The sequence below is a fragment of the Streptosporangium album genome (assembly GCF_014203795.1).
GTDB lineage: Bacteria > Actinomycetota > Actinomycetes > Streptosporangiales > Streptosporangiaceae > Streptosporangium > Streptosporangium album.
On sequence record NZ_JACHJU010000001.1, the window covers coordinates 1,255,219 to 1,366,676 of the forward strand.

Annotated in this window: 114 protein-coding genes, 5 tRNA genes and 3 pseudogenes (2 of these 122 only partly in view); 42 read left to right on the forward strand and 80 right to left on the reverse strand. The window is 69.8% G+C overall.

The genetic code is table 11. The features are described from left to right. The 3 genes and pseudogenes from FHR32_RS05935 to FHR32_RS05945 all read right to left on the reverse strand — a co-directional run. Positions 1–236, reverse strand: a pseudogene (locus FHR32_RS05935) (STAS domain-containing protein) (its annotated part extends 76 nt beyond the left edge of the window); the annotation flags it as partial. A 44-nt stretch (positions 237–280) separates the two neighbouring features. Beyond that, on the reverse strand, positions 281–2,200 hold the full coding sequence (locus FHR32_RS05940) for an APC family permease (RefSeq protein WP_184753365.1): 1,920 nt from the start codon (positions 2,198–2,200) through the stop codon (positions 281–283). Positions 2,201–2,410: 210 nt separating this feature from the next. Beyond that, positions 2,411–5,269 (reverse strand): glycosyl hydrolase, encoded by a 2,859-nt coding sequence (locus FHR32_RS05945; RefSeq protein ID WP_312882048.1) that lies wholly within the window; start codon positions 5,267–5,269, stop codon positions 2,411–2,413. Between the two features lie 539 nt (positions 5,270–5,808). On the opposite strand from FHR32_RS05945, the gene FHR32_RS05950 reads away from it, so the two are divergent. After that, positions 5,809–6,744, forward strand: coding sequence for a DUF6528 family protein (locus FHR32_RS05950; RefSeq protein ID WP_184753367.1), 936 nt, complete (start codon positions 5,809–5,811; stop codon positions 6,742–6,744). 159 nt (positions 6,745–6,903) lie between these two features. Continuing rightward, entirely contained in the window at positions 6,904–7,257 is a 354-nt protein-coding gene (locus FHR32_RS05955; RefSeq protein WP_184753368.1) for a hypothetical protein, read from the forward strand. Positions 7,258–7,524: 267 nt separating this feature from the next. Here FHR32_RS05955 and FHR32_RS05960 read toward each other — a convergent pair. Next, positions 7,525–7,598 (reverse strand) — tRNA-Lys (locus FHR32_RS05960). A 151-nt stretch (positions 7,599–7,749) separates the two neighbouring features. Next, positions 7,750–8,346, reverse strand: a complete 597-nt coding sequence (locus tag FHR32_RS05965) for a nucleotidyltransferase family protein (protein WP_184753369.1) — start codon at positions 8,344–8,346, stop codon at positions 7,750–7,752. Between the two features lie 108 nt (positions 8,347–8,454). Here FHR32_RS05965 and FHR32_RS05970 point away from each other — a divergent pair, with 108 nt between their 5' ends. Both FHR32_RS05970 and FHR32_RS05975 read left to right on the forward strand, forming a co-directional pair. Continuing rightward, a complete protein-coding gene (locus FHR32_RS05970) occupies positions 8,455–8,973 on the forward strand; it encodes a DUF6328 family protein (protein WP_312882049.1) in 519 nt (172 codons plus the stop codon). A 22-nt stretch (positions 8,974–8,995) separates the two neighbouring features. Next, positions 8,996–9,145 carry a GPGG-motif small membrane protein gene (locus FHR32_RS05975; RefSeq protein WP_184719841.1) on the forward strand — a complete coding sequence of 50 codons (150 nt, stop codon included), beginning with the start codon at positions 8,996–8,998 and terminating at the stop codon, positions 9,143–9,145. 202 nt (positions 9,146–9,347) lie between these two features. On the opposite strand, the gene FHR32_RS05980 is transcribed toward FHR32_RS05975, so the two are convergent. From FHR32_RS05980 to FHR32_RS06010, 7 genes are all read right to left on the reverse strand, one after another. Beyond that, on the reverse strand, positions 9,348–10,061 hold the full coding sequence (locus FHR32_RS05980) for a metallophosphoesterase family protein (protein ID WP_312882050.1): 714 nt from the start codon (positions 10,059–10,061) through the stop codon (positions 9,348–9,350). After that, on the reverse strand, positions 10,058–10,303 hold the full coding sequence (locus FHR32_RS05985; protein WP_184753371.1) for a BON domain-containing protein: 246 nt from the start codon (positions 10,301–10,303) through the stop codon (positions 10,058–10,060). The genes FHR32_RS05980 and FHR32_RS05985 overlap by 4 nt, the downstream gene beginning before the upstream one ends. 127 nt (positions 10,304–10,430) lie before the next feature. Then, a complete protein-coding gene (locus FHR32_RS05990; RefSeq protein WP_246466007.1) occupies positions 10,431–10,721 on the reverse strand; it encodes a zinc ribbon domain-containing protein in 291 nt (96 codons plus the stop codon). A 153-nt stretch (positions 10,722–10,874) separates the two neighbouring features. Continuing rightward, entirely contained in the window at positions 10,875–11,465 is a 591-nt protein-coding gene (locus tag FHR32_RS05995) for a DUF305 domain-containing protein (protein WP_184753372.1), read from the reverse strand. Positions 11,466–11,527: 62 nt separating this feature from the next. Then, the gene (locus FHR32_RS06000) at positions 11,528–12,382 is read right to left on the reverse strand and encodes a lytic polysaccharide monooxygenase auxiliary activity family 9 protein (protein WP_221465280.1); all 855 of its coding nucleotides are present in this window, start codon (positions 12,380–12,382) and stop codon (positions 11,528–11,530) included. Positions 12,383–12,676: 294 nt separating this feature from the next. After that, complete coding sequence (locus FHR32_RS06005; protein WP_246466008.1) at positions 12,677–13,042, reverse strand: hypothetical protein; 366 nt, start codon at positions 13,040–13,042, stop codon at positions 12,677–12,679. Positions 13,043–13,206: 164 nt separating this feature from the next. Then, positions 13,207–14,115, reverse strand: coding sequence for an NADP-dependent oxidoreductase (locus FHR32_RS06010; protein ID WP_184753375.1), 909 nt, complete (start codon positions 14,113–14,115; stop codon positions 13,207–13,209). 297 nt (positions 14,116–14,412) lie between these two features. Here FHR32_RS06010 and FHR32_RS45775 point away from each other — a divergent pair, with 297 nt between their 5' ends. After that, entirely contained in the window at positions 14,413–14,544 is a 132-nt protein-coding gene (locus tag FHR32_RS45775; RefSeq protein ID WP_281390839.1) for a hypothetical protein, read from the forward strand. 23 nt (positions 14,545–14,567) lie between these two features. Here FHR32_RS45775 and FHR32_RS42855 read toward each other — a convergent pair. Beyond that, positions 14,568–14,801, reverse strand: a pseudogene (locus FHR32_RS42855) (PQQ-dependent sugar dehydrogenase); the annotation flags it as partial. Between FHR32_RS42855 and FHR32_RS47160 the strand changes: the two are divergent. After that, a complete protein-coding gene (locus FHR32_RS47160) occupies positions 14,710–14,958 on the forward strand; it encodes a hypothetical protein (protein WP_376773270.1) in 249 nt (82 codons plus the stop codon). The pseudogene FHR32_RS42855 and the gene FHR32_RS47160 overlap by 92 nt on opposite strands. A 103-nt stretch (positions 14,959–15,061) precedes the next feature. Here the strand turns inward: FHR32_RS47160 and FHR32_RS06020 are convergent, their stop codons facing one another. The 8 genes from FHR32_RS06020 to FHR32_RS06055 all read right to left on the reverse strand — a co-directional run bounded on the left by FHR32_RS06020 (position 15,062) and on the right by FHR32_RS06055 (position 22,345). Further along, a complete protein-coding gene (locus FHR32_RS06020; protein WP_184753376.1) occupies positions 15,062–16,813 on the reverse strand; it encodes a discoidin domain-containing protein in 1,752 nt (583 codons plus the stop codon). A gap of 199 nt (positions 16,814–17,012) precedes the next feature. Continuing rightward, positions 17,013–18,026, reverse strand: coding sequence for a cytochrome d ubiquinol oxidase subunit II (locus FHR32_RS06025; protein ID WP_184753377.1), 1,014 nt, complete (start codon positions 18,024–18,026; stop codon positions 17,013–17,015). Positions 18,027–18,030: 4 nt separating this feature from the next. After that, entirely contained in the window at positions 18,031–19,404 is a 1,374-nt protein-coding gene (locus tag FHR32_RS06030; RefSeq protein WP_312882051.1) for a cytochrome ubiquinol oxidase subunit I, read from the reverse strand. A 319-nt stretch (positions 19,405–19,723) separates the two neighbouring features. Next, positions 19,724–19,800 (reverse strand) — tRNA-Lys (locus tag FHR32_RS06035). A gap of 534 nt (positions 19,801–20,334) precedes the next feature. Then, the gene (locus tag FHR32_RS06040) at positions 20,335–20,478 is read right to left on the reverse strand and encodes a hypothetical protein (protein ID WP_184753378.1); all 144 of its coding nucleotides are present in this window, start codon (positions 20,476–20,478) and stop codon (positions 20,335–20,337) included. 29 nt (positions 20,479–20,507) lie between these two features. Continuing rightward, positions 20,508–20,906 carry an OsmC family protein gene (locus tag FHR32_RS06045; protein WP_184753379.1) on the reverse strand — a complete coding sequence of 133 codons (399 nt, stop codon included), beginning with the start codon at positions 20,904–20,906 and terminating at the stop codon, positions 20,508–20,510. A 59-nt stretch (positions 20,907–20,965) separates the two neighbouring features. Beyond that, entirely contained in the window at positions 20,966–21,241 is a 276-nt protein-coding gene (locus tag FHR32_RS06050; protein WP_184753380.1) for a hypothetical protein, read from the reverse strand. Positions 21,242–21,295: 54 nt separating this feature from the next. Then, positions 21,296–22,345, reverse strand: coding sequence for an NADP-dependent oxidoreductase (locus tag FHR32_RS06055; protein ID WP_184753381.1), 1,050 nt, complete (start codon positions 22,343–22,345; stop codon positions 21,296–21,298). Positions 22,346–22,602: 257 nt separating this feature from the next. Between FHR32_RS06055 and FHR32_RS06060 the strand changes: the two genes are divergently transcribed. Both FHR32_RS06060 and FHR32_RS06065 read left to right on the forward strand, forming a co-directional pair. Further along, complete coding sequence (locus FHR32_RS06060; RefSeq protein ID WP_184753382.1) at positions 22,603–22,971, forward strand: phage holin family protein; 369 nt, start codon at positions 22,603–22,605, stop codon at positions 22,969–22,971. A gap of 5 nt (positions 22,972–22,976) precedes the next feature. Further along, positions 22,977–24,392 carry an aromatic amino acid lyase gene (locus tag FHR32_RS06065; protein ID WP_184753383.1) on the forward strand — a complete coding sequence of 472 codons (1,416 nt, stop codon included), beginning with the start codon at positions 22,977–22,979 and terminating at the stop codon, positions 24,390–24,392. Positions 24,393–24,429: 37 nt separating this feature from the next. Here the strand turns inward: FHR32_RS06065 and FHR32_RS06070 are convergent, their stop codons facing one another. Next, positions 24,430–25,383, reverse strand: a complete 954-nt coding sequence (locus FHR32_RS06070; protein WP_312882054.1) for a LacI family DNA-binding transcriptional regulator — start codon at positions 25,381–25,383, stop codon at positions 24,430–24,432. A 228-nt stretch (positions 25,384–25,611) separates the two neighbouring features. On the opposite strand from FHR32_RS06070, the gene FHR32_RS06075 reads away from it, so the two are divergent. Further along, entirely contained in the window at positions 25,612–26,502 is an 891-nt protein-coding gene (locus FHR32_RS06075) for an amidohydrolase family protein (RefSeq protein ID WP_184753385.1), read from the forward strand. Between the two features lie 52 nt (positions 26,503–26,554). Continuing rightward, positions 26,555–27,061, forward strand: coding sequence for a cysteine dioxygenase (locus FHR32_RS06080; protein ID WP_184753386.1), 507 nt, complete (start codon positions 26,555–26,557; stop codon positions 27,059–27,061). Positions 27,062–27,101: 40 nt separating this feature from the next. Here the strand turns inward: FHR32_RS06080 and qcrB are convergent, their stop codons facing one another. The 3 genes from qcrB to FHR32_RS06095 all read right to left on the reverse strand — a co-directional run bounded on the left by qcrB (position 27,102) and on the right by FHR32_RS06095 (position 31,434). Next, entirely contained in the window at positions 27,102–28,703 is a 1,602-nt protein-coding gene (gene qcrB, locus FHR32_RS06085; RefSeq protein ID WP_221465282.1) for a cytochrome bc1 complex cytochrome b subunit, read from the reverse strand. Positions 28,704–29,006: 303 nt separating this feature from the next. Continuing rightward, a complete protein-coding gene (locus FHR32_RS06090) occupies positions 29,007–30,044 on the reverse strand; it encodes a glycerophosphodiester phosphodiesterase (RefSeq protein WP_312882056.1) in 1,038 nt (345 codons plus the stop codon). A gap of 187 nt (positions 30,045–30,231) precedes the next feature. Further along, positions 30,232–31,434, reverse strand: coding sequence for a CynX/NimT family MFS transporter (locus FHR32_RS06095; protein ID WP_184753389.1), 1,203 nt, complete (start codon positions 31,432–31,434; stop codon positions 30,232–30,234). Between the two features lie 149 nt (positions 31,435–31,583). Between FHR32_RS06095 and FHR32_RS06100 the strand changes: the two genes are divergently transcribed. Then, complete coding sequence (locus tag FHR32_RS06100; protein WP_376773271.1) at positions 31,584–32,573, forward strand: LacI family DNA-binding transcriptional regulator; 990 nt, start codon at positions 31,584–31,586, stop codon at positions 32,571–32,573. Between the two features lie 50 nt (positions 32,574–32,623). On the opposite strand, the gene FHR32_RS06105 is transcribed toward FHR32_RS06100, so the two are convergent. The 9 genes from FHR32_RS06105 to FHR32_RS06140 all read right to left on the reverse strand — a co-directional run bounded on the left by FHR32_RS06105 (position 32,624) and on the right by FHR32_RS06140 (position 42,248). Continuing rightward, positions 32,624–32,893 carry a hypothetical protein gene (locus FHR32_RS06105; protein WP_184753391.1) on the reverse strand — a complete coding sequence of 90 codons (270 nt, stop codon included), beginning with the start codon at positions 32,891–32,893 and terminating at the stop codon, positions 32,624–32,626. A gap of 156 nt (positions 32,894–33,049) precedes the next feature. Continuing rightward, entirely contained in the window at positions 33,050–33,967 is a 918-nt protein-coding gene (locus FHR32_RS06110) for a carbohydrate ABC transporter permease (protein ID WP_184753392.1), read from the reverse strand. Further along, on the reverse strand, positions 33,964–34,851 hold the full coding sequence (locus FHR32_RS06115; protein WP_184753393.1) for a carbohydrate ABC transporter permease: 888 nt from the start codon (positions 34,849–34,851) through the stop codon (positions 33,964–33,966). Before FHR32_RS06115 ends, FHR32_RS06110 begins: the two co-directional genes overlap by 4 nt. Before the next feature lie 61 nt (positions 34,852–34,912). Continuing rightward, positions 34,913–36,199 carry an ABC transporter substrate-binding protein gene (locus tag FHR32_RS06120; RefSeq protein ID WP_184753394.1) on the reverse strand — a complete coding sequence of 429 codons (1,287 nt, stop codon included), beginning with the start codon at positions 36,197–36,199 and terminating at the stop codon, positions 34,913–34,915. Between the two features lie 252 nt (positions 36,200–36,451). Then, entirely contained in the window at positions 36,452–37,228 is a 777-nt protein-coding gene (locus tag FHR32_RS06125; RefSeq protein WP_184753395.1) for an AMP-binding protein, read from the reverse strand. Positions 37,229–37,396: 168 nt separating this feature from the next. Then, positions 37,397–37,528, reverse strand: coding sequence for a hypothetical protein (locus FHR32_RS45780; protein WP_281390840.1), 132 nt, complete (start codon positions 37,526–37,528; stop codon positions 37,397–37,399). Between the two features lie 109 nt (positions 37,529–37,637). Beyond that, complete coding sequence (locus FHR32_RS06130; RefSeq protein WP_184753396.1) at positions 37,638–40,130, reverse strand: ATP-binding protein; 2,493 nt, start codon at positions 40,128–40,130, stop codon at positions 37,638–37,640. A gap of 188 nt (positions 40,131–40,318) precedes the next feature. After that, entirely contained in the window at positions 40,319–41,785 is a 1,467-nt protein-coding gene (locus FHR32_RS06135) for a penicillin-binding transpeptidase domain-containing protein (RefSeq protein WP_184753397.1), read from the reverse strand. 100 nt (positions 41,786–41,885) lie between these two features. Beyond that, entirely contained in the window at positions 41,886–42,248 is a 363-nt protein-coding gene (locus FHR32_RS06140) for a MerR family transcriptional regulator (RefSeq protein ID WP_184753398.1), read from the reverse strand. On the opposite strand from FHR32_RS06140, the gene FHR32_RS06145 reads away from it, so the two are divergent. Beyond that, entirely contained in the window at positions 42,235–42,720 is a 486-nt protein-coding gene (locus FHR32_RS06145; protein ID WP_312882057.1) for an aldo/keto reductase, read from the forward strand. The two genes, FHR32_RS06140 and FHR32_RS06145, sit on opposite strands and share 14 nt — an antisense overlap. Here FHR32_RS06145 and FHR32_RS06150 read toward each other — a convergent pair. Beyond that, positions 42,617–43,273: a TetR/AcrR family transcriptional regulator gene (locus FHR32_RS06150; protein WP_184753399.1), complete on the reverse strand. Its 657-nt coding sequence runs from the start codon at positions 43,271–43,273 to the stop codon at positions 42,617–42,619. The two genes, FHR32_RS06145 and FHR32_RS06150, sit on opposite strands and share 104 nt — an antisense overlap. 69 nt (positions 43,274–43,342) lie before the next feature. On the opposite strand from FHR32_RS06150, the gene FHR32_RS06155 reads away from it, so the two are divergent. Next, entirely contained in the window at positions 43,343–44,656 is a 1,314-nt protein-coding gene (locus FHR32_RS06155) for a GH1 family beta-glucosidase (RefSeq protein ID WP_184753400.1), read from the forward strand. Positions 44,657–44,660: 4 nt separating this feature from the next. Here the strand turns inward: FHR32_RS06155 and FHR32_RS06160 are convergent, their stop codons facing one another. After that, positions 44,661–45,473 carry an aldo/keto reductase gene (locus tag FHR32_RS06160; RefSeq protein ID WP_184753401.1) on the reverse strand — a complete coding sequence of 271 codons (813 nt, stop codon included), beginning with the start codon at positions 45,471–45,473 and terminating at the stop codon, positions 44,661–44,663. A 369-nt stretch (positions 45,474–45,842) separates the two neighbouring features. Here FHR32_RS06160 and FHR32_RS06165 point away from each other — a divergent pair, with 369 nt between their 5' ends. The 3 genes from FHR32_RS06165 to FHR32_RS06175 are packed head-to-tail and all read left to right on the forward strand — an operon-like array spanning position 45,843 to position 47,840. Beyond that, positions 45,843–46,241 carry a hypothetical protein gene (locus FHR32_RS06165; protein WP_184753402.1) on the forward strand — a complete coding sequence of 133 codons (399 nt, stop codon included), beginning with the start codon at positions 45,843–45,845 and terminating at the stop codon, positions 46,239–46,241. 21 nt (positions 46,242–46,262) lie between these two features. Beyond that, positions 46,263–47,579 carry a hypothetical protein gene (locus tag FHR32_RS06170; RefSeq protein WP_184753403.1) on the forward strand — a complete coding sequence of 439 codons (1,317 nt, stop codon included), beginning with the start codon at positions 46,263–46,265 and terminating at the stop codon, positions 47,577–47,579. A gap of 24 nt (positions 47,580–47,603) precedes the next feature. Further along, complete coding sequence (locus FHR32_RS06175) at positions 47,604–47,840, forward strand: hypothetical protein (RefSeq protein WP_184753404.1); 237 nt, start codon at positions 47,604–47,606, stop codon at positions 47,838–47,840. A 72-nt stretch (positions 47,841–47,912) separates the two neighbouring features. On the opposite strand, the gene FHR32_RS06180 is transcribed toward FHR32_RS06175, so the two are convergent. Both FHR32_RS06180 and FHR32_RS06185 read right to left on the reverse strand, forming a co-directional pair. Further along, complete coding sequence (locus FHR32_RS06180) at positions 47,913–48,176, reverse strand: type 1 glutamine amidotransferase family protein (RefSeq protein ID WP_184753405.1); 264 nt, start codon at positions 48,174–48,176, stop codon at positions 47,913–47,915. A gap of 22 nt (positions 48,177–48,198) precedes the next feature. After that, the gene (locus FHR32_RS06185; RefSeq protein WP_184753406.1) at positions 48,199–49,110 is read right to left on the reverse strand and encodes a VldE C-terminal domain-containing protein; all 912 of its coding nucleotides are present in this window, start codon (positions 49,108–49,110) and stop codon (positions 48,199–48,201) included. Positions 49,111–49,415: 305 nt separating this feature from the next. Here FHR32_RS06185 and FHR32_RS06190 point away from each other — a divergent pair, with 305 nt between their 5' ends. Further along, on the forward strand, positions 49,416–50,849 hold the full coding sequence (locus FHR32_RS06190; protein ID WP_184753407.1) for an aldehyde dehydrogenase: 1,434 nt from the start codon (positions 49,416–49,418) through the stop codon (positions 50,847–50,849). 197 nt (positions 50,850–51,046) lie between these two features. Here FHR32_RS06190 and FHR32_RS06195 read toward each other — a convergent pair whose 3' ends face one another. The 3 genes from FHR32_RS06195 to FHR32_RS06205 form a co-directional block, all read right to left on the reverse strand. Further along, a complete protein-coding gene (locus tag FHR32_RS06195) occupies positions 51,047–52,183 on the reverse strand; it encodes an acetate/propionate family kinase (protein ID WP_184753408.1) in 1,137 nt (378 codons plus the stop codon). 76 nt (positions 52,184–52,259) lie between these two features. Beyond that, positions 52,260–54,305 carry a phosphate acetyltransferase gene (gene pta / locus FHR32_RS06200; protein WP_184753409.1) on the reverse strand — a complete coding sequence of 682 codons (2,046 nt, stop codon included), beginning with the start codon at positions 54,303–54,305 and terminating at the stop codon, positions 52,260–52,262. A gap of 80 nt (positions 54,306–54,385) precedes the next feature. Continuing rightward, positions 54,386–55,177, reverse strand: coding sequence for an alpha/beta hydrolase (locus tag FHR32_RS06205; RefSeq protein WP_184753410.1), 792 nt, complete (start codon positions 55,175–55,177; stop codon positions 54,386–54,388). Between the two features lie 382 nt (positions 55,178–55,559). On the opposite strand from FHR32_RS06205, the gene typA reads away from it, so the two are divergent. The 3 genes from typA to FHR32_RS06220 all read left to right on the forward strand — a co-directional run bounded on the left by typA (position 55,560) and on the right by FHR32_RS06220 (position 58,232). Next, the gene (gene typA / locus FHR32_RS06210) at positions 55,560–57,413 is read left to right on the forward strand and encodes a translational GTPase TypA (protein WP_184753411.1); all 1,854 of its coding nucleotides are present in this window, start codon (positions 55,560–55,562) and stop codon (positions 57,411–57,413) included. Continuing rightward, positions 57,376–57,669: a superoxide dismutase family protein gene (locus tag FHR32_RS06215; RefSeq protein WP_184753412.1), complete on the forward strand. Its 294-nt coding sequence runs from the start codon at positions 57,376–57,378 to the stop codon at positions 57,667–57,669. The genes typA and FHR32_RS06215 overlap by 38 nt, the downstream gene beginning before the upstream one ends. A gap of 314 nt (positions 57,670–57,983) precedes the next feature. Beyond that, the gene (locus FHR32_RS06220; RefSeq protein WP_184753413.1) at positions 57,984–58,232 is read left to right on the forward strand and encodes a DUF397 domain-containing protein; all 249 of its coding nucleotides are present in this window, start codon (positions 57,984–57,986) and stop codon (positions 58,230–58,232) included. 35 nt (positions 58,233–58,267) lie between these two features. Here the strand turns inward: FHR32_RS06220 and FHR32_RS06225 are convergent, their stop codons facing one another. From FHR32_RS06225 to FHR32_RS06235, 3 genes are all read right to left on the reverse strand, one after another. After that, positions 58,268–59,083, reverse strand: coding sequence for a polysaccharide deacetylase family protein (locus FHR32_RS06225; RefSeq protein ID WP_246466011.1), 816 nt, complete (start codon positions 59,081–59,083; stop codon positions 58,268–58,270). A 95-nt stretch (positions 59,084–59,178) separates the two neighbouring features. Further along, the gene (locus FHR32_RS06230; protein WP_184753415.1) at positions 59,179–59,484 is read right to left on the reverse strand and encodes a hypothetical protein; all 306 of its coding nucleotides are present in this window, start codon (positions 59,482–59,484) and stop codon (positions 59,179–59,181) included. A 141-nt stretch (positions 59,485–59,625) separates the two neighbouring features. After that, positions 59,626–60,201 carry a helix-turn-helix domain-containing protein gene (locus FHR32_RS06235; protein ID WP_184753416.1) on the reverse strand — a complete coding sequence of 192 codons (576 nt, stop codon included), beginning with the start codon at positions 60,199–60,201 and terminating at the stop codon, positions 59,626–59,628. 85 nt (positions 60,202–60,286) lie between these two features. On the opposite strand from FHR32_RS06235, the gene FHR32_RS06240 reads away from it, so the two are divergent. Next, positions 60,287–61,123, forward strand: a complete 837-nt coding sequence (locus FHR32_RS06240; RefSeq protein WP_184753417.1) for a DMT family transporter — start codon at positions 60,287–60,289, stop codon at positions 61,121–61,123. A 67-nt stretch (positions 61,124–61,190) separates the two neighbouring features. Here the strand turns inward: FHR32_RS06240 and FHR32_RS06245 are convergent, their stop codons facing one another. Further along, complete coding sequence (locus tag FHR32_RS06245) at positions 61,191–61,778, reverse strand: sigma-70 family RNA polymerase sigma factor (RefSeq protein ID WP_184756385.1); 588 nt, start codon at positions 61,776–61,778, stop codon at positions 61,191–61,193. Positions 61,779–62,056: 278 nt separating this feature from the next. Between FHR32_RS06245 and cds1 the strand changes: the two genes are divergently transcribed. Next, entirely contained in the window at positions 62,057–63,133 is a 1,077-nt protein-coding gene (gene cds1 / locus FHR32_RS06250) for an L-cysteine desulfhydrase Cds1 (protein ID WP_184753418.1), read from the forward strand. Between the two features lie 384 nt (positions 63,134–63,517). On the opposite strand, the gene FHR32_RS06255 is transcribed toward cds1, so the two are convergent. Continuing rightward, positions 63,518–64,528, reverse strand: coding sequence for an ABC transporter substrate-binding protein (locus tag FHR32_RS06255; RefSeq protein WP_184753419.1), 1,011 nt, complete (start codon positions 64,526–64,528; stop codon positions 63,518–63,520). A 97-nt stretch (positions 64,529–64,625) separates the two neighbouring features. Between FHR32_RS06255 and FHR32_RS06260 the strand changes: the two genes are divergently transcribed. The 3 genes from FHR32_RS06260 to FHR32_RS06270 are packed head-to-tail and all read left to right on the forward strand — an operon-like array spanning position 64,626 to position 67,533. Further along, positions 64,626–65,681, forward strand: coding sequence for a FecCD family ABC transporter permease (locus FHR32_RS06260; protein WP_312882060.1), 1,056 nt, complete (start codon positions 64,626–64,628; stop codon positions 65,679–65,681). Continuing rightward, positions 65,678–66,754, forward strand: coding sequence for a FecCD family ABC transporter permease (locus FHR32_RS06265; protein WP_184753421.1), 1,077 nt, complete (start codon positions 65,678–65,680; stop codon positions 66,752–66,754). The genes FHR32_RS06260 and FHR32_RS06265 overlap by 4 nt, the downstream gene beginning before the upstream one ends. Continuing rightward, positions 66,751–67,533: an ABC transporter ATP-binding protein gene (locus tag FHR32_RS06270; RefSeq protein WP_184753422.1), complete on the forward strand. Its 783-nt coding sequence runs from the start codon at positions 66,751–66,753 to the stop codon at positions 67,531–67,533. Before FHR32_RS06265 ends, FHR32_RS06270 begins: the two co-directional genes overlap by 4 nt. Before the next feature lie 77 nt (positions 67,534–67,610). Here the strand turns inward: FHR32_RS06270 and FHR32_RS06275 are convergent, their stop codons facing one another. Beyond that, complete coding sequence (locus FHR32_RS06275) at positions 67,611–68,216, reverse strand: TetR/AcrR family transcriptional regulator (protein WP_184753423.1); 606 nt, start codon at positions 68,214–68,216, stop codon at positions 67,611–67,613. Between the two features lie 332 nt (positions 68,217–68,548). Here FHR32_RS06275 and FHR32_RS44095 point away from each other — a divergent pair. Then, positions 68,549–68,764, forward strand: a pseudogene (locus tag FHR32_RS44095) (discoidin domain-containing protein); the annotation flags it as partial. Positions 68,765–68,814: 50 nt separating this feature from the next. On the opposite strand, the gene ftsY reads toward FHR32_RS44095, so the two are convergent. Both ftsY and smc read right to left on the reverse strand, forming a co-directional pair. Further along, complete coding sequence (gene ftsY, locus FHR32_RS06285) at positions 68,815–69,999, reverse strand: signal recognition particle-docking protein FtsY (protein ID WP_184753424.1); 1,185 nt, start codon at positions 69,997–69,999, stop codon at positions 68,815–68,817. 46 nt (positions 70,000–70,045) lie between these two features. Continuing rightward, entirely contained in the window at positions 70,046–73,729 is a 3,684-nt protein-coding gene (gene smc, locus FHR32_RS06290; RefSeq protein ID WP_184753425.1) for a chromosome segregation protein SMC, read from the reverse strand. 170 nt (positions 73,730–73,899) lie between these two features. Between smc and FHR32_RS06295 the strand changes: the two genes are divergently transcribed. Then, the gene (locus FHR32_RS06295; protein ID WP_184753426.1) at positions 73,900–74,694 is read left to right on the forward strand and encodes an alpha/beta hydrolase; all 795 of its coding nucleotides are present in this window, start codon (positions 73,900–73,902) and stop codon (positions 74,692–74,694) included. 87 nt (positions 74,695–74,781) lie between these two features. Here the strand turns inward: FHR32_RS06295 and FHR32_RS06300 are convergent, their stop codons facing one another. The 9 genes from FHR32_RS06300 to FHR32_RS06340 form a co-directional block, all read right to left on the reverse strand. Then, a complete protein-coding gene (locus FHR32_RS06300; protein ID WP_184753427.1) occupies positions 74,782–74,976 on the reverse strand; it encodes a hypothetical protein in 195 nt (64 codons plus the stop codon). Between the two features lie 188 nt (positions 74,977–75,164). Beyond that, complete coding sequence (locus FHR32_RS06305; protein WP_184753428.1) at positions 75,165–75,440, reverse strand: acylphosphatase; 276 nt, start codon at positions 75,438–75,440, stop codon at positions 75,165–75,167. Next, on the reverse strand, positions 75,437–76,303 hold the full coding sequence (gene mutM, locus FHR32_RS06310) for a bifunctional DNA-formamidopyrimidine glycosylase/DNA-(apurinic or apyrimidinic site) lyase (protein WP_184753429.1): 867 nt from the start codon (positions 76,301–76,303) through the stop codon (positions 75,437–75,439). The genes FHR32_RS06305 and mutM overlap by 4 nt, the downstream gene beginning before the upstream one ends. 20 nt (positions 76,304–76,323) lie before the next feature. Beyond that, complete coding sequence (rnc, locus tag FHR32_RS06315; RefSeq protein WP_221465702.1) at positions 76,324–77,007, reverse strand: ribonuclease III; 684 nt, start codon at positions 77,005–77,007, stop codon at positions 76,324–76,326. Between the two features lie 261 nt (positions 77,008–77,268). After that, positions 77,269–77,448, reverse strand: coding sequence for a 50S ribosomal protein L32 (gene rpmF / locus FHR32_RS06320; RefSeq protein WP_068926486.1), 180 nt, complete (start codon positions 77,446–77,448; stop codon positions 77,269–77,271). 1 nt (position 77,449) lies between these two features. Further along, complete coding sequence (locus tag FHR32_RS06325; RefSeq protein WP_184753430.1) at positions 77,450–78,004, reverse strand: YceD family protein; 555 nt, start codon at positions 78,002–78,004, stop codon at positions 77,450–77,452. Between the two features lie 66 nt (positions 78,005–78,070). Next, positions 78,071–78,547, reverse strand: a complete 477-nt coding sequence (gene coaD, locus FHR32_RS06330; protein WP_184753431.1) for a pantetheine-phosphate adenylyltransferase — start codon at positions 78,545–78,547, stop codon at positions 78,071–78,073. Between the two features lie 15 nt (positions 78,548–78,562). Next, the gene (gene rsmD / locus FHR32_RS06335; RefSeq protein WP_184753432.1) at positions 78,563–79,132 is read right to left on the reverse strand and encodes a 16S rRNA (guanine(966)-N(2))-methyltransferase RsmD; all 570 of its coding nucleotides are present in this window, start codon (positions 79,130–79,132) and stop codon (positions 78,563–78,565) included. A gap of 68 nt (positions 79,133–79,200) precedes the next feature. Continuing rightward, entirely contained in the window at positions 79,201–80,256 is a 1,056-nt protein-coding gene (locus FHR32_RS06340) for a sigma-70 family RNA polymerase sigma factor (RefSeq protein WP_184753433.1), read from the reverse strand. Positions 80,257–80,333: 77 nt separating this feature from the next. On the opposite strand from FHR32_RS06340, the gene FHR32_RS06345 reads away from it, so the two are divergent. Continuing rightward, positions 80,334–81,167 carry an alpha/beta fold hydrolase gene (locus FHR32_RS06345; RefSeq protein WP_184753434.1) on the forward strand — a complete coding sequence of 278 codons (834 nt, stop codon included), beginning with the start codon at positions 80,334–80,336 and terminating at the stop codon, positions 81,165–81,167. A 486-nt stretch (positions 81,168–81,653) separates the two neighbouring features. Here FHR32_RS06345 and recG read toward each other — a convergent pair whose 3' ends face one another. Then, positions 81,654–83,825: an ATP-dependent DNA helicase RecG gene (gene recG / locus FHR32_RS06350; RefSeq protein ID WP_184753435.1), complete on the reverse strand. Its 2,172-nt coding sequence runs from the start codon at positions 83,823–83,825 to the stop codon at positions 81,654–81,656. 65 nt (positions 83,826–83,890) lie between these two features. Further along, on the reverse strand, positions 83,891–84,034 hold the full coding sequence (locus FHR32_RS06355) for a hypothetical protein (protein WP_184753436.1): 144 nt from the start codon (positions 84,032–84,034) through the stop codon (positions 83,891–83,893). A gap of 197 nt (positions 84,035–84,231) precedes the next feature. Here FHR32_RS06355 and rpmB point away from each other — a divergent pair, with 197 nt between their 5' ends. After that, positions 84,232–84,417: a 50S ribosomal protein L28 gene (gene rpmB / locus FHR32_RS06360; protein ID WP_184753437.1), complete on the forward strand. Its 186-nt coding sequence runs from the start codon at positions 84,232–84,234 to the stop codon at positions 84,415–84,417. A 162-nt stretch (positions 84,418–84,579) separates the two neighbouring features. Here the strand turns inward: rpmB and thiD are convergent, their stop codons facing one another. From thiD to FHR32_RS06375, 3 genes are all read right to left on the reverse strand, one after another. Next, positions 84,580–85,377: a bifunctional hydroxymethylpyrimidine kinase/phosphomethylpyrimidine kinase gene (thiD, locus tag FHR32_RS06365; RefSeq protein WP_184753438.1), complete on the reverse strand. Its 798-nt coding sequence runs from the start codon at positions 85,375–85,377 to the stop codon at positions 84,580–84,582. Positions 85,378–85,400: 23 nt separating this feature from the next. Further along, positions 85,401–86,405, reverse strand: coding sequence for a hypothetical protein (locus FHR32_RS06370; RefSeq protein WP_184753439.1), 1,005 nt, complete (start codon positions 86,403–86,405; stop codon positions 85,401–85,403). Positions 86,406–86,502: 97 nt separating this feature from the next. Then, positions 86,503–87,459, reverse strand: a complete 957-nt coding sequence (locus tag FHR32_RS06375) for a thiamine-phosphate kinase (RefSeq protein WP_184753440.1) — start codon at positions 87,457–87,459, stop codon at positions 86,503–86,505. A gap of 51 nt (positions 87,460–87,510) precedes the next feature. Here FHR32_RS06375 and FHR32_RS06380 point away from each other — a divergent pair, with 51 nt between their 5' ends. Both FHR32_RS06380 and FHR32_RS06385 read left to right on the forward strand, forming a co-directional pair. Further along, a complete protein-coding gene (locus FHR32_RS06380) occupies positions 87,511–87,744 on the forward strand; it encodes an Lrp/AsnC family transcriptional regulator (protein WP_184753441.1) in 234 nt (77 codons plus the stop codon). A gap of 96 nt (positions 87,745–87,840) precedes the next feature. Further along, entirely contained in the window at positions 87,841–88,200 is a 360-nt protein-coding gene (locus FHR32_RS06385; protein WP_312882065.1) for a DUF3515 domain-containing protein, read from the forward strand. Here the strand turns inward: FHR32_RS06385 and FHR32_RS06390 are convergent. From FHR32_RS06390 to FHR32_RS06405, 4 genes are all read right to left on the reverse strand, one after another. Further along, on the reverse strand, positions 88,192–89,301 hold the full coding sequence (locus tag FHR32_RS06390; RefSeq protein WP_184753442.1) for a D-alanine--D-alanine ligase family protein: 1,110 nt from the start codon (positions 89,299–89,301) through the stop codon (positions 88,192–88,194). The genes FHR32_RS06385 and FHR32_RS06390 overlap by 9 nt on opposite strands. A 40-nt stretch (positions 89,302–89,341) precedes the next feature. Then, positions 89,342–89,608 carry a PLP-dependent transferase gene (locus FHR32_RS06395; RefSeq protein ID WP_312882067.1) on the reverse strand — a complete coding sequence of 89 codons (267 nt, stop codon included), beginning with the start codon at positions 89,606–89,608 and terminating at the stop codon, positions 89,342–89,344. Positions 89,609–89,744: 136 nt separating this feature from the next. Next, the gene (locus FHR32_RS06400; protein ID WP_184753443.1) at positions 89,745–90,755 is read right to left on the reverse strand and encodes an NAD(P)H-dependent glycerol-3-phosphate dehydrogenase; all 1,011 of its coding nucleotides are present in this window, start codon (positions 90,753–90,755) and stop codon (positions 89,745–89,747) included. 20 nt (positions 90,756–90,775) lie between these two features. Beyond that, a complete protein-coding gene (locus tag FHR32_RS06405; RefSeq protein WP_184753444.1) occupies positions 90,776–91,489 on the reverse strand; it encodes a lysophospholipid acyltransferase family protein in 714 nt (237 codons plus the stop codon). A 78-nt stretch (positions 91,490–91,567) separates the two neighbouring features. On the opposite strand from FHR32_RS06405, the gene cofC reads away from it, so the two are divergent. Continuing rightward, complete coding sequence (gene cofC / locus FHR32_RS06410) at positions 91,568–92,239, forward strand: 2-phospho-L-lactate guanylyltransferase (RefSeq protein WP_246466013.1); 672 nt, start codon at positions 91,568–91,570, stop codon at positions 92,237–92,239. Positions 92,240–92,279: 40 nt separating this feature from the next. Here the strand turns inward: cofC and FHR32_RS06415 are convergent, their stop codons facing one another. Next, positions 92,280–93,737 carry an MFS transporter gene (locus FHR32_RS06415; protein ID WP_184753446.1) on the reverse strand — a complete coding sequence of 486 codons (1,458 nt, stop codon included), beginning with the start codon at positions 93,735–93,737 and terminating at the stop codon, positions 92,280–92,282. A 271-nt stretch (positions 93,738–94,008) separates the two neighbouring features. On the opposite strand from FHR32_RS06415, the gene FHR32_RS06420 reads away from it, so the two are divergent. Further along, the gene (locus tag FHR32_RS06420; RefSeq protein ID WP_184753447.1) at positions 94,009–94,773 is read left to right on the forward strand and encodes a TetR/AcrR family transcriptional regulator; all 765 of its coding nucleotides are present in this window, start codon (positions 94,009–94,011) and stop codon (positions 94,771–94,773) included. Here the strand turns inward: FHR32_RS06420 and FHR32_RS06425 are convergent. Further along, complete coding sequence (locus FHR32_RS06425) at positions 94,753–96,693, reverse strand: hypothetical protein (RefSeq protein WP_184753448.1); 1,941 nt, start codon at positions 96,691–96,693, stop codon at positions 94,753–94,755. The two genes, FHR32_RS06420 and FHR32_RS06425, sit on opposite strands and share 21 nt — an antisense overlap. After that, positions 96,678–97,544: an ABC transporter ATP-binding protein gene (locus tag FHR32_RS06430; RefSeq protein WP_184753449.1), complete on the reverse strand. Its 867-nt coding sequence runs from the start codon at positions 97,542–97,544 to the stop codon at positions 96,678–96,680. The genes FHR32_RS06425 and FHR32_RS06430 overlap by 16 nt, the downstream gene beginning before the upstream one ends. A gap of 216 nt (positions 97,545–97,760) precedes the next feature. Between FHR32_RS06430 and FHR32_RS06435 the strand changes: the two genes are divergently transcribed. Further along, complete coding sequence (locus FHR32_RS06435) at positions 97,761–97,970, forward strand: hypothetical protein (RefSeq protein WP_184753450.1); 210 nt, start codon at positions 97,761–97,763, stop codon at positions 97,968–97,970. 179 nt (positions 97,971–98,149) lie between these two features. Here the strand turns inward: FHR32_RS06435 and FHR32_RS06440 are convergent, their stop codons facing one another. The 4 genes from FHR32_RS06440 to leuC form a co-directional block, all read right to left on the reverse strand. After that, positions 98,150–98,449, reverse strand: a complete 300-nt coding sequence (locus FHR32_RS06440) for an HU family DNA-binding protein (protein WP_012894400.1) — start codon at positions 98,447–98,449, stop codon at positions 98,150–98,152. A gap of 141 nt (positions 98,450–98,590) precedes the next feature. After that, entirely contained in the window at positions 98,591–98,845 is a 255-nt protein-coding gene (locus tag FHR32_RS06445) for an SCO5555 family protein (RefSeq protein WP_184753451.1), read from the reverse strand. Then, positions 98,824–99,411 (reverse strand): 3-isopropylmalate dehydratase small subunit, encoded by a 588-nt coding sequence (gene leuD, locus FHR32_RS06450; protein WP_184753452.1) that lies wholly within the window; start codon positions 99,409–99,411, stop codon positions 98,824–98,826. Before leuD ends, FHR32_RS06445 begins: the two co-directional genes overlap by 22 nt. An 11-nt stretch (positions 99,412–99,422) precedes the next feature. Continuing rightward, positions 99,423–100,802: a 3-isopropylmalate dehydratase large subunit gene (leuC, locus tag FHR32_RS06455; RefSeq protein ID WP_184753453.1), complete on the reverse strand. Its 1,380-nt coding sequence runs from the start codon at positions 100,800–100,802 to the stop codon at positions 99,423–99,425. 71 nt (positions 100,803–100,873) lie between these two features. Here leuC and FHR32_RS06460 point away from each other — a divergent pair, with 71 nt between their 5' ends. Beyond that, positions 100,874–101,590: an IclR family transcriptional regulator gene (locus tag FHR32_RS06460; protein ID WP_184753454.1), complete on the forward strand. Its 717-nt coding sequence runs from the start codon at positions 100,874–100,876 to the stop codon at positions 101,588–101,590. Positions 101,591–101,641: 51 nt separating this feature from the next. Further along, positions 101,642–103,378: a hypothetical protein gene (locus FHR32_RS06465; protein ID WP_184753455.1), complete on the forward strand. Its 1,737-nt coding sequence runs from the start codon at positions 101,642–101,644 to the stop codon at positions 103,376–103,378. Positions 103,379–103,589: 211 nt separating this feature from the next. Here FHR32_RS06465 and FHR32_RS06470 read toward each other — a convergent pair whose 3' ends face one another. From FHR32_RS06470 to FHR32_RS06485, 4 genes are all read right to left on the reverse strand, one after another. After that, positions 103,590–104,555 carry a TlpA disulfide reductase family protein gene (locus tag FHR32_RS06470; protein WP_184753456.1) on the reverse strand — a complete coding sequence of 322 codons (966 nt, stop codon included), beginning with the start codon at positions 104,553–104,555 and terminating at the stop codon, positions 103,590–103,592. Between the two features lie 136 nt (positions 104,556–104,691). Beyond that, a tRNA-Glu gene (locus tag FHR32_RS06475) sits at positions 104,692–104,764 on the reverse strand. A gap of 15 nt (positions 104,765–104,779) precedes the next feature. Then, positions 104,780–104,855, reverse strand: a tRNA-Glu gene (locus FHR32_RS06480). 61 nt (positions 104,856–104,916) lie between these two features. Then, positions 104,917–104,988 (reverse strand) — tRNA-Gln (locus FHR32_RS06485). Between the two features lie 174 nt (positions 104,989–105,162). Between FHR32_RS06485 and FHR32_RS06490 the strand changes: the two genes are divergently transcribed. After that, positions 105,163–107,139 carry a M3 family metallopeptidase gene (locus FHR32_RS06490; RefSeq protein WP_184753457.1) on the forward strand — a complete coding sequence of 659 codons (1,977 nt, stop codon included), beginning with the start codon at positions 105,163–105,165 and terminating at the stop codon, positions 107,137–107,139. A gap of 67 nt (positions 107,140–107,206) precedes the next feature. Here the strand turns inward: FHR32_RS06490 and gltX are convergent, their stop codons facing one another. After that, positions 107,207–108,538 (reverse strand): glutamate--tRNA ligase, encoded by a 1,332-nt coding sequence (gltX, locus tag FHR32_RS06495; RefSeq protein ID WP_221465707.1) that lies wholly within the window; start codon positions 108,536–108,538, stop codon positions 107,207–107,209. Positions 108,539–108,566: 28 nt separating this feature from the next. Further along, positions 108,567–109,343, reverse strand: a complete 777-nt coding sequence (locus tag FHR32_RS06500; RefSeq protein WP_184753459.1) for a fumarylacetoacetate hydrolase family protein — start codon at positions 109,341–109,343, stop codon at positions 108,567–108,569. A 306-nt stretch (positions 109,344–109,649) separates the two neighbouring features. On the opposite strand from FHR32_RS06500, the gene FHR32_RS06505 reads away from it, so the two are divergent. The 5 genes in view from FHR32_RS06505 to FHR32_RS06525 are tightly spaced (each overlapping or abutting the next) and all read left to right on the forward strand, a layout consistent with a single transcriptional unit that may run on beyond the window. Further along, the gene (locus tag FHR32_RS06505; protein ID WP_184753460.1) at positions 109,650–110,156 is read left to right on the forward strand and encodes an Asp23/Gls24 family envelope stress response protein; all 507 of its coding nucleotides are present in this window, start codon (positions 109,650–109,652) and stop codon (positions 110,154–110,156) included. Then, positions 110,153–110,419 (forward strand): Asp23/Gls24 family envelope stress response protein, encoded by a 267-nt coding sequence (locus tag FHR32_RS06510; protein WP_184753461.1) that lies wholly within the window; start codon positions 110,153–110,155, stop codon positions 110,417–110,419. The genes FHR32_RS06505 and FHR32_RS06510 overlap by 4 nt, the downstream gene beginning before the upstream one ends. Beyond that, positions 110,416–110,604 (forward strand): hypothetical protein, encoded by a 189-nt coding sequence (locus FHR32_RS06515; protein ID WP_184753462.1) that lies wholly within the window; start codon positions 110,416–110,418, stop codon positions 110,602–110,604. The genes FHR32_RS06510 and FHR32_RS06515 overlap by 4 nt, the downstream gene beginning before the upstream one ends. Continuing rightward, positions 110,601–111,074, forward strand: a complete 474-nt coding sequence (locus FHR32_RS06520) for an Asp23/Gls24 family envelope stress response protein (protein WP_184753463.1) — start codon at positions 110,601–110,603, stop codon at positions 111,072–111,074. The genes FHR32_RS06515 and FHR32_RS06520 overlap by 4 nt, the downstream gene beginning before the upstream one ends. Beyond that, positions 111,071–111,458, forward strand: the 5' portion of a protein-coding gene (locus FHR32_RS06525) for a DUF6286 domain-containing protein (RefSeq protein WP_184753464.1). It continues 293 nt past the right edge of the window; the window shows 388 of its 681 coding nt (coding positions 1–388); the start codon lies at positions 111,071–111,073; its stop codon lies beyond the right edge, outside the window. The genes FHR32_RS06520 and FHR32_RS06525 overlap by 4 nt, the downstream gene beginning before the upstream one ends.

Here is a 111,458-nt window from a genome sequence, read left to right on the forward strand (position 1 = left end):
TAGAGATCGGTCATGCGCAGGAGCCGCTCGAAGTGGCCTCGCACGCCCGCCGGCCGCAGCCAGCCGCCCGTGTCGAAGAGCATGGTCATCGCGCCGAGGAACGTCCGCAGGCCGTTGGAGTCGCAGAAGGTCACTCCCCCGACGTCGAGCACGATCTGGATGTGCCCGTCGTCGACCAGCCCGCGGATGCTCTCTCGGAGGAGCGGGCTGGAGTTGCGGTCGATGTCGCCCATGACGGTGACGACCGCGCGTCATGAGTCATGGCGCCGGATCTCCCAGGTCAGCCGACGTGGACCAGGGGGCGACGGTGCCCGTCGGGCTCGGCCTGGCGGAGGACCTCCCTGGTGAGCGGGGGGACGTCCCCTCCGCCGAAGACCAGGTAGCGCAGGAGCGCCCCGACGGGGTTGCCCTCGGCCCAGTGGAAGTAGACGTTCGGCAGCTTTCCGGTCTCGTCGCGCAGGTGGAGGAGGATGGCCGCGATCGCGTTGGGGACGGTGGCGCTCTCCACCCGAAGGATGCGGAAGCCGTACCGTTCCTCGCCGATAACCCGGAGCTCGGAGGTGAACTCCGACGCGTCGGGGACCGTCACCTCAAGGAATATCAGCCCCTCGGCACGGCGGAGCCGGTGGCGCTCCCACGCCTCCCGGGCCTTGTCGACATACTCCTTGCAGTCACGCTCGTGCGGCTCGTTGGCGATCAGGTGGATCTCGGCGGCCTCGTTGATGTATCTGCGGGCCTCGTCGTTCATGGTGATGTGGGTGACCCGCAGCTCGGTCGAGCGGGTGGCCCGGGAGACCAGCGAGGTGATGACGATCGCCAGGACGAAGAAGAGCGCGATCACCAGGCCGTCGGGGCGCTCGATGATGTTGGCCACCGTCGCGTAGGCGAAGATCAGCGTGACGATCCCGAACGGGACGGCGACCTTGATCCGGCCGTGCTTCAGCGCGGACAGCGTGACGGCGACCGCGGCCGACAGGATGAGCGCCAGCACGCCGGTGGCATAGGCGCCGCCCTGCGACTCGACGTCCGCGCCGAAGAAGAGCGTGATCGCGAAGGAGACGAGCGTGAAGACCAGCACCATCGGCCGGGCGGCGCGCGACCAGTCCGGGGCCATGCCGTACCGGGGCAGGTAGCGCGGCACGATGTTGAGCAGGCCCGCGAGCGCGGAGGCTCCGGCGAACCACAGGATGGCGATCGTGCTGACGTCGTAGACGGTGCCGAACCAGTCGCCGAGGTAGCCGTGGGCCAGGTAGGCCAGCGCACGCCCGTTGGCCTTTCCGCCCTCCTCGAACTCCGCCGCCGGGATCAGCAGGGTGGTGGCGAAGCTGGAGGTGATCAGGAAGACGCTCATGATGAGGGCGGCCGTGGTCAGCAGCTTCTTCGCGCCCTTGATCCGCTCCGGCAGCTCGCCCCTGACCAGCGGCATCACTGCCACGCCGGTCTCGAACCCGGACAGGCCCAGAGCGAGCTTGGGCATCACATACAGGGAGACGGCGACCATCGCGATCGGGCTGGAGTGCTCGGCGGTGAGCGCCGTCCGCCAGTTCGTGATCACTCCGGGGTCGGCGGCGACATGCTGTACGGCCACGGCCAGCACGACCACGTTGAGGAGCAGGTAGACCACGACCAGCACGACCGCGATGGAGATCGCCTCGCTGAACCCGACGAGGAACACCCCGCCGAGCAGGGCGATCAGCACCAGGGTGACCGGCACCTGCCAGCTCTGCCAGGCGGTGGGGAGGAACGGGTTGTGCAGGATGTGGGCGGTGGCGTCGGCCGCCGACAGGGTGATCGTCACGATGAAGGCGGTGGCGACGAACCCGAGCAGGAAGAGCACCAGCAGCTTGCCGCGCCAGCCGGGCAGGAGGCTCTCCAGCATCGACAGCGAGCCCAGTCCGTTCGGGCTCTCCCGGGCGACCGCGCGATAGGTCGGCAGCGCGCCGAACATCGTCAGGGCGACGAGCAGCAGGGTGGCGACGGGGCTGAGGGTCCCGGCCGCGAGGGCGGCGATGCCGGGCTGGTAACCGAGGGTGGAGAAGTAGTCGACGCCGGTGAGGCACATGACCTGCCACCAGGCGTGCTGTCTGTGCGGGGTCTCCTCCTGGTGCGGTCCCGGCGTTTTGAGGTCCGGCCGGTGCAGGCCGTCCAGCAACCATTTGCGGATACCGGATCCGGTATCCGCCGAGGTCGACGTGGTCAACCTGGTCTCCCCTGCGCTCGAAAAACGTAAATAACCGTAAAGACCAGAGGAACACTACCCAAGCCGGTCGATGAGTCACCGGCCAGCCGCCCTTCTCCGCGCTTCCCCCGGGAAGCGCGGAGAACATCCGCCCGCGGGCACGCGAAAGTGGCCGGGATCATCGTTCCCGGCCACCTCCGTGTGGCGATGGATCGGTCGGATCCCGGCAGGTCAGCTGAACGGCAGCCGCACCAGGGACCGGTCACCGATGCCGAGGGTGGCGGTGCCGTTGCCGATGGCGTTCCAGACCTCCACCTTCACCCGGCCGCCGGACAGGTTGCCGTATGTCCCGGACGAGGACTGCAGTCCGGCCGCCTCGGTGTAGTGCTCCCATCCGGCCACCGGATCGGTGGCGAAGTAGTAGTAGGTCTCCACCCGGTCCCAGCTTCCGTCGCCGGTCAGGTCGTAGGAGATCCGGGCCTGGGTGCCGTTGGCGACCGTGGTGCCCGCGTCCAGGAAGAGGTCGAAGGCACCTGTCCCGCCGTTGTGGGTGGCGGTCAGGCCGGTCGCCGTGAAGACCTGCGCGTTCACCGGCGTGCCGTCGTGGTTGCCGTTGGCCGCGGCCAGTACGGCGGTGCCCGCCGTACCCGGGGCGCCCGGCAGCGTCCCACCCGGCTGGAGGTAGCGCGTCGCGGCGAAGGGACCTGTGGTGGGCGTCGGGGTCGGGGTCGGGGTCGGGGTGACGGTCGGGGTGGGGGTGGGGGTGGGGTTGACGCCGCCGCCGGCGTTGCCCCCGCTCCAGGTGAGGGCGCCCGAGGCGGCCGTCTTGCCCGCCGGCACGTTGAGCGTGGTGCCGTTGGAGAAGGTCACGGTGATCGCGGCGCCGGTGATGTTGGACGCCACGTAGGTGCGGGCGCCGTTCTTGCTGAACACCTTGGCCAGCGGGTGGTTGGCGGTGACGGAGGTGTCCACCGTGCCCAGCGCCGCCAGGTTGCGGATCCAGTGGAAGGTGTGCGCCCTGCTCTCCCCCTCCTCCGGGGTGAAGCCGCCCGCCGCCCGGAGGTTGGCCAGCGCGGTGTCACCGTTGCCCAGGGCGAGGAACTCCCAGAGGATGTCCTGCCACACCGTGGGTGGCCCGCCGTTGTTCCTGGTCAGCTCGTTGTAGTTGGTGGTCACGTAGGCCGGGTTGTCACCCAGGTAGAAGTGGCCTCCGGTGACCGGGAGCATGTTGATGCCCTGGATCATCTCGGGCTCGCCGCTGAACCAGGTGGCGTAGGCGGCGCCGTCGCCCCAGACCATGCCGACCGTGCTGTGCCCGAAGGCCGCGGGGAAGTTCTGGTCGCGGACGTCGAACCAGTACTCCTGGATCGCCGCCGCCTGGGTCGTGTAGATGTAGATGCCCGCGTCGCGGACGGCGGTGTTCCCGGTGGCCTGGCCCCACTGGATGAGGGCGTTGGCGAAGTTCATGCCCTCCGACGAGGACTCCTGGTTGTTGCCCGCGCCGAACGCCCCGTGGCCCGACGCCCAGTCGTGGCCGGCGTAGATGTCGAAGTCGCGCAGGTAGGGGAAGCGCGTGTCGGCGCGGTCGTAGTTGTTGGCGTCGCGGATCAACAGGTCGACCATGCCGCCGTACTGGCCCGCCTTCGCCCAGTTCGGATCGTACTTGGCCAGGGTCGCCGCGGCCGCGACGTAGTAGCCGTAGTGGAAGTGGTGGTCGTTGAGCTCCTGGTCCGAGCCGTAGGAGGCGGGATAGCCGATCAGCGTGCCCCAGGTGGGGTTGAGGTAGAAGACGCGGGAGGTCTTGCCCGGCGAGGCGGTGAACCAGTCGTTGAGACGGGCGCGGATGGCGTTCAGCGCCGAATCTCGGACCGAGGTGAGGTTGAGCTGGTCGGCGATCTCCGCGATCCGGGCGGCGCGGCCCAGCCCCTTGCCGGTCCAGTAGGTGTCGTCGCCCCGGTTGTCCATGGGGTTGGCCAGCTCGGCGTTGAGCTGGCCGGTGACCGTGGCGAGGTCGGCGCCGGAGCTGTCGGCGACCGCGGGCACCTCGGGCAGCACGCCGCTGTACTTCATCGATGTCGTGAACTGCGTCCCGGTGACGATCTTCATCTGGCCACGCGCGGAGGTGTAGGTCTGCGCGAGCGGGGTGGAGCCGGTCAGATGGGTCCACTGGTGCGGGTAGAGCGCGATGACCGTGCCGGTCGCGCTGCCCTGCCGGGCGGTGGTGGTGAAGGCGTACGTCGTGCTCAGCGTGCTGCTGCCCGGGTTGTAGGAGTAGGAGACCCGGGTGCCGGTGACGTGCGCGTGCGCGTACTGCCCGTAGGTGCTCGCCAGTGCGGCCCGGTCGCCGCCGGCCGGGAGCACCGCCACCGAGAAGAAGCCCTTGCCCGCCAGGGACGAGCTGATCGTCGTCCCGCCGACCGTCCAGGTCGCGCCCGTCGGGGCATAGGCGACGTAGTCGTGGCCGCCCGCGGTGAAGCCGATGGTGGCACCGCTGTTGGACCAGACCGCCGGGGTGCCCGAGGTGGTGATCTGCGCGTCCCCGCCGGTGATCTGGAAGTAGCCGAACGGCAGGCCGTGGCCGATGGTGGCCTTCATGGTCCGGCCGCCGTCGCTCCAGTACGGCGTGACGGTCCAGTCACTCCAGCCGTCGACCTTGACGTCGGGTGAGTTCAGGCCGGCGACGCCGACCAGGATGTCCTGGACGTAGGGGTAGTGGTACTCCCCGACACCGGTCGCCGTGCCGCTGATCGCGGGGGTGGTGTTGTAGGAGAAGCCGAGGCCGGTGCCGAAGGTGTCGTAGGAGATCGGGTGGGCGTGGAGCGGCTCGCCGTACGCGCAGTCGGTCTTCTTGTACAGGATCGACGACCACCAGTCGTTGGTCGGGACGGCTCCTGAGGGCGCGTTGGCGGTCACCCACTGGCGCGGGTTGGTGGAGACGGAGCCGCAGCCGGTCGGCAGCGAGCGGCCGGCGGGGAGCGTGTCGGCGTAGCTGCCGGCGCCGACCGTGGCCGCCTCGGCGGAGCGGACCAGACCGGAGCCGAACAGGCCGGCCACCAGGGCGACGGCCATGCCGACGGCGAGGGCACGCACGCGGGAACGGTGGGCGGGCCGTCTTTCACGGGGCTGCGGACTGCCCGGACCTGTGGTCCGGATCATGGGATCCATGGGGGTGCCTCCAGGGGAGGAGTGTGCGGATCTGCGGCGAACCGATTGAGAGAGCGCTCTCTTGACGTGAAAGTAACAGCCCCAGTCACGAACATCAATGTTTCACGTCGGTAACAAAAAGGTAAATGATCGAGGCTGAGGCGAGAGAGGATTCCCCTGAAAATCAGGCTTTTTTGTCACAGGAGTACCATGATCGCTATACGGGAGCGCTCCACCCTGGCGAGATGCGCCATCTGCGGCAGGAAATGAGAGCGCTCTCTCTATCGAACACGGCTTATCGTCCGCCTTCCGGGCGGGGGGAGTCGCGACCGCCGGACGGCCCGGCCGCCGGGACGCCCGGGGCCCGTCGTCGACGGGTCCGCCCGTTGCACGGCGGCGGCCGACGCGCCCTGCTATAAAACTCTCCGTAATCACGTCCGCACGGAACGACCACCACGCCCCGACCTCCGAAAGGGGATCCCCCGATGGGAATCCTGGCCGGCCTGATGGCCACGGTCATGGCCGGCGCGTCGACGGGCCCGGCCGGCGCACGGCCCGCGGCGGCGATCGTGATCACAGAGCAGGCCGGTCACCGGATCCTGATCCTGGACGCCGACCCGGCCACCTGGGAGCAGGCACGCATCACCTGGGAGTGGCAGCCCTCGCGCGACAACGGCTTCGGAGACCTGGTGGCCGGATGGGGCGACCCCGACGAGGCCCGGCTGAGAAACCGGCAGGGCCGCTCCTACCTGCTGACGACCGCCTCGGCCGGGCTGGCGGCCATGGTGCCCTATCCGGCCGGACACGGCGGCTGGGGTGTCGACGTGGGCCCGGAGGACAACCCCCACAGCATCGACCTGCTCCCCGACGGCAACGTCGCCGTGGTCGCCAGCAAGGGCGGCTGGCTGCGGCTCTACACCGCCTCCGCCGGCCCCCGCGCGGCCTCCTACGCGCAGGTCCCGCTCCCCGGCGGGCACGGCGTCGTATGGGACGAGGGCTCCCGGCTGCTGTGGGCCCTGGGCAGCACACAGCTCATCGCCCTGCGCGTCGGCGGCACCCCCACCCAGCCGACGCTCACCGTGGTCGCGCAGACCCCTCTGCCCAGCCGGGGCGGTCACGACCTGCAGCCCGTCGCGGGCCGGCCCGGACACCTGTGGGTCACCACCGCCAGGCACCTCTACCAGTACTCCATCGCCCGCCGCGCCTTCCTGAGCGACTATCCCGGCGCGGACCTGATGGACGTGCCGGGCATCAAGAGCATCGACGACCAGCCGTCCGGCTCCCTCGTCGTCTCGGCCAGGCAGCGGGGCAACCTCTGCCCGGACTGCACCGACACCATCGCCCTCGTCGCCCCCGCCGGTTCACTCACCCTGCACGGGTCCCAGATCTACAAGGCGCGCTGGTGGTACGCCCCCGCCTGACAGCCCGGCGGTTCTCCGCCGCACCGGACGGCGGGACGGAGCACGGACGCCCCGTCCGGCACATCTCACCGGGCGGTGACAACAACAGGCCTGGACACTCTGAGTAGTTGGATGTTTACTTTCAGTGAACATCCCCGCATCCCCGTCCCAGGAGACATCATGCGGAACAAGAGGCTCACGACCATCGCCCTGGCCGCCCTCATCGGCTGCACGGGCCTGACGACGCTGGCCACCACCTCCGCCTCGGCCTCGGCCCCCCAGGCGTCCGACTTCACCGGCTACCAGATCGTGAAGCTGCCCAACGCCAACGTCCCCAACTTCACCCGGCGCACGGTCAGATGCCCCAGCGGCAAGAAGGCGGTCGGCGGCGGCGCCGAGGCCCAGGGCAACGACGCGATCCTGGTCGGCTCCTTCCCCACCGACGACGGCGCCGGCTGGATCGGCCTCGGCCGCCAGAACGGCTACAACGACGTCGGCATCAGCGTCTACGTGATCTGCGCCAACGTCAGCTAGCCCCTCCGCCCCGACCGGGCCCGACGGGGCCCGGTCAGGGATTACTCCGTTTCCCCGGCTTTCACGACGACGAGCGGCTACACGAGGGAGGAGCATCACGGACGTGACGGCGGATGATGGGCGCGGAGGTGCTGCTGACAGCCGTCATCGGGATCGTGCTCGGCACGGCATCCACGCGAGCCGCCCATGGCTCATCCGTCCCTCTCCGACGTGGCCGGCAACGCGGGAAGCCCGGGCCGATGACATCGGCCCGGGCTTCCCGTCAGGTGCGCCGCCAGGGACTCGAACCCCGGACCCGCTGATTAAGAGTCAGCTGCTCTAACCAACTGAGCTAGCGGCGCTTGACCACGACAACACTACCGGACCCGGGACGGTGGTCCGTCCATGAGACGACATATGACGATAACTTCGCGGCAAGGGGGCCGTGGCCGAGGCGTCACGGATGAACGGTCGGCCATGCCGTACGCGGTGGGCGTCCGGGGCCTCGGACGCTCAGGGCCAGGACGGATCGCCCACCGGCTTGACGGGGCCGGGAATCACGCCCAGGCGCTCCAGCAGGGTCAGGAAGGTGAAGGCGTACGGCGAGTCCTGCACGACGGCGGCGACCCGCTCCCAGTCGACCTGCTCACGCAGCGCCCGCACCTGGGGCAGCAGCGAGCCGTAGTCGCAGCTGTGCTCCGAGAGCGGGAGCAGCCACGAGACGACCAGGTCGGTGGCCTCCAGCACGGGCACGATCACAGCGGACGCCCTCATGGGCTCGGCCCGCTCCAGCAACGCCGGGGTGACGGGATGGTCGCAGATCGAGAAGATCAGGTCCACCAGCCTGCCCTCGTCGTAGGCCTTGACCAGCCAGTCCTCCGGAGGTTTGGCCGTCTGGAAGCCGAGTTCACGCAGTGCCGCGAGAGCGGTCGGCACGTCCTCCTGCGGGAGGACGAAGTCCACGTCGTGCAGCGAGGGCGCTGCGCCGCGCGCGTAGGCGGCGCAGCCTCCCGCGAGCGCGAACCTGACATCCGCGTCCTTCAGCCCGCTGCTCGCCCGCTTCAGCGTTTCCAGGATCGCGTCGGTTACCTCATGGCTGTGGCTTCCCATGACCTCCGCTTACCCTCCAGATTCCCAGGTAGGCATAGCAGACCGAGCCTCGGGTAAGTGAGGCTCACGATTCACTGGAAACAGGCATAAATACCATTGGAGTTTGGTGTGCCCCACAACGAGGACAGAACGGAGGGGGCCGGCGCGGAAAAGCAGGCGGAGCCCGGTGAGACCCACAAGGAACGGGTGGACCGTGAGCTCGGCGAGCTGCTCCAGGGACTGCGGGTCGCCGTCACCGGCGTTCAGGTCCTGTTCGCCTTCCTGCTGACCCTGCCGTTCGCGGCCGGCTTCCACAAGGTGGATCCCCTCGGTCGATGGCTTTTCTTCATCGCACTGCTGAGCGCCGCGCTGGCCTCCATCTGCTTCATCACCCCCGCCGCCCAGCACCGCCTGCTGTTCCGGACCGGGCTGAAGGAGAAGATGCTGCGCCGCGCCAACAAGCTCGGCGTCGCCGGAGCCATCGGGCTTGCGGTCGCGATGACCAGCTCGGTGGCTCTCGTGGCGGAGACGGCCATCAACGCGTGGCCGGCCGCGATCTTCGGCGGCGTGATTGCGCTGGCCAGCGGGTGGCTCTGGATCCTGCAGCCCATTGTCGATCTATATAAGGCCAAGGATGTTAAGTCTTGAATCGTGAGGGCAGGGGCCACTTATGGCTACCTTGCTCTGGATCATCGCAGTCGTTCTCGTCATCTCCGGGATCTACGTCATCCTGGCCCGTCGCGACCTCCTCTGGGGGATCGTCCTGATCGTTCTCGGCTTCCTCGTCGGCCCCGGGGGTGTGAGCATCTTCAATGTCTGACGCGGGCCGATGACCCGCAGAAAGCACCACCAGAATTCGCACCGAATTTCAAGTAGCCCCGAATCACCACCAGAAGCCTCAGCGGGCCGGGTTATCACCCGGCCTGCTTCTTCATTGTTCTCACGCATTCGCGATTATGTGCTTCCCCGTGGTGATAACCGGATGACCTCAACGGCACGCCGGCGCCGCTGGCCGGCCCGGACTAAAGGCAGTACACCCCGTAGGCCCGTCCCAGCACCGGCAGCGCCACATTGCGCACCCTGATGCCCCCGGGCGTCACGCCTTTCTCCGTTCCCGCGTGCGCATGGCCATGGACGATCAGATCGGCCCCCTCCGCGTCCACCACCTCGGCCAGCAGATAGCTGCCCAGGAAGGGGTAGATCTCCAGCGGCTCGCCGTGCAGGGTGTCCTTGACCGGCGAGTAGTGCGACAGCACGACCCTCCGGTCGGCCTGCAGTTCCTTGAGCGCCACCCGCCAGCGGTCGGCGATCCGCTTGGTGTGCCCGACGAACGCCTTGATCTCGGGCTCGCCGAAGTCGCTCGCGCACTTGCCCGCGTACCCCCCGCCGAAGCCCTTTCCGCCGGCCACGCCGAGCCGTACCCCGTCGATGTCGAGCACGGTCGCGTCGTCGTGCAGGACCGTGATCCCGGCGCCGGACAGCAGGGCTGCGATCTCCGCGGGCAGGTCGGAGTGGTGGTCGTGGTTGCCGAGCACGGCGACCACCGGGATCGGCAGGCCGCGGAACTCGTCCGCCACCACCCGCCCCTCCTCCAGCGTGCCGTGCCGGGTCAGGTCTCCGGCCAGCAGCAGCACGTCGGCGTGCTCCTCGACACCGTCCAGTCGTTCGCGGTAGCGCCCCCTGAGACTCTCGTCCAGGTGCACGTCTCCGACCGCCGCGATCCGCACCTCTCTCACAGCCTCTCCTCCCTTCCCGGCCCTCTGACCTCCATGACGGTGATCTCGTTGCGGACCGTCAGGCCGGGAGCGGCCTCGCCCGCCACGTCGGCGATCAGCGCACGGCGCTCGTCTCCGCTCACCTGGCCGCGGAGGAAGAGTTGCTCACCCCGGACGTCCACCCGGATGCCGAGTTCGTTGGTCCTCTCGTCCTCGGCCAGCGCACGCTGCACGCGCGCGGCGACGTATTGCGGAGCCTCCATCGTTGAACTCCTCCCGCTCAAAACGATCGTGTTCCCGAGAAACCCGAGGTCAAACGCGTTTAAAGCGTCTGCGGAGGGAAGGAGACTCCATCGGATGCCTAAGACGCAGGCACGGTGCTGCCGCATGTCACATCACGGAGCCGTGCGCGGTGTGCCCGCATGCCGTACAGGCGAACTCGGCTTGGGTGGCGCGGTTCTCCTTCGCGCAGTGCCCGCAGCGCGAGCAGGTGCGGGAGGTGCTGGCGGGGTTCACCGAGATCAGCTCTCGACCGGCGCTTTCAGCCTTGTGCGACAGGATCGTCAGGAACACCCCCCAACCCGCGTCCAGGATGCTTCGGTTCAGGCCCGACTTCGCAGCCGCCCCGTTGGGCAGATACCCGCCCTCACCGTCGGGCCTGGGGGCGGCGCGCTTGGTCATGGGGTTCCCTCCTTCGAGCCAACGCCCCTTTCCTATCCCCACACGGATCTCAAACGTCGCGCTCCGGGGCGGCCGTCGCCATGGGCCCGTTCATGCCCGGGAGAGGCGTCCGGGAGAGGCGTCCGGGAGAGACGTCCGCCTCCCGGTGGCCGGTCACTGGCCCAGCAGTGCCAGCATCTGCTTGATCTGGGCCGCACGTGAGGCCTCGATCCGCGCCGCCAGGGCTTTGACCTCGGGATTCAGTCCGGTGGCCGTCTCCACTCGGGCCATCTGAACGGCATCGTCCTGCTGGGCGATCATCATGTTGAGGAACGTGGTCTCGAAGTCGGCCGGGTCCGCGTCCGCGACCGCGGCGATCTCCGCCCTGCTCACACCCGGCATGCCCCCGTGGGCGGCGTGCTCACCGGCCTCCGCGGTGACGGGCCGGCCCCACCCGGTCAACCGGGCGGTCATCGACGCGGCCTCCGCCTCCTGGGTGGTGGCGATCGCCGCGGCCAGCGTCCTGACCTCCGGACGGACGGGCCTGCCCGGCGCCAGCCGTACCAGCTCCACGCCCTGGCCGTTGTGGGCCGCCATCATCTGCAGGAACATCACGTCGGCGGGGCTGAAGTCCTCGCCCGCGACGCGCCCGGTGGCCACGGCGCCGTGCGCTCCGTGTCCGCCTCCGTGCAGCTCCTGGAGGCTGTGGGCACCGCAGCCGGCAAGGAGGAGGACCCCCAGGACGACCAGGAAAGCGCGCTTCACCGTGGACTCCTTTCCGAGGGGGGCGTGACCGGGACGGCAGCGTCCGCCCCGGTCACGCAGGGTCAGACGCGCTGCCAGAGCGCGGGGACGTTCGGCGGCTCCCAGCCCGGCAGCGCGGTGTGCGGCTGCAGGCACTGGTAGGTCAGACCGCCGTAGGTCACGCGTGCGCCCGCCGCGTAGGCGGTGCCCGCGCTCCAGGTGCCGCCCGGCTGGGTCGAGGTCGGCGTGGGGGTCGGTGTCGGCGTGGGGGTGGGCGTCGGGGTGGGGGTGGGCGTCGGGGTGGTGCCACCGCCGAAGTCCACGTCGGAGCAGGTGTAGAAGGCTTCGGTGCTGCCGACCACGCGCTGCCAGATGGAGTAGATGAGCTGGCGGCCGCTGCGCTGCGGGAGGTTGATCGTCCAGTTGGTGAACGTGGTGGGGTTCTGGTTGTTGAACGTCTGGATGTGCTCCAGGTCCGACCAGCGCAGCGGCTGGGTCGGGTTCCAGCTCTGCTTGGTGATGTAGAACTCGAAGTTGCTGTTCGCGTGGGGTGCGGTCGCGTGATAGGTGATCGTCAGCGGCCCCGGGGAGACGCGTGTGGCGGGCCAGTCGGCTCTGGCGAGGTCGAGCCCGCGATACTTGTCCCGCCCGGCGCTGCACAGCTTGCCGTCGGGGATGATCGCACGGTGGTTGCCGCCCGCCTCAAGCCGGGAGACCTCGTTCCAGTCGTAGAACGCCTGGGTGCCGCCGGCCGCGACGGCCGCCTTGCACGCCGCCGACGTCGGGGCCTCCGGGCCTTCCGTCTTGCAGACGTAGGCGCGGCTGGGTGGGTTCGACATGGTTCCGTGGGCGGCTGCCGGAGCGGACGGCAATAGGACGAGCAGGGAACCGACGGTGAGTGCGGCGGCGCCGGTGGCCACCTTGTGTCGCAGGTGCACGTGGACTCCTCCTGCAGGGGGTGGAGGGAGGGACATGTCCAACGGCCGACGGATAGCGCGTTATTAATAAGAAACCTTACTAAGAATTAGGCCTCCAATGCCATACGTTGCGATACATCCGAAGAAGAATCCCGCACCCTCGGCGTCCGAGTGCCGACGATCATGAGCCGGACGTCTCGACCGGGGTTCACGCGGCTCCCGCCGTGCACCGGCGGGAGGAACGGCCCGGCGGCACCGGCCCCGCCCCCGTGATGGGGCCGGGCCGCCCTCGGCGGGGACGGACCCTCGGTGAGGTCAGTAGAAGGCGTAGCACTCGACTTCTGATCGGCGCCGCGTCAGCCCCTCCTCCACCGAGTGCTGGACACATGCGGCCTCTCGCTTGCTGAGCGTCAGCTCCCCGCACACCGTGACCCCGGAGTACGTCCGGCAGTCCAGGGCGGAGTTCTCCCCGTCGACGCGGTAGGTGTCCCTGACCACGGCCCGGCACTCGCTGCGCAACCGCGCCGAATCGGCGTACCTGCACTGGTTGAGCAGAACCTGGTACTGGTCCCGGCCCACCGGGGTCTTCTTGTTCGACGCCTGTGCCGACATCTCCATGACGACGATTCCCAGAAAGGCGATCACGAGCAGCGCTACCGCGCACATGAGCTTTCTCACCATGGCTCCCCCCGCCATACGGCCCCCTAAAACGGACTTTACAGGGGAAATGTCACTTTTTGTGCTCGTACCACCTACTTATCGTGGTCAAACCTCAGTGTCCACAGCAGTCCGTCCACGACGAGGGTCTCCGTGCGCACAGAGAACGGCTCCGCCGCGCCCACGGCTCAGGCGACGGTCAGAACGACCTTGCCGCGGCCGTGACGGGTCTCGACCTCACGGTGGGCGTCGGCGGCCCGTTCCAGCAGGTAGGTACCGCGGATGTGGAAGGTGAGCCTGCCGTCGGCGTAGAGGTCGGCGAGCTCGGCGAGCCTGGACGCCAGCCGCACCCCCCGAGTCAGCTGGACGCCCAGTCCCTCCGCCCTGTCGTGGTCGACCAGCGTGACGATGCGGTCCCCCTTCACCAGCCGCAGCGACACGTCGAGCGCCTCACCGCCGGCGCCGTCCAGGATCATGTCGACCCCGCCGGGGGCCAGGGCGTGCACGCGCTCCAGCAGGCCCTCGCCGTACGCGACGGGGATCGCGCCGAGCGAGGACAGGTAGCCGTGGTTCTCCTCGCGCGCGGTGCCGATGACCGTCGCCCCCCACAGCCGGGCGAGCTGCACCGCCGCGGTGCCGACCGAGCCGGCGGCGGCGTGGATCAGGACCGTGTCGCCCTCCCCCACCCCGAGCTGCGTCAGGGCGATATGGGCCGTCTGGGCGCCGGCGGTGAAGCCGCCCGCCACCTCCCAGGGCATGTTCGCGGGCTTGGCCGTGACGCTGTCGGCCGGGACCACCACGTATTCGGCGTAGGACCCCAGCAGTTGGAAGCCCAGCACCTCGTCCCCGGCGGAGAACCCGTCCACCCCCTCCCCCACCTGGTCGACGACCCCGGCGAACTCGTTGCCGGGGATGCGGGGCAGATCACCGGCCACCCCGGGCGGGACCCATCCCTCGCGGACGGCCAGGTCGAACGGCTGCACCCCGGCCGCCTTCACCCGCACCCGCACCTGGCCCGCACCGGCCTCGGGGGTCTCGAACTCCATGACCCGCAGCACCTCGGGTCCGCCGAACTCAGAAAAAGCAGCGGCCTTCATCGGAAATCCCTTCACTCGTTTCATCGATCCCCACTGTGCAACCTCAACCAAAATTGAGGTCAACAGGCGCGAAGGGCCGGCGCTCTTCCCGGCGACCGGACCACGACGAGGATCCCCGGCCGGCTGCGCGACCGGGGGTCCTCGTCCGCGGGACCTACCGCTGCGGGCCTGCGGGATCTACCTGCCGTAGACCTCCGTTTCCCATAGGGAGTAGCCCCAGACGGTGGCACGCTGGGTGCCGTACACCCGCACGTGACGGGCGCTCACCGCCGGGAAGTTGCCGGCCGTCTTCGCACCGTGCGCGGCGGTCTTGTCGAACAGGGCGACGCCCTGGGCGGTGGTGTAGTGCTCGGCCTGCCGGCTCTTCGGCTGGGTGACGTGCTGGGTGTGGGTGGTGAGACCGCCGCCGTGCAGTACGGCCAGCCGTAGAAACCCGGCCCGGTGATCCGGTCGAACTCGACCTGGCCACCCGGCCCCCGGGGACCGGCCGCACCCGCGTCGGGGCCGTAGTCGCCGAGGTAGACCACGCCGGTCGCCTTGTCGACGCTCATCCGGAACGGGTTGCGGAAGCCCATCGCGTAGATCTCCGGGCGGGTGCCCGCCGTTCCCTGGGGGAACATGTTCCCGGCCGGGATCGAGTACGACCCGTCGGCGTTGACCTTGATCCGGAGCAGCTTGCCGCGCAGGTCGTCGGTGTTGGCGGCGCCCCGCTGCGCGTCGAGCGTGCCGTCGGTGTTCAGCCTGAAGCGCGACAGCCGGTTGACGCCGTCTAAGCGGGCGATGTCGGCCGCGGTGCCGTCGAGCGGGGTGTTGCCCGGAGGGGTGGACAGCGGCGGCGCGTAGTAGAGGCCATGGCGGAGTTCCAGGTCTCAGCGGGGGGTGTCAGATCCTGCGGGGAAGGCGGGCCGGTGGCCCGGGGTGCGGGCCCCGGGCCACCGGCCGGACGTCACTGGTAGACGCGTACGTAGTCGACGAGCATCTTCTGGGGGAAGACCGAGGTGGCGTCCGGCGGACCCGGCCAGTCACCGCCCACGGCGTTGTTCAGGATGACGAAGAACGGATGGTCGAAGACCCACGGGCCGCGGGTGGCCTCCAGCTGGGCGCGGTCGACCTGGTGGATGAGGTTGCCGTCGACGGTGAACCGCATGCCCTTGCTGTTCCAGTCGACGGCGAACACATGGAAGGCGTCGGCGAAGTCGCCTGCGATCGTGTACGGCGAGCCGAACCCGCCGGCGCCGAAGTACGCCGGGGCGTGGATGGTGGAGTAGACCTTGTTCGGCTCCTTGCCGATGTGCTCCATGATGTCGATCTCACCCACGTACGGCCAGGGCCTTCCCTGGTCGAAGAAGTCGGCGCCGAGCATCCAGAACGCCGGCCACAGGCCCTTGGTGCCCGACACCTTGATCCGCGCCTCGACCCGGCCGTAGGTGAAGCTGAACTTGCCGTAGGTGTTGATCCGGGAGGAGGTGTACTGGCAGGTGGTGCTGCCGCCGCTCAGCGGGTCGGGAGGGCAGGCGGAGCCCGGCGTGACCTGCCTGCGGGCCTCCATGACGAGGTTGCCGCCGCCGTCCATGGTGGCGTTGTCGTTGTTGGTGTAGTACTGCAGCTCGTTGTTGACGCCCGGACCGGTCTCGGGCTTCCACTTGGCCGCGTCGGGTCTGGTGCCGGCCGCTCCGTTGAACTCGTCGCTCCAGACGAGCCTCGGCGGGTCGGCGGGGTCGGGCGGGAGCGGGGGCGGCGTTATCGGGGCGCCTCCGGTGCCGTAGACCTGGAACTCCCACAGCGAGTAGCCGTACGGGGTGGCCCGCTGCGTGCCGTACATCCGGACGTACCGGCCGGTCCCGCTGACGTTGAGGGTCTGCTTGAAGCCGGTGCCGGTCGTGGTGGAGTAGATCGAGGTCCAGTTGGCCGCGTCGGGTGAGACCTGGATCTGGAACGACTTGGCGTAGGCCGGGTCCCACTGCAGCACGACCTGCTTGATCTGCGCGGTCGCGCCGAGGTCGACGGAGATCCAGCCCGGGTCCACCCAGCCGGTGGTGGAGCTGGTCGCCCAGCGGGAGGCGGGGTCGCGGTCGAACGCCCTCGCCGGGATGCAGTTCTGGCAGTTCTGGTCGCTCTGCGAGGACGAGGCGGTACCCGGTCTGCCGTACGAGAGCAGCTTGTCGCCGCCCGGAACGGTCGGGGTGGGCGTGGGCGACGGGCCGCCGAGGGTGCCGTAGACCTGGAACTCCCACAGGGAGTAGCCGTACTGGGTGGAGCGCTGCGTGCCGTACATCCGGACGTACCGGCCGGAACCGCTGACGTTCAGGGTCTGCGTGCCGCCCGTTCCGGTGGTGGTGGAGTAGATCGAGGTCCAGTTGGCCGCGTCGGGTGAGACCTGGATCTGGAACGCCTTGCCGTAGGCGGTCTCCCAGTTCAGCGCCACCTGGGTGACGCTGGCGACGGCCCCGAGATCGACCTGGATCCACTGCGGATCGCTGAAGGCGCTGGACCAGCGCGTTCCAGGGTTGCCGTCCACGGCCGCGGACGCGGGGAAGACCGCGTTCTCCGCCGACGACGCCGTGACCGGTCTGCCCTGGGACAGCAGGGTGTCGGCGGCCGTGGCTGCCGGGATGGCGAACAGGGACAGGACGAGGGCGGCCGCCGCGGCGACGAGCAGGACCAGGCGGTGGCGGCCGGGGCTTCGGGACGAGTGCATCGCGTCTCCTCGCGAGGGTGGGGGTGCCGGCTGGCAACAAGCTGGAGAGCGCTCTCTCAAGCAGAGATTGCTCTTGTCGGGCAGGACTGTCAAGGGCTTGGTTAACCTGACGGAAACAGCGCGAATATCGGCGGAAAACCGTCTTCGCACCTCAGGGAGCGCTCTCTTAACAGCCGAAGTCAAGCGGCGGTCAGGGGCGTCAGCCGTGCGCGCCCGGGTCGTGCAGCGAGCGGCGCTGCAGCACGAACAGCCAGGCCATCGACGGCAGCACCAGCAGCGCGCCCACGGCGAGCACGAGGAGCGTGGCGTGGAGGACCGCCGGAACCGCGGCGGCCTCATCGACGGTGAGAGAGGGGTGGAGCATGACCGGATACTGCGCCAGCGGCCATCCCCACACCACCGCGGCGACGGCCAGCGCGGCGGTGACCCGGACGGACAGGTAGTGCCGCCGCCAGAGCAGGACCAGGGAGAGCAGGCCCAGTACGGCTCCGGCGACGACGAGGGCCAGTGCCCGATGGGTGAGGCCGTCGAACAGCCGGGGGGCGTCCCAGCGGATCACGGAGATGCCGCCGAGCGCGACGGCGCCCACCACGAGACCCGTGGCCAGGGCACGGTGCCGGAACCTCCCGGCCAGCTCGGGTGACCCGGCCCGCACCGCGTCGTCGCACAGGTAGACCGCGGCGAGGTAGGCGCACACGGCCACCGCGAGGACCCCGCCGAGCAGCGAGGTCGGGTTGAGCCAGCTCCTCAGGAGGTCTCCGGCCGCCAGCCCCGGAGGGACCCGCCCCGAGGCGACCGCCCCGGCGACCGCGCCCAGGAAGAAGGGCGTCAGGACGGAGGAGGTGGCGAAGGCCGCGCCGAACAGGCGTTGCTGCCACAGTTCCGTGCTGGCCTTACGGAAGGCGAAGGCCGCGCCCCGGGCGATGATGCCGAGCGCCGCCAGCGTCAGCGGGATGTAGAGCGTGGACATCACCGCGGCGAACACCGGCGGGAAACCGGTCCACAGCACGACGATCACGAAGATCAGCCAGACGTGGTTGGCCTCCCACACCGGCCCGATGGAGTGTTCGATGAGGCGCCGCTGGGGCATGCCGGCACGGCTGCGCCCCGCCAGCAGATCCCAGATGCCGCCGCCGAAGTCGGCTCCGGCCAGCAGCGCGTACAGCGTCACGCCCACCCACATCACGACCAGCAGGACCTGCGCCGCGTCCATGGGATCACTCCGGTTCCTGGGGAGCGTACGCCGCCGCCCGGGGAGCGGGCTCCTGCTCCCGGGGAGCGCCCGCCATGCGCCGCAGGACGTAGACGGTGGCGACGGTCAGGAACACGTAGACCAGCGCGACGATGACGGCCCCGGCCCACAGGCCGGGCGCCGGATTGACCGCGTCCAGCGTGCGCAGCCTGCCGTACACCACCCATGGCTGCCGGCCGACCTCCGTCACGATCCAGCCGGTCTCCAGCGCGAGGACCGCGGCCACCCCGGAGAGGGCCGCGAACCTCAGAAACCACCGGGAGCGGGGCAGGTCGCGCCGGCGCCACCACGCGAACGCGTACCAGGCCGCCAGCAGGAACAGGAGGGAGCCCATCCCCACCATCGTGTCGAAGGCCAGATGGACGGGGGTGACCGGTGGACGGTCGGCCACCGGCACCCGGTCGAGCCCCTGGACCACGGTGCTCGGGCTATGGCCCACCAGCAGGGACAGGCCGCTCGGGATCTCGACCGCGTAGCGCAGCCGGCCGTCGGCCACGAATCCGCCCAGGCTGAGCGGCGCGTTCGGTCCGGTGCGGAAGAGCCCCTCCGCCGCGGCGAGCTTGGTCGGCTGGCGCTCCGCCAGGAACTTGGCCGCGTAGTCGCCCAGGAATATCTGGATCGGGGCGAAGACGGCCGCCATCGTGAAAGGGATCATGAATCCCAGACGGTGGTAGCGGTCCCGCCGCCCGCGCAGCATCGCCACGGCGTACACCGAGGCGGTGCCGAACCCGGCGACCATGAACGCCGCCACGATCATGTGCAGCGTCTGCGGCGGCGTGGCCGGGTTGAACATGGCCCGCCACGGGGCCACCTGCGTCACCCTGCCGTTCTCCATCACGAACCCGACCGGCTGGTTCATCCACGCGTTGGCGGTCACCACGAAGAACGCCGAGGCCACCCCGGCGACCAGCACGGGCACCCCGCTCAGCAGATGGACCCGGGGCGGCAGGCGATCCCAGGCGTAGAGGTAGGCGCCGATGAAGATGGCCTCGACGAAGAAGGCGATCCCCTCCAGCGCGAAGGGGAGGCCGATCACCTGACCGTAGGTGCCCATGAGTCCCGGCCAGAGCAGGCCCATCTCGAAGCTGAGAATCGTCCCCGAGACCGCCCCCACCGCGAACAGCACACCCGCCACCTTGGCCCACTGCCGGGCCAGTCGCAGGAGGGCGTCGTCGCCGGTACGGATCGCCCGCCACTCGGCGGACAGCAGCAGTGCGGGCATCCCCACGCCGAAACAGGCCAGCACGATGTGCCAGCCCAGCGAGAGGGCCATCTGCATGCGCGCCGCGGCCAGGTCCGCCGCGCCGGCCGGACCCGCCAGGGCCACGAGCCCCGTCACGGCGGCCGTCTGCTCTTTCCGGGATCTCCCCCGATCCTCATACAGGGCCCCTGCCCTCACCCGACAGTCGACAAACAGCGCCCGCGGCCCACCCGATGAGCTCTCACACCCGCATTGAGCTGCGCGGACACCGGACTTGATCATGTGTCCCCCGCCACGGCCCGGGGCCTTCGGCTCGGCGGCGAGCGGAAACCGCCCGCACGGCGCAGTACGGCTAAGCCTCGACTTCGGCGGCGGACCGCGCGGTCCGCACCGAGACCGGCCGGCCCGCAGGCGGCATACGACGAAGCCCAGGTCGACGATGCGACCTGGGCTTCTGTGGTGCGCCGCCAGGGACTCGAACCCCGGACCCGCTGATTAAGAGTCAGCTGCTCTAACCAACTGAGCTAGCGGCGCTTGCAACAGGGGTAACTGTAGCAGCAGCCCCGGCGGCGGCGCACATCAGTCGGTCGCGCGGTGATCTCACGGAGATGGTCTTCCGGGCCTCCCCGGACACGACGCGGGGCCGGACGGTTCTTCACCTGTCCGGCCCCGGGCCTGTGGATAAGACTCGAGGCCGGGCAGTCCCCCAACTGCCCGACCCCGGCCTCTTCGCGGGCCTGTCCTTCGTCTCCCCCAAGACTCCGGTGGCTCCGCTCAGGGACGCGATCCCCCTCGCGTCCTGTATCCGGTGAAAGTCTCTGCAATGCTCCCCCCGGGCTTCGCAGAACCCCTTGACCTGCCTTAACACTACATAATCAAATGTAACGAGCACGCCATCCACGGGTTGATTTTGCCCCTACACCCAGGCTTGACCCATTATTGCCAGGCCAAGGAGAGGGAAGGCACGGACAAGGCGCCCGGCCCGGGCGAGCCTGCGGTTCTCCCCTGGAGCGGCGATCCTAGGAGGATCGCCTTCGACGCCTGGCGGGATCTCACCCTCGGCGCCGACTACCCCGAAGACGACGGGCCCATGACGGCGGTGAAGCTGCCACGCGGGAATTCGACGCTGACCTGGCGAAGCGCGGCCACCTCGGTGGCGCCTTTGCCATATGTCCTGGTCACTCCGTCAAGGAGGACCGCGTGATCACTCATGATCTTCAGCCTGCCGGAGGAACGCCGCACTACGCCGGCAGTTCGAGCCGGATCTCGCTCTTCTCCCTCAGTGCCCGGCTCACCGTGCAGTATTTGTCCTCCACCCGCTGGGCCACCGCACGGAAGACCTCGGCCGCCTTCTCGTCCCCCTCCGGCAGCTCCACGTCATAGGTGACGGTGATGGGCCCGAGCAGCGTGGGCTCGACCTTCTCGGCCTGGACGGTCATCGCCAGGCGGACCAGCCGGTGGCCACGCTGCGCGGTGAGCGGCTCCACCGTGACGATGTTGCAGCCACCGAGCGCCGCGAGCAGCAGCTCGACGGGGGTGAACATCCCCTGCTCGTCGCTGCCGCCCATGGCGACCTCGGCCCCGCGGTCGTTGCGGGCCACGTACCCGTCGTCGGTCCGTTCGACTCTCACCTGTGCCATGGCGCTCCTCCTGTGACGTTGCCGGTCAGACTACCGAAACGCTCAGAGCGGACAGCGGCCTAGGCTTCGGGATGTTTCGAGAGATAGTCGATGTAGAACGGGCGCAGTGCCTCACCGAGCTGCCCTTCACCGGCGGCTATGGCGTCGCTGAGAAGGGCGGAGACCCTGCTCAGGTCGTTCGTCGTCTCATCCTCGTTCCCGGCGGACGCCTCGGCCGCCGGAATCACCTTGAGCAGTTCCCACAGGAAGGCGAAGTCCCCGTGGTGTACGGCGTAGCGGACCGCACGATCGTGTAGCTTCTGGGCCGACAGCGCCTCAAGTTCATCCGTTCCCAACTAACCCACCTCCTTTCGCCCCTCTTGCCCCCAGATAGTGACGATCATGCACAATCAGTGAACCAACCGGACGACCATCTTGCCGATGTTGGCACCGCGGAGCATGTCGACGAAGGCCTTCGGGGCGTTCTCCAGGCCGTCGACGACGGTCTCCTCGAAGGTGATTTTGCCGTCGCGGAGCCAGGCGCCCACCTCTTCGATCATGTCGGGCATCCGGTCGTAGTGGTCACCCACGAGGAACCCGCGCAGGGTGAGCCTCTTGCCGACGGCCAGAAAGAGGTTGCTCGGCCCGGGGACCGGCTCGGCGGCGTTGTAGACGGAGATCGCCCCGCACATCGCGGTTCTGCCGTACGGCCTGAACGCGTCGAGGGCCGCCTCCAGGTGGTCGCCGCCGACGTTGTCGAAGTAGACGTCGATCCCGTCGGGCGCCACCTGGGCGAGCTGTTTACGGACCGAGGCCGTCTTGTAGTTGAAGGCGGCGTCGAAGCCGAGCTTGCCGGTCAGGTATGCGATCTTCTCCTGCGAGCCGGCGCTGCCCACGACCCGTGAGGCGCCCTTCCGCCGGGCGATCTGCCCGACCAGGCTGCCCACCGCGCCGGCCGCGCCGGAGACGAACACCGCGTCACCCTCCTTGAACGCGGCGATGTCGAGCAGGCCCACATAGGCGGTGAGTCCGGGCATGCCGAGCACGCCGAGGTAGGCCGAGATCGGGACCCCGAGGATCTCCTCGATCTTGCGGGCCTGGCGGGCGTCCATGACGGCGTACTCCCGCCAGCCGTACCCGTGCAGGACGAGATCACCGGCGGCGAGGCCGGGCGCGCGCGACTCGACGACCTGGCCGATCGCACCGCCGTCGAGAGCCTTGCCGACCTCGAAGGGCGGCATGTACGACTCGCCCTCGTTCATCCGTCCCCGCATGTACGGATCGACGCTCATATAGAGGTTGCGGACGAGGATCCGGCCTTCGGCGGGAGCGGGCAGCTCCACCTCGGCCGGCTCGAAGTTCTCCTCCGTCGGCCATCCCGAAGGCCGCGAGGCGAGCCGGATCTCCCGCGACACCGTACGGCCGGTGGATCCGGGATGGTTGGACGTGTCATCGGACATGGCGAAGCTCCCTAAGCAGCACACTCTCTCTCTGGGAGCCATTCCCCTCCGGAGGAGGGGTGACGGATCATCCGTGAAAGCTTTAACCTCTGTGACTACATGAGTTCGCCAGCGTGGGAGATGCCCCTCCTCCCGTGTCCGGTGTGCCATCGTCCTGGCGATCGCCATGGCATGACGTGATTTAGTGTCCTGATATATACGCTTTTAGCGCTGTGGATCTATCACCCATCCGATCTCCCGTGCGAGGATGCCAAGCTGTGAAAATCATCGTCAAGATCCTGGCCGTGGCGGCCGCCCTCTGGGTGGCCACCCAGCTCGTGGCGGGCATCACCGTGTCCGCGGAGACCACCGTCAAGCAGATCGGCACCCTCCTCGTGGTCGCCCTCCTGTTCGGCGCCATCAACGCGGTCCTCAAGCCGATCATCAAGACCCTGGGCTGCGCCTTCTACGTGCTGACTCTCGGCCTGTTCGCGCTGGTCGTGAACGCCGGCCTGCTCCTGCTCACGAGCTGGCTCGCCGCCCAGCTCCACCTGCCCTTCCACGTGGAGGGTTTCTGGGCCGCCTTCTGGGGCGCGATCGTCGTCGGCCTGGTGAGCTGGCTGCTCGACCTGGTGCTCGGCGACTGAGTCCGATGACCGTTGTCCTCGACGGCACCCGCCTGACCTGCGAGCAGGTCCACCTGGCGGCCCACGGTTCCGGAGTCCTGCTGGGCTCCACCGACCGTGCGGAGACCTCCTGGCAGACGGCCCGCTCGCTGAGCGGGCCGCTGTACGGCCAGACCACCGGAGTGGGTGCCAACAAGGACGTCACGGTCGAGGCCACCGGCCTTGACCTGCTCCGCAGCCACGCCGGCGGCGCAGGCCCCCTCGTCGGGGAGCCGCGCGCCCGCGCCACCCTCGTGGTCCGTCTCAACCAGCTCCTCATCGGCGGCTCCGGGCTCAACCCCGGCCTGCTCCCGGTGCTCGCCGCCGCCGTCAACCGGGGGTTCACTCCCCCGATCCGCACCTACGGCGCCATCGGCACCGGCGACCTGACCGCGCTGGCCACCACCGCCCTCTGCCTGCTCGGCGAGATTCCCTGGAGATCGCCCTCCGGACCGGGAGACGGCCTCGCGCCCCGGTTCACGTTGACGTCCGGCGACGCCCTCCCCTTCATCAGCTCGGGTGCGGCGACCCTGGCGGACTCCGCATTGGCCTGCCACCGCCTGAGAATCGTCCTCACCGCCATGACGGCCGTCGCGGCCCACTCCTTCCGGGCGATCGACGCCTCGCTCGAACCACTGGCGCATGCCGTACAGCTCCGGCCGGAGCAGACGGCGGTCGCGGCCGGGCTGCGCGCGCTGGTCGGTGTCACCGTCCCGCGCCGGGTCCAGGATCCGTACGGCTACCGCGCTTTTCCCCAGGTTCACGGGGCCGCCCTGGACGCCCTGGACCGGGCGGAGAAGGTCGTCGGCGAGGAGCTCAACACCGCCCCGGAGAATCCGCTGATCACCGAGGGCCGGGCGTGGCACAACGGCAACTTCCACTCGGCACGGGTGGCGCTCGCCCTCGACGCCCTCAGAGCGGCTCTCGTCCAGACCGCGTCGCTGAGCGCCGCCCGGCTCGCCACCATGACCGACCCCGCCCATACCGGCCTGCTCCCCTTCCTCGCCGAGCGTCCCGGCCTGTCCGGCGTGATGATCCTCGAATACGTCGCCCACTCCGCCCTGGCCGACCTCCGCCAGCTGGCCGCTCCGGTCACCCTCGGCAACGCCGTCCTCTCCCTGGGGACCGAGGACCACGCGAGCTTCACCCCCCAGGCCGCGCGGTCCGCGCTCGATTCCGCCGAACCGCTGGAGACGGTGCTGGCCTGCGAGCTGGTGGCGGCCGTCCGGGCGCTGCGCCAGCGCGATCTCCCCTGCGACGTCGACCTTGACCCCCGGATGGACGACCGCCCGCTGGACGGCGATCTGGACGCGGCACGCGAACTGCTGCCGGGCCTCGCCCGCCGGCTCCTCGCGGGGACGGGGCCCACGGCGGCCGGAGGGCCGCTGCCCGGCCCGGCATAGCGGCCGGACGGTCCGTGACGGCCGAGGACCGCCCTGCTCAGCCCACCGAGCCGCGTTCGCGGAGTTCGGGGGCCTGAACGATCCGCCGACGGCGGGTATTGCCGTCGGCGGCGGCCACGACCGCGCGGACGGCCGCGCGGACGATGCCGTCGATGTCCCAGTCGACCGTGGTCAGTCCGGGAGTGAGCAGCCCCGACATCGGGTGGTCGTCATAACCCATCACGGACACGTCGGCGGGGATCCGCAGTCCCTGTTCGGCCGACGCCGCGTACACGCCGTAGGCGATGGAGTCGGCGAAGCAGAAGAACGCCCGGTGCCCACCGGCCAGCATCCGCCGGGCGACGTCCGTGGCGTCGGCGAGCGCCTGGGGTGCGGTGACCACCTCGATGTCCAGCGCCAGCCGTCCCGCCTCGGCCAGGACGTGCACGTCGGCGGGGCGGTCGGGAGTGCTGGCCCGGGTGGGGGTGAGGACGGCGATGCGGCGGTGGCCGCGCTCGCGCATGTGCTCCAGTGCCAGGGTCACCCCGGCCCGGTTGTCGAACACGACCTCTCCAGCCGTGCGCGCCCCGGCCAGCGAGTCACCGATCGACACCACCGGCAGGCTGTCGCACAGCTCGGCCCAGAGCGGCGCCGCCGGGTCCACCGGCTGCACGATCAGGGCGTCCACCCGCTGGTCACGGAGCTGCCGGGCCAGCGTGCGCTCCCGGCCCGGGTCGCCCGCGGCGTCCAGGATCAACGCGTAGCGGTCGTTGTCCTTCAGTGCCCGCCCGATGCCCACGGCCAGGGCCTGCTGCCAGAGGTCCTCCAGGGAACCGCAGAGCAGACCGATCATCCCGGTACGGCCGCTGGCCAGCGCGCGGGCGATGGGATCGGCTTCGTAACCGAGCTCGGCGGCGGCCCTGCGGACCCGCTCGATGGTCTCCTCGGACACCTGCATGCCCCGGAGGGCATACGAGACGGAGGCCGGGGAGAGACCGGTGGCCTTCGCCACCTCACGTATCGTCGCTCGTTTCCGGGGCTGGGGCATCCGGCCAGCCTATGCCTCCATCCCTCCCAAAGAGCATTCTCAACGGAATGACGGCGGTTTGGGGCATTGACAGCCGGGGAGGTGAAGCGGTTCACTGAAACGGTTCACTGAAACGCGTCACTTTGAAACATGACAAGGTCAGATAGGTTACCTATATTGTAGGTAGGAAATAGCTCGAAGAGAGGAGGAGAAGTGGCCGTAGACGTGCACCAGCACCTGTGGACGCCCGCGTTCGTGGACGCGCTCCGGCGCCGTACGGCCTCGCCTCGCCTCGACGGCTGGACCCTCCATCTGGACGGCGAGCCCCCCTACGAGGTCGACCCCGGCGACCACGACCTCGCCAGGCGCCTGGAGCTGAACGGCGGGCTCACCAAGGCCCTGGTGTCGCTGTCCAGCCCGCTCGGCATCGAGTCGCTGGCCCCCTCGGACGCCTGGCCGATCATCGACGCCTACCACGAGGACGCCCTCGCCCTGCCCGCCCCGTTCGGGGCCTGGGCCGCGACCTGCCTCAGCGAGATCGACCCGGTCAGGCTCGCCAAAGCCCTCGACCAGGGGCTGGCCGGGCTGCAACTGCCCGCGACGGCCGTACGGAACGGAGACGACCTCGCCAGGGTCGCCCCGCTGCTCGACGTGCTCACCGACCGCGACCTGCCGCTCTTCGTGCATCCCGGACCGGCGGCCGACCCCCGGGGGCCCGGCTGGTGGCCGGCCGTCGTCCCCTACGTGCAGCAGATGCACGCCTCCTGGTACGCCTTCGCGACCTTCGGCCGTCCCCGCCACCCCGGGCTGCGGGCCTGCTTCGCGCTGCTGGCCGGGCTGGCCCCGCTCCACTCCGAGCGGATGATCAACCGGAGCGGCGAGGGCCGGGGCCTGGTCGACCCGGACATGTTCCTGGAGACCTCCTCCTACGGTCCGCGCGCCATCGACGCGATCGTCCGCGAGCTCGGCATCGACGTCGTGGTCAACGGCTCCGACGAGCCCTACGCCAGGGCCCCTGACCCCGCGCTCGGCGATGCCGCCCGGCACGCCGTCGCGGTCACCAATCCCCACCGTCTGCTGAACCGGAAGGAGTCGCGCAAATGAACGTGAACCAGTCCCTGGGCCGTGAGCGCTGTGCGCTCCAAGGAGGCCGGCGATGAGCTACGAGACCCTGCCCGCCCGTGTCCTCGACCGTCGCGAGCTGCGCGATCTGGTCGACGAGCTGGCCGCCGACCCGTCCCGGTGGGAGGAGGAGGTGGACTTCCCCGAGGAGGGGGGCCGCCACTACGCCTCCCTTTACCGGGACGCCTACGTCGACATCTGGCTGTTGTGCTGGCGATCGGAGGACGACACCGGCTGGCACGACCACGACATCTCCTCGGGCGCCGTCCGGGTGGTGGCCGGGACGCTGCTGGAGTGCAACCCCCGCATCGGCGGCGAGCACCTGGAGAACGTGGTCTCGGCGGGCGAGTCGTTCTCCTTCGGCCCCGACCACATCCACCGGCTGACCGGCGCGGTCGACGGCAGCGTCTCGATCCACGCCTACTCGCCCCCGCTGTGGCGCCTGGGCCAGTACTCCATCAGCGACAGCGGCGTGATGCGCCGCGTCTCGGTCAGCTACGCCGACGAGCTGCGTCCCCTGGACGAGGCCGCCTTCGCCTGACGAGACGGCCGGCCGGCTCCCGGGAGCCGGCCGGGGCCGGTCAGGGGCGCGGAGAGGTGGCGTCCTCCGTGCCCGAGCCGATGGCCGCGTGCTCGTCGTGACCGTGGCCGTCGTCGAGCGGGACCTTCTCGCCGCCGTAGACCTTGCTCAGCCTGGCGCGGAGCCTGCCCAGCGGGCCGCGCATCCTCTTGGAGGGGATGCCGTCGGCGTCGGCGCCGGTTCCGGCGATCATCGGGACCGGCTGCTTGCCGCGCACGTGGGCCTCGATGCCCGCATCCTGTGGGACGTGGACCTCGATGTACTCACCGGAGGGCAGGCGCTTGATCACGCCGGACTCCACGCCGTGCCCGATCACCGCGGCGTCGCCGCGCTGCAGACCCAGGCAGATCCGGTAGGCGACGAAGTAGGCCACCGCGGGGCCGAGGAAGATCAGCACCCGGCCGACGTAGGTCGTCCAGTTCAGCGAGACGTGGAAGAACGCGGCGATCTCGTCGTTCGCCCCCATCAGCCACAGGAGGCCGTAGAACGTGACCGCGGAGATGCCGATCGAGGTGCGGTGCGGGTTGTTGCGGGGACGCTCGGCGATGTGGTGCTCGCTGCGGTCCCCGGTGACCCACCGCTCGATGAAGGGGTACAGGGCCAGGCCCGTCATGATGACGCCCATCGGGAGCAACGCCGGGATCAGCACGCTCATCGGCAGCGTGAAGCCCAGGACGTTGATCTCCCATGCGGGCATCAGACGGAGCGAACCCTCCAGGAATCCCATGTAGAAGTCGGGCTGCGAACCCGCCGAGATGTCGGCCGGGGTGTAGGGGCCGAACAGCCAGATCGGGTTGATCTGCGTGAAGGTGCCCAGCAGCGCGATGACGCCGAACGTGAACATGAAGTACGCGCCCGACTTGGCCATGAAGGACGGGTAGAACGGGGCGCCCACCACGTTGGTGTTCGTGCGGCCCGGACCCGGCATCTGGGTGTGCTTCTGCACCCACATCAGTATGAGGTGAGCCGTGATCAGGGCCAGCAGGATGCCCGGGATGAGCAGGATGTGCATCGCGTAGAACCGTGAGACCACGTCCTCGCCGGGATATTCGCCGCCGAAGAGGAAGAAGGTGATCCAGGTGCCGACCAGCGGCAGCGAGATCATCACGCCCTCGGTGATCCGCAGACCGGCGCCGGAGAGCAGGTCGTCGGGGAGGGAGTAGCCGGTCAGACCCTCGAACAGGGCCAGCGTCAGCAGACCGACGCCGATCAGCCAGTTGAGCTCGCGCGGCTTGCGGTACGCACCGGTGAAGAACACCCGGAGCATGTGCACCATCATGCCGGCGACGAACAGCAGGGCGGCCCAGTGGTGCATCTGCCGCATCAGCAGACCACCGCGCACGTCGAAGCTGATGTGCAGCGTCGAGGCGTAGGCCTCCGACATCATGACGCCCTTGAGCGGCTCGTAGGAGCCGTTGTAGGCGACCTCACCCATGGTGGGTCTGAAGAAGAAGGTCAGGAAGGTCCCGGTCAGCAGCAGGACGATGAACGAGTACAGCGCGATCTCGCCCAGCAGGAACGACCAGTGGTCGGGGAAGACCTTGCGCAGGTTGCGCTTGAGGAAGGTTCCCGCGCCGATGCGGTCGTCGATGAAGCTGCTCATGCTCGCTATGGGCTTCGGAACGGCTCCGGTGCTCACGCGTGGCCTCCGTTCTCACGGACCTCGGCTCGGCGTCGCCACGCTCCCGGAGTTCAGGACTGGTGGGACGGCCCAGCCAACCGTGGATAACCAGGTATCTTCCATCCTTCCCGGCGAAAAACAGGTCCAGGCAAAGACCAGACGACCATGCCGAAGATAGTTCTAGTGCTGCCTCGGCGTCGCGGACCGGCGGATGACCCGACCCCGGAGACCTCCGCCGTCGGAGGCCTGCGGGCGACCCGGCCCCGGAGAGCAGCGCCACTCCCGTCAGAACACGCGTTCCCTGACGGCTCGGGCCATGCCCGGGTCGTCGGCGAAGACGCCGTCCAGGCCGAGCCCGTACAACCTCTCCAGCCAGCCCATCACGTTGCCCGTGGCACGGGGGAAGACGGGATGGGCGGGATCTCCGAGCCGGAAGTCCACCGGGAGCTGGGAGTTCTCGTTCCTGACGGTCCAGGCGTGAACCTTCAGACCGGCCCGGCGGGCGTCGTCGACGAGGGTGGTGGGCTCGAGGAGAAGGCCGTCGGGGCCGGTCGGCACGATCCGCCGGGTGTCCACGCCGATGCCGTCCGCGTAGTCCGCCACCTCGCGCAACCCCTCCGGGGTGACCATGGTGTCGTAGGTGCGCGGGTCTCCGGCCACCGTCCAGTCGTACGGCGCGCCGGTGGCGGTGATGAGCTGGATCAGCGGCAGCCGGGTCCGCTCCCTGAGCTCGCGCAGGTTGGCGGTCTCGAACGACTGGATGAAGACCGGGTCGTGCCGCCCGCGCCAGCCGTACCGGGCGAGCGTCTCCAGCAGCGGCTCCTCCAGGGAGAGCCCGATGGAATCGAAGTAGCCGGGGTGCTTGGTCTCGGGATAGACGCCGACCCCGTGGCGCTGCGCGAGCCGGATGATCTCGTCGAAGGTCGGTATCCGCGCCAGACCGTTGAAGACGGTGTTGCCCGGGCGCAGTTCGGGGACGCGTTCCTCCGCCCTCAGCGTCTTCAGCTCGGCGAGGGTGAAGTCCTCGGTGAACCAGCCGGTCACCGAGAGCCCGTCGATCTCCTTGGCCGTACGGCGGTCCGCGAACTCGGGGTGTCTCGCGACGTCCGTGGTGCCGGAGATCTCGTTCTCGTGCCTGGCGACCAGCACGTGGTCCCTGGTGGAGACCAGGTCGGGCTCGATGTAGTCGGCACCGAGCGCGATCGCGGTCTCGTAGGAGAGCAGCGTGTGCTCGGGCCGGTGGGCGCTGGCGCCCCGATGCCCGATGACGAGGGGCTTGGGGCCACGGCGGTCGGCGGTCGCGGGTCCGGGTTGTTGCAACACAACCGCGACGGTACCGCCCACGAGAACGGCCGATGCCGCCGGCTCCTCCCGTACTTGACGCGCCGGCTCGACCAGTCGCGGGCCGGAGTGCTGTCCTTGCCGGCCCGGCCGTGTCGATCGGCGGCGCGTCTCCGGAGTCGTCGGCGGTCACGACCTCACCCCGGCCCTGTGATAGCGCTGAGTCCGATCACCTGGTTGACACGAGATCCTCCGCTCCGGCGACCGGCACCGGCCGTCCCGCCAGGAACCCGGCGACCAGTTGGAGCGAGCACGCACCGAGCCCGGCCAGCAGAGGCAGCGTCCAGCCGCCCGAGCTCTGATGGAGCGCGCCGACCAGAAACGGGCCGAGCGCCGCCAGCACGTATCCGGCGGACTGCGCGACGGCCGACAGCGCGGTGACCGAGGTGGGGTCGGGAGCACGCAGTGCGATGATCAGCAGGGCGAGCGCGATCGAGGCGCCCTGCCCCAGGCCCAGAACGGTCATCCACAGCCACGGAACGGCGGTCGGCGCGACCAGCACACCGGCGTATCCCACGATGGTGAGCAGGGCCGCCGCCGTCACGTGCGGCACCTGCGACCGGGCCCTGCCGGCGATGACCGGGACCGTGAGGGTGGCGGCGATCTGCGCCAGATTGGTGAGGCCGAGCAGGTAGCCCGCCTGGTCGGCGGGGAGGCCCGCGTCACGGAAGATCGTGGGTATCCAGGCCAGCATGATGTAGAAGGTGAGCGACTGAAGGCCCATGTAGGCGGTGACGGACCAGGTCACCCGGGTGCGCAGCAGCGCGCGGAACGGCCTGGGCGCGTTCCCCGCGGGCGCGGGGGGCCACAACGCCTGGGGCAGCCAGAGCACGGCCGCCGCGCACGCCGGGATCGCGGCCATCGCGGTCACCTCGCGCCAGCCGTATCCGGTGGCGTGCTCCAGCGGTACCGTCAGCCCCGACGCGATGGCGGCGCCCAGCACGAGGCCGGAGACGTACACCGAGGTGAACAGGCCGACCTGCGCGGGGAAGTGCTGCTTGACGACGCCCGGCATCACCACGTTCATGATGGCGATGGCCGTGCCCGCCACGGCCGCCCCCGCGTAGAGCGCGGGAACGTTTCCGGCGGCACGCAGCACCACGCCCGCGGCGAGGATCAGCAGCCCGGCCAGCAGCGTGCGGTCCAGGCCGAACCGGCGGGCCAGCAGCGGGGCGAGTGGGGCCAGGACGCCCAGGCAGACCACCATCACCGTGGTGATGGCACCGCCACCGGCCGCGCTCAGCCCGAGGTCGGACATGATCTCACTCAGGACCGGGGAGACACCTGCCAGAGCGGGCCTGAGGTTGAGCGAGGCGAGTATCAACCCCGCGATCAACAGGATCCGCGACACTCTGAGTCCTCGATCAGTCATCGCCCCACCTTCCCACAACCCGGACATAGATGATCAGGAGAGGCATTGATTGACACATCACCGTACGGGACGCCCCGACCTGCGCGGCAGCGGCCCATCGGATCGATGACAACGTTGTCAACAAGCCGGACTTGGGCGATGATCGGGTCGTGACAGACAGCGTCCGCGGACGCCCCACCATGAAAGACGTCGCGGCGGCGGCCGGGGTGGCGCTCAAGACCGTCTCCCGGGTCGTCAACGAGGAGCCCGGGGTCAACCCCGCCACCGCCGGACGGGTCCTGTCCGCCATCGAACGGCTCGGCTACCGGCGCAACGAGAGCGCCCGCGTGCTGCGCAGGGGCCGGACCGCGACCGTCGGCCTGGTGATCGAGGACGTGGGCGACCCGTTCTACTCCGGGATCAGTCGCGCGGTCGAGGAGGTGGCGCTCCGGCACGGCTCACTGGTGCTCAGCGGCTCCTCCGGGGAGGAACCGCCACGCGAGCGGGAGCTCGTCCTCACCTTCTGCTCCCGCCGGGTGGACGGCCTGATCATCGTGCCGGCCGGGACCGACCACGGATACCTCAGACCCGAGCTCGACGCGGGCATCGCCGCCGTCTTCGCCGACCGGCCGGGCGGGCTGGACGTGGACACCGTGTTCTGCGACAACCGGGGCGGGGCTCACACCGGGGTCACCCACCTGATCCGGTACGGCCACCGCCGCATCGCCTTCCTCGGCGACCGGCCGTCCATCTTCACCGCGGCCGAGCGCCTGTACGGCTACCGCCGTGCCCTGGACGACGCGGGCCTGCCCGCCGACGAGTCCCTGGTCGCGATGGGCCCGCCGGAGCAGGCCGGGCCCGCGCTGGAGCGGATGCTCTCCGGCGACGACCCGCCCACCGCGGTGTTCACCGGCAACGGCCGGATCACCGTGGCCGTGCTGCGCGGCGGGCACAGGCTCGCCATGGTCGGCTTCGACGACTTCGAGCTCGCCGACCTGCTGGTGCCCGGGGTGACCGTGGTGGCCCAGGACCCCTCCCGCCTCGGCCGGACCGCGGCCGAGCTACTCTTCCGCCGCATCGACGGTGAGCCGGGTCCCGCCCGCCGGATCGAGCTGCCGACCCGCCTCATCCCCCGCGGCTCGGGCGAGCTCCGGCCGTGAGGCCGTAACGGGAAGGCCATGCCGGGAAGGCCGGAATCCAGGTCCCCGGGCTACGCCGCTTCGGCGGCTTGCCCGATTGCCTGCAGCACACGGGCGTGATGCTGCTCGGCCAGCAGATGACCGATCCCGACGACGAGCACGACGGGCCATTCGATGATCTCCAGCGCGCCCAGCACGCCCAGCGCGGCGTAGAAGACGAGGAGATCCGGTGGCGGCAGGGTCAGCTCGCCGAGCACCGGCACGCTGATGCGTGTCCGCTCCCTCTCGCCTGCCCGGTCAGCCGTTCTGCCATCCGAGGCGGTGGCGGTCTTCTGGGCCATGGCAGCCTCCGTGAATCACGACGTACCGTCAGCCGTCCCCGCCGCGGGCGACCTGTAACGCCGCGCAAGGAGAACTTTGCCGGCGCCCGCCGGGATCCCGGTGGAAGCCTGTCAACGGACCTCGGTGATCTGCCGTCCGAGGCGGCCGGCCGTGAGTCAGCCCTTCAGCGCTCCGGCCATGAGGCCGCGCATGAAGAACCGGCCGAGCAGGACGTAGATCACCATTGTGGGGATGGAGGCGAGCAGGGCCGCGGCCATCTGCTGGCTGTAGGGGACGGTCTGGGCTCCGGCGATGTTGTTGAGCATCACCGTGGTGGGCCAGCTCTGCGGGCCGGTCAGGAAGACGGCGAACAGGAAGTCGTTCCACATCGAGGTGAACTGCCAGATGATCACCACCGCGAACGCGGGCCCGGAGACCGGCAGCACCACCGACCAGTAGGTACGCAGCATCCCCGCGCCGTCCACCCGGGAGGCCTCGATGAGCTCGTCCGGGATGGTGACGTAGTAGTTGCGGAAGATCAGTGTGCAGATCGGGATGCCGTAGACCACGTGGGTGAGGAGCAGCCCCGGGATCGCGCCGTAGAAGACGCCCGGCACCCCGGTGAGGTCCTGGGTGATCTCGTTGAACTTCACCAGGAGCTGGACCAGCGGGATCATGACGCCCTGGTAGGGGATGAACATGCCGAACAGGAACAGCGTGAACAGCACGTCGGCGCCGGGGAAGCGCCATTTCGACAGCACGTAGCCGTTCATGGAGCCCAGGACGGCGGAGATCAGCGCACCGGGTACGGCCAGCAGCACGCTGTTCCATATGCCGGGCGCGAGCTTCTCCCACGCCACCCGCCACGGCTGGAGCGTCCACACCTCCGGCAGTGCCCAGGCCCGGCCGGGGTCGGCCTCGGTCAGCGGCTTGAAGCTGGTGACCAGCAGCACGTAGACCGGGATCAGGAAGACCACCAGGAAGGCGATCAGCAGGGTCAGCCGGACACCGCGCGTCCAGCCCGCCCGCCGCCTGGCACGGCCGCCCGGGTCCCGCACCTGCGCGGAAGGTGACCGTGTCTCCGTGACCGTCATGGCCGCCTCTCCTTGCGAAGGGTCCAGACCAGGTAGGGGATGACGAAGAGGCTCACCGCGAGCACGATGTAGGACGCGATGGTGGCCCCCTTGGCCGGGTCGTGGGAGTCGAAGACCGCGACCCACATGAACACGGCGGGGACGTCGGTGATGATCTGCTTGCCGGAGACCGCCATGATCAGGTCGAAGACCTTCAGCGAGATGTGGCCGAGGATGATCAGCGCGGACAGCGTCACCGGGCGGAGCAGCGGCAGCACGATGTGCCGGTAGACCTGCCACTCGGTGCAGCCGTCCACCCGGGCGGCCTCCCTGAGGTCCTCGGGGACGCCCCGGAAGCCCGCCAGGAACAACGCCATGACATATCCAGACATTTGCCAGATTGCCGGGATGGCCATGGCCGCCATCCCCCAGTCCGGATTCCGGAACCACTCCCACTGCAGGAAGTCCAGACCCAGGCTGTCGAACAGCCGGTTCAGCCCGACCGCCCGCTCGTCCTGGCCGGAGTTCATCAGCCAGCGCCAGACCACCCCGGTCGCCACGAACGAGATCGCCATCGGGAACAGGTAGATCGTCCGGAAGGTCCCCTCGCCCCTGATCCCCTTCTCCATCAGGAACGCCAGCAACCAGCCCAGCACCAGCGCTCCGGCCACGAACACCACGGTGAAGACGATCGCGTGGTTGACCGAGATGCCCCACCGCTTCTGGTCCCAGAGCGAGACGAAGTTCTCCAGGCCGACGAAGCTCCCCTCGGAGACCTCGTCGTGCTTGTCTGTCATGGCCAGCCGGAAGTTCCAGCCGAGCATGCCGTACACGAAGACCGCGATGGCGATGATCGACGGCGTGACCAGCAGCAACCCCGGCAGCCATCTGCGCACCCGTGTCACGAAGACCCCTTCTCCGGGTTGGGTGAGGTACGGCCCGCGTCACCGCGGGCCGTACCGGATATCACTGACCCGAGTTCTTGGCGGCCTCGACCAGCGCGGTCTGGAGCGCCGCCACGTCCCTGTCCTCGTGGAACAGGCCGACCGCCTCGTTGATCGAGACACGCCAGGCGTCGTTGACGTTGACGCCGTGCTGGATGGACCCGGCGAGCTTGTTGCTCCCCCAGTCCTTCAGCGCGTCGGCGAGGTAGTCGGTGTAGAGGGAGGTGTCGGCGTCCTTGCGGGCCGGGATGGACCCCTTCTTGGGGTTGAAGGCGTCCTGGCCCTCCTTGCTCGCCGCCACCTTCAGCCAGGCCACCGCCCCGTCGCGGTTCGGCGCGCCCTTGGGCAGGGTGAAGCTGTCCGACAGCCACATGAAGGTGCCGCCGGTGCCGGGCGAGGGCGCCCAGTCGAAGTCGGTCTTGGACGTCTTGCCCAGGCCGCCGTCCGGCGGGTTGTGGAAGTAGCCGTAGGCCCAGTCGCCCATGATCGTGAACGCGGCCTCACCGTCGGCCACCTGCTTGGCGGCGGGCTGCCAGTCGTCGGCCGGGTCGCCGGCGTAGGACAGGATCGTCTTGAAGTCGTTCAGCGCCTTGGTCATGGCCGGGCCCGACCAGTCGGACTTCGCGGTCCAGAGCTGGTTGTAGGCGTCGGTGCCGAGGGAGCCGAGCAGCACGCTCTCCAGCAGGTGCACCATGGTCCACTCGGAGCCGATCGCGAGCGGGATCTTGCCCGTCTTCTTGACCTTCTCCAGGGCCGCGACGAACTCCTCGATCGTCTTGGGGACCTCGGCGACGCCCGCCTCCTTGAGCACACCGGGGTTGAACCACATCACGTTGGAGCGGTGGATGTTGACCGGGACCGAGTAGATCTTCCCTTCCACGCTGATCTGGTCGATCAACTGCTGCGGGAAGACCTCCTTCAGCTTGAGCTCGTCGTAGAGGAAATTGACCGGCTCCAGGTCACCGGCCTTGATGTAGCCCTGAAGTTCCGCGCCCGCGTGCCCCTGGAAGGTGTCCGGCGGCGTGTCGGCCTGCAACTTGGTGGCCAGCAGGGCACGGGCCTTGTCGCCGGAACCACCCGCCACGGCCGCGTCGAAGAACGTCAGACCGGTGTTCTGTTTCTCGAAGATCTCCTTCATGGCCTTCAGGCCGTCGGCCTCGCCTGGTCCGGTCCACCAGGAGAAGACCTCGACCTTCTTCTTCGCGTCAGCCTGCGGGCTCTGCGCGGCACCACCGCCGTCACCACAGGCGGTCAGGGTGAGCAGGCCTGCCACGGTGACCGCGACGGCCGCCATCCACCGTCGTCGCATAGCTTCCCGTCCCTTCGGGGTCGAGGTTTCACAGATTCCCCCGAGAAAGATGACAACGTTGTCAGCAGAGCTATCAACGCATTTCATACCAAGCGACGTCAAGGTGTGGGCGGATAACTTCTCCGCATTTTGATCTAGGCCGTGTCCCGTGGAACAGGGCGTGCCGGAACCCATGGCCCTCGGTTGGAGCGCGACAGGGCCCGCGAAGCGGGACGGATGGTTCGAGCCTTTCGCCCGCGGGCGGGACAGGGTCTAGACGCGCTGGACGGCTCCGTCGAGCAGGGCCATGACGGTGACACCGAAGTCGTGGATGGTCGCCGACAGTTCGAGGGGTGAGAGGCCGGGGGCCACCACGACCAGCGCGCCGCGCATCAGCGCCAGCCCGACCAGGGTCGTCATGGCCAGAGCGCTGCCCGTCAGGGGCCAGGTCACCAGCAGGACGTCCGACCTCTCCAGCACGGCGATCCTGTCCAGATCCCGCATGCGGGTGATCAGGTCATGATGGGTGAACAGGCCCTCGTCCTCGGTCAGCAGGGCGGGCTGGACGGACGGATCGAACAGGGGCAGCGGACCGGGGTCGAGCAGCAGCAGGTCGGCGAAGTCGACCGTGTCGCGCGCCTGGCCGAAGGCGATCACCTGCCGGACCCTGGAGTCCTCGGCGGCCTGCAACGACGCATCCGCCAGATCAGGGGTCGTGATGAGCAGCCGGGCGTCCCACCGGGCCAGCAGCGCGGCCATCTCGCCGCTGCCGGACCCGACCGGGGCCGCCACCCCGCCGGCCGCGATGACGGTGTGCACCGCCAAGGTCTGCGCTGCGGCGTTGTCCACGTGGATCCCCGCCACCTGGCGTCGCCGGGCACCCCGTCTGACCAGCCCTGAGGCCCCCCGCGTCACCTCGTCGGCCAGGCGGCGGTGGCCGTACACGACTCCCGCGTCGAGATCGATCAGCGCGGGCCGGTCACCCCGCTCGTACGCGCACCCGAACACCGCCTCGGTGACGGTGCCCTTGATGGAGGAGGTGGGTCTCATTCCAGCACGGTACGATCGGCCTCTTCCCCCAGGCATCGGCAGATGTATGTAGATGGGTGTGTATTCGAAAATCCGCCCCCTCCGCGGAAGGCGGGCTCGAGCCCTGCGCGACTCGAGCCCGCTGTCGCATACCCCACGGCCTTCGGTCCCCACCCCTCCGAGGAGACTTCAGCCGTTGGCGGGACACACGACGTCCCCGGTGTGCTCGACCGAGACGCCGGGGATGGTGTGAGCCTGCCGGTACCGGGCCGCCAGTGCGGCGAGCACGGTGCGGAAGGCTGGGCGCCGTCGGTCGAACACCAGGGAAACGTACGACGGGCGGTGTCCCCGGCACATGCTCCGGAGTGCGTATCCCGAGATGTATCTATGCGGCCTCTGATGTGTAGACACGATGTGTAGCAGGGGCGCCTCAACTGCGGTTCTGCTCGATCACCCAGGTGGCCACCTGGGTGCGCGAGGAGAAGCCGAGCTTGGCCAGGATGTTGGCCACGTGCCGGGCCGCGGTCGCGGGGCTGATCACCAGCTCGTCGGCGATGGCCTTGTTGCTCAACCCTCTGGCGACCAGGCCGGCGATCTCCCATTCCCTGCCGGTGAGCGTGGTGAGCGGGGCCGCAGCCGGGTGCCTGCCCGCCATCATGGGCACGTCCGACTGCTCCTCGCCCTGCAGCGCGTAACGGACCGCCTGCTCCTGCGACAGCTCCTGCCCGTGCGCCCAGAGCTGGGCGACCAGCGCGTCACCGAGCCGCATCCGGGCCGGCTGGAGCAGCTCCTCCATCCGCGCGCCGAAGCCGGACGGGAGAACGGCGCCGCTCATCGCGCTCCGGATCGCGGCGGAGGCTCCCGCCAGGCGCACCGCCCTGCGGTCGTCCTCCTCGGCCAGCGCGAGCTGCGCGAGCGTCTCGATCCGCCGGGCCACGCCGAGCCGCTGGCCCGTCCCCTGGCAGAGCCGCAGGCTCTCGATCAGCCTGATCCGCGCGGTGACGAGATCTCCCTGGGCCAGGGCGATCCGGCCCAGCCCCGACAGGCAGGTGATGGTCTGCCAGTGGGCGGTGATGTCCTGGAGCAGGTTGAGGGCCTGCTCGTAGTAGGTGCGGGCCTCCGCCAGATCGCCCCGGAGCCAGGCGACCTGTGCCAGGCCGATGAGCGCGACCGGGGCCGCCCAGTGGTTGTCGAGCTCGTGCGCTATGGCGAGGGCGGCCTCGAAGGACCGCCGCGACTCCTTGGCCCGGCCCTCGGACAGCGCGAACGTCCCCTCCATGGAGCGGACCACCATCTCATGCCACGGGTCGTCGACCCGGTGCACGGCCTCCAGCGCCTTGTCCAGGAAGGATCTGGCCCGTTCGGGCCGCCGCTGGTAGATGGCCACCCAGGCGAGGATGGCGAGCGCCCCGCTCAGCGGTCCGTGCAGGCCCGTCGCCCGGCACAGCTCGGCCGCCGCCGTACAGGCGGCCTGCGCGGTGCCGGGGTCGCCCTGGCCGAAGGCCACCTGCCCGCGCAGCACGAGGGCGTCGGCGCGCACGCTCGGCGTCAGCTCCGCCGGCTCCCATGCCAGCAGACGGTCCAGCCACTCGTCTGCGGGGGTGAACCGGCCGCCGGCGATGATCGGCCAGCGGAGCAGGACCAGCAGGTGCAGCGCGCTCTCCGGGTCGTCCGCCTCGGCCGACCAGCGCACCGCCGCCCACACGTTGGCCTGCAGCTCGTCCAGCAGGATCAGCATCGGGGAGATCTCCGCCCAGGTCGGACGGGGGCGCCGGACGATGGTCTGGTGGATGCGGCCGGCGATCTCGATCATGTGGTCCCGGTGCAGCCGCCTCAGCGCCGCCTCCTCGCCGGAGGTGTCGAGCTGCTCGGCGGCGTACTGGCGGATCGTCTCCAGCATCCGGTAGCGCGTCTCACCCGCGACCTCCGCGTCCGCCAGCACCAGGGACTTGTCGACCAGGTCGCAGAGTACGCTCAGGATGTCGTCGCCCCACAGGCCGTCGCCCGCGCAGACCTGCTCGGCCGCCTCAAGCGTCCATCCCCCGGTGAACACCGCCAGCCTCCGCAGCAGGATCCGCTCGGGCTCCTTGAGCTGCTGGTAGCTCCAGTCGACGGTCGCGCGGAGCGTCTGGTGCCTGGCCGGGGCCATCCTGTCGCCGGTGGACAGCAGCCGGAACCTGTCCTGGAGCCGGGCGTGGATCTGCTCCACGGTCAGCGCCCTGCACAGCGCGGCGGCCAGCTCGATGGCGAGCGGCATCCCGTCGAGCGCCTCGCACAGACCTGCGATCTCGGCGGTGTTCTGCTCGGTGACGGCGAACCCGCGCGAGGCGGCGGCGGCACGGTCGACGAAGAGACGCACGGCCTCGCCGCCGGTGGGATCGTGGACGTCGGTCCGGGGCAGCGTGAGGGGCGGCACCCGCCACACGGTCTCCCCCGCCACCCGCAGCGGCTCCCGGCTGGTGGTGAGCACGCGCACCCGCGGGCAGACGGTGAGCACCGCCCGGCAGAACCGGGCCGACTCCTCGATGAGCGACTCGCAGTTGTCGATGATCAGCAACAGGTTCCGGTTGCCGAGCGCGTCGATCAGCGTGTCGGCCAGGGGACGCGACGGCTCTGCCTTCACACCGAGCACGGCGGCGACCCGGGGGGCGATCAGGTCGCCGCGCACGGCCTCCGCCAGCTCCACCAGCCAGACGCCGCCGGAGAACTCCGCCGCCACCTGGGCGGCCACCCGGATCGCCAGTCTGCTCTTACCGATGCCGCCCGCTCCGCACAGGGTCACCAGCCGGGCGACGCCCAGCAACTCGACGAGCTCCTCCACGTCACCCTCGCGGCCGACGAAGGCGTTGGGCTCAAGAGGAAGATTGCCACCGGTAAGGGGGGCACCTCCGGGAAGGGGCACGTGCGCGGTGTCCTGTGTCATCGGCTCTTAGGGGGAGGTCGCGGACTGGCCTTCACAGAGAGTGTGGCACCAATTACCGCGCCGTGCCCAGCCTTAGCCCCATTTCGCACACCCGGATTGCCGGGACTGAGGCCGACAAGTTGGCGCGCCAGGTTCGCGCGATCTGCTTGCCAGAGGGTGCGAACCCTGAGCGGCCCGTACGGCTCCCGTCAGCTGGAACTCCCCAGCAGGGCGTGCATGACGGCCCTAGCGATGGGGGCCGCCACCTGGCCGCCCGCTCCACCACCCTCGACGACGACCCCCACGGCCACCCGGGGGCCGGCTGCCGGGGCGAAGCCGGTGAAGACCGCGTGGTCGCGCCCGGAGGCGGCGTTCTCCGCGGTGCCGGTCTTGGCCGCGACATCGATGCCGGGGAGGGCGGCGGCCTCGCCGGTGCCGCCGGGCCGGGTGACGGTGACCATCATCGCGGTGAGGCGGTTGGCCTCGTTCTCGTCGAGCGTGCGGCGATACCGCGACGGCTCGGCGTCACTGACCACAGTGCCGTCGGCGAGGCGGGTCTCCGCCACGAGGTAGGGACGCATCAGCACGCCGTCGTTGGCGATCGCCGCCGACATCATCGCGACCATGAGCGGGGTGACCCGGTCGTCGAACTGTCCGAGCGCCGACATCGCGGTCTGCGCCCGGTCCATTCCCGGCGGATAGACGCTCCTGGCCACGGGCATGGGGACGGCGAGGTCGTCGTCGTTGAATCCGAACGCCTCGGCCTGCGCGCGCAGCACGTCCTGGCCGAGGTCGATGCCGATCTTCGCGAACGGGGTGTTGCACGAGACCTTGAAGGCGTAGGCCAGCGGCGGGTTGCCGTCACCGCAGGTCGCTCCGCCGGAGTTGCGCAGGTAGGTGTCGGTGCCGGGGAGGCGGAGCTCGGCGGGGGCGCCGACCTTGACGGTCGGGGTGTACCTTCCCGAGCTGAGCGCGGCCGCACTGGTGACGACCTTGAAAGTGGAGCCCGGCGGATAGTTCTGCTGGAGTGCCCGGTTCAGCAGCGGATTGGCCGGATCCCCCTGGAGCCGCCTGTCCGCTCTCTCCAGCTGGGCGCCGTCGAAGGTCGTGTAGAGGTTCGGGTCATAGGAGGGGGAGGAGACCATCGCCAGGATCGCGCCGGTGACGGGGTCGATCGCGACGACGGCCCCGGGGCGGCCGGTGGCGCGCAGCGCCTCGTAGGCGGCCCGCTGCGCCCGGCTGTCGATGGTCAGTTCGAGCGTGGCTCCGCCCTCGATGCCGTTCACCAGCGAGCGGACCTTCACCGGGGGGTCGTCTCCGGACAGCGCGGCGCCCTCGGCCGCCTCGAGGCCGGCCTGGCCGTACAGCGAGATGTATCCGCTCACCGCGGCGTAGAGCGGACCCTGGGGGTAGACCCTGCGGTATCTGAACCGGCCGCCGTCGATCCTGCGGCTGGTCGCGAGGACGGTGCCGTCGCCGAGCACGATCTCGCCCCTCGGGTTGTCGAATCGGGCGATCATGATCCGGTGGTTGCGCGGATCGGCGTTGAGCCGGTCGGCCTGGAACGCCTGGATGAAGGTCACTTTCGCGAGGAGCGCGAACAGCATGACGCCGCAGATCAGGGCGGTGCGCCGGAGAGGGATGTTGATCCGGCGGGCCCGCGGTGCGGCGGCCATGAGCCCCCTCCCCCGATCCCGCTGCCGGTCACTGGCCTACCGGTCTAACAGCCGGACAGGAAAGGGAGGGCCGCCCGGGGGCAAAGCGGCCGTGCGACTTCTAGCCGACCACCGTCCGGTAATACCCGATCTTGTGCTGGATCGCCGTCTGCTGCTCGCGCAGGTTGGCCACCTGGGCCTGCACCCGCCGGTCGTGGGCTTCCAGCAGGGCGATCCGGTCACGGATCGTGTGGTCGCCGGCCCTGACCAGCTCGGCGAAGCGGAGCATCTCCGCGATCGGCATCCCGGTGTCTCGCAGACAGCGGATCGTGCCGAGCCAGCCGACGTCGTCCTGGGTGAACCTGCGCTGCCCGGCCGCGTTGCGGCTGACCCGCTCCAGCAACCCGATCCGCTCGTAGTAGCGCAGAGTGTCAAGGCTGAAGCCGGTCTCCTCGACCACCTGTCCCGGTGTGTACACGCTCACGTCTGCAGCATCCCACCTGGAGTCCACTCAAGGTCAAAGCGAGCCGGCCATCGGCCGGTGGCTGGCCGCCCGGGGCAACCGCGACCGGGTCGTGCTGAGCACCAAGTGCGGCGCCCGGCCGACGGTCCCCGGCGACCGGACGCTTGACTCCGCCGAAGGACTGTCAGCCGCCGCGATCGGGCAGGCCGCCGAGGGCAGCCTGCGGAGGCTGGGAACCGACCACATCGATGTGTACTGGGCCCACATCGAGGACCGGTCGGTCCCCCTGGAGGAGACTCTCGGCGCGTTCGCCGAGCTGGCCGGGGCGGGCAAGGTGCGCGAGATCGGGGCGAGCAACAAGGGAACCGGCCGCTCCCGGAGGGGGTGGGTCAGCTCTGCGGCAGATGGTCGGAGAGGTAGCGGCGGACCAGGTGTTTGCACTCGGCGATCAGCTCGGGGTCCCCGTCGGGCCGGGAGCGGAAGGCGAGCTTGAGCACGGCGTCGGCCGCCTCGACCGCGACGACCAGAGCCCGGTCCAGTGCCGGCCCGATCGGGGCGCCGAGCAGCTCGACGGTGATCGCGCGGAGCCGGTCGGCCACGATGACGTTGTTCTCCAGCGCGGCGTCGAGCATCCGCTCGGTCCCCTTGACCGCCGGGCCGCCCGGCGAGGTGAGCACCTCGCCGAAGTCGACGACGGCGAACCCCGGTGTGGTCCGTTTCATCGCGACGAACTCGTCGATCGACAGGTCCACCACCTCGGTCCAGTCCGAGAGTCGCAGGGCCGAGAGCCGGGCGGTGATGCGGCCGAGGAACGCCTCCAGGTTGCGCAGCGCCAGTGCCCGCACCAGCCCCTGCTTGTCGGGGAAGAACTGGTAGAAGGTGCCGATCGGCACCTCCGCACGCCGCGCGACCTCCTTGGTGGTCAGCGCCTCGTATCCCACCTCGTCCAGCAGCCGCGCGCACTCGTCCAGCATGCGCTGGACCCGCTCCAGGCTCCGCCGCTGGGCGGGGCGGCGGCGTAGCGTCCCCCCGGAAACGTTCGTCATCACTCCATCATCGCCTATGCGGCCCGCCGGGGATTAACATGAGTGATACTCACACCACTGGGAGGCCGCATGTTCCTCTGGGGTACGGCTACCGCGTCCTACCAGATCGAGGGAGCCGCCGCCGAGGACGGCCGGGGCGTCTCGACCTGGGACACCTTCACCCGCGAGCCCGGCCGGATCCGTGACGGGCACACCGGTGACGTGGCCTGCGACCACTACCACCGCTGGCCCGAGGACATCGCGCTGATGGCGGGGCTCGGAGCGACCTCCTACCGGTTCTCCATCGCCTGGCCCCGCGTCCAGCCCGACGGCAGGGGCCCGGTCAACCGGGCGGGCCTGGACTTCTACGACCGGCTGACGGACGCGTTATGCGAGCGGGGCATCGTCCCGGCGGCCACGCTGTTCCACTGGGACCTGCCCCAGCCCCTGGAGGACGAGGGCGGCTGGCTGAACCGCGAAACCTCCCACCGGTTCGCCGAGTACGCCGCCGTGGTGGCCGACCGGCTCGCCGACCGGATCCCCATGTGGATCACCTTGAACGAGCCTTTCGTGCACATGGTCTTCGGCTACGCCCTGGGCAACCACGCGCCCGGGAGGGCCCTGCTCCTGGACGCTCTCCCGGTCGCCCACCACCAACTGCTCGGGCACGGCCTGGCCGCGGCGGCCCTGCGCGAGCGGGGTGCGGAGAAGGTGCTGATCACCAACAACTGCACGCCCGTCTGGCCGGCCTCCGCCGACCCCGCCGACCTGGCCGCCGCCGACGCCTACGACACCCTGCACAACCGCCTGTTCAACGACCCTGTGCTTCTTGGGAAATACCCCGATTTATCTGCATACGGAGTGGGTCTCGACTGCGTCCGGGACGGCGACCTCGACCTGATCGGCACCCGCCTCGACGGCCTCGGGGTCAACTACTACAACCCCACCCGGATCGCCGCCCCCACCGGCGAGGGCCTCCCCTTCGCCGAGACGGGCATCACCGGCTACCCCACCACCGCCTTCGGCTGGCCGGTCGTCCCCGACGGCCTGCGCGAGCTCCTCACCGGGCTGAAGGCCCGGTACGGCGACGCCCTCCCACCCGTCTACGTCACCGAGAACGGCTGCTCCCAGCCCGACGTGCCGGGCCCGGACGGAGTGGTCGACGACCAGGAGCGCATCGCCTACCTCGACGGCCACATCAGGGCCGTCGAGCGAGCTCGGGCCGAGGGCGTGGACGTGCGCGGCTACTACGTCTGGTCCCTGCTGGACAACTTCGAGTGGGCCGAGGGCTACCACCAGCGCTTCGGCCTCGTCCATGTCGACTTCGCCACCGGAGAACGCACTCCCAAGGCCTCCTACCACTGGCTCGCGGAGCAGATCGCGGAGCGCGAGGGGACCCGGTAGGGCCTCAGCCGTTGAAGGTGTCGGGGTCCGGGCCGGTGCGGTCGCCCTCGTCCAGCCGGGCGATCGCCGCCATGTCGTCGTCGGTGAGGGCGAAGTCGAAGACGTCGATGTTCTCCCTGATCCGTGCCGGGGTGACCGACTTGGGGATCACGACGTTTCCGAGCTGGACGTGCCAGCGCAGGACGACCTGAGCGGGGGTCTTGCCGTACCGGCCGGCGATGCCGGTGATCAGCGGGTCCTTGAGCGCGGCCCCCTGGGCCAGCGGGCTCCACGCCTCGGTGACGATGCCGTGCCGAGCGTGGAAGCCGCGCAGCTCGGCCTGCTGCAGGCCCGGGTGGAGCTCGATCTGGTTGACCGCCGGGACGACGCCGCCCTCCTCGATGAGACGCGTCAGGTGGGCGGGCTGGAAGTTGGACACGCCGATGGCACGGACCCGGCCGTCGGTCAGGAGCTTCTCCATCGCCTTCCAGGTCTCGCCGTACAGGTCTCTCGCCGGTGTGGGCCAGTGGATGAGATACAGGTCGAGCTGGTCCAGGCCCAGCTTGGCGAGGCTCGCGTCGAAGGCGGACAGGGTGGAGTCGTAGCCCTGGTCGCTGTTCCACAGCTTGGTGGTGACGAACAGCTCCTCGCGGGGCAGGCCGGAGGCGGCCAGTGCCTGGCCCACTGCGCGTTCGTTGCCGTAGGCCGTGGCGGTGTCGACGCTCCGGTAACCGGCATCGAGCGCGGTGGTCACCGCCCGGGCGGTCTCCTCCTCGGGCACCTGGAACACGCCGAAGCCGAGCTGGGGCATCGAAACGCCGTTGTTAAGAGTGATCATCTGTAGCTTCCCCCCTTAGGTGGCGTCAGCAAATACACGTCTGTGCAATAGTTGCACACGCTCGACAATGCCCTATACGCCAGAGAGAGTGCCCAGACAGAGGAGGAGGTACCACGCAGCAGGACACTCGTACCGTCAAATATCTGGAAATTTCACTGCATGTGGCTCGGCCGTCCGGTGGCGGATATCGGCGACGAAGTCCGATCTAGGCCTGTTTTCTGTACGACATAGAGCTGTTCCAGTAAGCTCAGCGATCAACCGGTCCCGCTGGGGGCGTGGGCGTCGAGGCGTCCTGCGGGTTGCCGGTAAGGGGGGCAAGGTGCGTCAGTGCTGTTGCGCTTGCCTTGGGCGGCCGTGTGGAGGTGCACTGTGGCGGATCCTGACAAGTATCTGGCCGGAGACAGCAGCTGGCTGACGACGCCGTGGCCCGGGCTCGATCCCAAGAAGGACGAGATTGAGCACAACCCCACAAAGCTCAAGAACCTCGCGACGGATCTTCAGAACATGCTGACCCGCCTCCAGGGCACCGAGACCGGCTCCCTCAGTGACGCGAGCATGCGCACCACCGTCATGGCGCTGAGCACCGTGACCGAAGACTGGCCGGCGGGCAAGTTCCTCTTCGACGCCATGGAGAAGGGGAACAAGGAGTTCACGCACGTCTACCAGGAGATCATCAACAAGCTCGAGGCCGCCATCGTGCTGATCCAGGCCGGGGCGGGCATCTACGACGGCGCCAATATCGCCAACGGCGGCAAAGAGAACGTCTAAGCCCGCTGGAGGGGTGCTGGCATGGAGATTTCCAAGAAGACGCACTTCATCAAGACCGTCTGCGGCGACTTCAGCGTCAAGGGCGACCAGCCCGTGGCCAGGGTCAAGCAGATCATCGAGGGCCTGGACGGCCCCGCGATCGAGAAGGCCGGGAACGCCTATCTGGACGCGTGTTCCCTGCTGGCCGAGTGCCGGATCGCGGTCGAGAACGCCAGCAAGGCCATGGCCGACTGCTGGGGCGACAGAGCCTCGGTCGAGGCCCAGACCGCGCTGCGGTACATCCACTCGACGGTCCGCGAACTCTCGGACAAGGGCAACATGATGGGGCGCCCCCTGGAGTCGCTCGGCAAGGCCCTGCCCGCCTACAAGGAGACCGGCGAGGGCGGGTTCGCGCCCTCGTGGAGCGAGAACACCTACACCTTCAACGACGACTGGGACGACTTCTACGACACCAAGGACGGCGTGAAGTGGGGGTCGCAGAACGACCTCGCCAAGAAGCACCTCGAGGCGCTGAACGCGGAGGTCCAGAAGTGGCACAACTTGCTCCCCGACTCGCTGCGCAAGGAACTGCCGAAGATCGAGCCGCCGACCGCCCCCGACCCCCACTACAAGACGCCGCCCTACCCCACCGGCGACCACTACAGCAGGAGCACCCCCTACGGGGGGAACAACTATGCGGGTCCGGCCTCCCATACCGTAGGGAACGACTCCGATCCTTTCGGGGCGGGCAACCAGCCCGGGGACGGGAGTTCGGACCCCTCCGGGGGGCTGCCGTCCGGGCAGAAGTATCCGGACGGGACGCCGGGGGCTGACGGATCGGGTGCGGGCGGTGCCGCCCCCTCCGGCGGGGCGAACGATCCCTCCAACGGGACGGGCGACCCCTCCGGGGGCCTGACGGACCCCACGAAAGGCCTGACCGACCCCTCCGGCGGAGTGAACGACCCCACCAAGGGTCCCGGCGCCGACGACTCGCGGTCCACCAACCTCGCGGAGTACACGCAACCCACCGGGCCGGACAGCACGGCCAACCCGTATCAGAACACCTCCACCTCCAACCCCCACAAGGATCCGACCACCACCGTGACACCGACGACCTCCCCCACCACCACGGGCGGCGGTGGCACCAGCACAGGCGGCGGAGCGGGCGGAGCGGTCAATCCTGCCAGCGCGCGCGCCGCGGGCATGAACGGCATGAACGGCATGCCGATCGGCATGGGTGGCATGCCGAGCAGTGCGGGCCAGGAGAGTCAGGAGCAGGAGACCCAGACCTGGCTGCACCAGGACGATGACGTGTGGACCGGGGACCACACCGGCGTCGTCAGCCACACGATCGGATAGCGCACCGGATCCCACGGCTGTCCGATGGCTGCGTTGTGGGCCGCCTGCCTGCCCGCGCCGGTTCTCGTCGCGTCCGTCCCGCTGGTCCGGCGCATCGAGGCCGTCGCGCTGTCCGAGCTGCTCGAGATGCATGTCCGCGACCGTGCGGACCGGCTGTATCTGTGGGCGCCGGCGCGGACGTCGTGCTCATGGATGTCCGCATGCCGTACATGGACGGGCTCGTCGCGACCCGGGAGCTCCTCCAAGGGGAGGAACCCCTGATCTCAGATGTCCGTCAAACCGGATCAAGCCCAGCTACGCCTTGCACGTGATAAACCGCCACCCCCTATGAGGTCAGGCATCCCTCAGGAGGGAGCGCACCAGCTCAGTGATCTCTGCGGGAGCGGTCCTTGGCGTCCCTGCGTTGAACGGTGGCTGCGGCGCGTATTCCAACCCGAGCTGGATCGCCATGGCCATATCCTCGCCCGCCAGCAAGGATGCGAGGTAGAGCGCCATGTCGATGCCGGCCAGCACCCCGCCCGAGGTTATGATCTTGCCGTCTCTGACGAAGCGTTCGTTGACCGGCTGCGCCCCGAACTCCGCGAGTAACACGATCACCGCAGGTCAGGAGTCTGGCGGGTCAGAACATCGAGATGTGGACGTGGTCCATGTGGTTGGCGGTGTTGCCGCCCCGGTTGGACATCATCTTCCAGCCGGCGCCGGTCCGGACGTCGTAGTAGCGCTGCTGCCAGATGATGTACATGACCCCGATCCGAGGGCCGTTGGTGATCGCCCACTGGGCCAGGCGGTCGCCGCGCTCCTTGGCCTCGGTGGTCGGGAGCCGGCCTCCGCTGCTCATCATGAAGTCGCAGGCCCGGCCGCTGCCGTGGTCGCCCGGGTCGCCGGGGCGCAGGCAACCGTAGCTGTAGGGCATCGGGAAGGTCTGCAGCACCAGGTTGCGCATGGCGACCGTGCGGGCGGTCAGGCCGCCGCTGCCGGAGGGGGTCTGGAAACCGTACTTGGCCAGGAGCCCCTCGATCCGGACCCGGTCCTTCTTGAGCTTGGCGATGTCGTCCTTGAGGCTGACGACCTTCGCCTCGGCGGACTTCTCCGCGGCTTTGGCTTTCTTGATCAGTCCCTGGATCCGGTTGAGCTGGACGGCACGCTGGTTGGCCAGGTAGGACATGGTCGCCGCGTGGCTGAGGACGAGACCGGCGTCACCGTCGAAGCTCAGCAGGTTGGTGTCGTCCATGGAGCCGCTCATGTAGGAGGTCTGCGCGAAGCGGATGATGTCGGCCTCCGCGGTGGCCAGCGCCGCCTTCAGGCGCTTGGCGCTGGTGGCGGCCTTGCTGGCCTGGACCCGGGTCTCCTCCAGGCTCTGCACCTGGCCTCGGAAGTCCTTGTTGAGCTGGCTCGCCTCACGGGTGAGCTTGCGGAGCTCGGCCTCGGGATCGGGCTTGGCCGCGCGCTGGACGGCGGCTCCGGCCATGACCGGGGTCAGGAGCAGCAGGGCGAGCACGACGCCCAGCGTGGCCGAGCGAGTCGATCTCACGCTTCGCTCACCTCCGAGGCCCCCTCATGGACGGAGCGAAACTATAGAAGACGATCTTGACGACTGCCACCGAAACGGCGGAACTCGTGCACCTTTGATGAACTATCTACCAGTCTGTGAAGTCTTAGACAAATGCCGCGAACGGAATCGTCACGCGGTGCGTCCCTCTCTTGCCGCCATAGGCAGAACATGATTCGGTTTTAGCGGCGGCGGCCCTTGTGAAGCCCTTCTGCGAGTACGAGACTGTCCAAGCAAGCATTGGTTCACATACTCACTCCAGCTCCCCCACCAGGAGGCAACGCATCATGCGCCAGCACGACACGCTGTTCATCGGGGGCGACTGGGTGGCCCCCGCGGGCACCGGGACCATCGACGTCGTCTCGCCCCACACCGAGGAGGTCATCGGCCGCGTCCCCGACGGGACGCCCGCCGACATGGACCGCGCGGTGGCCGCCGCGCGCCAGGCGTTCGACCACGGCCCCTGGCCCCGGATGACGATGGCCGAGCGCGCCGCCGTCGTCGGCAGGCTCGCCGAGATCTACGCGGCCCGGCAGCCCGAGATGGCGGAGATCATCACGCTGGAGATGGGCTCCCCGATCACCTTCTCCCACATGGCCCAGACCCCTCAGCCACTCGGGATGCTGCAGTACTACGCCGAGCTCGGGAAGACGTTCCCCGTCGAGGAGGAGCGGCCGGGCACCTTCGGTCCGGTGACCGTCCGCCGTGAGCCGGTCGGCGTGGTCGCCGCCGTGGTCCCGTGGAACGTCCCCCAGTTCGTCATCATGATCAAGCTGGCTCCGGCCCTCGTCGCGGGCTGCACGGCCGTGGTGAAGCCCGCACCCGAGACCCCGCTCGACGCCTATCTCCTGGCCGAGATGGTCAAGGAGGCGGGCATCCCCGAGGGTGTCGTCAACATCGTCGCCGCGGGACGCGAGACCGGCGAGCACCTGGTCTCCCACCCCGGCGTGGACAAGGTCGCCTTCACCGGCTCCACCGCGGCCGGCCGCCGCATCGCCGCGATCTGCGGCGAGCAGCTCAAGCGGTGCACCCTGGAGCTCGGCGGCAAGTCGGCGGCGATCATCCTGGACGACTGCGACCTGCCCTCGGCGATGGGCTTCCTGTCGATCGCCTCGCTGATGAACAACGGCCAGGCGTGTGTCGCCCAGACCCGCATCCTGGCCTCGCGCAACCGCTACGACGAAGTCGTGGACGCGGTCGCGGGGATGGTCAGGGGCATGCCGGTCGGCGACCCCGCCGACCCGGCGACCGGCATCGGCCCGCTCGTCGCCAAACGGCAGCAGGAACGCGTCGAGGGCTACATCAAGATCGGCATCGACGAGGGCGCCAAGCCTGTCGTCGGAGGCCTGGAGCGCCCCCATGACCGGGGCTGGTACGTCGCCCCGACCGTCTTCGCGGGAGCCACCAACGAGATGCGCATCGCGCGTGAGGAGATCTTCGGCCCGGTCCTGACCGTGATCCCCTACGAGGACGAGGCCGACGCGGTCCGGATCGCCAACGACAGCGACTACGGCCTGCACGGGACGGTGTGGACCGCCGACACCGACCACGGCATGGACATCGCCCGTCAGGTGCGCACCGGCTCCTACGGCATCAATCTCCTGATGGTCGAGAACAGCTCCCCGTTCGGCGGCTTCAAGGGCAGCGGCCTCGGCCGCGAGCTCGGCCCCGAGGGGCTGTCGGCCTACCTGGAGTACAAGTCGATCGCCCGTCTGGGCTGAGGACCCTCCCGTCGTGCTTGTACGGCTCGGCCGAGCCGTACAAGCACGACGACGGACGGATGGCCCACCACGCCCCCGCGACGCTGGGCCACCGCCTGACTACTTGAAGTATGTCCCACGAACACCGCTACGCGATGGTTCGCGGCCCGTGGACTTCTCCCGGCGGATTTCATCCATCCGCTGTAGGTAGACGCCATTTATCCGCGATTAGTTCGCGAAATAACCTCAAGAGTTTGGTGGGCGATTTCCAGCTCCTCGTCCGTGGGGATCACCGCGACCTTCACGGCCGCGTCGCCGGTGGAGATCAGCCGGTCCCCGCGCCGGTTGCGCACCGGGTCCACGGCGATGCCCAGCGCCTCCAGTCCGGCCAGTGCGGTCTCCCTGACCAGCGACGAGTTCTCTCCCACACCTCCGGTGAACGCGATCACATCCACCGTGCCGAGCACGGCGTAGTAGGCGCCGATGTATTTGCGCAGCTGGTGGCAGTAGACCGAGAAGGCGAGCCGGGCGTCGGGGTCCCCGGCGGCCAGCCGCTTCTCCACCACGCGCATGTCGTTGTCTCCGCAGAGGCCCAGCATGCCGCCGCGCCGGTTGAGCAGCGTGTCGATCTCATCCAGCGACATCCCGCCCGTCCGCCCCAGATAGAGCACCACCGCCGGGTCCAGGTCGCCGCTACGGGTGCCCATGACGAGCCCCTCCAGCGGGGTCATGCCCATGGAGGTGTCCAGGCACCGCCCGGCCGACACGGCGGAGGCACTCGCCCCGTTGCCGAGGTGCAGCACGATCACGTTGCCCAGCGGCCTGCCCACGGCGAGCGCGGCCTCGCGGGAGACGTAGGCGTGCGAGGTGCCGTGGAAGCCGTAGCGGCGGATGCTCAGCCGCTCGGCCACCTGGCGGTCGATCGCGTAGGTCGCGGCGGCCGGGGAGATCGTGGAGTGGAAGGCGGTGTCGAAGACCGCCACCTGCGGCAGGTCGGGACGGAGCCGCCGGGCGATCTCGATGCCCGCCAGGTTGGCCGGGTTGTGCAGGGGCGCGAGCGGGACGAGCTCCTCGATCTTTTTGATCACCTCGTCGGTGATCAGCGTGGGCTCGGTGAAGGTCTTGCCGCCGTGCACCACCCGGTGCCCGATCGCGGTCAGCTCGGGAGAGTCGAGCCCGAAGCCCCTGTCGGCGAGCTCGGCCGCGACGGCCTTCAACGCCGCCCCGTGGTCGGCCACCGGGGAGCCGGCCTCGCCGATCCGCTCGACCATCCCGGACGCCAGCCGCTCGTCACCGGACAGGAGGCGGTATTTCACCGAAGACGATCCGCTGTTGAGCACCAGCACGCGACTCACCGCGCCTCACCCTCCGAACCTCCCGGACGCTCTGGTGGACGCCGTCCTCCGGCACCGCCCGTCGCTGACCGCCGGTTCATCGGGCGACCTCCTGGGCCTGGATGGCGGTGATGGCTACGGTGCTCACGATGTCGGTGACCAGCGCGCCCCGTGACAGGTCGTTGACCGGTTTGCGGAGCCCCTGCAGGACGGGCCCGATCGCCACGGCCCCGGCGGAGCGCTGCACGGCCTTGTAGGTGTTGTTACCGGTGTTGAGGTCCGGGAAGATCAGCACGGTCGCCCGGCCCGCGACCTTGGAGCCGGGCAGCTTGGCGGCGGCGACCCTGGCGTCCACCGCCGCGTCGTACTGGATGGGCCCCTCGACCAGCAGGTCCGGCGCCCGGTCCATGACCAGGGCGGTGGCGTCGCGGACCTTGTCCACGTCGGCGCCGCTGCCCGAGTGGCCGGTGGAGTACGACAGCATCGCGACCCGTGGTTCGATGCCGAACCGCTCCGCGGTGCGGGCGGAGGAGACGGCGATGTCGGCGAGCTGCTCGGCGTCGGGGTCGGGGTTGATCGCGCAGCCGCCGTAGACGAGCACCCGGTCGGCCAGGCACATGAAGAACACCGAGGAGACGATCGAGGTGCCCGGGACCGTCTTGATGACCTGGAACGCGGGCAGGATCGTCGCGGCGGTGGTGTGCGCGGCGCCGGAGACCATGCCGTGGACGGTCCCGCAGTGCAGCATCATCGTGCCGAAGAAGTTGGCGTCGGTGACCACGTCCCTGGCCCGTTCGATGGTCATGCCCTTGTGCTCCCGCAGCGCGAAGTACTTCCGGGCGAAGGTCTCGCGCAGCGGAGAGGTCAGCGGGTCGACGACGGTCACGCCGGACAGGTCGAGGCCGAGGTCGGCGATCCGCCGGCGGACCACCTCCTCCCTGCCCAGCACGGTGAGGTCCACGATGCCCCGCCGCAGGAGGATGTCGGCGGCCCGCAGGATCCGGTCCTCCTCGCCCTCCGGCAGCACGATGTGCCGCGGGGAGGAGCGCGCCCGCTCCAGCAGGGTGTGCTCGAACATCATCGGGGTGACCCGGTCGGAGCGGGCCAGCTCGATCCGGTCGGTCAGGCCGGCGGTGTCCACGTGCGCCTCGAAGTGGCCGAGGGCCGTCTCGGCCTTGCGCGGGTTGTCGGCGGTCAGCCGTCCCTCCAGCCCGCCCAGGGTGGTGGCCACGGTGAAGCTGTCCGAGGCTGCCGACAGCACCGGCATGCCGGGGGCCAGGCGGGCGGTGAGCGCCCTGACGGCCTCCGTGGGCTCCTCCCCCAGCGTCAGCACCACACCGGACGGCCGCGCCGTACCGGCCGCCTCGGCCGCCACCGAGACGAGCAGCAGGTCCGCCCGGTCGCCCGGAGTGATCACCAGGGCGCCGTCGGTCAGGTGTTCCAGGAACACCGGGAGCGTGGCCCCGCCGAACACGAATCCGAGCACGTCCCTGCGCAGCCCCTCCTCGTCCCCCTGGATCTGCTTGCCGTTCACGGACCGCATCACCTGGCCGACGGTCGGCGCCGACAGCACGGGGTTCTCGGGGATGACATACCAGGGCACCGGCAGGTCGAGCTCGACGGCCGTCCCCTGCGGCGCCCGGTTGGCGATCACCGCCAGCACCGTGCTGCCCAGGTCCGAGAAGACCTGGTGGCCGGTGCGCATCTCCATCGCGATCTCGGCGGCCTGCTCGCCGTACGCCCCCACCACCACGATCACCGGGGCGCCGAACTCGGCGGCCAGGCGGGCGTTGAAGGCCAGCTCGCGCGGGAGCTCGTCGGTGTCGAAGGAGCTGCCCAGCACGAGCAGCGCGTCACACTCCCGCTCCAGTGTGTGGAACCGGGCGACCAACTGGGCGACGAGCTCCTCGGCGCCCTGCCGCGCGTAGATCTCCGCGGCGTCCTCGGCCGTGACCCCGATCGCCGAGGCCGCCAGGCGGTATCGGGCGTTGAGCAGTTCGAGCGTGCGGTCGTCCCCGGCACCGGTGATCGGCCGGAACACCCCGACCCGGCCCGCGTGACGGGTGAGCAGCTCCGTCAGGCCGAGTTCGACGATCTGCCTGCCGTCCCCGCGCCCGAGACCCGCCACATAAACGCTGCGCATGCGCACCACCACCCCTTGTCTCGACACCTCCCTCGTCACCCCTGATCGCCGTGGGTAAACACTTCCTGGCGATCAGGAGGTCAGGAGTTGGCACTCACCCACCCCCCGATGCGGCGGATCAGCCCCGGTGTGGCCGCCGACTCCGCGTGGCCGTACCCGGGTTCGACCCACAGCTCCTTCGGCTCCCGGGCGGCCTCGTAGATCTGGTAGGCGTGGTCGAGCGGGAAGAAGCCGTCCGCGTCCCCGTGCACGACCAGCAGCGGTGTGGGCGCGATGTGCGCGGCCGCCTCGTAGGGCGCCGGCGGCACCGGATCCCACACGCCCTTCCTGATCCGCGTCCTCTTGCCCACCCGCGCGGCCCAGCGGCCCAGCGGCTGCTCGATAGCCCAGTGCACCTGGCGCATCGGCCGGGTCCCCCGGTAGTACCACCGTGCGGGCGCGCTGACCGCCACCACGGCGTCCGGCCCGCCCCGCAGACGGCCGTTCTCACCCGGCCCCCCGGCCTGCCCGTGCCATCCCGCGTGCCGTACGGCCACCGCCGCGCCCATCGAGAACCCGACGACGGCGACCCGGGCGTAGCCGATCGTCCGCGCGTGCTGTACCGCCGCGTCCAGATCGAGGATCTCCAGGTCTCCCACGGTCGACTCCCCCGCGGAGCGGCCGTGTCCCCGGAAGTCGAACGAGATCACTCCGCCGAACCCGCTGAGCACGTGGGTGATCCGCCGCGTGGAGCGCTCCCGCAGCGATCCGGTGAACCCGTGCGCCAGCACGATCCCCAGGTCACCCGCCCTGCGCGGCGGGGTGTGCGCGGCGTCGATCCGGACGTTGTCCTCGGTCGTGAACATGGCGGAGAACGATGGGGCCAGAGGCATGGTCCGAGCTTAGGGCGGTCACCGTCCGGTCGCCGTCCGCCCCCGGGACGCGACCGGGAATCCGGTCACCGCGGCCTCCGGGAACGGGGGCGTCCGGGCCGCCGGGCGGGAAACCGGCCGTTCACGGTCGCGGAGCCCTCGGACTGTGGGACTCTCGGTAGATCGGAGACGGCCCGTACGTCAGGCGACGGAAGCGTCCTCCGGAAGTTCCGCTCCACGCGAACGCGCGGATCGCGCGACGAGAGGGTGTCCACGAGGCCCACGACCCCACCCTGGGTGCGGGGGCGGCCTCAAGATGTCCTGGTGATTGCGCGGATCAACTAAAATGGTAGGGCCGCATCGTCCGCGGCCAGCCTCCACGATCACAGAGTGAGACTCCATCATGCCTTTGAACAGCCGCGACGACCTGCGGAACATCGCGATCATCGCGCACGTCGACCACGGCAAGACCACTCTCGTGGATGCCATGCTCTGGCAGTCCGGAGCATTCCGGGCCAACCAGGACGTAGATGACCGCGTCATGGACTCCAACGACCTGGAGCGCGAGAAGGGCATCACCATTCTCGCGAAGAACACCGCCGTCAAGCACGGCGACATGACCCTCAACATCATCGACACCCCGGGACACGCCGACTTCGGCGGCGAGGTCGAGCGCGGCCTGTCCATGGTCGACGGCGTCGTGCTGCTGGTGGACGCCTCCGAGGGCCCGCTGCCGCAGACCCGGTTCGTCCTGCGCAAGGCGTTCGCCGCCAAGATGCCGGTCATCCTGTGCATCAACAAGGTGGACCGCCCCGACGCCCGGATCAAGGAGGTCGTGGACGAGGTCTACGAGCTCTTCATGGACCTGGACGCCACCGAGGAGCAGATCGACTTCCCGATCGTCTACGCCTCGGCCAAGGCCGGCCGCGCCTCGCTGAACCGTCCCGACGACGCGGGGATGCCCGACTCCGAGGACCTGGAGCCGCTGTTCCAGGTCATCAAGGAGACGATCCCGGCTCCGGTCTACGACCCGACCGCGTCGCTGCAGGCGCACGTCACCAACCTGGACGCCTCCTCCTACCTGGGCCGGATCGCGCTCTGCCGCGTCCACCAGGGCACCATCAAGAAGGGCCAGCAGGTCGCCTGGTGCCGCACCGACGGCACCATCCAGCGGGTGAAGATCACCGAGCTGCTGATGACCGAGGCCCTGGAGCGCAAGCCGGCCGAGCAGGCGGGCCCCGGCGACATCATCGCGATCGCCGGCATCCCGGACATCATGATCGGTGAGACCCTGGCCGACCCCGACGACCCGCGGCCGCTGCCGCTGATCACGGTGGACGAGCCGGCGATCTCGATGACCATCGGCACCAACACCTCGCCGCTGGTCGGCAAGGTCAAGGGCTCCAAGGTCACCGCCCGCATGGTCAAGGACCGGCTCGACAAGGAGCTCGTCGGCAACGTGTCGCTGCGGGTCCTGCCGACCGACCGTCCCGACGCCTGGGAGGTGCAGGGCCGTGGTGAGCTGGCGCTCGCCATCCTGGTCGAGCAGATGCGACGCGAGGGCTACGAGCTGACCGTCGGCAAGCCGCAGGTGGTCACCAAGACCATCGACGGCAAGGTGCACGAGCCCGTCGAGCGCGTGACCATCGACTCCCCGGAGGAATACCTCGGGGCGATCACCCAGCTCCTGGCCGTCCGCAAGGGCCGCATGGAGCACATGACCAACCACGGCACCGGCTGGATCCGGATGGAGTTCGTGGTCCCGGCCCGTGGCCTGATCGGCTTCCGGACCGAGTTCCTGACCGAGACCCGGGGCACCGGCCTGGTGCACCACGTCTTCGACGCCTACGAGCCGTGGTTCGGCGAGCTGCGCACCCGTAACAACGGCTCGCTGGTGGCCGACCGCTCCGGTCCGGTCACCGCCTTCGCGATGACGAACCTGCAGGAGCGCGGCATCCTGTTCGTCTCACCGACCACCGAGGTCTACGAGGGCATGATCGTCGGCGAGAACTCGCGCTCCGACGACATGGACGTGAACATCACCAAGGAGAAGAAGCTCACCAACATGCGCTCCTCCACGGCGGACGTGACGGAGACCCTGATCCCGCCGCGCCAGCTCTCGCTGGAGCAGGCGCTGGAGTTCATCCGCGAGGACGAGTGCGTGGAGATCACCCCGGAGCACGTGCGCATCCGCAAGGTCGTCCTGGACGCCTCGGCCCGTGGCCGCTCCGCCGCCCGGGCCAAGCGCGGTAACTGACCCTCCTCGAAGGAACCGCACGGCGGAGGCGCCGGACCACAGGTCCGGCGCCTCCGCCGTGACCGACCGCTTCCAGGTGCGGCAACTCCTCTCCGGAAACGGCACGTCGATCGTCATCCACGCCCGGCCGGACAACCAGGCCAACATCCCCAGGCGCTACAGCGTCAAGGGCACGACCGGCCCGGACGCCGAGACGCTCAAGACCGGCGACTCCGGCGCCCGCATCGCCTGCGGGGTGATCAGCGAGCGGCGGTAGCCCGGACGAGAACCCCGCGGCGAGGCGGCGATGCCGCCGCCGCGGGCTTCCCGGAGGGCGTCCACGTCCGGGGACGGCTGCCATCGAGATGAGCGGATTGGTGCGGATCGCTACATCGCTCTCAAGGAGATGAGATTTTCCGCCGCTTTGAAATGATTACCGAGGTAGCGTATTCAGGCACGGCCCTTCACGGACTTCACCGCCGGCGACATGTCGGCGGTCACGTAAACGGTCTGGCCGTTCGAGGTCATCCGCGTCAAGACATCACCGCTCGACATGTCAACGACCACTATCTAGAGAATGGCAGAGGAGAGATGGACCTGAACGATCTCGCATGGCGGAAATCGAGCCTCAGCGGCAGCAACGGCGGCGACTGCGTCGAGGTCGCCTCGCTCGAGAACGCCTCCTACAGGCCGGTGCACAAGCAGGACGCCACCCATGCCGTCCGTGACAGCAAGGATCCATCCGGCCCCATCCTCTACTTCGACCTCGTCGAATGGAAAGCCTTCATCAATCGCGTGAAAACATCCGAATTCCACCTCACGCCGCTCACCATTCCCTGACATTCGATCTCCCCGGGAGAGCGAGGTTCTCAGGTTCACGATCCCGTGTTCCGCAGCCGGATGGACGCCCGGCCCTTGCCCGCGACCCGATGGTCGAGTTCGGCGTCTCCGAAATACTCCTTGCCCGGGGTGAGCGCCTTGCCGTACATCTCGGAGAGTGTCACGAACGTGTAACCGGCGGCGGTGAGCCGCTCCAGCACCTTGGGGGCCGCCTGGACGGTGGTGGGGTGGATGTCGTGCATGAGCACGACGGCCCCCCGGGCGGCACCGATCGCGCGCTGGGTGACGACCAGGCTGTCGCGGTCGCGCCAGTCCATGGTGTCAAGGCTCCACAGGATCTGGGCGAGCCCCTTACTGCGGGCCACGGCGGAGACCCGCTGGTTGGTCGCCCCGTACGGCGGGCGCATGAGGGTCATCCAGCGTCCGGTCGCGTAGTGGACGATCTGCTGGGTGCGGCTCAGCTCACCCTTGATGCCGGCCTCCGACAGCGCGGTGAGCTGGGCGTGGCTCCAGGTGTGGTTGCCTATCTCGTGCCCCTCGCTCACCATCCGGCGGAGGTTGTGCGGACCGTCCGCCGCCACCATCTGGCCGACCACGAAGAAGGTCGCCTTGGCGTGATACTCGGCGAGGATGTCGAGCAGATGCCCGGTGTACTCTCCCGGGCCGTCGTCATAGGTCAGCGCCACGCACTTGACCCGCTTGCAGTCGATGTGACGTTCCGCCGGCGCGACGGGATATCTGCTCTTGGGCCACTGCGGCTGGATCGCGGCCAGCTTCGCGGCCAGCGCCTTGGGGTCGACGTGCGGAGGTGTGCGTGCGGGAACGGCCATCGGGACGTCCTGCGACCTCATCCGGGCGATGGGAGCAGCACATCCCCCGAGTCCCATGACCAGAGCTATCGGAACGATCCACAGCCGCATGCTTCCCCCAAGAAAGCAGCGCGAGGCTACGGATAATCCTCAGCCGCGTCTCCTCGCAAGATCTTGGCCAGGTCGTCCCACCAGGATGGGACATCGACCTGTAATTCAGCGTATCGACGCGCCACACGAACAGCACATCCACTGGGATCCGTACCCAGATGGCGACGTTTTACCTGACCTTCCTGCCAGCGGTAGAAACCATCCCTGAAACGTATAACCAGACCTATCCATACGGACAGGATCCCGTCGTCTCCCACCTCATAGACGCCGGTCACACCGAGCTCCCTCAGCTCGGCACTGAGCCGGCCTATCGCCACATGGGGCTCACTCACCGGCCACCTCGCGCATCGGAGAGAGGGGCGCGGCTGGGCACGCACCCGTGGCCCGGCGGGGTCGACACACCGATACGGGAGACCGAAAGCGACATAGTGTAATGATGCGGCTTCATTCCGTGTCGGTGCAGCCGTTCGCCACTATTGGTCGGGAGTCGCCCGAGGTTCCGTGACGACCATCGTGAAGCGCAGCGGCACATCCCCGTGATTGGCGTACTTGTGCGGTCGATCGGCACTGAACACCACCGCGTCGTCCACCCGGACGACATGGCTCGCACCGTAGACCGACAGGGTGAGCTCCCCCTCCAGGACGGTCAGCATCTCGCGGGTCCCCGGCGGGTGGGCGTCGCCGTCATGGTGCTCCCCGGGGGCCAGCCGCCAGTCCCACAGCTCCAGGATGGCCGGCGCGTCGGTGCCGACCAGCAGCCGCGCGGAGCTCGCCTCGCCGTGCGGGAAGGTGACGACATCGGCGGCGTGGACGACCCGGACCACGGGAGTGTCGGAGACCTCCACCATCCGCGCGACCGTCACTCCGAGCGCGTCGGCGATGCGGGTGAGCGTGTTGATGCTGGGGTTGGTCCGTCCCTGCTCGACCTGGACGAGCATGCCCCGGCTCACCCCCGAACGCGCGGCCAGCTCGTCAAGCGTCATCTGCCGGTGCGCCCGCTGGGCCCGGACGTTGTTGGCCACTGCCGCAGTGATCGTCTCTGGATCCATGAGTGCAGTCTAATGAACTGGATTTGCAGTGCAGTGCACTCTATGTGTTGTACTAGGAGTACAACCTATTGAACCGGAGTGGGGAATGAGCGCTGTGGTGCTGGCGACGGTCTGCGCGGTGGTGTACGGCACGGCCGATTTCTTCGGCGGTCTGGCCACCCGGCGATCACGTGTGCTGGCCGTGGTGGCGCTCTCCCAGACGGCCGGTCTGGCCCTGGTGGCCGTGCTCCTGCCGTTCCTGCCGGGAATCCTCACGGCACGGGGGGCGGCCTGGGGCGTGGCGGCCGGGCTGTCCGGCGCCGCCGGGCTGGTGCTGTTCTACCGGGCGCTCGCGACCGGTGTGATGTCCGTGGTGGCGCCCATCACCGCGACCGCCTCGGCGGTCCTGCCCGTGCTGTTCGGACTGGCCACCGGGGACCGTCCGCAACCGGTGGCACTGGGCGGCGTGGCGCTCGCGCTGGCCGCCATAGTGCTGGTCGGCCGCGGCTCCTCCCCTGCAGCGGCCGGCCGGGCCCGGGGCCCGGTCCTGACCTCGCTCGCCGCGGGCGCGGGCTTCGGGGGTTTCTTCGTCCTGCTCGCGCAGGCTCCCGACGACAGCGGCATGTGGCCGCTGTTCGGCGCGCGACTGGCCTCGATCACCGTCGTCGCGCTGCTGGCCCTGGGCACCCGCCGCACGCTGCGCCCCGGCCCCGGAGCGCTGCACATCATCGTCGCCGCCGGAATCCTCGACATGGTCGCCAACGTGCTCTTCATGCTCGCCCAGCAGCGCGGCATGCTGAGCCTCGTGGCCGTCGTGGTCTCCCTCTACCCGGCGAGCACCCTGCTGCTGGCCCGCCAGGTGCTGGACGAGCGGCTCACCGCGGTCCAGATGGCGGGGATCGGCTGCACACTCACCGCCGTGGCCCTGATAGCGGCGGGCTGACAGGGGGCGGACACGGCCGGCTCACGCCCTCTCCCGAGGGCGTGAGCCGGCCGGAAAGGACGAGAGGTCAGGCGGCCTGCGACTGCACGGGGATCCGGAAACCGCCCTCTTCGACGGCGTAGTCCTCGAGCATGGTCCGGAGCTGGCGGCGGCCCCGGTGCAGGCGGGACATGACCGTGCCGATGGGGGTGCCCATCCGCTCGGCGATCTCCTTGTAGGCGAAGCCCTCCACGTCGGCCAGGTAGACCGCGACCCGGAAGTCCTCGGGCAGGGAGCGCAGGGCGTTCATCACAGCGCTGTCGGGCAGCTGCTCCAGAGCCTCGGTCTCGGCGGACTTGAGTCCGGAGGACATGTGGGACTCGGCGGCGGCGAGCTGCCAGTCCTCGACCTCCTCGGTGGCCGAGAGCTTGGGCGAGCGCTGCTTCTTGCGGTAGTCGTTGATGAAGTTGTTGGTGAGGATGCGGTGCAGCCACGCCTTGAGGTTGGTGCCCTCACGGAACTGGTGGTAGGAGGCGAACGCCTTGGTGACGGTCTCCTGGACAAGATCCTCGGCGTCGGCGGAGTTGCGGGTCAGACGCATCGCAGACGCGTAGAGCTGGTTGGTGACCGGCACAACGTCACGCTCGAACCAATCCTGGCGCTGCTCTTCGGTCATCGTGATCACGCGTTCCCCCTTGTACTGTTCCCCCCGTCACCGACTGGTACAGGCATGACGTGCCCTTCCCGACGGCTTATGGCATGCTCGCAGGCTTTCCGTAAAGGTGCCGTTAAGAGCGGTCGTGGCTGGTCAGGGGGGCCGTCAGTCACTGAGTCGATGGCGGCTACAACACGCCCCTCAACCAGACAAGTCTCATTAGAGTAACATCTCCCCCCGAAATTCGCCGGGTGTGTGTCCATCATCACATAACCCCAGCTAGCGATACCTTTGGGCTCATGGAATCCGTGGATCGACATGACCCCGAGACCCGCTCGTGGGTGGCCGAGGCCATCCGCCGAGTCGAGGCCGACGCCCATCGAAGCTGCGACACTCATCTCCACGTCTTCCCGCTTCCCCCGCGGTGGGGGGTAAACCTCTACCTGAAGGACGAGTCCGTCCACCCGACCGGTTCCCTCAAACACCGGCTCGCACGCTCCCTGTTCCTGTACGGCCTGGCAAACGGCTGGATCGGCCCCGCGACCACGGTCGTCGAGGCCTCCAGCGGCTCGACCGCGGTGAGCGAGGCCTACTTCGCCCGGCTCGTCGGCCTGCCGTTCATCGCGGTGATGCCCGCCTCGACCTCGCCCGAGAAGATCTCGTTGATCGAGTTCTACGGCGGCAAGTGCCACCTGGTGGACGATCCCGGAACGATCTACGAGGAGTCCCGCCGGCTGACCGCCGAGACCGGCGGGCACTTCATGGACCAGTTCACCTACGCCGAGCGGGCCACCGACTGGCGGGGCAACAACAACATCGCCGAGAGCATCTTCAGCCAGATGGGGATGGAGCCCCATCCCGAGCCCGCGTGGATCGTGGTCGGCGCCGGCACCGGTGGCACCTCCTCGACCATCGGCCGCTACATCCGCTACCGGCGCTACTCCACCCGCCTGGCCGTCGTCGACCCCGAGGGCTCGGCGTTCTACCCTTCCTGGAACTCCGGCGACGCCACGACCACGGCCCCCGGCTCCCGCATCGAGGGCATCGGCCGCCCCCGGGTGGAACCGTCCTTCCTGCCCACCGTGATCGACCGCATGATCCAGGTCCCCGACGCCCGGTCCATCGCGGCGATGCGCTGGGTCCGCGAGGTCACCGGCCGCGACGTCGGCGGCTCGACCGGGACCAATGTGGCGGCCGCCGTACAGATCCTGCGGGAGATGCGCGAGGCGGGCCGGCAGGGCAGCGTCGTCACGCTGATCTGCGACGGCGGCGAACGCTACCGCGGCACCTATGACGACGACGCCTGGCTCGCCGAACGCGGTCTGGACATCACCCCTCACCTGGAGGAGCTGAGGTCCTTCCTCGCCCACCCCTAGCCCGGGTCCTGTCAGGCTCCGCCGTCCCGTTGCGCGTTCTTCCTGGCGATGGCGTCCATGACCTCGGAGACGTGGGGACCGCACACAGGGTCGAGGGAGCGGCGGCCGGAGAACCAGGAGGTCTGGATCACGAAGTCGGCTGTATGCCCACATAGGCACGTACCAGGAGATTCCGGGTCTGCCGGCAGGACCGCTGAGCGGTGAGTCACCATGGCCCTGACTTTAGTCCGCTTTGACCGGTTGCCCGAGAGAAGCGGAAAACTCGGCGCATGATCTTCGACGGAGGGACCTTCCGGGTTCGCCGTCATGCCGCTTCCGCGGCCCCGGCGGCGAGGGCCGGACACTCCTGGAGCGTCCAGCCCTCCCGCCTGGGGCCGGAAGGGGTCAGGCCGCCTTCGCCGGGTCGACCCCGAAGGTCGTGGCGAGGTCGTCGAGGATGGCATGGGCGCCCTGGATGCCGACCGCGCTCATCCAGGTGACGTCGGCCACATCGTGCTTGGTGCCCTTGAGCTTGCCCCAGAGCGGGTTGGCCTCGAACTTCTTCTTGATCGGCTCGACCGTCGGGTCGGGATAGGCCGCGACGAAGATGTGATCGGCGTCGAGCTGGGAGATGTTCTCCTGGCTGACGTCCACGGCGATCGCGTCGGCGGTGGTCGGCTGCTTCTCGGGCCGGGGGAAGCCGACGTCCTTCAGCACCAGGCCGGAGTAGGAGTTCTCCACGTAGAGACGGATGGTCGGCTCACCGGCGAAACGGACGACGGAGACGGTGGGCAGCGCGCCCTCCTTGGCCTTGATGGACGCCCCGATCGTGGCGGCGCGGTCCTGGTAGGCCTTGATCTTCTGCTCGGCGAGCTCCTCCTTGCCCAGGGCCTGCCCCATGAGCCGGAGGTTCTCCTTCCAGATGGCCCCCGTGGTCTCGCTGAACACCGTCGGTGCGATCTGCGCCAGCTTGTCGTACAGTGCCTCGTGGCGGACCTTGGCCGAGACGATCAGGTCGGGCTTGAGCGCGATGATCCGCTCCAGGCTCGGCTGCTCCAGGGTGCCGACCGCCTTGGCCTCCTTGGCGTGGCCGAGGACCGGAGCCAGATAGTCAGGGAGCTTCTCATCGATCGCCCGGTAGGTGGTGAAGCCGACGACGTCGGTCTCCAGGGTCAGCACCGCGTCCACGAAGCTCTGGTCGAGGGCCACGACCCGCTTCGGCGCGGCCGGGATGCGCGTCTCGCCCATGGCGTGCTTCACGGTGCGGGGGAACGCCGCCGCACCGCTCGCCGCCGGGGTCGCGGCCGTGTCGCCGGCACCGGCCGCCGTGCCCGAGGTGCTCGACCCGCAGGCAGCGAGGCCAAGGGAGAGGACGACTCCCGCCACGCCGGCGGTCAAGGCGCGCAACGCTCTCATCAAGGGTTCCCTTCAAGGTAAGGCCAACCTAATTTAGCTTAGCCATACCTAAGCTGACATACTTATGCAGGATCCGGCAAACGAGAGAGGAGCACAGGTGAGCACAGCGGTAGTCACCGCGCGGCCGCCGTCGCCCGGAAGACCCCGGACGGCCACCGGGCGCAGGCGCCTGGCCGTGCTGGCCGTGCTGCTCGGCGCCCTCCTGGTGACGATCGTGCTGAGTGTCGCGATCGGCGCGAAGCCGGTCCCGCTGAACGACGTGTGGCACGCGCTGACCGGCCCGACGGGGACCGAGAACGACATCGTCGTCCGGTCGCTGCGCATCCCCAGGACCGCCGTCGGCGTGCTGGCCGGGATCGCGCTCGGCGTCGCGGGCGCGCTCATGCAGGGCCACACCCGCAACCCGCTGGCCGACCCCGGCCTGCTCGGCGTCACCCAGGGCGCCGCGTTCGCGATGGTGCTCAGCATCATGGTGCTCGGCGTCACCAGCCTGTACGGCTACATCTGGTTCGGCCTGGCCGGAGCCCTGCTCGCCAGCGTGGGGGTCTTCGCCCTCGGCATGGCCGGTGGCCGCGGCGCCCCCACCCCGGTGACGCTGGCCCTGGCGGGCACCGCGGTCAGCGCCTTCCTCTACGCCCTCACCTCGGCTCTGGTCCTGATGGACCAGCAGGCCATGGACGTCTTCCGTTTCTGGCAGGCGGGCTCGATCGCGGGACGGGACCCCGACGTCGTCTGGCAGGTGCTCCCGTTCGTCGCCGCCGGCCTGGTCCTGGCGATGGTCAACGCGCCCGGCCTCAACGCGCTCTCCCTCGGCGAGGACGTCGCCCGCGCTCTCGGCCAGAACGTCACCCTCACCCGGACCGTCGGCGTGACCGCGATCACGCTGCTCAGCGGGGCCTCCGTCGCCGCCTGCGGCGCACTGGCCTTCCTCGGTCTGATGGTCCCGCACCTGGCCCGCCCGCTGTCCGGTCCGGACCACCGCTGGCTGCTGCCGTACTCCGGGCTGATCGGCGCCGCCGCCCTGCTCGGCGCGGACGTGGTCGGCCGGATGGTCGCCCGCCCCGGCGAGCTGGAGGTCGGCGTCGTGCTCGCCCTGATCGGCGCGCCGTTCTTCGTCGCCCTGGTCCGCCGCAGAAAGCCGGTCCGCCTGTGACCTCTCCCCCCGTACGGCTCGCGCACGAACGTCCGCTGCGGGCCGGCTCGGCCTCCTGGCTGCTCCGCGTGCGCTCCGTCGTCGTGGCCCTGATCCTGCTGGCGGCCGCGGTGCTGCTGATGGCACTCGGCATGCGCATCGGCGACATCCCGATGAGCGTCCCCGAGGTGTTCCAGGCGATCACCGGTGACGGCTCGAACCACTTCGTCGTGATGGAGCTCCGGCTCCCCCGGGCCCTGACCGGCGTCCTCGTCGGCGCGGCCCTCGCCCTGGCCGGTGCGATCACCCAGGCCATCGCCCGCAACCCGCTGGCCAGTCCCGACATCCTCGGCGTCACCACCGGCTCCAGCGTGGCCGTGGTCGCGGCCATCGTGGCCGCCGGAAGCACCGCGGGCGGCGCCAGCGGCGCCCTGGCCTCCGTGGGCATCCCCCTCACCGCCCTGCTCGGTGGCCTGGCCGGGGCGCTGGCCGTCTACCTGCTGGCCTGGCGCAAGGGACTGGACGGCTACCGCCTGGTGCTGGTCGGCATCGGCGTCTCGGCGGTGTTCACCAACGTCAAATACTGGCTGCTGACGGTCGGGGACGTCACCGACAGCAGCCGGGCCATGGTCTGGATCAGCGGTTCGCTGAACGGCCGGGGCTGGGAGCACGTCGTCCCGGTCGCGCTCGCGCTCGCCGTGCTCATCCCGCCCGCCCTCGTCGGCACCCGCTCGCTCGGCGCGCTGCGCTTCGGCGACGACACCGTGACCGGCCTGGGGATACGGATGAACCTCGCGAGAGGCCTGATGATCCTCGCCGCCGTCCTGCTCGCCGCGGTGGCCACCGCGGCCGCCGGGCCCATCGCGTTCGTCGCCCTGGCGGCCCCGCAGATCGCACTGCGGCTTGCCGGGGTGGCCCAGCCGCCACTGGTCGTCTCGGCCCTCGCCGGGGCCGTGCTCACCGCCGCGGCCGACCTGGCCGCGCGGACCCTGTTCAGTCCCGCCGAGCTGCCGGTGGGTGTGGTCACCGCCGTTCTCGGCGCCCCTTACCTGATCTATCTCCTGATCCGTGTGCGCAGAAAGGGACGCTCGTGAGACTGCAGGCCGTCGACGTCAAGCTCGGTTACGGCGACCGTCTCATCGTCGACGGGCTCGACCTCGGGATCGAGCCCGGGACGGTGACCACGATCATCGGGCCGAACGGGTGCGGCAAGTCCACTCTGCTGCGCGCGCTGGGGCGGTTGCTGCGGCCCTCCGGCGGCGAGGTGCTGCTGGACGGCAAGCGCATCGACAAGATGCCCACCAGGGAGGTGGCCAAGATCCTGGGCGTGCTGCCGCAGGCACCGACGGCTCCGGAGGGGCTGACCGTGGCCGACCTGGTGGCCAGGGGACGGCATCCGCACCAGACGTGGTACCGGCAGTGGTCGTCCGACGACGAGGCAGCGGTCGGCGAGGCCCTGTCCATGACCGGCCTGCTGGACCTGGCGGAGCGCCCGCTGGACGAGCTGTCCGGCGGGCAGCGCCAGCGGGCGTGGATCTCGATGGCCCTGGCCCAGGGCACCGACCTGCTGCTGCTCGACGAGCCGACGACCTTCCTCGATCTGGCCCACCAGGTCGAGGTCCTGGAGTTGGTCCGCAGGCTCCACGGTGAGCACGGCCGTACCGTCGTCATGGTCCTGCACGACCTCAACCTCGCCGCCCGCTACGCCGACCGCCTGGTCGCCATGCGTGACGGCAGGATCGTCGCCGCCGGACCGCCGCACGACGTCCTCACCGAGTCCCTCCTCGCGGAGGTCTTCGACCTGGACGCCAAGGTGATCGAGGACCCGGTGGCCGGGACCCCCTTGGTGGTCCCGGTCGGCGTCCGTCACTGACGGCACGATCGGCGGCCCCGGGTGCGTGCGGTGGTCTCCGGTGCGTGCGGCGCGCCCCTACGGCCGCCGGCGTCTGGTCACCGCGATGCTCCGGCGGGCCGGTAGCCGGCCTGCCGGAGCATCGCGGCGAGGTAGGTCTTGATGTCGTCGGCGCTGCCGGTGTCGGGGTAGGCGCCGAGATGGTGCAGGACCGCGCCGTTGAGCATCTCCTGCAGGATCCTCACGTCGCTCTCCGGCGGGAGCCGCCCGTCGTCGCGGGCCCGGCTCAACATGGTGCCCACCGCCGACGCGCGGTGCCGGCCGGGACTGTTCCGGTAGGCCGCGAGCAGTTCGGGATAGTCGTCCACGGAGCCGTAGAGGCGGCGCAGCATGCGGCGGTTCCGGGGCCGGCTGAGGTAGCGCGCCCAGTCGGTCAGCATGCTGTCGATATCCGGCCAGTCCAGGGTGGCGGGGTCGTGGTCGGTGTGCCCCGACTCGATCGCCTGGACGAGCAGGGCGGACTTGTCGGTGAACCTCCGGTAGACGGTGGCCCGCGTGACACCGGCGCGCTGGGCGACCTTCTCGATGCTGGTCTGGCCGGCGCCGCACTCGATGAGAAGGTCCAGCGCGGCGGCCAGAATGTCCGTGTCCGCCTGGCGGCTCCGCGGCCGCCCGGGAGGCCGCGGGGAGTCCGCGACGGTCATGTCGGCCCGCCGCCGGGGACGAGCAGGCCCGTCCGGCCCATACGCACCATCCTTAATTACGATACAGCGTCCGCCTGTATCGTACCCGCGCGCGAGTGGCCGGCCGTTCCGCCCGTTGTGGTCCTGTCGCAGCCGCGGCCGGGCAGGAGCCCGCGAGCGACGGGACCGTCCCGGCCGGATGGCCGACGGCGACGCCGCCCCGGCGACTCACGGCCTGACACCGAGTCAGGATCGGGTGCGGGCGATTATCGCACCGGCTCTTGATCCACTGTTGGTCCGAGCGCATGTTCCTCCCAACATTCGAGTGCGCCTCATGTTTTGGGGGTTCTCACATGCACGCACGTCTCCGGCGGACGATCACGGCGGCCCCAGCGCTCGCGATCTTCACGCCGGCATCCCAAGGCCGTCGACGGGACCCGACGACCCGCTGGTCGAGCGCGGCCGGCGACAACCAGCATCTCCAGGTCGATCTCGGATCCGCCAAGACCGTGGCCCGGACGGTGCTGCGCCGGGAGGCGGCCTACGGCTCGGCGTACTCGATCCAGACAGCGGAACGCCCCTCGGGAAGAGGGGCGTTCCGGCGTTTCCGCGAGCGGGCTCAGTCTCCGAGGAGCGTGTCGACGAAGACCTCGGGGTCGAACGGGGCCAGGTCGTCGGGGCCCTCACCGAGGCCGACGAGCTTGACCGGGACGCCCAACTCCCGCTGGACGGAGATGATGATGCCGCCCTTGGCCGTGCCGTCGAGCTTGGTCAGGGCGATGCCGGTGATGTTGACGACCTCGGCGAACACCTGCGCCTGGCGCATGCCGTTCTGACCGGTGGTGGCGTCGAGGACGAGCAGGACCTCGTCCACCGTGGCCTTCTTCTCGATGACGCGCTTGACCTTGCCGAGCTCGTCCATCAGACCGGTCTTGGTGTGCAGCCGCCCGGCGGTGTCGACGATCACCACATCGACCTTGTCCTGGATGCCCCTGGCCACGGCGTCGAAGGCGATCGAGGCGGGGTCGCCCCCCTCCGGACCGCGCACGACCTCGGCTCCGACCCGGTCTCCCCAGGTCTGGAGCTGGTCGGCGGCGGCGGCGCGGAAGGTGTCGGCCGCGCCGAGCACGACCGTGTTGCCGTCGCCGATCAGGGAACGGGCCAGCTTGCCGGTGGTGGTGGTCTTTCCCGTGCCGTTGACACCGACCACCAGCACCACCGCCGGACGCTCACCGTGCGGCGAGACGTGCAGGGTGCGGTCCAGATCAACGCCGAGCTGGGTGAGCAGCTCCTCCTTGAGCAGGCCGCGCACCTCCTCGGGGGTCCGGCTGCCCAGCACCTTCACCCGGGTGCGCAGATCCTCGACCATCGCCTGCGTGGGCGCGATGCCGACGTCGGCGGTGATCAGGGTCTCCTCGATCTCGTCCCAGGTGTCGTCGTCGAGACGGTCTCGGGAGAGCAGGTCGAGAAGGCCCTTGCCCAGGGTGCTCTGCGATCTGGCCAGCCGGGCGCGGAGCCGTACCATCCGGCCGGCGGACGGCGGCGGGATCTCGATGACCGGACCGGGGACGACCAGGGGCTCGGCCGGCTTGACCGGCGGAGGCGGCAGGGTGGTGGTCGCCGCGTCGTCGTCGGTCGCCCCCCGGGGAGGCGCCTGCTCCTCCTTGGGGATCGGCCGCACCTCGGGCGGAACCACCGGCGGCGGAGCCGTCCGGCCTCGCGGCCGCAGCAGCAGGAACATGCCGCCTGCCGCGAGCAGGGCGACGACGAGAACGATCGCGATTATGCCGAGATAGGCTTCCACAAGACCATAGTTTTCCAGACGCCCCAGGATGCTCCGACCCCCGGTGTCAGACCGGGTCGTGTTCCCTGAGACGCTGGCTGATGACCTGTGTGACGCCGTCCCCGCGCATCGACACCCCGTACAGCGCGTCGGCGATCTCCATCGTGCGCTTCTGGTGGGTGATGATGATGATCTGTGACGTCTGCCGCAGCTCCTCGAACAGGGTCAGCAGGCGCTGGGTGTTGGTGTCGTCCAGCGCGGCCTCGACCTCGTCCATGACGTAGAACGGCGAGGGCCGTGCCTTGAAGATGGCGACGAGGAAGGCGACGGCGGTCAGCGACCGCTCACCGCCGGACAGCAGCGACAGCCGCTTGACCTTCTTGCCCGGCGGCCGGGCCTCGACCTCGACACCGGTGGTCAGCATGTCCTCCGGATCGGTGAGCAGCAACCTGCCCTCGCCGCCGGGGAAGACCCGAGTGAAGATCGTCTCGAACTCGCGGGCCACGTCGTGGTAGGCGGCCGTGAACACCTGCTCGACCCGGTCGTCGACCTCCTTGACCACGAGCAGCAGGTCACGCCGGGTCTTCTTGAGATCCTCCAGCTGCGAGGTGAGGAAGGCGTGCCGCTCCTCCAGCGCCGCGAACTCCTCCAGCGCCAGCGGGTTGACCTTGCCGAGCTGGGCCATCTGGCGGTCGGCCGCCTTGGCCCGCTTCTGCTGCTCGTCCCGGGAATAGGGCACCGGGTCGCCGTCCACGGTGGGGACCGGCTGGTCCGGACCGTACTCGGCGATGAGGGTGTCGGCCTCGACGCCGAACTCCTCCACCGCCCGCGTCTGGAGCTGCTCCAGGCGCATCCGCTGCTCGGTCCTGGCCACCTCGCTGCCGTGCACCCGGTTGACCAGCTTGTCCAGTTCCCCGGAGAGCTCCCGGACCCGGAGCCGGACGGACTTGAGTGAGGCGTCGATCTGCCCGCGCGCCTGCTCGGCCTCGTCACGCTCGGCCGCGGCGCTCGCCAGCGACACCTCCAGCGTGCGCAGCGTCAGCTCGGTCCCCCGGACCACCGCCTGGGCCACCTGCGCCTGCCTGCGCCGCCGTTCGCGCCGGTCGGCGGCCCTGGACCGCTCCTCACGCTCCCGCTCGGCCGCGCGCATCAACCCGTCGGCTCTGCCCTCAAGTCCCTTGACCCGCTCCTCGGCCGTCCGTACGGCGAGGCGGGCCTCCATCTCCGACTGCCTGGCCGCAGAGCAGATCTCGGCGAGCTCGTCGCGGATCTCGGTGGTGGGCTCCTCGTCGGCCCCTTCGGTGTCCTCCGCGGCGGCGAGCCGTTCCTCGAGCTCGGTGAGCCCGGCCGCGTCCCGGTCGCGTGCCTCCCGTGCCGCCCGCACGCCTCCGGCCAGCCGCTCGCACTCGTCCCGTGCCGCCTTGGCCGCGGCACCGAGCTGGGCGAGCCGCCTGGCCGCCGCGGCGACCTGCTGGTCGGCGTCGCGCTGCCGGGCCCGGACCTGATCCAGTGCGGCCTGCGCGGCGTTGACTCCGGCCTGCGCGGTCTGCACGCCCGTCTGCGCCTCGGCCACCTTCGCCTGGGCGGACTCGACCGCGAGCTGTGCCTCTCCCTCGGCCTCGGCGGCCTCCTCCATCGCCGTCGCTGCCTGCTCGGCGGCCACCCCGGCCGTGGTCAGGTCGGCCGCCGCCTCGTCCAGTGCGGCCCGCATCTGGAGCGCCGACGTGCCGCCGGCCGAGCCGCCCCTGGCGGCATAGGCGCCCAGCAGGTCACCGGAACGGGTGACGGCCCGCAGCTCCGGCCGCTGGTCGACCGCCTTCCTGGCGGTCGGCAGATCGTCGACGACCAGAACGTCCGCCAGCAGATGGGCGGTGGCGGCCCTCAGCTCGGCGGGGACGGTGACCAGGTCGACAGCCCATTCGGCGCCGGACACCGGCACCGGCCCCGACGGGCTCCGCACACCGTCGGCGGCGATGACCAGGGCGGCCTGTCCGCCGTCGGCACTCCTGAGGAAGTCGATGGCGTCCGCCGCACACTGCAGGGACTCCACGGCCACGGCCTCGGCCGCCGCGCCCAGCACGGTGGCGATGGCCACCTCGGCGCCCGGCCGGACGGTCAGCATGGTGGCCACCGGGCCCAGCACACCGGCCAGATCGGCGGCGAGCAGCGTCGCACCGCCGTCCGCGCCCCTGACCAGGCTCAGCTCCAGCGCCTCGAACCTGGCCTCCAACGCGGCGACCTGACGCTGTGCGTCCTGGTCGGCCTTGCGCGCCGCGCCGAGAGCCGCCCTGGCGGCGCCGAGACCGGCGTTCGGGCCCGCGACGGCCGCCTTGGCCTCCTCCACCACGCCCCTGGCCGTCTCGACGGCCTGCCGTGCCGCTTCCACGACCTCCAGGGAGATCTCCAGCTCCTCGGCGAGAGCGGAATCGGCCACCGGGTCCGCCTGCTCCTGACGGTCGTGCTCGGCCTGGGCGAGCTCGGCGCGCTGCTCGGCCTCCTCCAGGGAGCGTGCCAGTCGCCCGATCTCCTCCTCGGCCGCCCCCGCGCGGCTGCGCACGGCACCGACCTGCCCGCGGAGTCTGGCCAGGCCCTCCCGCCTGTCGGCGACGGCCCTGACCTGGGCGGCCAGTCGCCGCTCCTCGGCCGCCAGCGCACCCTCGGTCTCGGTGCGCTCGGCCACGGCCCGGGCCAGCGACTCCTGCTCCTCGGCGAGCAGCTCGGCCAGGACCCGCTCCTGCTCGCGGACCTCCTCGGCCTCGCGCTCGAAGTCCTCCGGGTCGCGCCCGCGCCGCTCCACGGCCGTGTCGGTGGCGTTGCGGTGCCGCTCGGCGGCCAACCCCGCCAGGCCCCGCAGGCGCTCACGCAGCGAGGAGAGCCGGAAGTAGGTCTCCTGCGCGGTGGCCAGGCGCGGCTGGGCCTCGGCCTCGGCCGCCTCCAGCTCGGTCTCGGTGAGCTGGCCCTGCTCCAGCTCGGTCTCCACCGCCGTACGGCGGGCCAGGACGGCCGCCTCGTCGGCGGACTCCCGCTCCAGCGTGGTCCGCAGGGTGAGCACGTCGTCGGCGAGCAGCCGGAGCCGGGCGTCGCGGAGATCCGCCTGGATGACGGCGGCCTTACGGGCGATCTCGGCCTGGCGGCCCAGTGGCTTGAGCTGGCGGCGCAGCTCGGTGGCGAGGTCCTGGACGCGGGTCAGGTTGGCCTGCATCGCGTCGAGCTTGCGCAGCGCCTTCTCCTTGCGCTTGCGGTGCTTCAGGACGCCCGCGGCCTCCTCGATGAACGCCCGGCGCTCCTCGGGTCCGGCGTGGAGAACCTGGTCGAGCTGGCCCTGCCCGACGATGACGTGCATCTCGCGGCCGATGCCGGAGTCCGACAGCAGCTCCTGGATGTCGAGCAGGCGGCAGGTGTCGCCGTTGATGGCGTACTCGCTCTGCCCCGCCCGGAACATCAGGCGGCTGATCGTGACCTCGGTGTAGTCGATCGGGAGCGCGCCGTCGGTGTTGTCGATGGTGAGCGTGACCTCGGCGCGGCCCAGCGGGGCCCGCGAGGAGGTCCCGGCGAAGATCACGTCTTCCATCTTGCCGCCGCGCAGCGACTTGGCGCTGTGCTCGCCCATGACCCAGGCGAGCGCGTCGACCACATTGGACTTGCCGGACCCGTTGGGGCCGACGACCGCGGTGATACCCGGTTCGAAGCGGAGAGTGGTGGCCGAGGCGAAGGACTTGAACCCGCGCAGGGTGAGGGTCTTCAGATACATACGGAAAATCCCCCATCCCGGTGTGCGGGAGCGACCGGGGCGCCGCGCCGCGCGTCGCGGCCCAGGCGCCGGGACCGGCGTCTTCCCTCGTCGCTCGCCTGGTCTGCGCTGCCTGGGAAGACTACCGTTCTTCCTCCGCGCTCGCCCGTGCACCGCCTATGGTGCCCTCCATGAATGCGGAACGCGGTGAGGGCGAGGCTCCAGCACCGCTTGGAGCTGGGAAGACTCCCCTCAAACGGCGCGCTTTTCTCATAGGCGGCGCCTCTGTCGTCCTGGGCGTCGGCGGCGTCGCGCTGGCCGCCGGGCCGGAAGGCGTCCGGGAGGCGTACGCGCAGATCATCTGCGGTGCGATCCCCGAGCCGCCGACGACAGCACCGGGAGCACTCCAGCGGAGCAGGGTGAACGGGCGCCGGGTGGTCATCGGGCTGCCACCGGACGCGCGGGGCGTCCTATCCGTTGTGATCATGCTTCACGGCGCCACCGGCGACGCGCGCACCCCGTTCGACCGTTACGCGATCGCCCGCCATCTGGCCGCGAGCGGCGGGCGTTTCGCGGTGGCCTCCATCGACGACTGGCCATCGGCGGACATCACCGGGACGCTCCTTCCCTACCTGGGGGAATGCGGCCTGGACATCCGGCGGATCGGGCTTCTGGGCTGGTCGTCGGGGGGCGCCGGAGCGCTCAAGCTGGCGGCGGAGCTGGGTCCGGAGCGGGTGTCGGCGGTCGCGGCGACCGCTCCGGCCGTCACCGCGGCGAGGGCGCCGCTACAGGAACTGGTGGACATCCCGATCTGGCTGGGCTCCGGCGAGCGCGACATGTGGGCGCCGCAGACGGAGACGATGCTGAAGGGCCTGAAGGCGCTGGGGGCCGCGGCCGAGGGCGGGATCTCCGGCGGATGCCGGAATACGGCCTACCGTCGCCGGGTCCTCCCCGAGCAGCTGGCCTTCTTCTCCCGCCACATGTGACGTCGCGCACGACGGTCACGTGTGACCCCGGATATGACAAGGGACGCCTCTAGAGGCGTCCCTGGACGGTGGTTGCGTCCCGGCCCTTTAGGTAAGGGCCGGCTCACGATCCTGCAGGCGGTTGAACGCTTCGTCACGGGTGCTGGCCGCGAGTTCGTCGTTCTGGGCCTGGAGCCGGGTGAGCTCTGCCTCGAGATCACGGATACGCTGCTGGAGACGGCGCATTTCCGAGACCATACGAGGGTCAGGACCGCCGACGTGGCCGAGTAGAGCCTTCGCCATGGTTAAGGGTCCTCCACGCTGAGTGACCAGACTGGTTCGCGCACTTCTTGCCGCGGGAGGGGTGCGCGTGGTTCTTATCAAGAGTCGCACTGGTGAGGGAGACGGTCAAGTTGAACGCTCCGCTCGGATGCACCATTGGGCACTCCCAACGGTAAAATATACCTCATTTCAACGGGTTAAAGGAACGACTAGCGTTCGATAAAACCCATCAGCCCCTCCTTGGCCTCGCTCCAGCGCTCCACGACCCCGTCGACGCGGCCGGGCGCGTCACCGCTCCGGAGCAGTTCGAGCAGCCGGGCACAGGACTCCTCCGAACCCTCCGCCACGACCTCCACCCGCCGGTCAGGGGTGTTCCTGGCCCAGCCGGCCAGGCCCAGCTCCAGCGCCCGGGCACGCGTCCACCAGCGGAAACCCACGCCCTGCACGTGGCCTCGGACCCAGGCGGTCAGCCGGACGTCCGTCATGACGCGGCCTTTCGGGGGCGGGGCTGGCAACGGGGGCAGCTGTAGGAGGAGCGGTTCATGAACGACTCCCTGACGATCGGCGTGCCGCATCTGGAGCAGGGCTCGTCCCGCCTGCCGTACACGGCGAGCGAGCGGTCGAAGTAACCGCTCTCGCCGTTGACATTCACATAGAGACTGTCGAAAGATGTGCCGCCCTCCGACAGCGCCGCCGCCATCACCTCCCGGGCCGCGGCCAGCAGTTCGGTGATCTTGGTCCGGGTCAGCGCCCCGGTGGGCCGGGCGCCGTGCAGCCGGGCCCGCCAGAGCGCCTCGTCTGCGTAGATGTTGCCGACGCCGCTGATCAGCGACTGGTCGAGGAGCGCACGCTTGATCTCGGTCTGCCGGGCCCGCAGACGGCGGCTGAACAGCTCCTCGTCGAAATGCTCCTCGAAGGGGTCGGCCGCGATGTGCGTGATCGGCTCCGGCACGGACCGGCCACCCGCGTGGGCCAGCGCTGTCACCAGCACGTGGCCGAAGGTCCGCTGGTCGACGAAGCGCAGCTCCGCGCCTCCGTCGGTGAAACCGATCCGGACGCGGAGGTGCTTCTCCAGTGGCGAGCCGGGCTCCACGACCAGCAGCTGACCGCTCATGCCCAGATGGGCCAGGATCGCGTCGGAACCGTCCAGGGGCAGCCAGAGATATTTCCCCCGGCGCTCGGCGGCACCGACCGTGCGGCCCTTCAACCGGGAGGAGAACTCCTCGGCTCCGAGGACGTGCCGCCGGATGGCCCGCGGATGCAGCACCTCGGCGTGGGCGATGACCCGCCCGGACACCCAGCGCTCCAGGCCACGCCGTACGACCTCAACCTCGGGCAACTCGGGCATGCGGTCCCTCCTCGAAGGGGTCAGCTGGTTTCGCGCTTGTCCCGGTTCTGGCGGATCCGGTTCCAGGCCGCCTCGGCGGCCTGCTGTTCGGCTTCCTTCTTCGAACGGCCGGAGCCGGAGCCGTAGTCCTCGCCGCCGAGACGGACGACGGCGGTGAAGGACTTGGCGTGGTCGGGGCCGCTCTCCCCGACGTGGTATTCGGGCACGCCGAGCGACTCCGCGGCGGTGAGCTCCTGCAGGGAGGTCTTCCAGTCGAGACCGGCGCCCAACGAGGCCGAGCGGGTGATGAGCGGGTCGAAGAGCAGGTGGACGACGCGGAACGCCTCGTCCAGACCCCTGTTGACGTAGACCGAGCCGATGAGCGCCTCAAGGGTGTCGGCGAGGATCGAGGACTTGTCACGTCCGCCGGTGCCCTCCTCGCCCCGGCCGAGGCGCAGGAAGCGCCCCAGGTCCAGCGTACGGGCCACGTCGGCGAGGGCGCGCATGTTGACCACCGCGGCCCTGAGCTTGGCCAGCTGGCCTTCGGGCAGGTCGGGGTGGTTGCGGTAGAGGGTGTCGGTGACCACCAGGCCCAGCACCGAGTCGCCGAGGAACTCCAGGCGCTCGTTGGTGGGCAGGCCGCCGTTCTCGTAGGCGTAGGAGCGGTGGGTCATCGCCCGCTCCAGGATCGCGATGTCCAGCCGTACGGACAGGAGCTGCTCCAGCTCGTCCCTGACGAGCTCGACGGCCACCGGCTTAACGCTCGTACCCACGTCTTCTCCTCGCACTTCTTTCGTCGAATGTGCGATGGCGAAGGGGAACAGGAGAAGTGCCCGAAGATGTGGTGGGCGCCGGGAGGGTGCGGTCTGACCGCGAGACCCGGCGTCCACCACAGCCGCGGGCGGACCGCCATCGCAGTGGTGTGCAGACGGTGACGCCGACCGGGACCACAGGGACCCGGCCGGCATCCGTCAGTCAGAATGCGATCAGGCGGAGGGCTCGATCACCTGACGGCGGTTGTAAGTGCCGCAGGTCGGGCACGCCATGTGCGGACGCTTCGGCGAGCGGCACTGGGGGCAGCTCACGAGCGAAACCGCGGCGGCCTTCCACTGCGACCTGCGGGAGCGGGTGTTGCTCCGCGACATCTTGCGCTTGGGGACAGCCACGTCAGCTCTCCTGATCGTTGTTATGTTCCGGAATCAGACCTTGCAACTTGGCCCAGCGAGCGTCGATCACCTCGTGCTTGTGGTCAGGCTCGGCGTCTGCCAGCCTGACCCCGCATTCCACGCAGAGCCCCGTGCAGTCTTCACTGCAGACCGGGCTCAGCGGCAGTGTGAGGACCACCGCGTCGCGGAACGTGGACTCGAGATCGAGAAGTTCACCGTCGAGGATCGAGTCACCCTCGGCGGCTTCGTCCGCCGAGTAGAAGAACAGCTCCTGGAAGCCGACCTCGGTCTCCGAGGCCACAGGCTCCAGACAGCGTGCGCACTCCCCCCGCAACGGGGCTCGTGCCGTGCCCGTGACGAGCACACCTTCCATGACCGCCTCGAGCCGGATATCCAGCTCGACATCGGCGTCTTTGGGGACGCCGATCATGTCAACGCCGATCTCCGCCGGTGCCGGGAGAGTGCGGGTCATCTGGAGCATCGACCCCGGTCGCCTGCCCAGATCGTGGGTGGAGATGACCCAGGGGGCTCGAGGGTTGAGGCTGTGCAGAGTCATTCCGCTCTCATCAGGCATGGCGAATAACCGCCGTTGTGCAAGGCCAAAACAAGAGAATACCAGGGCCTAGCCCCTGAGCCGTTCGACCAGGATCTCCTGCACGAGGTCGGGGACCAGTCCTGCCACGCTTCCGCCGTACCGGACGATCTCCTTGATACGGCTGGAGGACAGGAACGACACCTCCGGCCCGGTCGCCATGAACAGCGTCTCAACGCCCGACATCCGGTAGTTGAGCTGGGCCATCTGGAGCTCGTAGTCGAAGTCACTGACAGCGCGCAGACCCTTCACGATGGCGGGGATCTCCTGCTGCCTGCAGTAGTCCACCAGCAGGCCGTGGAACTTGTCCACGCGTATGTTGCCGTACTCCTTGGTCACGGTCTGAAGCATCTCGATGCGTTCCTCGACTGTGAACAGGCTCTTCTTCTCAATGTTGATCAGGACGGCCACGACGACCTCGTCATACTGCCGGGAAGCCCGGCCGATGATGTCCAGATGACCGTTGGTGACGGGATCGAACGATCCCGGACAGACAACGCGACGCAAGGCGAACCCCCTGCTCTATGGATTCCCGGCGGCGCGACCGTACCAAACGGACGCTTCGCCGTAACGACGGACCCTCTCTCCTCCGTATCCCATGGGCCATATCAGGTCATTCCCCCGGCTCTCCCGTTCCACCGCGACCAGCGCGTCCTGGGCCAGCCAGCCGTGGTCCCTCAACTGCCCGAGCATCGCGTCCACCGCCTCATCGGTCACCGCGTACGGCGGGTCGGCGAACACCAGGTCGTACGGCTCCGCCGCGTCCCGCCCCAGCACCCGCTCGACCCGGTCGGCGACGAGGCGGGCTCCGGGCAGTCCGAGGGCCTCGATGTTGGCCCTGATCGTCCTGGCCGCCTTGGCGTCGGACTCCACGAGCAGCGCGTGGACGGCGCCCCGCGAGAGCGCCTCCAGCCCGACCGCGCCGGAGCCGGCGTAGAGATCCAGCACCCTCGCCCCGTCCAGCGACCCGAGCAGCGATCCCACCGTGGAGAAGATCCCTTCTCTGGCCCGGTCACTCGTGGGGCGGGTCCCCCGCCCCGGCGGCACGGCCAGCCGTCGTCCTCCTGCGCTTCCCGCGATGACTCGACTCACCCGTCCATTGTCCCAGCACAGATCGGGACATCCGCCTCCGTGACGTCCGGCTGGGCGTCTCTCCCGGGTCAGGGCAGCGAGGCGGGCAGCCCGAAGGGGGTGAAGTAGTCAGGGCCGACGAACGAGGTGATCTCGGCGACGTGCTCGCCGCGCAGCGTCAGCACGTTGACCGACCAGGCGAGATACGCACCGGCGTCGTCGTTCCAGAGGTAGCAGCCCACGGCGGGCTGGCCGTTCGCACCGGTCGGGGCGTGCCGCCAGGAGCCGCATCCGGTCAGCGGGACCCGCACGGCGAAGTCGGTGACGGCCTCGAGGCCGTGGTACCAGTGCGCCAGCGGCGGCATCGACCAGGTGACGTCCTCGGTGAGCAGTGCGACCAGGGCGTCGGCGTCGCCGCTCTCCAGCGCGGCGGAGAACCCGGCGACGATCTCTCGCAGGCGCGCGTCGTCGATCTCCCGCAGCGTCTGCTGCTGGGTGCGGGAGGGAACCTTCTCGGCCACGATCGTGCGCGCCCGCTGCAGGGCACTGTTCACCGACGCGGTCGAGGTGTCCATCGTGGTGGCGATCTCGGCGACGGAGAAGCCGAGGACCTCGAAGAGCAGCAGCGCCGCCCGCTGGTTGCCCGGCAGGTGCTGCAGGGCGGCGACGAAGGCGAGCTCGACGGCCTCGCGCTGCTCGTAGCGCGCCTCCGGGCCGGCCAGGCCGCCGGCGAGGCCCGCATCCGGGTAGGGGCCCAGCCAGGCGACGTCGTTCAGCGGGGTGTCGCCGAGCACCGCGCGGTCGCTGGACGGGCCGAGGTCGATCGGCAGTGCCCGCCTGCCGCGGCGTTCGACGGTGTCCAGGCAGGTGTGGGTGGCCACGGTGTACAGCCACGAGCGCAGCGAACTGCGGCCCTCGAAGCGCGCGAGCCCCCGCCACGCCCGCAGCAGGGCGTCCTGCAGGGCGTCGTCGGCGTCGTGGGTCGAGCCGAGCATGCGGTAGCAGTGGGCGTGCAGCTCCCGGCGCAGGGGTGCCACGAGACGGGTGAACGCGGCGTCGTCGCCGTCGCGCGCGCGGGCCAGGTCGGAGCCCTCGGTGGCCTCCGCCGCCGTGTCCACGGTCCGTGCGGAAAAAACTTCGCTCACAAGCGATGATTCTGCCCCACGGCGGGAGTCGCTTACCTCCGACCGAGCGTTCCAGGCCCCGCACCAGGAGAATTCCCATGAACCACACGTCGACCGTTCCCACCGCCGTCGAGACTCTCCGGGTCCCCGACGCGCGGCTGCACTACGAGGTGCGCGGCGAGGGCCCCCTCGTGGTGCTCGTCGGCGCCCCGATGGACGCCAGGCCGTTCGCGGCACTGGCCGACCTGCTCGCCGTCGACCACACCGTGCTCACCACCGATCCGCGGGGCATCAACCGCAGCCCGGTCGACGACCCCGACCAGGACTCGACTCCGGAGATGCGCGCCGACGACCTCGCCCGGCTCCTGACCCGCCTCGACGCCGGTCCCGCCGCCGTCCTGGGCTCCAGCGGCGGCGCCGTCAGCGTGCTGGCCCTCGCACAGGCCCGCCCCGAGCTGGTCCACACCGTGATCGCCCACGAGCCCCCGCTGAATGAGCTGCTCGAAGACCGCGAGCAGCTCCGCGCCAAGGCCGAGGACATCATCGCCACCCACCTCTCCGGCGACTTCATGGGGGCCTGGAGGAAGTTCCTGGCCCTGGCCAACATCACCCTGCCGGACGGCGCGCTGGAGGCGATGGTCGGGGGGGAACGCGACCCGCAGCAGGTCGCGGACGACCACTTCCAGCACGCGCACATGATGCGCCCGACCACCCGGTGGCAGCCCGACCCGGCAGCCCTGCGCTCGGCGGGGACCCGCATCGTGGTCGGCATCGGCGAGGAGTCGGCCGGGCAGCTCTGCGACCGCACCTCGAGGGCGCTCGCCGCGGCACTCGGCATCGAGCCCACGATGTTCCCCGGCGGCCACATCGGCTTCGCCGATGACCCCGACCGGTTCGCCCCCCGGCTGCGCACGGTCCTTCACGGAAACTGAGCGACGACACCGCGAGCGCGCAGGGCGGAACGGGCGCCGTGGGTGATCGGCGCAGCCGATCACCCACGGGCGGAGGACCCCGCGTCCCGGTGGCGGGCAGCACGGCGTGTCGCGACGGATCACATAACCGCAGGTCAAAAGGGTCCGGGTAGGTGATCTAGGTCAAGAGTGGGCAAGGAGTGGCGACGAAAGCGCAAGGGTCGTTCCACCCACTCCCGGCGCCTTGCATGATGAGTCCTGCGGCCTTCAAGTGACCCAGGGGGAGGCCGACCGGCGTGATCGTGAGCCCTTCCGCACGCCGGTGCTCTCGGCACCTGACCCGAGAGTGGGCCCAGGCGGGGACGGCATTCGGGGGGAGGCCGTCCCCGCAGCTGGGCGTCCGCCCGCGCGTCTTCTCCGGGCACCCGTTCCCGGAGTGCTCATGCCGGACCGTCACCCCTGCAGGGAGCGGGCTCTCACCCAGCCGCCTCCCTGGACACCGTGATCTCAGGTCTTCTCAAGGTATTCCGCGCGCTCGTCCGCCAGGAGCCTGTCGATCTCCATGCGGAGGATGGGATGGTCCGCCAGCCCGGGATCCGCCTCCAGCATGGCCTCGGCATCCTGGCGGGCCGCGTGGATGACGTCCTCGTCGCGGAGGAGCTGGAGCATCTTCAGGGACGATCTGCGGCCCGACTGGGCCACCCCCAGCACATCGCCCTCACGGCGCTGCTCCAGGTCGACCCGGGACAGCTCGAAGCCGTCCAGCGTCGCCGCCACCGCGTCGAGCCGCTGGCGGGCCGGGGCGCCTCCCGGGGAGTCGGTCACCAGCAGGCACAGCCCCGGCAGGCCACCCCGGCCGACCCGGCCGCGGAGCTGGTGGAGCTGGGAGACGCCGAACCGGTCGGCGTCCATGATGACCATGACCGAGGAGTTGGGCACGTCCACGCCGACCTCGATGACCGTGGTCGCCACCAGGACGTCGACCTCACCCCGGGTGAAGGCACCCATGACCGCGTCCTTCTCCTCCGGCGGTAGCTTGCCGTGGAGCACGGCCGTACGGAGCCCGTGCAGCGGTCCCTCCGACAGCATCTCGGCGACGTCCAGCACCGCCAGCGGCGGGCGGCGCTCGTCGTCGTCCTTCGACAGGTCGCCCTCGTCGCCCTCCAGGTCGCCGATGCGGGGGCAGACGATGTAGGCCTGCCGTCCGAGCTCGACCTCCTCGCGCAGCCGCGTCCAGGTGCGGTCCAGGAAGTGCGGTTTCTCCGCGGCGGGCACCACGTGGGTGGTGATCGGCGCGCGGCCGGAGGGCAGCTGGGAGAGCGTGGAGACCGTGAGGTCGCCGAAGACCGTCATGGCGACCGTGCGGGGGATCGGGGTGGCGGTCATGACCAGCACGTGGGGACGGCCTCCCCCGGCCTTCTCGCGGAGCGCGTCTCGCTGCTCGACGCCGAACCGGTGCTGCTCGTCCACCACGACCAGGCCGAGGTCGGCGAACTGCACGCGCTCCTGGAGCACCGCGTGGGTGCCGACCACGATCCCGGCCGTCCCCGAGGCCGCGTCGAGCATGGCCGAGCGGCGGGCCGCCGCGCCCAGCGAGCCCGTGAGCAGGGCGACCGCGGTCCCGCCGAACATGCCGCCGGTGGCCAGGTCGCCGAGCATCGCCGAGATCGACCGGTGGTGCTGCTGGGCGAGCACCTCGGTGGGCGCCAGCAGTACGGCCTGCCCTCCGGCGTCGACCACCTGGAGCATGGCCCGCAGCGCCACCACGGTCTTCCCCGCGCCGACCTCGCCCTGGAGCAGCCGGTGCATGGGATGGGCGAGGGCCAGATCGACCGCGACCTCCTCTCCCACGGTCTGCTGCCCCTCGGTGAGCTGGAACGGCAGGCGCCCGTCGAAGTCGGCCAGCAGCCCGTCGCCACGCGGGGGCCGCGGAGTCGCGGGCCATGAGGCGGCGGCCATCCGCCGTTGCAGCAGCACGGCCTGGAGCAGGAACGCCTCGTCGAACTTGAGCCGCTTGCGCGCCCGCGTCACGTCGCCGTGATCACGTGGCCGGTGGATCGCGAGGAGGGCGTCGGCCAGGCCGGGAAGCCCGTGCCGGGCCCGCAGCGCGGCGGGGAGCGGGTCGTCGAGAGCGCCCATGGTGTCGAGGACGACCCCCAGCGCGCGGCGGATCGCCCAAGGCGTGACGTCCTTGCCCGCGGGATAGATCGGCACCAGGGCGGCGGCGAACTCCTCGGCGCCGGCCTCGGTCTCGTCGAACATCTCGAACTCGGGGTGGGAGAGCTGCCACCTGCGCTTCTCGCCCTGGCCGAACGCGCCGACCTTGCCCGCGAACATCCCCCTGGTGCCCGGCCGCAGCCGCGACTCCGCGAGGTGGGACGTCTTCCCGAAGAAGGACAGATAGATCTTGCTGCGCCGGCCGTCGACGACCTCGACCTCCAGCCAGGTGCCGCCCTTGTTGCGCATCGGCTTGCGCATGGCTCTGGTGACCTCACCCACCACGGTGACGTGCTCGTCGACCTGCAGGTCGTCGAGGTTGGTCAGCTCGCCCCGCTCGGCGTAGCGCCGGGGATAGTGCCGCAGCAGGTCACCGACGGTGCGCAGGTCGAGGACGCTCTCCAGCAGCTTGGCCGTCTTGGGGTCCAGCGCCTTGGCCAGCGGCTCGTCAAAGCTCGTCACCCCAAGTTTCTACCGCGTCCGGGTGACAGAATTCACGCGGCACCCCCATTCCCGCTCGCCGTACCTCATCGGCCCGCCGTACGGAGACCCGCGCACCGCACGCCGCCGGCCCGTCCCGCGAAGATCACGCCCAGCTCCCGGCGCAGCACGCCGACCGCGGCCAGTCGCGACCACCGGCGGACGGCGGACGGATCGAGAACCTGCAGCATGCCTGCTCTCCGCCCTTCGGGGATGCGCTACGGTTGCCTGGAGATTATCCCCGTTCGGACAGTCATGACGGCCCCGTGTTGGCATGCATGGCCGGACATCGGATACCCTCGTATGGCCAGCCGGTTGTCCCGGCGTGCCCGATGACCGCCCGCTAGTGCGGCGGATCGAGCCTCTCGACTGATCTAAGGAGCGAACCGTGGCTTCCGTCTGCGACGTTTGCGCTAAGAAGCCGACCTTCGGCAACAACGTCTCCCACTCGCACCGCCGCACCCGCCGCCGCTGGAACCCCAACATCCAGACCGTGCGCGCAGTGGTGAACGGCGCGCCGAAGCGGCTGAACGTGTGCACCTCCTGCATCAAGGCCGGCAAGGTCACCCGCTAGTCAGACCTTCGCGCAGCCCGCCGCTCCCGCAGAGGAGCGGCGGGCTGTTGCTTTTCCCGAAGGCCGCTCCCCCTCATGGGTCGCAGTTCCCTCACGGGACGCAGCTCCCCTCATAGGCCGCCGGTCCCCCTCACGGGCCGCCGCTTTTCCCGCGGGAGGGGATCACCGGCGCCAGAGCCAGGCGTGGTCCACCGGGCCGATGCCCGTGCCCAGCGGGAATCCGGCGGCGATCGCGCCCGTGACGTACGCCTTGGCCTTCTCCACCGCGGCCGGGACGTCCTCGCCGAGCGCCAGGTGGGAGGCGATCGCCGAGGCGAGGGTGCAACCGGTGCCGTGGGTGTGGCGGTTGTCGTGGCGCTCGGCGGTGAAACGGAACTCCCGGGTGCCGTCGGTCAGCAGGTCCACCGGGGCCCCTGGCAGGTGGCCGCCCTTGATCAGGGCCCAGGCGGGGCCGAGTTCCAGGACCGCGTCGGCGGCCCGGCGCAGGTCACCCTCGTCCTCGACCTTCACCCCGGTCAGCTGGTACACCTCCCAGAGGTTGGGGGTGACCACGGTGGCCGTCGGCAGCAGGCGCGACTTCACCGTGTCCACGGCCTCGGGGGCCAGCAGCGCGTCACCGTGCTTGGAGACCCCCACCGGGTCCACCACGACGGGGGCGTCCACCCGGGCCAGCACCTCGGCGACCGTCTCCACCAGCACGGGCGAGGCCAGCATCCCGGTCTTGATCGCCTGTGCGCCGATGTCGCCGAGCACCGAGTCGAGTTGGGCGCGCACCGCCTCCGGAGGCAGTTCCCAGTATCCCTGGACGCCCAGCGAGTTCTGCGCGGTCACCGCGGCGATGACGCTCATGCCGTGCACGCCCAGGGCCAGCATGGTCTTCAGGTCGGCCTGGATGCCCGCGCCCCCACCGGAGTCGGAACCGGCGATGGTCAGCACGCAAGGAGGGGTCAAAACGGTCATGCCCCCATCAAACCAGCTCTCGGTCAGATGACCGCGCACTCCGCCTGGGTGCTCCGGCAGGTCTGGGGCGGCTCGGCCCGGCCGTACGCGGTGAAGGTGAGGACCAGGTCCCCGCCCGCCTCCAGGTCGGCGGACGGCTCCAGCACCAGGGTGTCACCGTCCTGCGTCCAGTCGGCCCCGGCCACCGAGGCGACCTCGCCACCGACCGGCAGGCTCAGCGTCAGGCCGGCGAGCTTCTCGTCGGCGGTGACCACGAGCCTGGCGGTGTAGACCTCCTGCTTCTCGTCCACGACGCCGAAACCGACCCTGAGCGCCGCGCCGCCGGCGGCCGGGTTGTGCTGGGTCTCCGGGATGGTCGTCTGGCTGGGCGGGGTAACCGGAGGCTGGGTGGCGGTCTGGCTCGGCTCCTGCGTGCGGGTGCCGGTGACGAGAGACTTTCCGGTGGTGCTCGGCCCGGGCTCCGGGCTGTCGGTAGGCCGGGGAGGTTCGCGGTGCCGGGCGGTACGCGTGGTCTCCGGCGTCGGGGTGGGCCTCGTGGTGGCGGTACGGCTCGCCCGCCAGCGGGTGGCCGAGGGCGAGGGGGTGGGGGTGGCCTTCTCCTTCCCCGCCTTCTCGGGCTCACCGGTCGGCACGGGCTGCTCGGTGGGGTCGGCCTGGTCCGTGGAGTAGGGCTCCGGCTGCCCCGGCGTCTCCGCCAGGCAGCCGCCGGGCGGGCAGTCGGTGCTCGGCCCGGCCGCGCCCGTCATCTGGACGCCGGCCACGGTCCCGCCGAGCACCACGGCCATCGCCGTGACGGCCAGGACGACCGTCTTGATCCGTCCGCCGGATCGGCGCCTCTCCTCCGGCCACACCGGCTCGGACGGCTCGGTCCGGGCCGACCACCCCGATCCCAGGAATCCGGTCTCGGTGACCGCCGACTCCTCGGGGCGGAGCCGGCGTCCGACCGGCTCGTCGGGAAGCTCGGGCTCCGGTCCACGTTTACCCCGGTTACGGGGGGCGTCTTCTCCACGTCCACCGTGGCGGCCCATGGTGCCCCTTTCTCTAGGGAATCTCGGCCGCCCATCTTCATATCAGTTCAATATACGTTTGTCGCAAATTTAACTGATGCCACATGGGTGGCAAACGTCACTTTCGGAAGTGATCCCAGCCGCCGTGCTCCAGCGAGCGCCCTCTGACCTGCACGCCCTTCCCCTCGACCACCTGGCCCACCACCGTCCACGTGGCCGGGAGCCGTACGCCCTCCGGGAAGGTCGCGGCCAGGGCGTGGTCGTCCCCGCCGGAGAGCACCCACTCCAGCGGGTCGGCGTCGAGCAGCCGGGCGGCCTCCTCCATGAGGGGAGGGACGGTGAAGGCCTCCGGGGTGAGCAGGATGCCGATCCCGCTGGCCTGCGCCACGTGTCCCAGATCCTGGAGCAGGCCGTCGCTGACGTCGAGCATGGAGGTCGCGCCGAGCATGGCCGCCTGGGGACCGCAGGCGTAGGGCGGTTCCGGGCGGCGGTGGGCGTCGATCAGCTCCACCGGCTCCGCCCGGCCTCCGTGGAGCAGCGCGAGCCCGGCGGCGGCGTGCCCGAGCCGCCCGGCCACCGCCACCACGTCGCCCGGGCGTGCCCCCGCACGTGTGACCGGTGCGCGCCCGCCCAGGTCCCCCAGAGCGGTGACGGCGACCACGACCAGATCGCAGCGGGTGACGTCGCCGCCCACCACGCTGGCGCCGACGAGGTCGCACTCGTCGCGGAAGCCGTCGGTGAGGTCGTCCAGCCAGTCCGTGCCCGCCTCGGGGGGCAGTCCGAGGCCGACCACGATGCCGGTGGGGTCGGCGCCCATCGCCACGACGTCGGACAGATTCTGCGCCGCGGCCTTACGACCGATTTCGTACCCACTGGACCAATCGCGACGGAAGTGCCTACCCTCAATCAGTAAGTCCGTCGTCACGACGACCCGCCCGTCAGGAGCGCTGACCAGCGCGGCATCGTCTCCAGGCCCAAGCAACACGGCCGTACCTTGAGGCAATCGTCCAGTAATACGTGCAACGACTCCGAATTCGCCGAGATCTCCGACTGCGATGACGCACCTCCCGTTCATCACAGGGTACGGTGGCCCTTCGGCACTGATCCAATCGCCCGGGAGGACGTTATGGTGCAGGCCTACATCCTTATCCAGACCGAGGTCGGCAAGGCGGCGAACGTGGCCGACGAGATCTCCGAGATCTCCGGTGTCACGCAGGCCGAGGACGTCACCGGCCCCTACGATGTGATCGTCCGCGCCGAGGCGCGGAACGTGGATGAGCTAGGCAAACTTGTGGTGGCTCAGATTCAGGCGGTCGATGGGATTACACGTACCCTTACGTGTCCCATCGTCCATATTTGACCTTTTCGGGATCCTATGATGTCACTCCGGTTCACTCGATGGACGGCCTGTGCCTGCGCCCTGCTGACCTTGGCGGGATGCGGCAGCACGGTCCGGGTGGATCCCCCCACTCCGGAGGGTGCGGCCGCCGCCGGGTGCAGGGCACTCGGCGAGCGGCTCCCGCAGAAGCTCGACGGCGTCTCCCGGGTGGAGAGCACCCCCGCGTCGCCGTACGTCGTGGTGTGGGGGGAAGGGGAGATCGCACTGCGCTGCGGGGTGTCGCGGCCGGCGACGATGACGGCCACGCAGGAGGTGCCCGAGATCAACGGGGTGGCGTGGTTCTCCGATCCCGCGAGGCCGCTGCTGTTCACCGCCATCGGCAGGGAGGCCTACGTGGAGGTGACGATCTCCCGGAGGCACACCCCGGAGAACGTCCTCGTCGACCTCTCGGCCCCCATCAAGGCGGCGCTACCGTAGACCGGGCGAGCGGTCCAGCGCCAGCTGGATCAGCCGGTCGACCAGGCCGGCATAGGGCAGGCCGGTGGCCGCCCACAGCTGCGGCGCGACCGACATCGCGGTGAAGCCCGGCATCGTGTTGATCTCGTTGAGGATCAGCCGGCCATCGGTGGTGTAGAAGAAGTCGACCCGGGACAGTCCCTCGCAGCCCAGTGCCTCGAACGCGCGGACGGCCATGGCCCGCAGGTTCTCGGCCACGTCGGCGGGGATGTCGGCGGGCACGGACAGGGACATGTCATCCCCGATGTACTTGGCCTCGAAGTTGAAGAACTCGTGCCCCCCGTGGACCAGCACCTCACCGGGCAGGCTGGCCCGCGCCGCCTCGTCGCCCAGCGACTCCAGCACCGCGCACTCGATCTCGCGGCCCACGATCGCGGCCTCGACCAGCACCTTGGGATCGTGCTCGCGGGCGGACTCGACGGCCCGCTCCAGCTCCGCCAGGTCATGCGCCTTGGAGATGCCCTGGCTCGACCCGGCGCGGGCGGGCTTGACGAAGACAGGCCAGCCGAGCTCCTGGACCTCCTTGAGGATCCGGTCGCGGTCGATCCGCCAGTCACGGTCACGGACCACGACATACGGGCCGACGGGCAGGCCGGCGGCGGCGAGCACGATCTTCATGTAGGCCTTGTCCATGCCGACCGCGCTGGCCAGCACCCCGGAACCGACGTAGCGGACACCGGCCATCTCCAGCAGGCCCTGGATCGTGCCGTCCTCGGCGAACGGCCCGTGCATCACGGGGAAGACGACATCCACCCGGCCGAGCTCGACCGGGATGCTGCCGGAGTCGTAGGCCACCAGCGAGCCGCCACCGGACGGCAGCGCCAGGCCGGCGCCGTCGGCCTCCACGGACGGCAGTTCGTCGCCCTCGATCGCGTAGCGCTGATCGCCGGAGGCGAGCACCCACCGCCCGTCCTGGGCGATCCCGATGGGGATCACCTCGTACTTGGATCGGTCGATGGCCTCCAGCACGCTTCCGGCTCCAAGGATGGAGACGGCGTGCTCGGAGTTACGGCCACCGAAGACGATTGCGACCCTCGGGCGGGTTCCGTGCTGCTCGCTCATGATGACCGAATCTACCCCCTCTGGGGGGTCAAGCCGCCTGTCAGACGCGCCTATCGACCGATTTGGGGAGGGAGTCCAGGGCGCTGGTCACATCCATGATGAGATCCTCCGCGTCCTCCAGGCCGATGGAGAAACGGACGGCCGCATCGTCGGCCCCGAAGGTCTCGCCGGAGTGCCGGCGGCCGGTCGAGGCCAGATGAGCGGCCTTGGTGCGGGTGCCGCCGGCGGAGGCGGCGATCGAGACGAGGCGGAGGGCGTCGGTCAGCACCGCTCCCGCGCCGGGACCGCCGTGCGGGACGACCGTCACGCAGGCGCCGTACCTCGTGCCCTCCGGACCGGAGTCGAACAGGTGCCCGGCGACGTCCTCGGGTGCCGCGGGACCGGCGGGGCGGGCAGGTGCACCGACCGGCTGTTCTCGCCCTGCCGCCTGCGCGCGCGTCGGTTCACCCGCCGTACCGTTCCGGTTTCGGAGTCCGCGACATCAGCAGCATCCCGGCCTCACTGGGGGGCATCCCGTCATGGACGACGGCCACCACGACCTCGGTGATCGGCATCTCCACATCGTGCTTTCTGGCCAGCTCCAGGACCGACTCGCAGGACTTGACGCCCTCGACGGTCTGCTTCGTCGCGGCGACGACCTCGGCCAGGGACATGCCCTGACCAAGATTCATACCGAATGTACGGTTCCGTGCCAAGGGGGAGGTGCAGCTCGCTATGAGATCACCCATCCCGGCGAGCCCGGCGAAGGTGTGCGGGTCCGCGCCGAGCACCGCGCCCAGCCGGGAGATCTCGGCCAGCCCGCGCGTCATCAGCATCGCCCCGACGTTGTCACCGAGCCCCATCCCGGCCGCGACGCCGACCGCCAGGGCGATCACGTTCTTGACCGCCCCGCCCAGCTCCACCCCCACCACGTCGGGGTTGGTGTAAGGACGGAACCACGGCGGCAGGTGGCACGCCTCCTGGAGCCGTTCCATGGCCCGCTCGTCGGTGCAGGCGACCACGGTCGCGGCGGGCTGCCCCCGGATGATCTCACCGACCAGGTTGGGTCCCGACACCACGGCGACCCTTTCCTGCGGCACCTCCGCGACCTCGCAGATCACCTCGCTCATCCGCTTGGTGGTGCCGAGCTCGACGCCCTTCATCAGGCTGACCAGCACCGCACCGGGCGGCAGGTCCGGCTTCCAGGCGGTCAGGTTCGACCGCAGCGTCTGGGAGGGGACCGCGAGCACCACGAAGTCGGCGCCGTCGAGCGCCTCGGCGGGATCGGTCGTGGCCCGCAGGGTCTCCGGCAGGGTCGCACCGGGCAGGTAGTCGGGATTCTCGTGGCGCCGGTCGATCGCCTCCACGATCTCCGGACGCCGCCCCCACAGGGTCGTCCGGGTCCCCGCCCTCGCCATGATCATCGCAAAGGTGGTGCCCCACGATCCTGTGCCGAATACAGCCGCCTTAGTCATCTCATCACCGTATGTCGAATTCAGTTGCCGGAAGGTCTCTTGAACGGCACCTCGGGTGCCTCCTCCTCGCGTAACTCGGCGAGCAGGGACGTGATCGCCGCCATGATGTCGGCGGTCGCATCGCGCAGGACGCCCGCGTGGAGCTCCTGCCCCATGTACTTCGACAGGTCGACCGGCGGTCCCGTCAGCACGCGGAAGGTCGCGCGCGAAAAGAGCCGGGGCTTCTTGCTCCCGTAGGGAAGGATCTCCTGGGCCCCCCAGTGGGCCACCGGGATCACCGGCGCGCCGGTGGCCAGGGCCAGCCGCGCCACGCCCGTCCTGCCCTCCATCGGCCAGAACCGGGGGTCACGGGTGCAGGTGCCCTCGGGGTAGAACAGCACGCACGCCCCGCCGGCGATCCGCTCCTCGGACTCCTTGAGCGAGCGGGCCGCGTCGGCGCTCCCCCGGTAGACCGGGATGGCCATCAGCGACTTCACCATGTGCCCGATCACCGGCACCGAGAAGAGCCCCGACTTGGCCAGGATCGTCGGCCAGCGCCCGTTGTCGTAGAGGTAGTGCGACAGCAGGATGGGGTCCAGCCACGAGAGGTGGTTGGTCGCCAGGATGATCCCACCGGACCGCGGCAGGCGGTCGGCCCGGCGCCAATCCTTCTTGACCAGCAACCACGCGAGCGGCTTGACGATCGTAACGGCCACGGCGACCCAGAACCGGGAAGGCCATCCAGGGCGTCTCATGGGCTCCTCCATTTGAGCGGAATGCGCCCTAAGTGTCCCGGCTGGCTCTCTGGGATGTCGAGGCGAGATGCTAAGGCTATGCCCGCATCGGAGAGCTCTGGCTGGACCCTCGTCGTCCCGGTCAAGACACTGGTCGCCGCCAAGACCCGGCTCTCGGAGGCGGCCGGGCCGCACCGGGCGGAGCTGGCCGTGGCGATCGCCTGCGACACGGTCGAAGCCGCGCTGAGCTGCGTGCTCGTCGCGCGGGTCGTGGTGGTGACGGGTGACCCGGTGGCGGCGGAGCCGCTCGGCGGAGTGGGTGCCCACGTCGTCGGCGACCCGGAGGCGGGGCTGAACGCGGCGCTGAGGCGCGGCGCCCAGGAGGCGGTACGGCTGGCGCCCGGCGCCCCCGTCGGCGCTCTCCAGGCCGATCTGCCCGCCCTCCGCCCGGCGGAGCTGGCCCCCGTGCTCGCCGCCGCCGCGGAGTTCGACCAGGCGTTCCTGCCCGACGCGGCCGACGTCGGCACGACCTTCTACGGCGTACGGCCCGGTGTCCCCTTCACCCCGGGATTCGGCGGCGAGTCACGCGACCGCCACCTGCGGCGTGGCGCGAAGGAGATCTGCCTGGAGGGGATCGACTCGGTCCGCCGGGACGTCGACACCCCCGACGACCTGCGAGCGGCCCTGGCCCTCGGTCTGGGACCGCGCACGCTGAAGATGGTCGAGACGATCAGAGGGGGGTTCCCCGCCGGGGGACCCCCCTCTCCGTGACATCGGCGCTCAGTGTCCGGCGTGTCCGCGACACTGCCGATCAGTGCCCCTCAAGTGCCTCTTCACGGGCCTTCCGCGGCAGCAGGAAGGCGGTGACGAAGGTCAGCAGCAGCATTCCGGCCACCACCCACAGGACGACCCGCATCGCACCGGCGAGGTCGGGGTTCGGCCCGCCGGCCACCAGATCGAAGAAGACCGTGCCGAGCAGGGCGACGCCGAAGGCTCCGCCGAGTTGCTGGACGGCGGTCAGCGTGCCGGAGGCCGAACCGGTCTCGTGCTGCTCGACACCGGCCAGCACGATGTCGAAGAACGGCGCCATCAGCAGGCCCATGCCGATGCCGGTGACCGCGAGGGCTGGGACGAACTGCCAGGCGGTCACCGTCGCCCCCGCCATGGTGATCGTCAGCAGGACGCCGAGCGTGCCGAGTGTCATGACGAGAACGCCGCCCTGCAGGACCTTGCGGCCGAACCTCGCCACCGTCTGGGCCAGGCCGAAGCCGGCGACCATACCCAGCGACCAGGGAATCATCACGAGACCGGCCTTGAGCGTGGAGTAGCCGAGGCCGATCTGGGTGTAGAGGTTGAACACCAACATGAAGCCGGACATGGCGGAGAAGAAGACCAGACCGGTCAGCAGGCCGCCGGTGAAGGCCCGCTTGCGGAACAGGCTCGGCACGACCAGTGGGTCACCGCCCGTGCGGCTCTTGCGGGATTCGAACCATCCGAAGCCCGCGAAGACCACGACCGAGGCTCCCATCATGACGAAGGACCAGACAGGCCAGCCGTCCTCCCTGCCCTGCACGAGCGGGAAGACCAGGAGCAGTCCGGCTATGGAGGCCAGGATCACCCCGGGGACGTCGAGCCTGAGCGGGTGCGGCGAGCGCGACTCGGGCAGGAAGCGCAGCCCGGCGATGACGGCGGCCAGGCCGAGCGGCAGGTTGATCAGGAAAATCATTCGCCAGCCGGTGCCGAAGAAGTCGGCGTCGATCAGCCACCCGGCCAGGATCGGGCCGCCCACCGAGGACAGGCCCATGACGGGGCCGAACATGCCGAACGCCGCGCCCATCTCTTTCGGGGGGAACATCTCCTTGATCATGCCCAGTCCCTGCGGCAGCATGACCGCGCCGAACAGACCCTGCACGACCCGGGCGCCGACGAGCAGTTCGGGTGACTGGGCGACCGCGCAGAGCAGTGAGCCCACGGTGAACCCGGCCGCACCGATGAGGAACATCCGCCTGCGGCCGAAGATGTCCCCCAGCCGCCCGCCGGTGATCAGGCCCACGGCCATCGAGAGCGTGTAGGCGGCGCCGAGCCACTGGATCGTGGCGGCGGTGCCGCCGAGCTCGGCCTGGATGGTGGGCGAGGCGATGTTGGTGACCATCGCGTCGAGAAGGTCCATCACCTCGGCGGCCAGGATCACCGCCAGGGCGGCCCAGCGCCATCGGTAGGCAGGTGGTTCCGCCACCGATCGGGCCGGAACCGTCACGTCTGCGGTCATGGGGGGCTCCTTGCCTGTCTGCTGAATGACGTCGTGCCCGTGGGAACGGCGCCTGTTCCGAGATGCCTGCGCGGGGTGTTCGCCAGGAGACGCCCAACATGGAAGAACATCGTTCACTTTACATGAACATCGATCTATCAATGAACAATGTTCTTCCATGCGCGCACCGTTCTCAAGATATGTCGCAATGCGCCCGCAGACAAGATATGTCGCGAAAATGAGCGCCGTTCTCTTTGATGATCGCTGTTCAGCCGGGCGTTACACTGGTGACATGAGTGACGAGCTGCCCGCGCTGCCCTGGGAGCGGACACGCCGGAGGACTCCCCCCGCGCGGATCCCGCTCACCCGCGACCGGATCGTCGACGCCGCCTATGTGGTGCTCGACCGCGAGGGATACGAGAAACTGAGCATGCGCCAGGTCGCCGCCGAGCTCGGCGTGGCGGTCTCGGCCCTCTACGCCCACGTGCGCAGCAAGGACGAGCTGTTCGAGCTGATGTACATCCGGATGTTCCGGGGATGGACCCTGCCCGCCCCCGACCCCGCGCACTGGCCCGAGCAGGTCATGGAGTTCGCCAGGGGCAGCCGGGCCCGGCTGCTGGAGCACCGTGACATGGCCAGGATCTCCCTGGGCTCCGTACCGTTCGACCCCGAGGTGCTGCCGCAGCTGGACCAGCTCCTCGGCATCTTCCGGGCGGCGGGGCTACCCGACCGGGTGGCGGGCGCCGCGGGAGACGTGATCTCCACCTTCATCGACGGCTTCGCCTACGAGGAGAGCATGTGGGAGGACCGCCGCCGCGAGTCCAAGGAGGCCTCCTGGAAGGAGCTCCAGACCAGCCTGGAGCAGTATTTCAAGGACCTGCCGGCCGACCGCTTCCCCAACCTGGTCGCGCTCTCGGACTTCCTGCTCGACAAGTCCAACGACGACCGGTTCAACCTGGGCATGGAGATCATCATCCGCGGGCTGGCGTCCTTCACCGAGGAGACCGGGGACTCGAAGTCTTCCGGCGCACCGGAATCAGGCGAGGGGCAAGGCTGAGGCCGAGCCCTCCTTCGGCTCCTCGGCCCGCGCTGCCTCCGCACGGGCCTTCAGCTCCGTCCTCGCCTTCTCCTTCGCCTTCCGGCTCTCGGCGAGGTACACCACCAGCATGCCGCCGAAGCCCGCCAGACCGATCAGGATCATGCCCGCGATCACCGGCCACTGCCATGGATCCGGCATGTACAGCGCGAGGAACCACACCCGGTCGGTCGAGCCGCTGAGTTTGATGCCCAGGGGCACCAGGCCCTGCGGGAACAGCCCGAGGATGCCGATGGCCATGCTGCCCCACATGAGGAACCGGCTCTTGGCCCCCATCGTCTCGAACGCCGACGGCGCCTTCGCCGTCCCCGGGCCGTCGACGACGGCTTGTTGCCTGCCCGACCGCATCAGCTGCAGCAGGTCGGGGCCCTTCTCGCGCAGCCGCCGCGCGGCCAGGTCACCGAACCACGCGTAGCAGACGACGCCGACCAGGAGGCCGGTCGGCACGCTTGCCCACAGGAGCAGGGACCGATCGAGCAGCTGCCCCGCGAGGGCCACGCCGAGCGCGGGGAGGACGGCGACCACCGTGGGGAAGAACATCAGGAACGACTGGCTGGTGACGTCTCCGTGATCCAGCGGCGAGTTCTTGATCTTGTGCGGATCCGGCCCCGGCACGAGACCGACGACGGAGATCCAGATCAGCAGACCGGCACCGCCGCCGAGTGCGGCGAGGTTGGCCGCCAGCGCCCACGGCACCAGGGAGAGGTCCCCGTGCAGGACCGAACCCGTGGCCGTCATCACGAGTGTCATGGGGCCGAACACCGTCAGCCAGGCGAGCTGCCGGGCCCGTACGTCGGCCTTCTCCTTGCCGGGCAGCATCAGCGTCATCCACAACGCGGTGCCGTCCTGGCCGTAGAGGTTCGCGCACGTCGCGGCACCCATCAGCGCGGTGGCCGCGCCGACGAACGGGAAGAACCCGGTGAAGTCGAGCATCAGCGGGAACAGCGCGGTGATGACCGAGAACGCGGCGGGTAGCGTGATGTTCTGGGTGCGCAGCGGATCGCGCCACCACGTGCGCATCTCCTTGAGGTAGAGCACGCCCAGATCGCTGCGCGCGGCCCAGCCCCTCGGCGCCGCCCGCTCCGCCGAGGACCCGCGCACCACCGCGCGAGCGAGCCGCTGCGGTCCCAGCAGCCTCGTCCACACCAGGAACAGCACCACGACGAGGACGGCGAGCGCCGCCAGCGGTCCGACGGTCCACCACCAGTCGCCGCGGCCCGCGGCCTCCACGGAGAGCAGGCCCCAGCTGGAGGGCAGCGACCGCAGGACCGTGGAGAGCCGGGGCGGGAACCCCTGCTCGAGCAGGACGTAGATCCCGATGAAGATGATCCAGGAGAACGAGGCCAGCGCGATCATCGCCGCGGTCACCGTCGCGGTGACGACGCCTCCGAAGCGGGACCTGGCCAGCGCGCCGAACATCAGCGAGACCACCCGTGACAGCAGCACCACCAGCAGGAGCAGCAGGATCACCGCCGGGACCGAGACCACCACGGCCCTCAGGTTCAGCCGAGCGGCGAAAACGATCAGCGAGGTGAACGCGAAGAGCGTGACCACCGTGGTGACGGCCACCATGGCGGAGGCGAGCAGGCCCAGGGCCAGGGTGCCGCGCGGTATCGGCTGGCGGTGGAAGTGCTGGCCGTTGAGCGGAGGCTCGCCGGCGAACGTCGGGCCGACCATCCAGCCCAGGGCCCACAGCGCGAAGGTCACCGCGAGCAGGTCCATCAGCATCCGCGGGTGCGAGAAGTCGAAGAATGCCAGGACGATGGTGGCGATGGCCAGACAGAGACCGACGGTCCCGCCCAGGACGACCCACGCCATCTTGCCGCCGGTCGCGGTGTTCCGCAGCACGGCGAGCTTCATACGGATCAGGACACCAACCACGACAGTCCTTCCCCGCCACCGATCTCGACTCCGACCAGGTCGACGAAGGTCTCCTCAAGCGAGCGGTCGCCGCGCACCTCGTCGAGCGGCCCTGCGGCCACGACCCGGCCCTTGGCCATCACCCCGACCGTGTCGCACAGTTGCTCGACCAGCGCCATGACGTGGCTGGAGATCAGCACCGAACCGCCGCCCGCGACGAATCGCTTGAGGATCTGCTTGATCGTGGCCGCGGAGACCGGGTCGACGGCCTCGAAGGGCTCGTCGAGCACCAGCAGCTTCGGTCCGTGCAGCAGCGCGGTGGCCAGACCGATCTTCTTGCGCATGCCCGTGGAGTAATCGACGACCAGGGTGCGCTCCGCCGGGCCGTCGAGCTCCATGACGGCGAGCAGTTCGCCGGTGCGCTGCGCGGCCTCGGCGGCGTCCAGGCCGTGCAACTGCCCCAGGTAGGTGAGCAGTTCCCGTCCGGTGAGCCGCTCGGGCATCGCCAGCCCGTCGGGCAGCACCCCCATGAGCCTGCGGGCCCGCAACGGCTCTTTCCACACGTCGACGCCGTGGACCGAGGCGCGGCCCTCGTCCGGCCGCTGCAGACCGACCGCCATGGACAGCATGGTGGTCTTCCCCGCACCGTTCGGCCCAACCAGCCCGTAGAAGGACCCCGGAGCGACCGTGAGGTCGGCGTGGTCCACCGCCGTGTGCTCGCCGAACGTCTTGTGCAGACCCACAAGACGGAACGCTGCCACCTCACCCTCGCCGGACGCGGCGGTGGCCGCCTCCTTCTCCGTGGTCCGCGAGATTCCCGAGTGCACGCCGATTCCCTCGGTACTGGGCTTCGTGCGAGGAGGAGATGTCATGGTCCTCGACGCTAGGGTTCGCACCCGGCACGAGGAATGGACATATCCCCCGAGTGAGGGTGCACCTAGCTACACGGCCACTCGGCCCTCTTGGTTCTGCAGGGCATCACGAGCGCCAGATGATGGTTGCCGGCGTCTCCGCTCCGCCGTACGCGGACAGTGATCATGCCAGCCCTCCGCAGGGCGGACCTTTTCCCCAGGGGTTACGCTGGTCGGGTGCAGGCGACGGTGCGGACCTTTGACGCGGCGACCCGGTCGGGATCGGTGTTCCTGGACGACGGGAGCGAGATCCCGTTCGGCGCGGCGGCGTTCGACGCCGGACCACTGCGGCTGCTCCGCTCAGGTCAGCGGGTGAACATCACCGTGGAAGACGACCGGCTCACCTACATCACGCTCTCGACCTTCCCGCTCCCGGGACAGGCCTGAGCTTCCTTCCCGCTCCCGGGGCGGGCTGAGCCCTCCGGATCCGCGGGCCGGGGCCACCAGGACCCCATGGCTCCCGGCTCCCGGCTCCCGGCTCCCGGCGAGACGCCCCCACACGCTCACCCCAGACGAGCCGGACGCCCGGACTCCCCAATGGGAATCCGGGCCGCCCATGTGAGGCCCTACTTTTTCTTCGCGGCCTTCTTCCCCTCCACGTTGACGAGCTCCTTGAAGTCGGAACCGGGCCGGAACTTCGGGCCCCAGCTCTCGGCGACCTTGATCTCGGCACCCGTTGAAGGATTGCGTGCCGTGCGAGCCGGCTTGTGCACCATCTCGAAAGCGCCGAAGCCGGTGATGGAGACCTTGTCCCCGCTGGCGACAGCCTTCTGGATGGCGTCGAGCACCGCGTTCACGGCCTCGGTGGCTGTCTTCTTGTCGCCTACCCGATCGGCGATCGCGTCGACGAGTTCTTTCTTGTTCATAAAGGTTGCTCCCCCTGTTACCGATGTCTGGGAGTGGGTCATGAGGCAGAAAACCCGTCTCACCCGATTTGTCACGGCACGGGGTCTCAACAGAGCGAGAAACCCCTTGCCGCTTGAAATTAGGGGACGGAGCCGTGCGACTCAATCACCTTCCGCAATGTTTCCAGCACTCGGCGTATCTGAAACCAGAGCATCAAGGTCGAGAAGGAATAAATCAAGACGCCCCGCTGCATGACCGAGATCACGCTTGGCGACATCGCAGATGGAAAGCAGGCGTCTGGCCAGACGCTCCCTCTGCGCGAGAGGCGCGCGCAGCGAACGGACGCGGCGGTGCGCATCGCGCAGCCGCCGCGCCAACTCGTTCTCCGAACGCGTCAGACGGTCGTCGGCAGCCATGACTGCCGTCCATTCTCGTATGTTTCGACGGCATCGGCGTTCCGGAGGGTCAGCCCAATATCGTCCAATCCCTCCAGCAGCCGCCAGCGGGTGTAGTCGTCGATCTCGAATGCGGCGATCTCATCCGCCCAGCGAACCTGGCGTTTCACCAGGTCAACGGTGATTTCCAGACGGGGTTCCGCTTCCACGGCGGCCTGCAGGGCCTCGACCGTGACGGCCGGAAGCACGACGGGCAGCAGTCCCATCTTGGTGGAATTATTACGGAAGATATCGCCGAAACGGGCCGCGATCACGGCGCGGAAGCCGTACTGCTGCAGCGCCCAGACCGCGTGCTCGCGCGAGGAGCCGGTGCCGAAGTCGGGTCCGGAGACCAGGATCGAGGCGCCCTCGTGGACGGGGTCGTTCAGGACGAAGGCCGGGTCCTCGCGCCAGGCCGAGAACAGGCCCTTCTCGAACCCGGTCCGGCTGACCTGCTTGAGCCAGACAGCGGGGATGATCTGGTCGGTGTCCACGTTGCTGCGGCGCAGCGGCACGGCCCGGCCGGTGTGGGTGGTGAAAGCTTCCATGATCGGGTCTCCTAGGCCAGGTCGGCGGGCGCGGTCAGTTTGCCGGTGACGGCGGTCGCTGCGGCGACCTGCGGGGAGACCAGATGCGTACGGCCGCCCTTGCCCTGGCGCCCCTCGAAGTTGCGGTTGGACGTCGAGGCGCTGCGCTCACCGGGGGCGAGGGTGTCGGGGTTCATGCCCAGGCACATGGAGCAGCCCGCCTCGCGCCACTCTGCGCCCGCGGCCTTGAACACCTCGTGCAGCCCTTCCTGCTCGGCCTGGAGCTTGACCAGCATCGAGCCGGGGACGATGAGCGTGCGGGTGACGACCTGACGGCCGCGCAGCACGTCGGCCACGGCCCGCAGGTCCTCCAGACGCCCGTTGGTGCAGGAGCCGACGAAGACCGTGTCCACCGCCACCTCGCGGAGCGGAGTGCCCGCCGTCAGGCCCATGTACTCCAGCGCGCGCTCGGCGGCGGCCGGGTCGTCGGTGTCCTGCGGGGCCGGCACCGCGGCCCCCAGGGGAGCACCCTGGCCCGGGTTCGTGCCCCAGGTGACGAACGGGGTCAGCGTCGTGGCGTCGATCTCCACGACCGTGTCGAAGACGGCGTCCTCGTCGGTCGTCAGCGACTTCCAGTATTCGACCGCGGCGTCCCAGTCGGCGCCGGACGGCGCGTGGGGACGGCCTTTCAGGTAGTCGAACGTGGTCTCGTCCGGGGCGATCATGCCGGCCCGGGCGCCCGCCTCGATGGACATGTTGCAGACGGTCATCCGGCCCTCCATGGAGAGCTTGCGGATGGCCTCGCCGCGGTATTCGACGATGTAGCCCTGGCCGCCCCCGGTGCCGATCTTGGCGATGACCGCCAGGATCAGGTCCTTGGCGGTGACGCCGGCCGGCAGTTCGCCGGAGACCTCGATGGCCATCGTCTTCGGCCGGTAGGCGGGCAGGGTCTGGGTGGCCAGCACATGCTCCACCTCGGAGGTGCCGATGCCGAAGGCGATGCCTCCGAAGGCGCCGTGGGTGGAGGTGTGAGAATCGCCACAGACGATCGTCATGCCCGGCTGGGTGAGGCCGAACTGCGGCCCGATGATGTGCACGACGCCCTGGCCCGCGTCCCCCATGGGGTGCAGCCGGATGCCGAACTCGGCGCAGTTCTTGCGCAGCGTCTCGACCTGGGTGCGGGACACGGGGTCCTTGATCGGGCCGAGTACGGTCGGGACGTTGTGGTCCTCGGTGGCGATCGTGAGATCGGGCCTCCGGACGGGACGCCCCGCCAGGCGCAGACCGTCGAACGCCTGCGGACTGGTCACCTCGTGAATGAGGTGAAGGTCGATGTAGAGGAGATCGGGTTCTCCGTCGGCACGTCGTACGACGTGCTGCTCCCAGACCTTCTCCGCCAGCGTTCGGCCCATGTCGCCTCCTTGCGATCGGCTCTTCCGCACACCACTTGCTTTCTCATATGTCGAGACGGCAGTATCGGTGTATGGACAACTCTAGCGGAGTCGGCGTACTCGACAAGGCCGTGCTCGTGCTCAATGCCCTTGAAGCCGGTCCGGCGTCCCTCGCCCAGCTCGTCCAGGCCACCGGCCTGGCACGCCCCACCGCCCATCGGCTCGCCGTCGCTCTGGAACACCATCGCATCGTCTCCCGGGACACACAGGGCCGGTTCGTACTGGGACCGCGGCTGTCGGAGCTGTCCACGGCCGCCGGGGAGGACCGGCTGCTGGCCGTCGCCTCGCCGGTGCTGGCCCAGCTCCGGGACCTGACCGGGGAGAGCGCCCAGCTTTACCGGCGGCAGGGTGACGAGCGGGTGTGCGTGGCGGCCGCCGAGCGGTCCAGCGGGCTGCGCGACACCGTGCCGGTCGGTTCGGCCCTGCCGATGCTCGCCGGATCGGCGGCGCAGATCCTGCTGGCCTGGGAGGAGCCGGACCGGCTCCACCGCGGCCTGCGCGGGGCCAAGTTCACCGCGGCGACACTGGCGAGCGTCCGGCGCAGGGGCTGGGCGCACAGCGTCGGCGAGCGCGAGCAGGGCGTGGCCAGCGTCTCGGCGCCGATCCGGGGTGTGGGCGGCAAGGTGGTCGCCGCGGTCTCGGTCTCCGGGCCGATCGAGCGTCTGACCCGGACTCCGGGCAGGATGCACGCCGCCCCCGTGGTCACCGCCGCGGAGCGGATCACCGAATCGATGCGACGGGCCAACTGAACCATGCGATATGGGGAGGCGAGCACCCTTGCGGCCCCCTAGGCTGGGGAGGTGACAGATCGCATCGAGGCCGCTGCCGTTGAACTGCGTCCCCTGCTCCAAGAATTCATCCTCTGGGCGCGCGAGAACGCACCCGGCAGCGATTCCAACCTGGTCGGCCCGGTGGCCCTGTGGCACCGGCTGATCGCCTCAGACGACGTCGGCCGCTGGAGGCGGAACGATCTGCGCACCGTGCTTCTCGACCGGATGCCGCAGGTCGTGGAGGACCCGGACGCCGCCGCCGACGGCATGGTCGCGTCGGTCCGCGCCTACCTCACCTTCCTGTCGGAGACCGACCGGCTCGTCAGGGGCTCCGCCTCGCTCAAGGATCTGCTCGCCGAGCTCGACGACCTGGAGGACGACTTCGTCGACGCGATGGAGGACGTCGCCGTCGACGAGGACGACGACTACGACGACGACGAGGAGTCCGAGGGGCTGGGTGACTTCGAGCCGTTCGCGGACGAGCTCGCCGAGCTGCCGACGATCCGGCTCCGCCCCGACGCCGAGCTGGCCGTGGCCACCCGGGGGGCGAGCTTGATCACCAAGGCGCGCGACCTCGCGATCTGGGTCGGATCCGAGCGCCAGGTGGGTGAGGCGAGCCTGCTCACCGACGCCGAGATCCTCGAAGCCCTCGCCGCTCTGGGACTGCCGGTGCCCACCGGGAGCGGCAAGTCTCTGTCCGACTCGGTGCCCGCGCTCTGGAACATCTGGAACCTCGCGATCGACCTGGACTTCCTCCAGCCCGAGGGCGAGGACACAGTCAGCGCCGACGACGACACCGCCGACTGGCCCTTCGACGAGGACGACGACGCTCTGGACGTCTGGATGGCCGGCCTCCACTCGGTCGACTACGGCGACCCCGAGCTTGAGGACGAGGACGCCACGATCGCCCTGTCGGGGCTGACCCGGGCGCTGCTGGTCAGGGTGCTCCTGGCGACCGGTTCCAAGCCGCTGGCCGAGCTCCGCACCGAGCTGGCGGAGGCCGTCGCCGAGTACGACGAGCAGGGCGCGGACGCCTGGGCCGCGGCCATCGCGCAGTACGGCGACCCGCTCACCCCGGTGCTCGACTGGCTGACCGGCTACGGCATGGTCGAGGTCGAGCACGATCAGGTACGGCTGACGCCGCTCGGCATGGAGGGCGTGGTCCACCTCGCGGACGACGCCGACATCGAGCTGGACGCCCGTCCCGCCATCGACGCGATGACGGCCCTGGATCTGCTCTCGTTCAGCGCGGAGCTGCCCGAGGAGGAGGCGGACGCCGAGTTCGCCGCCTGGATGGAGCTGCGCGAGCCCGATCGGGCCGCCAAGGAGTTGCTGGAGGCGGCGGCCGAGGACGACGCGGACGCCCTGGTCCGGGTCCAGGCGGCCAGCATGGTGGGCTCGCTCGGCGAGGTGGCCGTGCCCGCGTGGCAGGATGCCCTCGACGAGCCGTCCCTGCGCCCCTACGCGGCCACCCACCTGGCCCAGCTCGGCGTCGACGACGCTCCGCCGCCCACCCAGGCCGACACCCACTGGCTGATCCTCGACATGCTGACCATCTCCGCCGGTCTCGGCCGGCCGGAGTTCGTCAGCAGCCTGGACGACATCGGCAACGTGCCGAACCTGGTCAACCTGCTCGACGTGATCTGGAAGGTGCCGCACCCGCACCTGGAGGAGCTGCTGGAGGCGATCGGCCTCGCCCACCCGGACAAGCAGGTGGGCAAGGCCGCCAAGCGGGCCCTGTTCAAGGCCCGCTCCACGCACAACTGACGCGGCGGTCACGGGGCGAGGGCATACGGATCGACCTCCTCGCCCCGTGACCCGCCTCCCGGCGCCGTGACCCGCCTCCCGGCGCCGGGGGCGACGGACCGGTCCGGCCGGCTACCTGACGTCCCCGCGCCTCTGCCAGAGCGCCGGCCGTCTCTCTGCCCCCTGCCGGCGCACGGACCTTTCACCGCGCGGCCTCGGGACGGCGGACCGTTCACTCGGGGCCCTCGTGCCAGTCGGGCAGCGGCCGGTAGATGGCCACACCGCTGTTCTCCAGCTCCTCGCGGAGCGCGAAGTACTCCTCGCCGAACGGGTCCACGCCGTTGAGCGGCATGAGGCCGCGGCGGATGGCCAGATCGTGCGGGGCCAGGGCGGCGGCTTGGGAGAGGTGCCGCTCGGCGGCCTCCCCACGGCCGTCCCGCAGCAGCCACGCCGCCAGCCGGGCGTGCAACCGGGCCAGGCGCTCGTCGTCGGCGGGGGCGCGCAGTTCCCGGACGGTCGTTCCCGCGTCACCGTCGATCACCCATCGGCGCAGGGCGGCGGTGGCCCGCTCGGAGGACAGCCCGTTCATCGACCGGAAGGTGTCGGTGGCCGTCATCGTGTCCTGCGGCCGGGCGATCCGCCCCTCCTCGTCGATCCAGACGACGGTCGGCACGTTGATCACGTTGTAGAGCTCGGCGATCCTGCCGTCGGCGTCGATCACCGCGGGGTGCGTGACGTCGGCGAGCCACTCCTCGGCGTCCTGCGGGTTACGGTCGAGCGAGACGCTGACCACACTGAAGCCGTATCCCCTGAGCTCCAGGTGCAGGGCCTCCCACGCGGGCAGGTCGTAGCGGCAGCCGCACCAGGAGGCCCAGAAGACCAGGGCGATCTTGGTCCCGCGCAGGCCGGCGAGCGGGCCGAACTCCGGGGCGCGGCCGAGGGAGGGCTCGGCGGGCTCACCGATCGCCACCACGCCCTGGTCGAGGTCGGCCACCGCCTGCCTGCCGAGCAGCCCGGCGAAGCTCATCAGATCGACGCCGTCCTCGGACTCGGCGGCCGCGGCACGGAACGACGGGATGCAGGCGTCTCCTCTGCACCAGCCGTGCGACTTGCGCTCCCAGCCGAGGATCGGCGTCCCGTGGGGCACGACCAGTCCGTCGATCTTCTCCTCGCGCCCGCCGGCCAGCAGAGTAATCATCTTCAACCCCCATTGGATAGTGTCGGTTTCCAATTATTGGACAGTGACGCTATCCAATCAAGGGGTGAACTCGGAAATATGCTCTGGAAAAACAGAAAACCCCCGAAAGCATCTGCTTTCGAGGGTTTCACCGATGTAGCCCCGACCGGATTCGAACCGGCGCTACCGCCTTGAGAGGGCGGCGTCCTAGGCCACTAGACGACGGAGCCTTGCGAAGATGACAGTGGTAGTCCCGACCGGATTCGAACCGGCGTTACCGCCTTGAGAGGGCGGCGTCCTAGGCCACTAGACGACGGGACCATACACACTGTCGCCGGATCCGGGGGGACCGGATCCGCAACATCCCCCGAAGGAGATGCAGCTGGGGTACCAGGACTCGAACCTAGAACAACTGAACCAGAATCAGCCGTGTTGCCAATTACACCATACCCCACCGCGTTTGACCCCCTTGCGGGGTTCGCTGGCGACTCCGAAAGAATAGCCCAGGTTGGGGGCCAAGACCAAAACGATTGACGACCGCCCGGTCCCGGTGGTGCCGGAGTGCGGCCGAGGGTCCGTTATGTAACGCTGCTATCCGAGATCTATCCGCACGTGAGGAGCCCGTACCTTGGCTGAGAACCCCTTCTTCGCCCCCAGCACGCTGCCCTACGCGCTGCCGGACTTCGGCGCGATCCGGGAGGAGCACTACCTGCCCGCGTTCGAGCGGGGCATGGCCGACCAGCTGCGGGAGGTCGAGGCGATCGCCGGCGACCCCGCCCCGGCGACGTTCGCCAACACGGTCGAGGCCCTGGAGCGCTCGGGCCAGGTCCTGAAGCGGACCGCGACGGTCTTCTTCAGCATCGCCTCCTCCGACACCACCGACGGCATCCGGGAGATCGAGACCGAGATCTCCCCCAGGCTGACCAAGCACGACGACGCCATCCGGCTCAACCGCGCCCTCTACCAGCGGATCAAGCAGGTCACCACGGAGGACCCGGAGGAGGCGTGGCTGCTGGAGAAATACCGGGTGGACTTCGTCCGGGCCGGCGCCGACCTGTCCGAGGCCGAGCAGGAGCGGCTGAAGGGGCTCAACGAGGAGCTGACCAGGATCGCCACCGCCTTCCCGCAGAACCTGCTGACGGCCTCCACCGCCTCGGCTCTGGTCGTCGAGGACGTCAAGGAGCTCGACGGCCTCTCCGAGAGCGCGATCAAGGCGATCGAGAAGGACGGCACGTACACCCTGCCGCTGCTCAACTTCACCAACCAGCCCGCCCTCGCCGAGCTGACCGACAGGCAGACCCGCAAGAGGCTGTACGAGCTGTCGGTGAACCGGGCGCCGGAGAACTTCGACCTGGCCGTCAGGCTGGCGACGCTCCGCGCCGAACGGGCCGCCCTGCTCGGCTACCCCAACCACGCCGCCTACTCCGTCGCCGACCAGACGGCCAAGACCACCGAAGCGGTCGAGGAGATGCTCGGCAAGCTGGTGGGCCCGGCGACGGCCAACGCCCGCCGCGAGGCGGAGCTGCTGAGCGAGGAGGCCGGCTTCCCGATCGAGGCGTGGGACTGGTCTTTCTACGCGGAGAAGGTGCGCAAGGCCCGCTACGACTTCGACAGCTCCGAGCTACGCCCCTACTTCGAGCTGAACCGGGTGCTGCGCGACGGCGTCTTCCACGCGGCCGGCGAGCTGTACGGGATCACCTTCACCGACCGGGACGATCTGGCCGGTTACCACCCGGACGTGCGGGTCTTCGAGGTGTTCAACGCGGACGGCTCGGAGCTGGGCCTGTTCGTGTTCGACCCCTACGCCCGTCCCACCAAGCGCGGCGGCGCGTGGATGAACAACCTGGTGGACCAGTCGCACCTGTTCGGCGACCTGCCCGTGGTGATGAACAACCTCAACATCACCAAGCCCGCCGAGGGCCCGACGCTGCTGACCTTCGACGAGGTCAACACCGCTTTCCACGAGTTCGGCCACGCCCTGCACGGCCTGTTCTCCGACGTCCGCTTCCCCCGGGTCTCCGGGACCGAGGTGCCGCGCGACTTCGTGGAGTACCCCTCGCAGGTCAACGAGATGTGGGCCACCTGGCCGTCGGTGCTCGCCAACTTCGCCCGGCACCACGAGACCGGCGAGCCGGTCCCCGCGGAGCTTCTGGAGAAGATGAAGGCGGCCGAGAAGTTCAACCAGGGCTTCGCGACCGTGGAGTATCTCGCCGCGGCGCTGCTCGACTGGGCATGGCACAAGCTGGCCGCCGGGGAGAGGGTCGAGGACGCCGAGGCGTTCGAGGCCGCGGCCCTGGAGCGCGCCGGGATCGCCTCCGACCTGGTCCGCAGCCGTTACCGGACCAACTACTTCGCGCACATCTTCTCCGGCGGCGTGGGCCACTACAGCGCCGGCTACTACTCCTACATCTGGAGTGAGGTGCTGGACGCCGAGAGCGTCGAGTGGTTCAAGGAGAACGACGGCCTCAAGCGCGCCAACGGCGACCACTTCCGGTCCGCCCTGCTGTCGGTCGGCGGATCCAAGGACGTGATGGAGGCGTTCCGCGACTTCCGCGGCCGCGACCCGCGCATCGAGCCGCTCCTGGAGCGCCGCGGCCTGGCCTGACGGCCGTCATCGCGCGTACGGCCCGCCACCGGGCGGGCCGTACGGTCACGGGACCCCGGGTGCCGGTTCAGCCCTGGAGCCTGGCCAGGGCGGCGCGGATCCGCTCCATCGAGCGTTCCCGGCCGAGCACCTCGATCGACTCGAACAGCGGCAGGCCGACGGTCCTTCCGGTGACGGCCACGCGGACGGGGGCCTGGGCCTTGCCGAGCTTGAGGCCGTGCTCGGCCCCGACCTCCTCCAACGCCGTCTTGAGCGACTCGGGATCCATGTTCACCTTCTCCAGGCGGTCGAGGTAGCCGGTGAGGATCTCCACGGCGGAGGCCTTCATGGCCTTGTCCCACGACGCCTGGTCGAAGACGGGCTCGTCCAGGAAGAGGAAGTCCACGTTCGCGGTGATCTCCGACAGGACCGCGATGCGGGTCTGGGCCAGCTCGGCGACCCTGGCGAAGGTCTCCCGGTCCCAGTCGGGCTCCAGCCACGGCTCGCACCGGGCGACGAAGGTCGCGAGCGGCAGCGCCCGGATGTATTCGCCGTTGAACGCGCGGAGCTTCTTCTCGTCGAAGAAGGCGGGAGACGGGTTGACGTCCTCCAGCTTGAACAGCGGCACCATCTGCGACCAGGGCATGATCTCCCGGTCCTCGCCCGGCCCCCAGCCCAGCAGCATGAGGTAGTTGACCATCGCCTCGGCCAGGTAGCCCTCCTCGCGGTAGGACTCCAGCGCGACCTTGTCACGGCGCTTGGACAGCTTCTGGCGCTTCTCGTTGACGATGACCGGCACGTGCGCCCAGACCGGCGGGGTGACGCCGAGCGCCTCCCAGAGCAGCTGCTGCTTGGGCGTGTTGGACAGGTGCTCCTCCGCACGGACCACCTGGCCGATCCGCATCTCGATGTCGTCGACCACGTTGGCCAGCACGAACAGCGGGGAGCCGTCGGCGCGCGCGACGACGAAGTCCTCCATCGCGTTGTTGGGGAACTCGACCGTGCCGCGGACCAGGTCCTCGACCACGGTGACGCCCTCGTCGGGGGTGCGGAAGCGGACCGCGCCCTCGCCCAGGCCCCGGTCGCGGCAGAAGCCGTCGTAGCCCTGGTGCTCGGAGCCGGTCCGGGCCTTCACGTCGTCACGGGTGCAGGTGCAGAAGTAGGCGCGGCCGCCGGTGACCAGCTTGGCCACCGCCTCACGGTGCTGCTTCTCGTAGGAGGACTGGAAGTAGGGGCCCTCGAAGAACGGGCTGTCGCCGTGGATGCCGATCCAGGCGAGCGCCGAGATGATGCCCTCGGTCCACTCGGGACGGTTGCGCGCGGCGTCGGTGTCCTCGATGCGGAGCACGAACGTGCCGCCGGACTGCTCGGCCAGCGCCCAGTTGAACAGCGCCGAACGGGCGCCGCCGACATGGAACATGCCGGTGGGGGACGGAGCGAAGCGAACCCTAGTCACGCGAGACCACCCGGTTGGTGAGAGTGCCGATTCCTTCGATGCCGACGCTGACCTCGTCGCCGATGTCCAGCGGGCCGACCCCTTCGGGCGTCCCGGTGAGGATGACGTCGCCGGGGATCAGGGTCATGACCGCGCTCACATGGGCGATCAGCGTCGGGATGTCGTACATGAGCTTGGAGGTGCGGGAACTCTGCTTGACCTCGCCGTTCACCGTCGTGGTGATGCCCAGGTCGCCCGGGTCGAGCTCGGTCTGGATCCACGGGCCGAGCGGGCAGAACGTGTCGAAGCCCTTGGCGCGGGTGAACTGCACGTCCTTCTTCTGCAGGTCGCGGGCCGTGACGTCGTTGGCGCAGGTGTAGCCGAAGATGACCTCGTGGGCCCGCTCCGCGGGGACCTCCCGGCAGAGCCTGCCGATGACCACGGCCAGCTCGCCCTCGAAGTCGACCTGCCGGGTCAGCCCGGTCGGGTAGGCGATGGCCTCCCCCGAACCGATCACCGAGGTGGACGGTTTCAGGAAGACCAGCGGCTCGTCGGGGACCTCACCGCCCATCTCGCGGGCGTGGTCGGCGTAGTTCTTGCCGATCGCGACGACCTTGCTGGGCAGCATGGGCGCGACCAGCCTGACCTGCGAGAGCGAGTAACGCTCACCGGTGAACTGGATCGGGCCGAACGGGTGCCCGGAGATCGTGGAGACGAACTCCTCGCCGGGTCCGCCCTCGACCACGCCGAATCCGACACCCTCGCCTGTGGAGAACCTCGCTATACGCACAGGACAAGGCTAGTCGCGCCCGGAGCGCCACCGGACCGCCACCCGGCGCCGGACCGGTGCGGCCGGCGGCGGGCCGGCGGTTGGGCCGGCGGCACCACCCGCCATCGGAAATACGTCGTATATCGCCACAAAAACTACCAAAACATATATAAATAACCCAAAAGTTAGCAATCGCATTAATCGCATACATACAGGGTTTCTCCAGGAAAAGGTATGTGCTGGTTGCTGTTCATATGGGGGGTATGACGCCTTATTAGGAAGTATTGGGGAAGCACACGATCTTCCCCCCGGGGGAAGGGAACCGACGTGACCGAAGCCAACACGGTGAACACGCCACCAAGGGGCGACGAGACATCGGTGCCGAGGGCTCGGCCCGGCACCGGCGGAGGCCAGGGGAGCCTGGTGACCTCCAAGGGGACCACGAGCATCGACGGCGGAGTCGTCGCGAAGATCGCCGGTCTGGCGGCGCGGGAGGTCTCCGGCGTCTACGACATGGGTGCCGGCACCGCACGGGCACTCGGCGCGGTCCGCGGCATGGTGGGCGGCGAGAAGAGCGCCATGCAGGGAGTGTCCGTCGAGGTGGGCGAGCGACAGGCGGCCGCCGACCTGGACCTGGTGGTCGAGTACGGAGTCGCCATCCCGGACGTCGCCGCCGCCGTGCGCCGCAACGTGATCATGGCCGTCGAGCGCATGACCGGGCTGGAGATGACCGAGGTCAACATCAAGGTCAACGACGTCCACATGCCCGGCCAGGAGAAAGAGGGCGACAAGGAGAGGGCCGAAGAGCTCGAACAGGGGCCGCGCGTCCAGTGAGCGAACTCGCGCACGAGATAGCCGTCGCCGTACGGCGATGTCCCGACGTCGCCGACCTGTCGGGCGGTCCGTTCGGGACCGTGGCGACCTACCTGCCCGGCGAGAGGGTGTCCGGCGTCGCCGTCCGTGACGGCGACGTGGAGATCTCCATCGTCGCCCAGCTGGGACGGCCACTGCCGGAGATCGCCGAAGAGGTGCGGACGGCGGTCGCCTCTCTGGTGGGTGACCGTCCGGTGAATGTACATATCGGAGGTATTCAATGAACCAGTTCCCCGTATGGAGCATGGCCGGCATGTTCGTCGGCATCATCCTGGGCCTCGCGGCGGCCTTCGGCGGTCTCGGCGCGTTCCTCCTGGTGCTCGTCCTGGGCGCCGTCGGACTCCTCATCGGCCGCATCGTCGACAGTGGCGAGGTCGACCTGTCCAAGCTGGGCATGAGGCGGCAATGACCACCCCGGTCGAGCACCACGCCGCGCCTTCCGGGACATCCGCGGACGCACACGGCCTCCCCGCCCAGCGGACGGAGGGCGGCTCAACCGCAGAGGCGACGCGCCCGGCCCAGCCCGCCCTGCCGGTACGGCCCGCCGTACCGGCCGAGCAGCGGGGGAGGACGGACATCCCGGAGCGGGTGGTGTCACGCATCGCGGCCCGCGCGGCCGGAGAGGTGGCCGGGGTGCGGGAGGTCCGCGATCGGTGGCCGCTGTCCTTCGGCGGGCGCACCCGCGCCGCCGTGGACGGGGAGCTCACGACGCTGAGCCTGGACGTGTCGGTGGAGTATCCCACCCCGCTCCTGCAGGTCACCGAGGCGGTCCGGAGGCACGTCGCCGACCGGGTCCACGTGCTCACCGGCCTGCACATCGGTCATATCGACATCGACGTGACCGACGTGGTGCCACCCCGGGGAGAGGACCGCGGATGACGGTCCCCGCCTCCCCTCCGCCCACTCCGGCCTCCGGCGCGCACCTCGCACCGGACAGCACGACCGCACCCGGCGCGGAGATCGCGGAACGGCCCTCGCCCCTGCCCGCCGGAGTTCCCAGGAACCGGGCGGCGGACAGGGCGGCGAACAGGGCCTTCCGCCCGCGCCGGGTGGTCCCCGCTGTGATCACAGCCGCCCTGATGACCCTGCTCGGCATCCTGGTCGCGGTGGAGACGATCTCCGCCCTGCTGGGCAGACCGGTGCGCTGGATACCGTACGACCGGTTGCTGGGCTGGGCGTCCTCGACGACGTGGAACAGCCCGCAGGTGATGCTGGGCGGGAGCGTGCTCACCGCCCTGGGCCTGCTCCTGGTGCTGCTCGCGC

Bases quoted from the DNA above. Each gene is read 5' to 3' on its own strand.
- FHR32_RS06155 (WP_184753400.1), top strand. From the start codon at position 43,343: ATGTTCCTCTGGGGTACGGCTACCGCGTCCTACCAGATCGAGGGAGCC.
- FHR32_RS06305 (WP_184753428.1), bottom strand. From the start codon at position 75,440: ATGACGGACGTCCGGCTGACCGCCTGGGTCCGAGGCCACGTGCAGGGC.
- FHR32_RS05985 (WP_184753371.1), bottom strand. From the start codon at position 10,303: ATGGAGGCTCCGCAATACGTCGCCGCGCGCGTGCAGCGTGCGCTGGCC.
- FHR32_RS06375 (WP_184753440.1), bottom strand. From the start codon at position 87,459: ATGAACGGGAGGTGCGTCATCGCAGTCGGAGATCTCGGCGAATTCGGA.
- FHR32_RS06020 (WP_184753376.1), bottom strand. From the start codon at position 16,813: ATGCACTCGTCCCGAAGCCCCGGCCGCCACCGCCTGGTCCTGCTCGTC.
- FHR32_RS06470 (WP_184753456.1), bottom strand. From the start codon at position 104,555: ATGATTACTCTGCTGGCCGGCGGGCGCGAGGAGAAGATCGACGGACTG.
- FHR32_RS06205 (WP_184753410.1), bottom strand. From the start codon at position 55,177: ATGCCTCTGGCCCCATCGTTCTCCGCCATGTTCACGACCGAGGACAAC.
- FHR32_RS06055 (WP_184753381.1), bottom strand. From the start codon at position 22,345: ATGTCCGATGACACGTCCAACCATCCCGGATCCACCGGCCGTACGGTG.
- FHR32_RS06225 (WP_246466011.1), bottom strand. From the start codon at position 59,083: ATGAGGTCGCAGGACGTCCCGATGGCCGTTCCCGCACGCACACCTCCG.
- FHR32_RS06170 (WP_184753403.1), top strand. From the start codon at position 46,263: ATGGAGATTTCCAAGAAGACGCACTTCATCAAGACCGTCTGCGGCGAC.
- FHR32_RS06460 (WP_184753454.1), top strand. From the start codon at position 100,874: ATGGACAACTCTAGCGGAGTCGGCGTACTCGACAAGGCCGTGCTCGTG.
- leuC (WP_184753453.1), bottom strand. From the start codon at position 100,802: ATGGGCCGAACGCTGGCGGAGAAGGTCTGGGAGCAGCACGTCGTACGA.
- FHR32_RS06515 (WP_184753462.1), top strand. From the start codon at position 110,416: ATGAACCAGTTCCCCGTATGGAGCATGGCCGGCATGTTCGTCGGCATC.
- FHR32_RS06190 (WP_184753407.1), top strand. From the start codon at position 49,416: ATGCGCCAGCACGACACGCTGTTCATCGGGGGCGACTGGGTGGCCCCC.
- leuD (WP_184753452.1), bottom strand. From the start codon at position 99,411: ATGGAAGCTTTCACCACCCACACCGGCCGGGCCGTGCCGCTGCGCCGC.
- FHR32_RS05990 (WP_246466007.1), bottom strand. From the start codon at position 10,721: ATGACCAAGCGCGCCGCCCCCAGGCCCGACGGTGAGGGCGGGTATCTG.
- cofC (WP_246466013.1), top strand. From the start codon at position 91,568: ATGCCCGCATCGGAGAGCTCTGGCTGGACCCTCGTCGTCCCGGTCAAG.
- cds1 (WP_184753418.1), top strand. From the start codon at position 62,057: ATGGAATCCGTGGATCGACATGACCCCGAGACCCGCTCGTGGGTGGCC.
- typA (WP_184753411.1), top strand. From the start codon at position 55,560: ATGCCTTTGAACAGCCGCGACGACCTGCGGAACATCGCGATCATCGCG.
- gltX (WP_221465707.1), bottom strand. From the start codon at position 108,538: ATGTTCCATGTCGGCGGCGCCCGTTCGGCGCTGTTCAACTGGGCGCTG.
- FHR32_RS06120 (WP_184753394.1), bottom strand. From the start codon at position 36,199: ATGCGACGACGGTGGATGGCGGCCGTCGCGGTCACCGTGGCAGGCCTG.
- pta (WP_184753409.1), bottom strand. From the start codon at position 54,305: ATGCGCAGCGTTTATGTGGCGGGTCTCGGGCGCGGGGACGGCAGGCAG.
- FHR32_RS06025 (WP_184753377.1), bottom strand. From the start codon at position 18,026: ATGGACGCGGCGCAGGTCCTGCTGGTCGTGATGTGGGTGGGCGTGACG.
- FHR32_RS06130 (WP_184753396.1), bottom strand. From the start codon at position 40,130: ATGACACAGGACACCGCGCACGTGCCCCTTCCCGGAGGTGCCCCCCTT.
- FHR32_RS06110 (WP_184753392.1), bottom strand. From the start codon at position 33,967: ATGACGGTCACGGAGACACGGTCACCTTCCGCGCAGGTGCGGGACCCG.
- FHR32_RS06095 (WP_184753389.1), bottom strand. From the start codon at position 31,434: ATGACTGATCGAGGACTCAGAGTGTCGCGGATCCTGTTGATCGCGGGG.
- FHR32_RS06135 (WP_184753397.1), bottom strand. From the start codon at position 41,785: ATGGCCGCCGCACCGCGGGCCCGCCGGATCAACATCCCTCTCCGGCGC.
- FHR32_RS06240 (WP_184753417.1), top strand. From the start codon at position 60,287: ATGAGCGCTGTGGTGCTGGCGACGGTCTGCGCGGTGGTGTACGGCACG.
- FHR32_RS06150 (WP_184753399.1), bottom strand. From the start codon at position 43,273: ATGACGAACGTTTCCGGGGGGACGCTACGCCGCCGCCCCGCCCAGCGG.
- FHR32_RS06325 (WP_184753430.1), bottom strand. From the start codon at position 78,004: ATGACTCTGCACAGCCTCAACCCTCGAGCCCCCTGGGTCATCTCCACC.
- FHR32_RS06295 (WP_184753426.1), top strand. From the start codon at position 73,900: ATGAATGCGGAACGCGGTGAGGGCGAGGCTCCAGCACCGCTTGGAGCT.
- FHR32_RS06160 (WP_184753401.1), bottom strand. From the start codon at position 45,473: ATGATCACTCTTAACAACGGCGTTTCGATGCCCCAGCTCGGCTTCGGC.
- FHR32_RS06235 (WP_184753416.1), bottom strand. From the start codon at position 60,201: ATGGATCCAGAGACGATCACTGCGGCAGTGGCCAACAACGTCCGGGCC.
- mutM (WP_184753429.1), bottom strand. From the start codon at position 76,303: ATGCCCGAGTTGCCCGAGGTTGAGGTCGTACGGCGTGGCCTGGAGCGC.
- FHR32_RS06345 (WP_184753434.1), top strand. From the start codon at position 80,334: ATGAACCACACGTCGACCGTTCCCACCGCCGTCGAGACTCTCCGGGTC.
- smc (WP_184753425.1), bottom strand. From the start codon at position 73,729: ATGTATCTGAAGACCCTCACCCTGCGCGGGTTCAAGTCCTTCGCCTCG.
- FHR32_RS05950 (WP_184753367.1), top strand. From the start codon at position 5,809: ATGGGAATCCTGGCCGGCCTGATGGCCACGGTCATGGCCGGCGCGTCG.
- FHR32_RS06415 (WP_184753446.1), bottom strand. From the start codon at position 93,737: ATGACCGCAGACGTGACGGTTCCGGCCCGATCGGTGGCGGAACCACCT.
- FHR32_RS06520 (WP_184753463.1), top strand. From the start codon at position 110,601: ATGACCACCCCGGTCGAGCACCACGCCGCGCCTTCCGGGACATCCGCG.
- FHR32_RS06065 (WP_184753383.1), top strand. From the start codon at position 22,977: ATGACCGTTGTCCTCGACGGCACCCGCCTGACCTGCGAGCAGGTCCAC.
- FHR32_RS06040 (WP_184753378.1), bottom strand. From the start codon at position 20,478: ATGAGTGATCACGCGGTCCTCCTTGACGGAGTGACCAGGACATATGGC.
- FHR32_RS05975 (WP_184719841.1), top strand. From the start codon at position 8,996: ATGGCTACCTTGCTCTGGATCATCGCAGTCGTTCTCGTCATCTCCGGG.
- FHR32_RS06355 (WP_184753436.1), bottom strand. From the start codon at position 84,034: ATGCTGCAGGTTCTCGATCCGTCCGCCGTCCGCCGGTGGTCGCGACTG.
- FHR32_RS06080 (WP_184753386.1), top strand. From the start codon at position 26,555: ATGAGCTACGAGACCCTGCCCGCCCGTGTCCTCGACCGTCGCGAGCTG.
- FHR32_RS06125 (WP_184753395.1), bottom strand. From the start codon at position 37,228: ATGAGACCCACCTCCTCCATCAAGGGCACCGTCACCGAGGCGGTGTTC.
- FHR32_RS06405 (WP_184753444.1), bottom strand. From the start codon at position 91,489: ATGAGACGCCCTGGATGGCCTTCCCGGTTCTGGGTCGCCGTGGCCGTT.
- FHR32_RS06255 (WP_184753419.1), bottom strand. From the start codon at position 64,528: ATGAGAGCGTTGCGCGCCTTGACCGCCGGCGTGGCGGGAGTCGTCCTC.
- FHR32_RS06010 (WP_184753375.1), bottom strand. From the start codon at position 14,115: ATGAAGGCCGCTGCTTTTTCTGAGTTCGGCGGACCCGAGGTGCTGCGG.
- FHR32_RS06420 (WP_184753447.1), top strand. From the start codon at position 94,009: ATGAGTGACGAGCTGCCCGCGCTGCCCTGGGAGCGGACACGCCGGAGG.
- FHR32_RS06105 (WP_184753391.1), bottom strand. From the start codon at position 32,893: ATGGCCCAGAAGACCGCCACCGCCTCGGATGGCAGAACGGCTGACCGG.
- FHR32_RS06300 (WP_184753427.1), bottom strand. From the start codon at position 74,976: ATGGCGAAGGCTCTACTCGGCCACGTCGGCGGTCCTGACCCTCGTATG.
- qcrB (WP_221465282.1), bottom strand. From the start codon at position 28,703: ATGAGCAGCTTCATCGACGACCGCATCGGCGCGGGAACCTTCCTCAAG.
- thiD (WP_184753438.1), bottom strand. From the start codon at position 85,377: ATGACCGTTTTGACCCCTCCTTGCGTGCTGACCATCGCCGGTTCCGAC.
- FHR32_RS06430 (WP_184753449.1), bottom strand. From the start codon at position 97,544: ATGACATCTCCTCCTCGCACGAAGCCCAGTACCGAGGGAATCGGCGTG.
- FHR32_RS06400 (WP_184753443.1), bottom strand. From the start codon at position 90,755: ATGACTAAGGCGGCTGTATTCGGCACAGGATCGTGGGGCACCACCTTT.
- FHR32_RS05955 (WP_184753368.1), top strand. From the start codon at position 6,904: ATGCGGAACAAGAGGCTCACGACCATCGCCCTGGCCGCCCTCATCGGC.
- FHR32_RS06370 (WP_184753439.1), bottom strand. From the start codon at position 86,405: ATGGGCCGCCACGGTGGACGTGGAGAAGACGCCCCCCGTAACCGGGGT.
- FHR32_RS06440 (WP_012894400.1), bottom strand. From the start codon at position 98,449: ATGAACAAGAAAGAACTCGTCGACGCGATCGCCGATCGGGTAGGCGAC.
- FHR32_RS06245 (WP_184756385.1), bottom strand. From the start codon at position 61,778: ATGACCGAAGAGCAGCGCCAGGATTGGTTCGAGCGTGACGTTGTGCCG.
- FHR32_RS06275 (WP_184753423.1), bottom strand. From the start codon at position 68,216: ATGACCGTCGCGGACTCCCCGCGGCCTCCCGGGCGGCCGCGGAGCCGC.
- FHR32_RS06175 (WP_184753404.1), top strand. From the start codon at position 47,604: ATGGCTGCGTTGTGGGCCGCCTGCCTGCCCGCGCCGGTTCTCGTCGCG.
- FHR32_RS05965 (WP_184753369.1), bottom strand. From the start codon at position 8,346: ATGGGAAGCCACAGCCATGAGGTAACCGACGCGATCCTGGAAACGCTG.
- FHR32_RS06445 (WP_184753451.1), bottom strand. From the start codon at position 98,845: ATGGCTGCCGACGACCGTCTGACGCGTTCGGAGAACGAGTTGGCGCGG.
- FHR32_RS06380 (WP_184753441.1), top strand. From the start codon at position 87,511: ATGGTGCAGGCCTACATCCTTATCCAGACCGAGGTCGGCAAGGCGGCG.
- FHR32_RS06005 (WP_246466008.1), bottom strand. From the start codon at position 13,042: ATGGTGAGAAAGCTCATGTGCGCGGTAGCGCTGCTCGTGATCGCCTTT.
- FHR32_RS06045 (WP_184753379.1), bottom strand. From the start codon at position 20,906: ATGGCACAGGTGAGAGTCGAACGGACCGACGACGGGTACGTGGCCCGC.
- FHR32_RS06220 (WP_184753413.1), top strand. From the start codon at position 57,984: ATGGACCTGAACGATCTCGCATGGCGGAAATCGAGCCTCAGCGGCAGC.
- FHR32_RS06390 (WP_184753442.1), bottom strand. From the start codon at position 89,301: ATGAGCGAGCAGCACGGAACCCGCCCGAGGGTCGCAATCGTCTTCGGT.